The sequence below is a fragment of the Pseudomonas putida genome, from assembly GCF_028682455.1.
GTDB classification, from domain to species: domain Bacteria; phylum Pseudomonadota; class Gammaproteobacteria; order Pseudomonadales; family Pseudomonadaceae; genus Aquipseudomonas; species Aquipseudomonas putida_AA.
In genome coordinates this window covers 399147-512128 of the sequence record NZ_JANHLD010000001.1, presented here as the reverse complement: position 1 = coordinate 512128, position 112982 = coordinate 399147, and the positions used below count along the sequence as shown (strand labels likewise).

General features: G+C 58.2%; 103 protein-coding genes and 15 pseudogenes (2 of these 118 cut by a window edge). 60 read left to right on the top strand and 58 right to left on the bottom strand.

Annotated elements, in window-relative coordinates:
* Positions 1-47: the 3' portion of a hypothetical protein gene (locus NPS58_RS02470; RefSeq protein WP_274113200.1), read on the top strand. 400 nt of this gene lie to the left of the window's left edge; only the last 47 of its 447 coding nucleotides appear in the window; its start codon lies beyond the left edge, outside the window; it ends in the stop codon at positions 45-47.
* 42 nt (positions 48-89) lie between these two features.
* Here NPS58_RS02470 and NPS58_RS02465 read toward each other — a convergent pair.
* The 6 genes and pseudogenes from NPS58_RS02465 to NPS58_RS02440 form a co-directional block, all read right to left on the bottom strand.
* Positions 90-435, bottom strand: a pseudogene (locus NPS58_RS02465) (phage holin family protein).
* A 203-nt stretch (positions 436-638) separates the two neighbouring features.
* Positions 639-1136, bottom strand: coding sequence for a hypothetical protein (locus tag NPS58_RS02460; RefSeq protein WP_274113198.1), 498 nt, complete (start codon positions 1134-1136; stop codon positions 639-641).
* A 328-nt stretch (positions 1137-1464) separates the two neighbouring features.
* Positions 1465-4236, bottom strand: a pseudogene (locus NPS58_RS02455) (bifunctional DNA primase/polymerase).
* Positions 4233-4436 (bottom strand): TraR/DksA C4-type zinc finger protein, encoded by a 204-nt coding sequence (locus tag NPS58_RS02450; RefSeq protein WP_274113196.1) that lies wholly within the window; start codon positions 4434-4436, stop codon positions 4233-4235. The pseudogene NPS58_RS02455 and the gene NPS58_RS02450 overlap by 4 nt, the downstream one beginning before the upstream one ends.
* Entirely contained in the window at positions 4429-4917 is a 489-nt protein-coding gene (locus NPS58_RS02445) for a phage regulatory CII family protein (protein ID WP_274113194.1), read from the bottom strand. The genes NPS58_RS02450 and NPS58_RS02445 overlap by 8 nt, the downstream gene beginning before the upstream one ends.
* A 218-nt stretch (positions 4918-5135) precedes the next feature.
* Complete coding sequence (locus NPS58_RS02440) at positions 5136-5339, bottom strand: hypothetical protein (protein ID WP_274113192.1); 204 nt, start codon at positions 5337-5339, stop codon at positions 5136-5138.
* A 99-nt stretch (positions 5340-5438) separates the two neighbouring features.
* Between NPS58_RS02440 and NPS58_RS02435 the strand changes: the two genes are divergently transcribed.
* Positions 5439-6107, top strand: coding sequence for a LexA family protein (locus NPS58_RS02435; protein WP_274113190.1), 669 nt, complete (start codon positions 5439-5441; stop codon positions 6105-6107).
* A 23-nt stretch (positions 6108-6130) separates the two neighbouring features.
* On the opposite strand, the gene NPS58_RS02430 is transcribed toward NPS58_RS02435, so the two are convergent.
* The 3 genes from NPS58_RS02430 to NPS58_RS02420 are packed head-to-tail and all read right to left on the bottom strand — an operon-like array spanning position 6131 to position 8273.
* The gene (locus NPS58_RS02430) at positions 6131-7501 is read right to left on the bottom strand and encodes an ISL3 family transposase (protein ID WP_274112684.1); all 1371 of its coding nucleotides are present in this window, start codon (positions 7499-7501) and stop codon (positions 6131-6133) included.
* Positions 7498-7863, bottom strand: coding sequence for a hypothetical protein (locus tag NPS58_RS02425; RefSeq protein WP_274112682.1), 366 nt, complete (start codon positions 7861-7863; stop codon positions 7498-7500). Before NPS58_RS02425 ends, NPS58_RS02430 begins: the two co-directional genes overlap by 4 nt.
* A gap of 14 nt (positions 7864-7877) precedes the next feature.
* Positions 7878-8273, bottom strand: coding sequence for a BRO-N domain-containing protein (locus tag NPS58_RS02420; protein ID WP_274112680.1), 396 nt, complete (start codon positions 8271-8273; stop codon positions 7878-7880).
* Between the two features lie 615 nt (positions 8274-8888).
* Between NPS58_RS02420 and NPS58_RS02415 the strand changes: the two genes are divergently transcribed.
* The 6 genes from NPS58_RS02415 (at position 8889) to NPS58_RS02385 (ending at position 12381) form a co-directional block, all read left to right on the top strand.
* Entirely contained in the window at positions 8889-9398 is a 510-nt protein-coding gene (locus NPS58_RS02415; protein ID WP_274113188.1) for a hypothetical protein, read from the top strand.
* The gene (locus NPS58_RS02410; protein ID WP_274113186.1) at positions 9395-9634 is read left to right on the top strand and encodes a pyocin activator PrtN family protein; all 240 of its coding nucleotides are present in this window, start codon (positions 9395-9397) and stop codon (positions 9632-9634) included. The genes NPS58_RS02415 and NPS58_RS02410 overlap by 4 nt, the downstream gene beginning before the upstream one ends.
* A gap of 93 nt (positions 9635-9727) precedes the next feature.
* Entirely contained in the window at positions 9728-10228 is a 501-nt protein-coding gene (locus tag NPS58_RS02405) for a hypothetical protein (protein ID WP_274113184.1), read from the top strand.
* A complete protein-coding gene (locus tag NPS58_RS02400; RefSeq protein WP_274113182.1) occupies positions 10225-11148 on the top strand; it encodes a hypothetical protein in 924 nt (307 codons plus the stop codon). The genes NPS58_RS02405 and NPS58_RS02400 overlap by 4 nt, the downstream gene beginning before the upstream one ends.
* A complete protein-coding gene (locus NPS58_RS02395; RefSeq protein WP_274113180.1) occupies positions 11145-11906 on the top strand; it encodes a hypothetical protein in 762 nt (253 codons plus the stop codon). The genes NPS58_RS02400 and NPS58_RS02395 overlap by 4 nt, the downstream gene beginning before the upstream one ends.
* A 199-nt stretch (positions 11907-12105) precedes the next feature.
* Positions 12106-12381: a pyocin activator PrtN family protein gene (locus NPS58_RS02385; protein WP_133978482.1), complete on the top strand. Its 276-nt coding sequence runs from the start codon at positions 12106-12108 to the stop codon at positions 12379-12381.
* On the opposite strand, the gene NPS58_RS02380 is transcribed toward NPS58_RS02385, so the two are convergent.
* Positions 12382-13503, bottom strand: coding sequence for a site-specific integrase (locus tag NPS58_RS02380; RefSeq protein ID WP_274113175.1), 1122 nt, complete (start codon positions 13501-13503; stop codon positions 12382-12384). It lies immediately after the preceding gene.
* A gap of 104 nt (positions 13504-13607) precedes the next feature.
* Here NPS58_RS02380 and dusA point away from each other — a divergent pair, with 104 nt between their 5' ends.
* The 8 genes and pseudogenes from dusA to NPS58_RS02345 all read left to right on the top strand — a co-directional run bounded on the left by dusA (position 13608) and on the right by NPS58_RS02345 (position 24787).
* Complete coding sequence (gene dusA, locus NPS58_RS02375; protein ID WP_274113174.1) at positions 13608-14618, top strand: tRNA dihydrouridine(20/20a) synthase DusA; 1011 nt, start codon at positions 13608-13610, stop codon at positions 14616-14618.
* 124 nt (positions 14619-14742) lie between these two features.
* Positions 14743-15669 carry a transaldolase gene (gene tal / locus NPS58_RS02370; RefSeq protein ID WP_274113173.1) on the top strand — a complete coding sequence of 309 codons (927 nt, stop codon included), beginning with the start codon at positions 14743-14745 and terminating at the stop codon, positions 15667-15669.
* Positions 15670-15820: 151 nt separating this feature from the next.
* A pseudogene (locus tag NPS58_RS02365) lies at positions 15821-16768 on the top strand (alkaline phosphatase family protein); the annotation flags it as partial.
* A 710-nt stretch (positions 16769-17478) separates the two neighbouring features.
* Positions 17479-17745, top strand: coding sequence for an antitoxin Xre/MbcA/ParS toxin-binding domain-containing protein (locus NPS58_RS29510; protein WP_080952193.1), 267 nt, complete (start codon positions 17479-17481; stop codon positions 17743-17745).
* A 698-nt stretch (positions 17746-18443) separates the two neighbouring features.
* On the top strand, positions 18444-19706 hold the full coding sequence (locus NPS58_RS02360; RefSeq protein ID WP_004574340.1) for a TolC family protein: 1263 nt from the start codon (positions 18444-18446) through the stop codon (positions 19704-19706).
* The gene (locus NPS58_RS02355) at positions 19703-21163 is read left to right on the top strand and encodes an efflux RND transporter periplasmic adaptor subunit (RefSeq protein WP_004374629.1); all 1461 of its coding nucleotides are present in this window, start codon (positions 19703-19705) and stop codon (positions 21161-21163) included. The genes NPS58_RS02360 and NPS58_RS02355 overlap by 4 nt, the downstream gene beginning before the upstream one ends.
* Positions 21160-24309, top strand: coding sequence for an efflux RND transporter permease subunit (locus tag NPS58_RS02350; protein WP_004374632.1), 3150 nt, complete (start codon positions 21160-21162; stop codon positions 24307-24309). Before NPS58_RS02355 ends, NPS58_RS02350 begins: the two co-directional genes overlap by 4 nt.
* A gap of 145 nt (positions 24310-24454) precedes the next feature.
* Complete coding sequence (locus NPS58_RS02345) at positions 24455-24787, top strand: DUF2790 domain-containing protein (protein ID WP_004574339.1); 333 nt, start codon at positions 24455-24457, stop codon at positions 24785-24787.
* Positions 24788-24879: 92 nt separating this feature from the next.
* Here the strand turns inward: NPS58_RS02345 and NPS58_RS02340 are convergent, their stop codons facing one another.
* The 3 genes from NPS58_RS02340 to NPS58_RS02330 are packed head-to-tail and all read right to left on the bottom strand — an operon-like array spanning position 24880 to position 27603.
* Positions 24880-26169, bottom strand: a complete 1290-nt coding sequence (locus tag NPS58_RS02340) for an ISL3-like element ISPpu12 family transposase (RefSeq protein ID WP_004574636.1) — start codon at positions 26167-26169, stop codon at positions 24880-24882.
* 21 nt (positions 26170-26190) lie between these two features.
* On the bottom strand, positions 26191-26703 hold the full coding sequence (gene lspA, locus NPS58_RS02335; protein WP_003821921.1) for a signal peptidase II: 513 nt from the start codon (positions 26701-26703) through the stop codon (positions 26191-26193).
* Positions 26704-26706: 3 nt separating this feature from the next.
* On the bottom strand, positions 26707-27603 hold the full coding sequence (locus tag NPS58_RS02330) for a cation transporter (protein ID WP_004364974.1): 897 nt from the start codon (positions 27601-27603) through the stop codon (positions 26707-26709).
* Positions 27604-27698: 95 nt separating this feature from the next.
* Between NPS58_RS02330 and cadR (NPS58_RS02325) the strand changes: the two genes are divergently transcribed.
* Both cadR (NPS58_RS02325) and NPS58_RS02320 read left to right on the top strand, forming a co-directional pair.
* Positions 27699-28106: a Cd(II)/Pb(II)-responsive transcriptional regulator gene (gene cadR, locus NPS58_RS02325; RefSeq protein WP_010794431.1), complete on the top strand. Its 408-nt coding sequence runs from the start codon at positions 27699-27701 to the stop codon at positions 28104-28106.
* A gap of 218 nt (positions 28107-28324) precedes the next feature.
* Positions 28325-29650 (top strand): OprD family porin, encoded by a 1326-nt coding sequence (locus NPS58_RS02320; protein ID WP_024616830.1) that lies wholly within the window; start codon positions 28325-28327, stop codon positions 29648-29650.
* 177 nt (positions 29651-29827) lie between these two features.
* On the opposite strand, the gene NPS58_RS02315 is transcribed toward NPS58_RS02320, so the two are convergent.
* The 6 genes from NPS58_RS02315 to NPS58_RS02290 all read right to left on the bottom strand — a co-directional run bounded on the left by NPS58_RS02315 (position 29828) and on the right by NPS58_RS02290 (position 34753).
* Positions 29828-30271 carry a DUF411 domain-containing protein gene (locus NPS58_RS02315; protein ID WP_024616829.1) on the bottom strand — a complete coding sequence of 148 codons (444 nt, stop codon included), beginning with the start codon at positions 30269-30271 and terminating at the stop codon, positions 29828-29830.
* Positions 30261-31103: a c-type cytochrome gene (locus NPS58_RS02310; protein ID WP_024616828.1), complete on the bottom strand. Its 843-nt coding sequence runs from the start codon at positions 31101-31103 to the stop codon at positions 30261-30263. The genes NPS58_RS02315 and NPS58_RS02310 overlap by 11 nt, the downstream gene beginning before the upstream one ends.
* A 9-nt stretch (positions 31104-31112) precedes the next feature.
* A complete protein-coding gene (locus tag NPS58_RS02305; RefSeq protein ID WP_024616827.1) occupies positions 31113-32204 on the bottom strand; it encodes a copper resistance protein B in 1092 nt (363 codons plus the stop codon).
* Positions 32194-32508: a hypothetical protein gene (locus NPS58_RS02300; protein WP_024616826.1), complete on the bottom strand. Its 315-nt coding sequence runs from the start codon at positions 32506-32508 to the stop codon at positions 32194-32196. Before NPS58_RS02300 ends, NPS58_RS02305 begins: the two co-directional genes overlap by 11 nt.
* Positions 32509-32520: 12 nt before the next feature.
* Positions 32521-34353, bottom strand: a complete 1833-nt coding sequence (locus NPS58_RS02295) for a copper resistance system multicopper oxidase (protein ID WP_102689661.1) — start codon at positions 34351-34353, stop codon at positions 32521-32523.
* A gap of 193 nt (positions 34354-34546) precedes the next feature.
* A complete protein-coding gene (locus tag NPS58_RS02290) occupies positions 34547-34753 on the bottom strand; it encodes a co-regulatory protein PtrA N-terminal domain-containing protein (RefSeq protein ID WP_003139535.1) in 207 nt (68 codons plus the stop codon).
* A 290-nt stretch (positions 34754-35043) separates the two neighbouring features.
* On the opposite strand from NPS58_RS02290, the gene NPS58_RS02285 reads away from it, so the two are divergent.
* The 4 genes and pseudogenes from NPS58_RS02285 (at position 35044) to NPS58_RS02270 (ending at position 37377) form a co-directional block, all read left to right on the top strand.
* Positions 35044-35304 (top strand): membrane protein, encoded by a 261-nt coding sequence (locus NPS58_RS02285; protein ID WP_004577564.1) that lies wholly within the window; start codon positions 35044-35046, stop codon positions 35302-35304.
* Between the two features lie 44 nt (positions 35305-35348).
* The gene (locus NPS58_RS02280; RefSeq protein WP_024616824.1) at positions 35349-36185 is read left to right on the top strand and encodes a DUF692 domain-containing protein; all 837 of its coding nucleotides are present in this window, start codon (positions 35349-35351) and stop codon (positions 36183-36185) included.
* A pseudogene (locus tag NPS58_RS02275) lies at positions 36182-36972 on the top strand (putative DNA-binding domain-containing protein). Before NPS58_RS02280 ends, NPS58_RS02275 begins: the two are co-directional and overlap by 4 nt.
* 51 nt (positions 36973-37023) lie before the next feature.
* Positions 37024-37377, top strand: a complete 354-nt coding sequence (locus NPS58_RS02270) for a hypothetical protein (RefSeq protein ID WP_075044229.1) — start codon at positions 37024-37026, stop codon at positions 37375-37377.
* Here the strand turns inward: NPS58_RS02270 and NPS58_RS02265 are convergent.
* From NPS58_RS02265 to NPS58_RS02255, 3 genes and pseudogenes are all read right to left on the bottom strand, one after another.
* Entirely contained in the window at positions 37346-38635 is a 1290-nt protein-coding gene (locus NPS58_RS02265; protein ID WP_004574636.1) for an ISL3-like element ISPpu12 family transposase, read from the bottom strand. The genes NPS58_RS02270 and NPS58_RS02265 overlap by 32 nt on opposite strands.
* A gap of 21 nt (positions 38636-38656) precedes the next feature.
* A pseudogene (lspA, locus tag NPS58_RS02260) lies at positions 38657-39166 on the bottom strand (signal peptidase II).
* A gap of 3 nt (positions 39167-39169) precedes the next feature.
* Positions 39170-40064: pseudogene (locus NPS58_RS02255) on the bottom strand (cation transporter).
* Positions 40065-40158: 94 nt separating this feature from the next.
* Between NPS58_RS02255 and cadR (NPS58_RS02250) the strand changes: the two are divergent.
* Positions 40159-40566, top strand: coding sequence for a Cd(II)/Pb(II)-responsive transcriptional regulator (cadR, locus tag NPS58_RS02250; RefSeq protein ID WP_010794431.1), 408 nt, complete (start codon positions 40159-40161; stop codon positions 40564-40566).
* 165 nt (positions 40567-40731) lie between these two features.
* Here cadR (NPS58_RS02250) and NPS58_RS02245 read toward each other — a convergent pair whose 3' ends face one another.
* From NPS58_RS02245 to NPS58_RS02235, 3 genes and pseudogenes are all read right to left on the bottom strand, one after another.
* A complete protein-coding gene (locus tag NPS58_RS02245) occupies positions 40732-40932 on the bottom strand; it encodes a heavy-metal-associated domain-containing protein (protein ID WP_003139539.1) in 201 nt (66 codons plus the stop codon).
* A gap of 98 nt (positions 40933-41030) precedes the next feature.
* Positions 41031-41333 (bottom strand): annotated as a pseudogene (locus NPS58_RS02240) (ATP-binding domain-containing protein); the annotation flags it as partial.
* A gap of 147 nt (positions 41334-41480) precedes the next feature.
* Positions 41481-42491 (bottom strand): tyrosine-type recombinase/integrase, encoded by a 1011-nt coding sequence (locus NPS58_RS02235; RefSeq protein WP_077747747.1) that lies wholly within the window; start codon positions 42489-42491, stop codon positions 41481-41483.
* 186 nt (positions 42492-42677) lie between these two features.
* Between NPS58_RS02235 and NPS58_RS02230 the strand changes: the two genes are divergently transcribed.
* On the top strand, positions 42678-43727 hold the full coding sequence (locus NPS58_RS02230) for a DNA-binding protein (protein ID WP_011154388.1): 1050 nt from the start codon (positions 42678-42680) through the stop codon (positions 43725-43727).
* A 135-nt stretch (positions 43728-43862) separates the two neighbouring features.
* The gene (locus tag NPS58_RS02225) at positions 43863-44132 is read left to right on the top strand and encodes a hypothetical protein (protein WP_033979952.1); all 270 of its coding nucleotides are present in this window, start codon (positions 43863-43865) and stop codon (positions 44130-44132) included.
* 36 nt (positions 44133-44168) lie between these two features.
* On the opposite strand, the pseudogene NPS58_RS02220 reads toward NPS58_RS02225, so the two are convergent.
* From NPS58_RS02220 to NPS58_RS02200, 5 genes and pseudogenes are all read right to left on the bottom strand, one after another.
* Positions 44169-44929: pseudogene (locus tag NPS58_RS02220) on the bottom strand (OprD family outer membrane porin); the annotation flags it as partial.
* A gap of 159 nt (positions 44930-45088) precedes the next feature.
* Complete coding sequence (locus NPS58_RS02215; protein WP_033979951.1) at positions 45089-45421, bottom strand: DUF2790 domain-containing protein; 333 nt, start codon at positions 45419-45421, stop codon at positions 45089-45091.
* A 314-nt stretch (positions 45422-45735) separates the two neighbouring features.
* Positions 45736-46190, bottom strand: a pseudogene (locus NPS58_RS02210) (DDE-type integrase/transposase/recombinase); the annotation flags it as partial.
* A 13-nt stretch (positions 46191-46203) separates the two neighbouring features.
* Positions 46204-46449: pseudogene (locus tag NPS58_RS02205) on the bottom strand (IS66 family transposase); the annotation flags it as partial.
* Between the two features lie 43 nt (positions 46450-46492).
* Positions 46493-46750 (bottom strand): annotated as a pseudogene (locus NPS58_RS02200) (MerR family DNA-binding protein); the annotation flags it as partial.
* A 262-nt stretch (positions 46751-47012) separates the two neighbouring features.
* Here NPS58_RS02200 and NPS58_RS02195 point away from each other — a divergent pair.
* Both NPS58_RS02195 and NPS58_RS02190 read left to right on the top strand, forming a co-directional pair.
* Positions 47013-47129 (top strand): annotated as a pseudogene (locus NPS58_RS02195) (type II toxin-antitoxin system RelE/ParE family toxin); the annotation flags it as partial.
* Positions 47130-47324: 195 nt separating this feature from the next.
* A complete protein-coding gene (locus NPS58_RS02190) occupies positions 47325-47540 on the top strand; it encodes a co-regulatory protein PtrA N-terminal domain-containing protein (protein ID WP_017849619.1) in 216 nt (71 codons plus the stop codon).
* Positions 47541-47702: 162 nt separating this feature from the next.
* On the opposite strand, the gene merR is transcribed toward NPS58_RS02190, so the two are convergent.
* Positions 47703-48143: an Hg(II)-responsive transcriptional regulator gene (gene merR / locus NPS58_RS02185; protein ID WP_003131870.1), complete on the bottom strand. Its 441-nt coding sequence runs from the start codon at positions 48141-48143 to the stop codon at positions 47703-47705.
* A 71-nt stretch (positions 48144-48214) separates the two neighbouring features.
* On the opposite strand from merR, the gene merT reads away from it, so the two are divergent.
* Genes merT through NPS58_RS29505 form a run of 8 tightly spaced genes read left to right on the top strand, consistent with a single transcriptional unit; the run spans position 48215 to position 52418 of the window.
* Positions 48215-48565, top strand: coding sequence for a mercuric ion transporter MerT (merT, locus tag NPS58_RS02180; RefSeq protein WP_017849617.1), 351 nt, complete (start codon positions 48215-48217; stop codon positions 48563-48565).
* Between the two features lie 13 nt (positions 48566-48578).
* Positions 48579-48857, top strand: a complete 279-nt coding sequence (gene merP / locus NPS58_RS02175) for a mercury resistance system periplasmic binding protein MerP (RefSeq protein WP_003131880.1) — start codon at positions 48579-48581, stop codon at positions 48855-48857.
* Between the two features lie 12 nt (positions 48858-48869).
* Positions 48870-49304, top strand: a complete 435-nt coding sequence (gene merC / locus NPS58_RS02170; protein ID WP_003131881.1) for an organomercurial transporter MerC — start codon at positions 48870-48872, stop codon at positions 49302-49304.
* A 32-nt stretch (positions 49305-49336) separates the two neighbouring features.
* On the top strand, positions 49337-51016 hold the full coding sequence (gene merA, locus NPS58_RS02165) for a mercury(II) reductase (protein WP_031633059.1): 1680 nt from the start codon (positions 49337-49339) through the stop codon (positions 51014-51016).
* Positions 51017-51036: 20 nt separating this feature from the next.
* On the top strand, positions 51037-51456 hold the full coding sequence (locus NPS58_RS02160) for a hypothetical protein (protein ID WP_017849615.1): 420 nt from the start codon (positions 51037-51039) through the stop codon (positions 51454-51456).
* Positions 51453-51815, top strand: a complete 363-nt coding sequence (merD, locus tag NPS58_RS02155; protein WP_017849614.1) for a mercuric resistance transcriptional repressor MerD — start codon at positions 51453-51455, stop codon at positions 51813-51815. The genes NPS58_RS02160 and merD overlap by 4 nt, the downstream gene beginning before the upstream one ends.
* Positions 51808-52044, top strand: a complete 237-nt coding sequence (gene merE / locus NPS58_RS02150; protein WP_017849613.1) for a broad-spectrum mercury transporter MerE — start codon at positions 51808-51810, stop codon at positions 52042-52044. The genes merD and merE overlap by 8 nt, the downstream gene beginning before the upstream one ends.
* A complete protein-coding gene (locus tag NPS58_RS29505) occupies positions 52041-52418 on the top strand; it encodes a DUF3330 domain-containing protein (RefSeq protein WP_425274543.1) in 378 nt (125 codons plus the stop codon). The genes merE and NPS58_RS29505 overlap by 4 nt, the downstream gene beginning before the upstream one ends.
* 293 nt (positions 52419-52711) lie before the next feature.
* On the opposite strand, the gene tnpC is transcribed toward NPS58_RS29505, so the two are convergent.
* The 9 genes and pseudogenes from tnpC to NPS58_RS02100 all read right to left on the bottom strand — a co-directional run bounded on the left by tnpC (position 52712) and on the right by NPS58_RS02100 (position 63724).
* Positions 52712-53074, bottom strand: coding sequence for a Tn3 family transposase post-transcriptional regulator TnpC (gene tnpC, locus NPS58_RS02140; RefSeq protein ID WP_017849612.1), 363 nt, complete (start codon positions 53072-53074; stop codon positions 52712-52714).
* Positions 53074-56091 (bottom strand): Tn3 family transposase, encoded by a 3018-nt coding sequence (locus tag NPS58_RS02135; RefSeq protein ID WP_274113149.1) that lies wholly within the window; start codon positions 56089-56091, stop codon positions 53074-53076. The genes tnpC and NPS58_RS02135 overlap by 1 nt, the downstream gene beginning before the upstream one ends.
* 152 nt (positions 56092-56243) lie before the next feature.
* A pseudogene (locus NPS58_RS02130) lies at positions 56244-57371 on the bottom strand (UvrD-helicase domain-containing protein); the annotation flags it as partial.
* A complete protein-coding gene (locus tag NPS58_RS02125; protein WP_046787889.1) occupies positions 57361-59088 on the bottom strand; it encodes an ATP-dependent nuclease in 1728 nt (575 codons plus the stop codon). The pseudogene NPS58_RS02130 and the gene NPS58_RS02125, both read right to left, overlap by 11 nt.
* 173 nt (positions 59089-59261) lie before the next feature.
* Positions 59262-61625 carry a heavy metal translocating P-type ATPase gene (locus NPS58_RS02120; RefSeq protein WP_158248164.1) on the bottom strand — a complete coding sequence of 788 codons (2364 nt, stop codon included), beginning with the start codon at positions 61623-61625 and terminating at the stop codon, positions 59262-59264.
* Positions 61626-61630: 5 nt separating this feature from the next.
* Positions 61631-61879, bottom strand: a complete 249-nt coding sequence (locus tag NPS58_RS02115) for a DUF2933 domain-containing protein (protein WP_003246761.1) — start codon at positions 61877-61879, stop codon at positions 61631-61633.
* Positions 61880-61958: 79 nt separating this feature from the next.
* On the bottom strand, positions 61959-62492 hold the full coding sequence (locus tag NPS58_RS02110) for a cupredoxin domain-containing protein (protein WP_003246762.1): 534 nt from the start codon (positions 62490-62492) through the stop codon (positions 61959-61961).
* Positions 62493-62639: 147 nt separating this feature from the next.
* Complete coding sequence (locus NPS58_RS02105; RefSeq protein ID WP_024616818.1) at positions 62640-63197, bottom strand: cupredoxin domain-containing protein; 558 nt, start codon at positions 63195-63197, stop codon at positions 62640-62642.
* A 167-nt stretch (positions 63198-63364) separates the two neighbouring features.
* Entirely contained in the window at positions 63365-63724 is a 360-nt protein-coding gene (locus NPS58_RS02100; protein ID WP_024616817.1) for a co-regulatory protein PtrA N-terminal domain-containing protein, read from the bottom strand.
* Between the two features lie 207 nt (positions 63725-63931).
* On the opposite strand from NPS58_RS02100, the gene NPS58_RS02095 reads away from it, so the two are divergent.
* Both NPS58_RS02095 and NPS58_RS02090 read left to right on the top strand, forming a co-directional pair.
* On the top strand, positions 63932-64609 hold the full coding sequence (locus tag NPS58_RS02095) for a heavy metal response regulator transcription factor (protein WP_004374688.1): 678 nt from the start codon (positions 63932-63934) through the stop codon (positions 64607-64609).
* Between the two features lie 2 nt (positions 64610-64611).
* A complete protein-coding gene (locus NPS58_RS02090; RefSeq protein ID WP_016487036.1) occupies positions 64612-65988 on the top strand; it encodes a heavy metal sensor histidine kinase in 1377 nt (458 codons plus the stop codon).
* Between the two features lie 36 nt (positions 65989-66024).
* On the opposite strand, the gene NPS58_RS02085 is transcribed toward NPS58_RS02090, so the two are convergent.
* The gene (locus NPS58_RS02085; RefSeq protein WP_046787888.1) at positions 66025-66639 is read right to left on the bottom strand and encodes a DUF6088 family protein; all 615 of its coding nucleotides are present in this window, start codon (positions 66637-66639) and stop codon (positions 66025-66027) included.
* Between the two features lie 315 nt (positions 66640-66954).
* On the opposite strand from NPS58_RS02085, the gene NPS58_RS02080 reads away from it, so the two are divergent.
* Positions 66955-67242, top strand: coding sequence for a hypothetical protein (locus tag NPS58_RS02080; protein ID WP_016487034.1), 288 nt, complete (start codon positions 66955-66957; stop codon positions 67240-67242).
* Positions 67243-67270: 28 nt separating this feature from the next.
* Here NPS58_RS02080 and NPS58_RS02075 read toward each other — a convergent pair whose 3' ends face one another.
* Positions 67271-68230: a site-specific integrase gene (locus tag NPS58_RS02075; protein ID WP_004374696.1), complete on the bottom strand. Its 960-nt coding sequence runs from the start codon at positions 68228-68230 to the stop codon at positions 67271-67273.
* A 181-nt stretch (positions 68231-68411) separates the two neighbouring features.
* Between NPS58_RS02075 and NPS58_RS02070 the strand changes: the two genes are divergently transcribed.
* From NPS58_RS02070 to NPS58_RS02045, 6 genes and pseudogenes are all read left to right on the top strand, one after another.
* Positions 68412-69314, top strand: a complete 903-nt coding sequence (locus NPS58_RS02070; protein WP_046787887.1) for a DNA-binding protein — start codon at positions 68412-68414, stop codon at positions 69312-69314.
* Between the two features lie 134 nt (positions 69315-69448).
* The gene (locus NPS58_RS02065) at positions 69449-70093 is read left to right on the top strand and encodes a DUF6036 family nucleotidyltransferase (protein WP_004577577.1); all 645 of its coding nucleotides are present in this window, start codon (positions 69449-69451) and stop codon (positions 70091-70093) included.
* Positions 70074-70553 (top strand): hypothetical protein, encoded by a 480-nt coding sequence (locus tag NPS58_RS02060; RefSeq protein ID WP_004374702.1) that lies wholly within the window; start codon positions 70074-70076, stop codon positions 70551-70553. The genes NPS58_RS02065 and NPS58_RS02060 overlap by 20 nt, the downstream gene beginning before the upstream one ends.
* A 572-nt stretch (positions 70554-71125) precedes the next feature.
* Positions 71126-71707: pseudogene (locus tag NPS58_RS02055) on the top strand (thiamine pyrophosphate-dependent enzyme); the annotation flags it as partial.
* Positions 71708-71971: 264 nt separating this feature from the next.
* The gene (locus NPS58_RS02050) at positions 71972-72277 is read left to right on the top strand and encodes a hypothetical protein (protein ID WP_046787886.1); all 306 of its coding nucleotides are present in this window, start codon (positions 71972-71974) and stop codon (positions 72275-72277) included.
* Between the two features lie 665 nt (positions 72278-72942).
* On the top strand, positions 72943-73077 hold the full coding sequence (locus NPS58_RS02045; protein ID WP_256212454.1) for a hypothetical protein: 135 nt from the start codon (positions 72943-72945) through the stop codon (positions 73075-73077).
* A 728-nt stretch (positions 73078-73805) separates the two neighbouring features.
* Here NPS58_RS02045 and NPS58_RS02040 read toward each other — a convergent pair.
* Positions 73806-74258, bottom strand: coding sequence for a hypothetical protein (locus NPS58_RS02040; protein WP_046787885.1), 453 nt, complete (start codon positions 74256-74258; stop codon positions 73806-73808).
* A gap of 36 nt (positions 74259-74294) precedes the next feature.
* Here NPS58_RS02040 and NPS58_RS02035 point away from each other — a divergent pair, with 36 nt between their 5' ends.
* Entirely contained in the window at positions 74295-74630 is a 336-nt protein-coding gene (locus NPS58_RS02035) for a helix-turn-helix domain-containing protein (protein ID WP_371263219.1), read from the top strand.
* Between the two features lie 575 nt (positions 74631-75205).
* Here the strand turns inward: NPS58_RS02035 and NPS58_RS02030 are convergent.
* On the bottom strand, positions 75206-76198 hold the full coding sequence (locus NPS58_RS02030; RefSeq protein WP_075044228.1) for a hypothetical protein: 993 nt from the start codon (positions 76196-76198) through the stop codon (positions 75206-75208).
* A 733-nt stretch (positions 76199-76931) separates the two neighbouring features.
* Between NPS58_RS02030 and NPS58_RS02025 the strand changes: the two genes are divergently transcribed.
* The 5 genes and pseudogenes from NPS58_RS02025 to NPS58_RS02005 form a co-directional block, all read left to right on the top strand.
* Positions 76932-78398 carry a tyrosine-type recombinase/integrase gene (locus NPS58_RS02025; RefSeq protein ID WP_054889346.1) on the top strand — a complete coding sequence of 489 codons (1467 nt, stop codon included), beginning with the start codon at positions 76932-76934 and terminating at the stop codon, positions 78396-78398.
* Positions 78395-80353, top strand: a complete 1959-nt coding sequence (locus tag NPS58_RS02020) for a hypothetical protein (RefSeq protein WP_144415473.1) — start codon at positions 78395-78397, stop codon at positions 80351-80353. Before NPS58_RS02025 ends, NPS58_RS02020 begins: the two co-directional genes overlap by 4 nt.
* A complete protein-coding gene (locus tag NPS58_RS02015; RefSeq protein WP_143516620.1) occupies positions 80350-82353 on the top strand; it encodes a hypothetical protein in 2004 nt (667 codons plus the stop codon). Before NPS58_RS02020 ends, NPS58_RS02015 begins: the two co-directional genes overlap by 4 nt.
* Positions 82350-82733, top strand: a complete 384-nt coding sequence (locus tag NPS58_RS02010; protein ID WP_075044227.1) for a hypothetical protein — start codon at positions 82350-82352, stop codon at positions 82731-82733. Before NPS58_RS02015 ends, NPS58_RS02010 begins: the two co-directional genes overlap by 4 nt.
* Positions 82734-82979: 246 nt before the next feature.
* Positions 82980-83978, top strand: a pseudogene (locus NPS58_RS02005) (alkaline phosphatase family protein); the annotation flags it as partial.
* Between the two features lie 39 nt (positions 83979-84017).
* On the opposite strand, the gene rssC reads toward NPS58_RS02005, so the two are convergent.
* Together rssC and rssB are read right to left on the bottom strand one after the other, a co-directional pair.
* A complete protein-coding gene (gene rssC, locus NPS58_RS02000; protein WP_013971741.1) occupies positions 84018-84500 on the bottom strand; it encodes an anti-sigma factor antagonist RssC in 483 nt (160 codons plus the stop codon).
* A complete protein-coding gene (rssB, locus tag NPS58_RS01995; protein ID WP_274113137.1) occupies positions 84497-85681 on the bottom strand; it encodes a two-component system response regulator RssB in 1185 nt (394 codons plus the stop codon). Before rssB ends, rssC begins: the two co-directional genes overlap by 4 nt.
* A gap of 270 nt (positions 85682-85951) precedes the next feature.
* Between rssB and NPS58_RS01990 the strand changes: the two genes are divergently transcribed.
* The gene (locus tag NPS58_RS01990) at positions 85952-86251 is read left to right on the top strand and encodes a PilZ domain-containing protein (RefSeq protein ID WP_274113135.1); all 300 of its coding nucleotides are present in this window, start codon (positions 85952-85954) and stop codon (positions 86249-86251) included.
* A gap of 80 nt (positions 86252-86331) precedes the next feature.
* Here NPS58_RS01990 and ltrA (NPS58_RS01985) read toward each other — a convergent pair whose 3' ends face one another.
* Entirely contained in the window at positions 86332-87753 is a 1422-nt protein-coding gene (gene ltrA / locus NPS58_RS01985; protein WP_003253430.1) for a group II intron reverse transcriptase/maturase, read from the bottom strand.
* A 474-nt stretch (positions 87754-88227) separates the two neighbouring features.
* Positions 88228-88935 (bottom strand): MlaA family lipoprotein, encoded by a 708-nt coding sequence (locus NPS58_RS01980; protein WP_274113133.1) that lies wholly within the window; start codon positions 88933-88935, stop codon positions 88228-88230.
* Between the two features lie 195 nt (positions 88936-89130).
* On the opposite strand from NPS58_RS01980, the gene NPS58_RS01975 reads away from it, so the two are divergent.
* Both NPS58_RS01975 and NPS58_RS01970 read left to right on the top strand, forming a co-directional pair.
* Positions 89131-89700: a phosphonoacetaldehyde phosphonohydrolase-related protein gene (locus NPS58_RS01975; protein WP_274113131.1), complete on the top strand. Its 570-nt coding sequence runs from the start codon at positions 89131-89133 to the stop codon at positions 89698-89700.
* Between the two features lie 124 nt (positions 89701-89824).
* On the top strand, positions 89825-90088 hold the full coding sequence (locus tag NPS58_RS01970) for a DUF4404 family protein (RefSeq protein WP_028945945.1): 264 nt from the start codon (positions 89825-89827) through the stop codon (positions 90086-90088).
* 48 nt (positions 90089-90136) lie between these two features.
* Here the strand turns inward: NPS58_RS01970 and queF are convergent, their stop codons facing one another.
* Both queF and NPS58_RS01960 read right to left on the bottom strand, forming a co-directional pair.
* Positions 90137-90967 (bottom strand): NADPH-dependent 7-cyano-7-deazaguanine reductase QueF, encoded by an 831-nt coding sequence (gene queF / locus NPS58_RS01965; RefSeq protein WP_274113128.1) that lies wholly within the window; start codon positions 90965-90967, stop codon positions 90137-90139.
* Between the two features lie 68 nt (positions 90968-91035).
* The gene (locus NPS58_RS01960) at positions 91036-91530 is read right to left on the bottom strand and encodes a cupredoxin domain-containing protein (protein WP_274113126.1); all 495 of its coding nucleotides are present in this window, start codon (positions 91528-91530) and stop codon (positions 91036-91038) included.
* A gap of 156 nt (positions 91531-91686) precedes the next feature.
* Here NPS58_RS01960 and NPS58_RS01955 point away from each other — a divergent pair, with 156 nt between their 5' ends.
* Both NPS58_RS01955 and NPS58_RS01950 read left to right on the top strand, forming a co-directional pair.
* Positions 91687-92367: a heavy metal response regulator transcription factor gene (locus NPS58_RS01955; protein WP_274113124.1), complete on the top strand. Its 681-nt coding sequence runs from the start codon at positions 91687-91689 to the stop codon at positions 92365-92367.
* Entirely contained in the window at positions 92364-93722 is a 1359-nt protein-coding gene (locus NPS58_RS01950) for a heavy metal sensor histidine kinase (protein WP_274115337.1), read from the top strand. The genes NPS58_RS01955 and NPS58_RS01950 overlap by 4 nt, the downstream gene beginning before the upstream one ends.
* An 84-nt stretch (positions 93723-93806) precedes the next feature.
* Here NPS58_RS01950 and NPS58_RS01945 read toward each other — a convergent pair whose 3' ends face one another.
* The 3 genes from NPS58_RS01945 to NPS58_RS01935 all read right to left on the bottom strand — a co-directional run bounded on the left by NPS58_RS01945 (position 93807) and on the right by NPS58_RS01935 (position 97065).
* A complete protein-coding gene (locus NPS58_RS01945; RefSeq protein WP_274113122.1) occupies positions 93807-95051 on the bottom strand; it encodes a lipoprotein-releasing ABC transporter permease subunit in 1245 nt (414 codons plus the stop codon).
* A 72-nt stretch (positions 95052-95123) separates the two neighbouring features.
* A complete protein-coding gene (gene lolD, locus NPS58_RS01940) occupies positions 95124-95807 on the bottom strand; it encodes a lipoprotein-releasing ABC transporter ATP-binding protein LolD (RefSeq protein ID WP_177431073.1) in 684 nt (227 codons plus the stop codon).
* A gap of 7 nt (positions 95808-95814) precedes the next feature.
* A complete protein-coding gene (locus NPS58_RS01935; RefSeq protein ID WP_274113119.1) occupies positions 95815-97065 on the bottom strand; it encodes a lipoprotein-releasing ABC transporter permease subunit in 1251 nt (416 codons plus the stop codon).
* Between the two features lie 94 nt (positions 97066-97159).
* Between NPS58_RS01935 and NPS58_RS01930 the strand changes: the two genes are divergently transcribed.
* Together NPS58_RS01930 and NPS58_RS01925 are read left to right on the top strand one after the other, a co-directional pair.
* Positions 97160-97747, top strand: a complete 588-nt coding sequence (locus tag NPS58_RS01930) for a PilZ domain-containing protein (RefSeq protein WP_274113117.1) — start codon at positions 97160-97162, stop codon at positions 97745-97747.
* Positions 97748-97774: 27 nt separating this feature from the next.
* Positions 97775-98497, top strand: a complete 723-nt coding sequence (locus NPS58_RS01925; RefSeq protein WP_274113115.1) for a glycerophosphodiester phosphodiesterase — start codon at positions 97775-97777, stop codon at positions 98495-98497.
* A 42-nt stretch (positions 98498-98539) separates the two neighbouring features.
* Here NPS58_RS01925 and sthA read toward each other — a convergent pair whose 3' ends face one another.
* The 4 genes from sthA to NPS58_RS01905 form a co-directional block, all read right to left on the bottom strand.
* The gene (gene sthA, locus NPS58_RS01920; RefSeq protein ID WP_274113113.1) at positions 98540-99934 is read right to left on the bottom strand and encodes a Si-specific NAD(P)(+) transhydrogenase; all 1395 of its coding nucleotides are present in this window, start codon (positions 99932-99934) and stop codon (positions 98540-98542) included.
* Positions 99935-100158: 224 nt separating this feature from the next.
* On the bottom strand, positions 100159-101160 hold the full coding sequence (locus NPS58_RS01915; RefSeq protein WP_274113111.1) for an FAD:protein FMN transferase: 1002 nt from the start codon (positions 101158-101160) through the stop codon (positions 100159-100161).
* A 91-nt stretch (positions 101161-101251) separates the two neighbouring features.
* Positions 101252-102673, bottom strand: coding sequence for a group II intron reverse transcriptase/maturase (ltrA, locus tag NPS58_RS01910; protein WP_003253430.1), 1422 nt, complete (start codon positions 102671-102673; stop codon positions 101252-101254).
* A 479-nt stretch (positions 102674-103152) separates the two neighbouring features.
* Entirely contained in the window at positions 103153-104616 is a 1464-nt protein-coding gene (locus NPS58_RS01905) for a glyceraldehyde-3-phosphate dehydrogenase (RefSeq protein ID WP_274113109.1), read from the bottom strand.
* Between the two features lie 169 nt (positions 104617-104785).
* Between NPS58_RS01905 and mfd the strand changes: the two genes are divergently transcribed.
* Genes mfd through NPS58_RS01890 form a run of 3 tightly spaced genes read left to right on the top strand, consistent with a single transcriptional unit; the run spans position 104786 to position 112128 of the window.
* Positions 104786-108235 (top strand): transcription-repair coupling factor, encoded by a 3450-nt coding sequence (gene mfd / locus NPS58_RS01900; protein ID WP_274113107.1) that lies wholly within the window; start codon positions 104786-104788, stop codon positions 108233-108235.
* A 10-nt stretch (positions 108236-108245) separates the two neighbouring features.
* Positions 108246-108809, top strand: a complete 564-nt coding sequence (locus NPS58_RS01895; protein WP_274113105.1) for a CsiV family protein — start codon at positions 108246-108248, stop codon at positions 108807-108809.
* Between the two features lie 4 nt (positions 108810-108813).
* A complete protein-coding gene (locus NPS58_RS01890; RefSeq protein WP_274113103.1) occupies positions 108814-112128 on the top strand; it encodes a DEAD/DEAH box helicase in 3315 nt (1104 codons plus the stop codon).
* A gap of 62 nt (positions 112129-112190) precedes the next feature.
* Here NPS58_RS01890 and nagZ read toward each other — a convergent pair whose 3' ends face one another.
* On the bottom strand, positions 112191-112982 hold the 3' portion of the coding sequence (gene nagZ, locus NPS58_RS01885) for a beta-N-acetylhexosaminidase (RefSeq protein WP_274115336.1). It continues 207 nt past the right edge of the window; only the last 792 of its 999 coding nucleotides appear in the window; the start codon falls outside the window, past its right edge; it ends in the stop codon at positions 112191-112193.

The following is a 112982-nucleotide window of genomic DNA, read 5'->3' as shown; positions in this document are numbered from 1 at the left end:
TGGGCTCCCGCTTCGTAGCCACCCATTACTTTGGGTTACCGAGCTAAATCAGCACGACTCAAAGCGCTCCGTCATCCTGGTGGTCCATCTTATTCAGCACCAGGGTGACTGGACGGCGGCACTTCGCAGACGCCCAGGCGCTTGGCGGCCCAGCGTTCGTACAAGCCGATTGCTACATCGGCACCGGCCATGGCCGTGAGGCAACCCACCGCCGCTGACGCGATGACCGAAACACCCAGCGCATACAGAAGCATGTTGGCTGACAAGCCGCAGGTCACACAGGCCCCAGAGCGCAACGCCAAGCGACGTAGCAGTGACCAGCCTGTTATTCCGGCCTTGTCTGCGCGCCACATCTCGCCGGACACCCCCAACTAGGGAAAGTACGATCACCATCCAGATAGGAAGCCCAACTAAAGTTTGCTGCTCACTGTTCATCAGTGCCTCATAGGTCAACGCACGGCGCCAGAAACAGAAAACCCCGCCAATTGGCAGGGTTCTCGATGCAACGACAGGTCGGAGCGGTTGCACAGCACAGTGCTTGTGGGGAAGCGCCTAAGCGCACTTTTCATATCGTGGCGACTTTTTACCTGCGTTCGGAAAAACCGAAAAGGGCCAGTTTTCGGTTCGTCGTCTCGACGCTACTTCGACGCACTGTCGGCGCACGCTCGGCGCATTGTGAACCGACGAACGGTATGCCGCCTGTTAACCCCTGAGCGTGCAATCAGCAGCGACAGCACTTGCAGGTGCAGCGCCTTGACCCAGTTTCGATAGGTTCGGTCTGCATCTTCGGCCAGGCCAACCTCGCGCATCTGTTCCCGAATCGGTGCGCCATGCAGGTAACGAAACTCGGCCAACGTAGACAACACCGCACCCCGCTTATCTCGACGCCCCAGCTCGGCAACAGCCGCGTCGACTTCCGCAGCAGAGCGATCCAGGCCAGCACCACCCAGCAGGATCCGATGCCCTGATGTTCCGCCTCTCGGTGCTGCGCCCTTCCATTCCATGATGCTACCCATCTGACTACCCAACCCCGCCTCCAGGCCGAGCCGGGCGCGCTGTTCGGCCCAATGCCGCATCAAACCTTCAACCATCGCCAAGCGCTCTGCCAGTTCCAAGCTTTCGATGTCCGCCATCATCAACGCATCCCCCCGAAACCCGCTACCCGACACACAATTAGGCAACTCAACACAAACCCAACACAGATAAAACCTAATAAATTCAAAGCATTAAAGGTATTCGAGTTGAGTGTGTTGGGTTTGTTGAGTTTATTTAGCCTCGTATGGGAATTATTTTGATCCTGATGAATGTCGCCAAAAGTTGCGCGCCTGCGCGTGCGCGACGACAAACCCAACACACCCACCACGACCCTCGGCAAACCCGCTGAATCTGCGGCCCATACGTGTGTTGCCCCTTGCACATCGACCCGACACAAACCCAACACACTCAACACGCTTATGGTCGCACTCATGTTGCCAGCCCCTTCACATGGTCCCAGCCATCGACATTCCAACCCGCAAGCTTTGCCCTGGCACGCCACTCGGCGACGCACGCGCCCAGCTCGGCCGACTTTGTGGATGGGGGCAGGGAAGGATCTCCATCGGGCGGAAAGAAGAACGCGGCGAAACGACGGTTGTTGCCATCAGTCCACGGAATCGCTCGGGTCTTCTCCACCGTTGCGCTGATCATCAAGGAGAACTTCGTCTGGCTCATCGAGTGCTCCCGGTTGCGCGAACACCACTCAAGAAACATGGCGTACACGTCCGTCGACAGACAGCAGCCCCACAGGCCACGCCCGAGCTCGCCCATGCGCCACAGGTACAGGAACGTCTGCCATGCGGTCCTACTGAGAGCCACCAAGCGTTGGCGCGCCTCGGTCTTCGGTGGTCGTGTGCGCTGATTGAACTCACCCAGCTCGATGCTCAAAAGCCAGCCATAAAGCGCCGCCACACCACCATTCTTTAACTCATTACCAATGGCCTTCTGGCGCTCGACAGGAAGCGTCTCCAGAGGCCACATAACCAACATGCGGCGGTCATCCTCGCTGATCGGCCAGGGCATGATCTCGTTGCTGAGAAACGCCGCATTCATGTGGTTGGCTTCCTCCCAACCATTGATGAACTTCGACTCCATGCGTACCGTCTTGCCGGTGATCATGTGCTTGATCTTGCCGACCTGGTTGTAACGCTGATCGCGGCTAACAACCTCCTCGAACACCGCCCAAAGCTTGCGGCTCTGCCAAGCGTTGAAACTTCCCTCCAACTGGGACTGCCCGACCGTGGCCGCGTATTGGCCGTAAAGCTCCCCCAGTACGTCGGAGAACAACAGGCTTTTGCCTGAGCCTTCCATTGTCGAGTGGAACAGGACAGCCGTGTCCATCTTGGCCCCCATGTGCTGCAACGGGAACGCGACCCACTTCAACAGCCAGTCCAATGCTTCGGCATCGTGATTGCACAAGAACGAGATCAGCCAGCGCAGGTTTTCGCACGCAGCGTCATCCCTCACCGGCTCCAGCGGCAGCCCTTCAAACGTGTTGATGTGGGTAGCGGGATCTTTGGTCATGGTGGGATCGAACACGATGTGGTCGACATCCACCACCCGCCGACTGGGGCTGTTCAGCCACAGCGAATAGGCATCACCAAGGGCCATTTTGACGGCACCCTCGGCAATCCGGCGCTTCTTCTCTCGGTCCCATACGTCCTTGGTCCCGTCGATGTAGACGTACCGTTCGATGGGCTCGAGTTTCAATGCGCCGCCCTTTTGCTGGACATGCGCCGGGCCTGCTCTAACTCCTGGACTTGCTCAGCAGCAACCAACTTTTTGTTAGTCCGCTCCATCCATTCTTTCGCCAGCGGCTTACCGACCAGGGCCTCGAAACCAGAGCGCTTCATCTGCCGCCCCTTATCCATGTCCCACACCTGAGTGGTGCCCTCGACCAGCGCGAATCGCCGCATGGCAATTTCAATGTCGAGGGCGTCGTCCCCCGCGCCCCCGGTGCTGCAGGAGTCGGCCGGGCTGGGGCTTGCCCCTTCCAATGGGGCGCGGGGAAGATCGTCAGCAATTAACTGGGCGAGGTCATCAAGTGTGAACGGCTGATCGTCGGCCTCATTTCGAGTAGGGGCGGGGAAGTTCACCAAGAGGTGGCGGGGATGGTGGTCGCGACTTCGCGTCGATGCCCAGCATACGCGCTGCCGCCTTCGTCGCCTCACGGGTGTTGCCACCATGCTGCAGGATGCAAAACACATCGAACGCATCATTCTTGTGCCCGTTGTTCAGCGGGTCAGAGCTATGGTGCGAATACAGTTTGTCATCGCTGATGGTGACACCAGGAAGGCCGCTGCCGCTCTGCGGGCACAACCATTTGTTGCCGATTCGCTTGTAGCCATGCGCCTCGATCAGCGTTGCCAGGTCATGGCAACGGTTGAACTCAGGAATGACTTCGGGCAGCGACTTACCGGAATGCTCCGGTGTAGAACGCGACTTGGGTGTAGTGACCACTGGCGGCGCCAGAGGCTTGGGCAACCAAGGACAAGCCGCTTCAGCACCGGGCTTGAACTCATCCCACCCCAGCCAAATACTCAGCAACTCAGGCGGAAGGTCCGGCAACCCATCCGGCGATGGCGGGTTACGCCAGGTATAAGGTTGCTTTGTTCCAGGGTGGATAGAGGGTGGCAGGACGTCCTGGACTAGGCCGCCCCGCAACTCGAAGACAGTGATCTTCTTGAAGGGCTCAGCGGCCAGGCGAAAAGCAGCTTCCCGAGCAGTATCGCCTGCATCTACCGCCGCCTTCACCTGGGACATGATCCCCTTGAAAATCGACCCATCCGGGTCGGTCTTGTTGGGCCATACCAGCGAGTGTCGGCTCAGTTCGACACCATCTGGCACACGGAACATAACGCGAAAGCGCGCCGGGTTACCGATTGTGGTCGGATAGGCATCTGCCAGGGCATCCAGATCCATGCCCAGCTGCTGTTGCAACACAAGCCGACTCAGTTCTACATCATCGACATCAAGCGAACAAACTCGGCTCGGCCCCAGGACCACGCCGAGGTTGTGCGCAGGCCGCTTCTGCCAAAGTGCTTCGGCAGCATTGGCGTCAGTGTAGTAACCACCAGGCTTGTTCCACCCACTGCCCTTCGGGCCCTTCTCACCTGGTTCAATCGGTACCAGTGCAAGCCCGTAGGCTTCAATGTAGTGCCGCGCCCATGCAGCAGTTGGCTGTCCTTGGAGGTCAATCATGCATGCCGCTCCCGCAGCTCTTGGCAGCTGACACAGGTTTCGCAACCTGCGACCAACTGCTGACGCAACGCCGGGATAGGTTCGTCGCAGTCTTCGCAGAATTGCGCGCTGGGCTTTGCACTTGCACGCAACTGGCGCTGCAACGACATCTGCAGGAAGTAGTCGGCCTGGTCATTGGCCAGATCGGCGATGTCAGCCATTTGCACGGTCCTCCATCGCCTGGCGGGCACCAGCCATGATGGCCAGCACCTGCCGAATGACGTCCATGCCTCGCTTCTCAAGGTCGAGAACTTCGTGCAGCTCCCACACGTTGTCTGCCGCACCGTCGTGCATGCTGCCAACGAACGCCCCCGCTTCATCCAAGAGCTTGCCAACGGCTTTCAGGGCTTCATTGGTGGCCGGTACCGGCTCTGGGCGATACCAGACAACGCCTGCCGCCCGGCAGAGTGCATCGAGCACGCGGGTATCCGCGGTCCACTGCAGAACTTCCTCCAGTTCGTCCGGCGAGAGCCAGCGGCGCTCTTCATCATGTTTGAGCTTCTTCTGCAGGGCATCAATATCGATGCCCATATCGAAGGCCAGGCGAGTGATCCCGCCGTGGTAGTCACGACCAGCGCGATAGAGCGCTTGCCGCAGGGAAAGGACCAGGCCTGTGCCCGGCAATGTATCTATGCGACTCATAACCGTTAAACCTCGATTAACGGTGTAGCCATGAGATTGGGCAAGCCCTATCCTACGACCACGACCGATATGCCTGTTCAAATGTGTTGTGCGACAAGGCATGTCTTTCTAGTCATCCGGTGAATCTTGTGGTGAGAAGGAACCGGATGGTGGGTTTGGTGGCGCTACTGCGCCGTCATCGCTGAGCTGGGGAAAATCTTGTGGTGAGAGGCCCCAGCTCAGCAGTCTTTACTCTGGCAAGTGCCAGCAAGCTTGATCTGCTCTTCATACAAAAGCTCAATGGCCTTGCCCACTTCATAGCGGACCGCCGCCCCCTTCGTTGCCCGATAGATAGTCGGCTGGGTCGTACCAACTCGATCAGCAATTGCTCGCTGCGAAAAACCCAACCCAATCAGTTTTTGAAGCATCTGCTGGATAGTCATTGTGATTACCGATGCGTTTCCGAATTGAACCAATAATACCCATACGTATTGAGCAAAGCAATACACTTCCGATACGTAAACGAATCAGAGCAACAGACCGTGATAGGAAACCGTGTAGCACAGCGAATGCACGAACTGGGCTGGTCAGAAGGCGAGCTAGGTAGGAAGTCTGGTGTTCCTCAGCCAACAATTCATAGGATCCTCACCGGCGCTTCGGCCAGCCCTCGCCAAGCGAACGTTGAGAAAATAGCGAAAGCCCTTGGCGTAACGACCGAGTGGCTGTGGAAAGGAGGAGAAGCTCCCAACATCCACACCGGCCCCAATTCAAACATTGAGCCTGGCCCGAGAATTCGCGGCTTCGTTCCCTTGATCTCATGGGTGCAAGCTGGAGCTTGGTGTGAAATGCAGGAAGTGCTTGAACTGCAGGACGTAGAAAGCTGGCTCCCCTGCGCTGTATCGCATAGCAGTGCCACTTTTGCCCTTCGGGTGAGAGGGTTATCAATGTTCAATCCCCACGAGCGGCGGTCGTTCAGGGAAGGCGACATCATCTTCGTCGACCCTGCAAAGGACTATGAAAATGGGTCACTCGTCATTGCCAAACTCGCAGATAGCCGAGAGGCCACCTTCAAACAGCTCGTTATTGAAGGGCAGCGACAGTTTCTCAAGCCTCTCAACCCATCCTGGCCAGATCCGATCATCGAGCTACCTGATGACGCATTGATATGCGGTGTAGTGGTTTCAAAGGTCGAGATCTTCGGGTATTCATAAAAGCCTGTTGATGCAGGAGCTTCCTAACCCTCAGCCGAAGGCATCGGGTTGATGTTGATGGGAGGCTCCAGCAGGAACTCCAGCAGAGGACGAATGGGCGCCCCCATGTCGCGCATAGAGGGCGCCCGCCCTGCAAGGTTGGCATCTGTCGGGAGGCCGTAGCCCATAGTGAATGGCGATTCCCGGCGGGGCTTTTCCTTGCGCTTCATCTTGTGCTCGACCGAGAACAGAATCTTGGCGCGGAACATCTCGAAGGACATGCTGCGCGTGAGCCTATTCAGGTCTTTCATTTGCCGGTTCATCGATTCGGTGAAGGCATTGGTGTTGCGCTGCCCGTTACCGAAGTAGGCGAAGATTTCCGCCTCCCAATTGCTCATTGCTGTGGTCAGTGGTGCCCACTGCGGACGCTCCTCCGGCGTTAGGCTGGAATGCCAGCGCCGGTATTCTTCTTTGGCGTCAGACTCATTTTCCAAATTCCAGATGTTCAGGAACTCCTCCTTGAGACGGTAGGCCGCGCCCAGCTCCGGGAATTGGTTGAGCCAGGTATCGACCACCATCCTGTTCATCGGGTTCAGGTCGTGCTCGCGCATTAGCATCAGCTTTCGGTCGCCCTTGAGCGCCCTGCGGCGATGCTGTGACAGCCCGGCCTTCAGGCTTTTCCTGATCTTCTCCATGGCTTCATTGGCCATGCGCTGAATGTGGAACTTGTCCACCACGATGGTGGCCTGTGGCATCAGTGCCTTTGTCACCTCGCGGTAGGGGTTCCACATGTCCATGCACACAATCTCAATGTCCTTGCGGTCTTTGAGACGCGACAGGTAGGCCGTCACCTGTGGCTTGGTGCGTGATTCCAGCAGGTCGATGATGGTCTCCTCCTCGATGTTGGTAAGCACGCAGCGATAGGTGCGCTGCAGGTACAGCTCATCAATGCCCAGCACGCGGGGTGCGGTAGGCTTGTAGCGGTCTTTCTGCGCCTCGAAGTGGTCGCGGAACAAGGTACGGATGACCGACTCATTCACACCCACTTCACGGCCCACGTCACTATTGGTGCGGCCCACCGTGGCCTTGATGATGTAGTCGGCCAGCCGCCGGGTCATCCGGTTGCTCTCGGCCATCTCCGGCAGCGCCGGGCTGAACGTGGTGTTGCAGGCCCGGCACATGAAGCGGCGGCGAACCAGCCAGAGCGTGACCCACCGCCCGTGCAGCGGCAGGTCACGGAACTTCACCTGCTTCTTGCCGAATCTGACCACCTCGCCGCACGTCCCGCAGTTAGGGCAAACCTCGGGGTCGGGATATTCCACCTGGAAGCTGTATTCGTTCTCTTCCTCATGGAAGCCCACTACCGTAGCTTTGAGCGGGTGCAAAAGCGTTTGCGGGATGGCCAGATCACTCACGCCAGTTTCCTCGAAGAGTCGCGGCGCAAGCGCTCGCTAAAAGCGCCAAGATGGCAGGCTACGCGCTTGTTCAGCGCATCCAACATGTCAGGCAGTCGCTCCATCGGGACATGCTGGGCAATGTCGAAGTAGTCATCCTTGGCAAAGCTCACAACAGATGCATCACCAGGAATCAGGCGGCAGTTCATTTGACCGATGGAATTGAAGGACACCAACATGCGCTGACTCATCAGCGCATGGGCCAAGATGGCCTGGAGTACTTCGGTCTGCACGCCATCAATGTGGTGGCGTGTTTTGCCTGCCTTGATCGCCTCGTAGTAGGCATTGAGGTAGTCGTCGGCTACCTCACGCATAACTTTCATGGACGGGGCGTCTGTCACGTCCAAAGCGGGCGCGGCTTCGAATTTCTGGTAACCCCTGTCTTACGGATGGCTGGAAGAACTTCGTGGGTGATCCACCGCTTGAACCGCTTGGCCTCTTCCTTGCGGCTGGTCAGAATCAGGCTGTACAGGCCCGATTCGCTGACGATCATCACTTCCTGTGAGCCTCCAGGGGTGTAAACATTACTTACACCCTTTTCGTCATCATCCAGCCTTGACACTGCCATCCGTGGGTTGGTGTGTGCAAGTGCCGCGCACACATCAGCGGCAACAAACCAGATTTCGCCATCACGGTTGACCGTGCGAACTGGCAAGTGGTCAAAGTTGAAGGTCTGGTGCGGGGTGTCGTCAGTAGCGACGCCCTGAGGGAGCAGATTGGATTGAGCAGCCACGATGGCCTCCTAGAGATCGTTCAATTTCGCCTCCTGTTCAGAGAGGCGGCCGGGCGCTTGAACACCGCTCTAGGACGGCCCGCAGATTTCCCCGAAGGGTCTTGTATAGCTGCGCGCCACCCGGCCATAAGCATGCATTGTCCCGCATTGGAAGGCAGCGCAAAACCTACGGACGTGAAAAAGCCGCTTTGACTTTCGGGAGCGGCTTCCGCCTAGAGAGGTGTGTTCAGCACCTGAGATGAACTCTAACGCCTTGCCCCATGACTGTCAACATCTTTTCTCGAAATCAAAAAGCAGTTGTAGCAACGGAGAGTCGGGAGACCATCAACAACCTTTTATGAATACCCAGATCTTCTAACCCTCAATCACCCACTCAATCAATACGCATAAGTATTGACCACGTTAATTCGTTTGAGTATTGTCTGGACCGCAACCTTCTCACCACAGAGGTCCAGGCATGCAAGCCAAAAATCGTCATTCGACCTGCACGGTCTACCTACACCCGTCCACCTGCAGCCGCCCCGCCACTGTCGACGCCTTCCAGCGCCGTACCGGCCTGCAAATCATCGTTTCGCCCAATGGGCACGCCCGAGCCGTTCAGAGCGGAGGTGCTGCGTGAGCGAATACATCGTTCCTCTCCGCAACGTGATGCTGCTTCAGCACGCCTTGGACCAAGGCGGCGAAACCATCTGCCCAGTTCAGCGCCCCGAAGCGACCATCAATGCCGAAGTCATGATCGAGACTGACGCCGAAACTCATCGGGTAACGGTGACGTTTGGCCCGCAGAAAGGCTCGCTCACCCTTCAGCGCGATGACACAGCCAAATACCAACATCTTCGAGACTTCATCCAGGATCTTGCCAACGGTCGCACTGAGTCTGGGCGCCAGTCCGAGCAAGCCATCGCCATGCTGGAGGCACTGGAGCACCTGAACGGCCTCATTGATGCCAACCAGATCGCTTACATCACACCTACAACGGACCCAGTCCACCCTTTCGGCGCCGTCGTGACCAACGACCAGGGGGACGTCTGTGCCGCCGCAAAGGGTACCTGCAAGGACCACCTTGCCGAGGTCATCCGCACTCAGCTCCGGCCAAAACAAGAGGGGGGCGGGGGGCGTCCATGACCGACACATTGGCACAGCTACGCAAGCAGTTCCCCACTCCCTGCCCGACGCTGAGCGCTGTGCGAGAACACTACTTCCCGCACATCAAAACAGATCGCCGTCTGCGCGAGCTGATTAAAGCCAAACGGATCGGGCTCAAGCTCAGCAAGCCGCATAACTCCGCACGAGCCAAGCCAGTGGTGTACCTACACGACCTCGCTGACTTCCTCGATACGCAAGCGAAGCAAGCGACTTAAAGGCGGTCCCGGCCCGCAGGGACACTTTGCTCGGCACCAAGCCCTCACCACGGCTTCATGGCTTGGTGCCGAGTGACATCTGGAGCACAACACATGCAACAGCAACACTACATCCTCGCCCTGGCCGCTCTGTGGCTGTTTACCCTGGCATTTCTCCCATTCCTGTTTCGCACCACCCGACAGCGTGCATACAACTCAGGGTATAGCGCCGGCCTCATCGAGATGCAGCGACTCAGTCGGGGGCACACAACAGCGCTAAGCAATGACATCACGCACCTTGCCAAGGAACGCGAAGCCGAGCAGAAGCGATTCGCTCAGATTAAGGCAGCACTGAAGGCAACCAACGCAGAGCTGGAGGCCAGGATCCTTTCCTACACCGGGCTCGCGGTAACCAAAAGTGACTATGAGCAACTGACGAAAGCTGCAGAAACTCTGCAGATGGCCCAGCGCACTTGGGAAGCTGCGAAAGGGACCGAGCCGTGGTGTGTCCGAGCCCACAATGGCCGTCTCAGCATTCAGAGCCTTGCCCGGCGCATCCACTCCCAACTACGCAACACCCCTGCCGGTACCAGTAAGACAGGAGAGGCAGCATGACCTACCAACCAAGCATCCGCCGCCACAAGGGCATGCAAACCATGTTCAGACCAGCCATGTCGGCAATTTGCGATGTATGCAGCAAGCCCCGTGTGCGCAAGGGCGGCCACGACAAGTGCTCCAAGATCCGCCAGGCAGCGGGGTTCATCATCAAGCAGGATGACCAAGGTATGAACATCAACATCCTGAAACTGAAGACCTTGGCCGAAGCAGCGCAGCGCGATCAGCACGACTATGCGGCACTGAATGACTACGGTATGGCGGTACCGCCAACGACTGTGCTGGAACTGATCGCAGAGATCGAGCGCCACCGCCTGGTAAACGCTGAGGGCTGCAAGCCCGAGATCAGCAACCTATCCGCCAACGCAGAGCCGAGCAAGAAGGCGTGCGGATACTCGACAGGTGACTGGCAGTGCAAGCCTGGCGGCTACCTTTACAACGCTAACACGGGCGAAGGGGAGGATGACGACCCGCTTTACATCTGCCCACATTGCCGCACGAAGGATTTCCTTAAGTACGCCAAGAAAGGAGCTGAATCCCTCAGCACAGGAGTGTACCTCTGGAAGTCGGCCGAGCGGGAGGCCCTGAAAGCGAATCATCCCGAGGCCATCAAGACCCTAGCTGAACTTGGCCCGGTCGTAACTCTGGATGATGAAACTGTCGCGATCTGTAACATACGGCGTGCGCCGGTTGAGCGCGTTGAGCTGCCCCGCTTCGCCCAGAGAGTAATCAAAAAGCTCAAGCGTTTTCGTGATTGCGCAGAAGACAGCCAGGGCGCTGATATTGGAAAGGCGTGGTTTGACGTTTTGGTGCAACTTGGTCTACTGAATCGAGTGCAGCGAAGCCCAGCATATTGGGAAATCACCGACGAAGGCGATGCTCTGCTTGAAGCCCGCGCAGCCCTGGAGCGCAAGCCATGAAAGAGCGCCCAATCCTGTTCAACAGCACCATGATTCGCGCCCTGCTGGAAGGCCGGAAGACGGTAACGCGTCGGGCGGTCAAGCATCAGCCTGGTGTGCCGGTAACCGACGCGATCCCGCGCCGTGACTATCCACACGGCCCCGCAACTGTCGATTGGTACTGGCGGCCTCAACTCGGGCACTTGAACGGAGTGCCTAGCAATGGCTGGGACTTCAAGTGCCCATTCGGCCAGCCAGGCGACCGCCTGTGGGTGCGCGAAAGCTGGCAAGACGTACACCCCGTGCAAGTGGCAGACGGCCGCTACTCACAAGCTGGACGGTCTGGCATTCCTGGCCCACCCGGCGTCACCTACCGAACAATCTATCGAGCTGACGGGCCTTACCCAGTGGTCTATCACAGCCATGCACACCCCTACCGCTGCTTGCAGCCCGACCCTGAACACGGCAGCACCTGGGCAGCCGAGAGCGGTTACACCGGATGGGTGCCGAGCATCCATATGCCACGCTGGGCCAGCCGCATCCTGCTGGAGATCACGGATGTGCGCGTCCAACGCCTGCAGCACATCACACCGGACCAAGCGGTAGCTGAAGGCGTGGACGGCGAGATCTGCCGCCAACACTTGGAGACATCCCCTGTCCGCCACCTCTGCCGGGAAGCGGAGATTCTCGGTTTTGCAGGCCTATGGAACTCAACTGGAGGCAACTGGGACGCCAATCCCTGGGTCTGGGTCGTCGAGTTCCAGAGGGAGATGCCATGACCAGCAAGGCAATCACACGCATCCGCCCTCCCATGGCCTCGCACAGTCTCGACCTACCCGCCATCTGCGATGTCTGCGGCAACGGTAGGTCGACCCGCCGGCACACGAAGTGCAGTCGTATCCGCCAACAGAGGGAGGGCGACAAGTGGGCAGCGTACATGGCGAACGTGGCCGCAAAACGAACACAGGGGAGACACCCATGAACACCGCTTTCGTTCTGATGGCGCAATACAACGGCAAAGCCATCATCTCAATAGAGCAGGTGTGCACCGACTATTTCACGCACCTGACGCCCGATATGTTTCAACGCAAGGTGCTGGCCGGGCAAATCCAGCTCCCGATCACCAGGCTCGAAGCTAGCCAGAAAAGTGCCAGAGGCGTGCACATCGCTGATCTGGCCCTCTACCTGGACCGGCAGAGGGAAGCTGCGCGCCTCGAATGCGCGCAACTGAACAAACCTCTACGTGCAGGCTAACTAGCCTACCCGGGCGCCGAGTTTAACCGGCGCCTGGATAATCTGATCCAACCACTTCCAATCCTTGTACCGATCCCCGCGCCCACGCAAATGGGTATAACGCCGTAGCGAATTCCAGTCGCGGTGACCAGACACACTCGAAACCCTCGGAATGTCCCAGTCCATTTCAAACAACCGGCTCACCCCTTCGTGGCGCAAGTCATGAAAGTGCAGATCCAAGATGCCGGTCATCTTGCACGCCTTTGACCAGGCTGTGCCTATTGAATCCGTATTGTACGGGAATATCTCGGCACACTCCCGGGGCATACTCTGCACAACAATCCAAGCTTCATCGGGCAAGTAACACCAGACGTCATTGCCGATCTTCTGACCAGGGTTTTTCATGTCCCGCACTTTCACAGCCTGCTGATGCTCGTCCAGATCCTCCCATCGAATGCGGGTGATCTCATCCATCCGTCGCGTAGAATAAATAGCGAACGCTAATACCTTGGGCATATGTATAACGCTGGGTCGACGCTCTAGCATCTCGAAGAAGTGCTTCAACACCTTATCTAACTCTTCCAACGTAGGCCGCCGATCTCGCTCACGGCTTTTCATGTTGTAGCCGAACTTCTTGAGCACGAGCCGCGCATCAGGCATTGCCTGGGGATCAATCTCATAGCCCCAAGCCGCCCTGGCCAACGACAACACTGAGCCCAAGTGCGCCAAGTCATTGCCGGCCGTCTGCGGCTTAATCCCTCCCCCGTCTGGACTCATGCGCCACAGTGCATAGTCCACTAGCACTTGCTGACTGATTGCCGAGTCGACCTTTTCACCTAGGTAGCTTTTCTTGATAGCGCTGAGGGTGCGCCGCTTGGTCTCGCCCAAGGGCCGGGCTTTCTCGGCCTCGACCAGATAGCGATCTATCATTTCGTTGATAGTGTGCCCTTTTCGGCTGGCCCGCTCGATTGCACCGGGAACAGCCAACTCAGTCTCCCGTCGCTTCGCCCACGCCTGAGCCGCCTGCTTTCGGGCGAACGTCTGGGCTTCTTGGTAGACTATGACACCCTTTTTCTTGAGGCGGATCTGGACGGTATAACTCACCGTCCCATCGGCCTTTTTCCTTGCTCTGATCGTTGCCATGATTTTCGGTGGTACAAGCGTAATTGGCGGTGGTACATCGTACCACCGTCACACCAAAAACGCCCAAAAACCCCGGAAAATGGTACAAAAATGCGTAGACCAGAATGACCCTAGAAACAGCCTCAAATCCACAAAACACGCGCCCTGAGCCCTCCCGCCGCTTCAGCGTAGCGCCGATGATGGACTGGACGGATAGGCATTGCAGGTTCTTCCTGCGCCTACTCTCCAGCAATGCCCTGCTCTACACCGAAATGGTCACCACCGGCGCCCTGCTGCACGGCGACACCGAACGCTTTCTGCGCCATGACGAAGCCGAACACCCCCTGGCCTTGCAACTGGGCGGCAGCGTGCCGGCAGATCTGGCTGCGTGCGCCAGGCTGGCCCAGGACGCTGGCTACGATGAGGTGAACCTCAATGTCGGCTGCCCCAGTGATCGGGTGCAGAACAATATGATCGGTGCCTGCCTGATGGGGCACCCGGCGCTGGTGGGTGATTGCGTCAAGGCGATGCAGGATGCGGTGCAGATTCCGGTCACGGTCAAGCATCGTATCGGGATCAACGGTCGCGACAGTTATGCCGAGCTATGCGATTTCGTTGGCCAGGTGCGTGACGCGGGTTGCCGCAGTTTTACCGTGCATGCGCGCATTGCGATTCTTGAAGGGTTGTCGCCGAAGGAAAACCGTGAGATTCCGCCACTGCGTTATGACGTGGCCGCGCAGTTGAAAGCGGATTTCCCTGATCTTGAGATCGTGCTCAATGGCGGTATCAAGACACTGGCCGAATGCCAGGAACATCTGCAGACGTTCGACGGGGTGATGCTGGGGCGCGAGGCCTATCACAATCCGTATGTGCTGGCCGAAGTCGACCAGCAACTGTTCGGCAGCCAGGCACCGGTGATCAGCCGCAGCGAGGCGCTGGCCAAGTTGCGTCCTTATATCGCCGCGCACCTGGCGTCGGGCGGTGCCATGCACCATGTGACCCGGCACATTCTCGGCCTCGGCCAGGGCTTCCCGGGGGCACGCAAGTTCCGTCAGTTGCTCTCGGTGGATATCCACAAGACCCACGACCCACTGGCCCTGCTCGACCAGGCCGGCGAGCTGCTGCAAGGTCGCTAGCTCCGGAACCTGTGCGGGCTTGCGGACTCGAAGCCTTATCCATTGCCCCTGCTTGCCCGCCAGCCCTTGAGCGGCTGGCAACGCTCGGGTAATGTCGATCCATCGCACAGGACAGAGCACGCCCATGACCTCCAAGCTGGAACAACTCAAGCAGTTCACCACTGTGGTTGCCGACACTGGTGATATTGATGCCATCAGCCGCCTCAAACCGGTCGATGCCACCACCAACCCCTCGCTATTGCTCAAGGCCGCCGCCATGCCCGGTTATGCCGATCTGCTCAAGCAGTCGGTCGAGCACGGCAAAGGCGATGTCGGCCTGGCCTGTGACACCTTCGCCGTGGCCATTGGCGCCGGCATTCTCAAGGTGATTCCGGGGCGTATCTCTACCGAAGTCGATGCCCGCCTGTCATTTGATGAGCCTGCCATGCTGGCCAAGGCCCGCCATTTGATCGAGCTGTACGAAAAAGCCGGCGTTGGCCGCGATCGCGTGCTGATCAAGCTGGCCTCCACCTGGGAAGGCATTCGTGCTGCCGAGAAGCTGGAGAAGGAAGGCATCCAGACCAACCTGACACTGCTGTTCTCCTTCGCCCAGGCCCAAGCCTGTGCCGACGCCGGGGTGTTCCTGATTTCACCGTTCGTGGGCCGTATCTACGACTGGTACAAGAAGTCCACCGGCAAGGAGTATGTGGGCGCCGAAGATCCTGGCGTGCAGTCGGTGACGCGGATCTACGACTACTACAAGACCAACGGTTACAACACCGTGGTGATGGGGGCGAGCTTTCGCAACATTGGCCAGATCGAGCAGCTGGCTGGCTGCGACCGGCTGACCATCAGCCCTGAACTGCTGCAACAGCTGAGCGACGACCAGGGCGACCTGCCGCGTATCCTCAAGCCGGGCAACAAGGGCGAAACGCGCCAGCAACTGACCGAGGCGCAATTCCGCTGGGCGTCCAACGAAGACGCCATGGCCACCGAGAAGCTGGCCGAGGGGATTCGCCAGTTTGCACGGGACCAGGAAAAACTTGAGGCCTTGCTGGCTGCAAAAGCCTGATACAAATCGACGTTTGCCACTGAGGCGAGGAATGCGGAGCATTCTTTCCTTTTTGCGGCCTTGAAGGCCACATCGCGGGTCAAGTCCGCTCCTCCAGCCGGTAGGAGCGGGCTTGACCCGCGATGCTTTCGACTTTGCTTTCAGAGATCTGATGCCTGAACCTTCTGCACTACCCGCAGTACTGGCCGGCCCCGTGCTGCGCCGCCTCGAATCACAAAGGATGGTGTTCTGGCTGGTCGCTTCACAGCCCGTGCAGCCAGAACTTGCGCTAAGTGCTGCAGGCATTGCACCCAGCATCGACTGCCAGGTCGTGCCTATCGGTCGCCAGGCCTTCGTGCACCTGATCGATATCCACCTCGACAGCCCACTGCCTTGCGATGTGCAGATCGACTATGACCTGATCCTGCAGACCGCGACCGGCCCGCAAGGTATCGCCCAATGGGCCCCGCACCTGCTTTACGAGGGCGCCCAGCTCCCCAGCTTCGTCCTGCATTCACGTCTCGAGCAACTGCTTCACGGGTCCTGCCGCAAGCCGCACCACCCCGCTGCCGACGGCCTGCTGTGTGCAGATCGCCTGTTGATGGAATGTACCGAGCCCACCGCACGCCCTGCCCTGCTGATGATGAGTGGCGACCAGGTGTATGCCGATGACGTCGCCGGCCCCATGCTGCGCGCCATCCATGCCTTGATCGCGCGCCTGGAGCTGTTTGACGAGCACCTTGAAGGCGCCGTTGTCGATGACAGCCAGGCGCTTTACCAGCACCCTGCCAGCTACTACCACCGTGCCGACCTGCTACCAGCCCTGGAGAGCAACGAATCCCTGCGCGAGCGCTTCTTCGGCGGTACGCGCAAGCCGATCTTCACCAGCAGCAATGCCGACAATCACTTGGTGACCTTTGCCGAGGTCATGGCCATGTACCTGCTGGTGTGGTCGCCGGTGCCGTGGACGCTGGTCGATGTGCAAATGCCCGCCGGGCTCACCGAACAGCGCCAGGCGCGCTTTGGGCAGGAGCAACAGCTGATCGAGGGCTTTGTCAGCGGCCTGGGTGGCGTGGCCCGGGTGCTGGCGCACCTGCCGAGCCTGATGATCTTCGACGATAGTCCGAACGTAGGGGTGCGGGCAGCGTAATCCGAACGTACAGCAGTTATGGACACCATCTAATCTCTGCCTCTCTGGGAAAGACCTTCAACGTCCTGATTTCCATCCATGCGAACATGAGTGACTACAACTACGTTAAGTCGGTGAACGTCTAGAAATGCTTCGGCTAGCCTACGCTCCGTCCTGGAGCCTGTATGCTGAAAGCGAAAGTCAGGGGCATTTGTAGGAATCAGCGATGAAAATAACCGGAAGAGCTGAGGTCGAGACCGTTACAGACGTCGTGTGCGATGTATGCAGTTGCTCCACCCGCTTGGATACTGACGGGCATCAGTTCGGCACACTGGGGCTATGGCACTGCCCATGATGGGGAGCGCTATGAGCTGCACAGCTGTCATACCCATATTGAATGGAGCCCACTGCAGGAGCCAAGCTACTCTGGCTGGCGTAACCAGGGATTACGAGATCCTCTCAGTTGTAACTGGTGCCCCAGGCCCTACGGGCGGAGATATGCGATGAAGGGTCGACGGAAAATAAAGACTGACAGATGGCTTCTAAAATCGACAATTGAAGACGGCGCACGAGAGATTCTGCTTGCTCGGTCTGAGAAACAAGGAAGATTGCTCGACATTGCCGCGCAAAGTGGCAAAAAAATGGAGCCCGCTGGGCGACTGTGTGGCTGAAAGGCAGGATTCACCTTTGAGGGGTGCAACATGAACAAAACTGAAATAATCGCGTTTTGCCCCATTGCACCATTGGGTTGCTGGAGCTTCGTCCATCGGTGTTTCGTTGGAAGGTGCCAGCAGGCATTAGCACTAGCTACGCATGTGCTTGGATCTCGAACGCTTGCCGTACTCTGGCTGTACAAGCCCGCCATCGGATTAGCACATCAAGTGCCTTGCAGCATACTGATGACTAGATCGGGCTATGAGCAAGTGAACACGCTTTTGGGGCGAATTGAACATTGTGTATACATTTAACGCCTTCAGCCCGGGGCAGACGCGCAATGAGCTCTTCTATGGCGCCGACTCGTCCAGCGGCAGCCTATGGCCTTAACCAAGTGGATCAATGGATCGAGCTCAGTCATTTACAAATTTCAGCAATCGACACGTAGTACACGTCCGCATCATTACGACCTCAACCTCCCACACATGTCACACGCTTGCGGGGCACGTCGAAGTGCACTCATGCCTCGAGGCAATCTGCTATAGTCGCCCTATAGCCCCGCTTGGTGAATTGCTGTGCGTCGGATTGGATTGATCCTGGTAATGATTGCTAGCCTCGTGCTGCCGACCTTCGGCGGTATGGCTTTCAGCATGCCGGCACAACCTTGCCCGATGCAGAGCGCCGATCATCAGGGCCATGCAACGGCCGATGCTCCGTGCTGCGAGCAAATGGACACGTCTGATGGGGTGGCCAATAAGTCTCCCTGCAAATCCGGCCAGGAATGCAAGACCGGAGGACTTCTCCAGACCAATGTGATCAAGAGCATATCCCCTCTTCCCTCACGCCCCGAAATATTGCTGACACAGTCGGTGATTAAGCGAGAGCCAGCAGGACTCTGGCGCCCTCCTCGTTTCGTCTAATGCAGTGATCATCCCGCGCCTTACAGTCAGGCGCATCGTCGCGGCCACGTTTCGTAGCTGCGACCTCGATCAATCGCATTGGAGGCGAAAGCATGTCCGCTTTCCTTTTTCCACGCCGTGGCTATCTCGGTGTGTTGGCTGCCGCATTCTGGGCAGCTCCCTGGCTTGCCGCGCAGGCGCAGCCCCTAACCTTCGAACGAGCCCAAGCTCTGGCCGAGCAGAGTGCCCCTGAGAACCTCGCGCGCCAGGCGCAGGTGGCTTCGGCACAACAGGCTGTAGGGCCCGCAGACGCCCTGCCCGATCCCAAGCTGATTCTAGGCATCGACAACCTGCCGATCGAAGGCCCTGACCGTTACACACTTAATCGTGACTCCATGACCATGCGCCGCATTGGGCTCATGCAGGAAGTCCCCAACAGTGACAAGCGTCAGGCTCGGCGCCAGGTGGCCGAGGCTTCAGTTGTCCGAGCCGAGGCCGAGCAGCGTGCCATGCAGTTGGAGATCAAGCGCCAGACAGCAGTGAGCTGGCTGGACGTGTACTACGCCGAACGCAGTGTTGGCCTCTTCGATCAACTGGACCGTCAGATCGAGATGCTCCGCTCGACCGTGCAATCGCTGATTGCCGGCGGTAGTGCTCAGCCTGGCGAGCTGTTGCAGGCCGACCAGGAAGCTTTGGCGTTACAAGATCGGCGAGATGAACTGAATCGCGATGTGGCAGTAGCTCGTGCCAAGCTGCGCCGCTGGATAGGCAACGAGGCTGACCAGCCTTTGCAAGGAGGTGTTCCCAATCTGAACCTGGTGGTACCGCACCTGCAGCAACGCATTGCCTCACACCCTGAGTTGCGCGCTGCCTCCGCCCGAGTCGGCGAGGCTAGCGCCGAGCTGAACGAGGCCATCGCCGAGAAGACCCCCGACTGGGGTGTTGAGTTTGCCTACAACAATCGCGACAACCAATTCGGCGATATGGTGATGGTGCAATTTACCTTCGACCTGCCGTTGTTCGTAGGCACACGTCAGGGGCCCAAGATCAACGCCAGACAACAAAGCGTGTCGCAGATGGAAGCCGAGCAGGAAGCATTACTGCGCGCCCATCAGGCTGAGCTGGAAGGCGGTATTGCCGAGCTTGAGCAACTGCGCAGGACCTTGTCACGCACCGAAAAAACCTTGATCCCGCTTGCAAGCAAACGTGCCGATCTCGAACTTGCCGCTTACCAGGCCGGCAACAGCCAGCTGACATCCGTCCTCACCGCCCAGCGCGACCTGATCGAGGCTCAGCTACGGCAGATTGAACAGCAGCGCAAGCTGAGCCAGCTCTCCGCAAGCCTGTACTACGCCTATGTGGAGGGACTGAAATGAAGATATCGGCATTTGGTTTTGCGGTCGCCTTGCTGGCCGTGGGCATTGGCGCGGCGGGCGGTGGCTACTGGCTGGCCCAGCGGCAAGCCAAACACGAGATCCTGCCTAGCTCCGCACCGACGGACGAGCGCAAGGTGCTCTATTGGTACGACCCGATGCAGCCTGAGCAGCGCTTCGATAAGCCGGGCAAGTCACCTTTCATGGATATGGAACTTGTCCCTAAATACGCAGGATCCGAGCAGGATCCGTCTGTCCTGAGCATCCCCGCTCAAGCCGTGCAGAACCTCGGAATGCGAACCTCGATGGTGATCCGAGGTGTACTGCCCTCGGATATCGAGGCGGTGGGTTCCCTGGCCTATAACCAGCGAGAAGTGGCGAACCTCCAGGCCCGCGCCGGCGGATTCGTCGAGCGGGTTTACGGTCGCGCCCCGGGCGATGTGCTGCCTGCCGGAGCCCCCCTGGTCGACCTGCTGATTCCCGAATGGTCCGCCGCGCAGTTGGAGTTCCTGGCGGTACTGCGTACCGCTGACACTCGCTTGATAAGTGCGGCCCAAGAGCGCCTGCGCCTGCTTGGCATGCCTCAAACGTTGATCGAGCAGGTCCGCCGCAGCGGCAGACCACGGGCGGTGCAAACCCTCACCACACCTATCAGCGGCGAGCTCCAAGCCTTGCAGGTACGCGCCGGGATGACCGTCGAAGCCGGGCAGGATCTGGCGTTGATTAACGGGCTATCCAGTGTCTGGCTCGATGCGGCGATACCCGAGGCCATGGCCGGAAGTATCCAGGTCGGGGACGAGATCCGCGCCAACCTGACGGCCTTTCCTGATCGACCGCTGCTGGGCCGCGTCATAGCCTTGCTGCCGAGTGCCGATCCGCAAACACGCACGCTCACGGTACGCAGCGAGCTACCCAACCCTGCCGGTAAGTTGCGCCCCGGCATGTTCGCCGCCGTACGCCTGAACAGTGCCGTCGAACAATCCACGCTTCTTGTGCCGAGTGAAGCCGTGATTCGCACCGGGAAGCGTGCGTTGGTGATGCTGGTAGAAGGCGATGGGCGCTACCGCCCCCTGGAAATAACCTTGGGCCGCGAGGCTGATGGGCGTCTGGAGGTGTTGTCCGGTCTTGAGGAGGGTCAGGCGGTCGTTACCTCCGGCCAGTTCCTCATCGATTCGGAGGCCAGCCTACAGGGTGTCATGGCCAGCCATGCCGAGCAGGACAATAAGAAGGAACTACATGAGGCCCATGGTGTGATTCGTGCTCTGGACGCGGAGTCAGTCACCCTGGAGCACGGGCCCTTCGAGAGCCTGAATATGCCAGGTATGACCATGGCTTTTCCATTGGTCAGCTCAGAAGTAGCTGTGGGACTTAAGCCAGGAGATCACGTACGTATCGGCGCCCGCCAGAAAAACTCCGGCCTGATGATCGAGCAGCTCAGCAAGGAAGGAGACCAGCCATGATCGCACGCCTGATCCACTGGTCTATCGGCAATCGCTTTCTGGTGCTGCTGGCGACCCTGTTCATCACCGCCCTGGGCATCTGGTCGCTGCGCAACACGCCGTTGGATGCACTGCCGGATCTGTCCGACACCCAGGTCATCATCCGCACAAGCTTCCCCGGGCAGGCACCGCAGATTGTCGAGAACCAGGTGACCTACCCGCTGGCCACCACCATGCTCTCGGTGCCGGGGGCGAAGACAGTGCGCGGCTACTCGTTCTTCGGCGACTCCTTCGTTTATGTGCTGTTCGAGGACGATACCGACCTCTACTGGGCACGCTCGCGGGTGCTGGAGTACCTCAACCAGGCGCAGGAACGCCTGCCCGAGGGTGTTACCACCACCCTTGGGCCGGATGCCACCGGCGTGGGCTGGATCTACCAGTACGCCTTGGTCGACCGCAGCGGCCAGCATGATCTTGCCCAGCTGCGGGCACTGCAGGACTGGTTCCTTAAGTACGAACTCAAGGGCCTGCCCAACGTAGCCGAAGTGGCCACCCTCGGCGGCATGGTCAAGCAATACCAAGTGCTGCTCGATCCCCAGAAGCTGGTGGCTTATGGGGTAACTCAGCAGGAGGTCGAAGCGGCGCTGAAGAGCGCCAATCAGGAAACCGGCGGCGCCATCCTGGAGCTGGCAGAGCGCGAGTACATGGTCCGGGCTTCAGGCTATCTAGAGAGCCTGGCGGATTTCCGCAATGTGCCGCTGCGGGCTTCGGCCAGCGGAGTTCCGGTGCTGCTGGGTCAGGTGGCCACCATTCAGTTGGGGCCAGAGATGCGTCGTGGCATTGCCGAGCTGGATGGCCAGGGTGAAGTTGTAGGTGGCGTGGTCATCTTGCGCTCCGGAAAGAATGCCCGCGATACCATCGCCGCGGTGAAGACCAAGCTGGACAGCCTGAAGGGCAGCTTGCCGGCCGGCGTCGAGGTGGTCACCACCTATGACCGTTCGCAATTGATCGACCGCGCCATCGATAACCTCAGCTACAAGCTGCTGGAAGAGTTCGCGGTGGTTGCCCTGGTTTGCCTGATCTTCCTCTGGCACCTGCGCTCGTCGCTGGTCGCGATCATCACCCTGCCCCTGGGCATCCTGATGGCCTTCATCGTCATGCGCTACCAGGGCGTCAATGCCAACATCATGTCGCTCGGCGGGATCGCAATCGCCATCGGCGCCATGGTCGATGCCGCCGTGGTGATGATCGAGAACGCGCACAAGCACATCGAGGCCTGGAAGGCTCGACACCCCGGTGAACCGCTTCAGGGCGAGGCGCACTGGCGGGTGATCGGCGAAGCTGCGGCCGAGGTCGGGCCGGCGCTGTTCTTCAGCCTTTTGATCATCACCCTGTCTTTCCTCCCGGTCTTCACCCTGGAGGCCCAGGAGGGTCGCTTGTTTGGCCCGCTGGCATTCACCAAGACCTATGCCATGGCTGCCGCTGCTGGCCTCTCGATCACCTTGGTACCGGTGCTGATGGGCTATTGGATTCGTGGGCATATCCCCAGCGAACAACAGAACCCCTTGAATCGTTGGCTGATCGGTGCATACCGGCCGGTGCTGGAGTGGGTGCTGGCTTGGCCTAAGGTGACCCTAGCGCTGGCCTTGCTAGTGTTTTTGTCCAGTCTCTGGCCCCTCAGCAGACTCGGAGGAGAGTTTCTACCGCCGATGGACGAGGGCGACCTGTTGTACATGCCATCAGCCCTGCCCGGCTTGCCGGCCAGCAAGGCCACCCAGCTGCTGCAGCAAACCAACCGGATGATCCTCACGGTGCCCGAAGTGGCACGGGTATTCGGCAAGGCCGGGCGAGCAGAGACCGCCACCGATCCAGCACCGCTGGAAATGTTCGAGACCACGGTGCAGTTCAAACCACGCGATCAATGGCGCGCGGGGATGACACCCGAAAAGCTGATCGAGGAACTGGATCGCGCGGTAAAAGTTCCGGGGCTGTCCAATATCTGGGTGCCGCCCATCCGCAACCGCATCGACATGCTGGCGACGGGGATCAAGAGCCCCATTGGGGTGAAAGTGTCCGGAACCTCCTTGGTCGACATCGAGCGCATAACGCGCGATATCGAGGCCGTGGCCAAAGAGGTGCCTGGGGTGAGTTCGGCCTTGGCAGAACGCCTTACTGGCGGCCGTTACGTGGACATCCAGATCGATCGACTGGCCGCGGCGCGCTATGGCCTGAGCATCGCCGATGTGCAGGCGGTGGTATCGGGCGCCATCGGCGGCAGCAATATTGGTGAGACGGTTGAAGGACTGGCCCGCTTCCCGATCAACCTGCGCTATCCCAAGGAGTGGCGAGACAGTCCGCAGGCACTACGGCGTATGCCGATCCTCACGCAAGCCGGCCAGCAGATCACCTTGGGCACCGTCGCCCAGGTTAGTCTGACCGAAGGGCCGCCAATGCTGCGCAGCGAGAACGGGCGTCTGTCCGGTTGGGTCTATGTCGATGTCCGTGGGCGCGACCTGGCATCGACCGTGCGCGAGTTGCAGCAACGCGTAGCTGAGCAGGTACAACTCGATGCTGGCATGACCGTCTCCTACTCCGGTCAGTTCGAGTTCCTGGAGCGCGCCAATGCACGGCTGGCCTGGGTGGTACCGGCGACCTTGTTGATCATCTTCGTGCTGCTTTACCTGACCTTCAGCCGCTTCGGTGAGGCCCTACTGATCATGGCAACCCTGCCCTTCGCCCTATCGGGCGGCATCTGGCTGCTCTACTGGTTCGGCTTCAACCTGTCGGTTGCCACTGGGGTCGGCTTTATCGCCTTGGCCGGCGTCTCGGCGGAATTTGGGGTGATCATGCTGCTGTACCTGAAGAATGCCTGGCATGCACGTATGGATGCCGGGCGCAGCGGTGACCCGGCACTACTGGAGGCAATTCGTGAAGGCGCAGTGCTGCGCGTGCGGCCCAAGGTGATGACGGTGGCCGTGATCATCGCCGGCCTGTTGCCAATCCTCTGGGGCGGAGGTGCCGGATCTGAGGTGATGAAGCGCATCGCCGCGCCCATGGTCGGCGGCATGATTACCGCGCCGCTGATGTCCATGTTGGTTTTGCCGGCCGCGTACTGGCTGATGCGAAGGCAGCGTACACAGAAGGTTCGCGCACCGCAGGAGCTATAGCTTTACAAACCCGGGCAAGCCACGCGCCAAGCTGACTCGCCCGGGTAACGCGGCAGGAAGCATTACGGCGATGTAACTTTGACTTCATTTTTATGACAGGTTGAGCGGATATATTTTAATCACCACCTTGAAGGAGTGATTAAACATGAAAAGCCTCAAAGTTATTGCAGCCCTTGCCGCTATGGTTGTTTCCTCTGCCACTCTGGCAGAAGGCGGCGCTGATCGTGTTTATGGTCGGATGATTCAGGCCAATGAGCAGGCCATGCAAGAGTATGCTGCCGCTAACGGAAAGAATCCGCCTGAAGTTATTCATTACCGCTACGGCATGAAACTCGATATCGCCAGGGTCGTGGCCACTACCCCGACGGACTCTAGCTGCGGTGTGATGCCGGCCCAGATGACCTACGAGGACTCCAATGGCGATCTGAATATTCTTGAATACCGGGCAGCCGGGACAGGTTGCCGTAATCAAAACTAGATAAATGACATCGCGCTGACTGAAATGTAATTTCGGGTATACGGATTTAATGGTTGATGGGGCACCTTCACCCCATCAATCTGATACCACCCTCAGATGGTTGATAGATCGACTCCGTAGTTGAGTTCCTCTGCGAAGTCCGGCAGTCCGTAACCGATGGTTTTCTTGTAGAAAGGAGAGACCTTCGCAGTCGGTGCCTTCTTCTTGTGCTTCGTGGTGTAGAGCATTCGTGCCCGCATCACCTCGAAGGAGTAACCGCGCCCTTCACGGTTCTTGTCCTTGGCCAGTCGGTTGATGGACTCCGTGTAAGCGTTGGTGACGGGCATGTCCGTCTCGAAGTAGGTCATGGTCTCTTCGCGCCAGTTTCCCACTGCCCTGACCAGATCGCTCCAGACTTCCTTTTGGCCCTTCGGGATGGTGGCTATCCACTCGTCCAGGGCGGCTTCTGCCTGGAGCCGTGTGGTGGCGTCCCAGATGCCGTAGAAGCGCTCCTTGTGCTCGTAGGCGGCCAGCAGTTGCGGGAACGCGCCTGTCCAGGTCTCCATGATGAGGCGCTCCCGGTCTGAGACTTCGTGAGCGCGTTTCAGCAGGATTTTCCGGTCTCCCTTGAGAGTCCGGCTCTGGGACGGTTTCAGCTCCTTTCTGAGGCCCTTGCGCACTCTCTCTAGGGCATCGTTGGCCATGCGCACCACATGGAACTTATCGACCACGATACGGGCCTGGGGCAGCACAGCCTTGACCGCTGCCCGGTAGGGGTTCCACATGTCCATGCTGACGATCTCGACCTTCTGCCGGTCTTTCAGCTTCATCAGGTAGTTGGTCACCACGTCCTGGCGGCGGGTGGCCAGCAGGTCGAGCAGGGTTCGCTCCTCAATGTTGGTCAGAATGCAGCGGTAGCGCTTGTTCAGGTATAGCTCGTCAATGCCCAGGATGCGGGGCGTCTCGAAGCGGTGCCAGCGCCCCAGGAACTCGGCGCGGGCGTTGAAGATGTCGCGCACCGTCTTCTCGTCCAGGCCGGTCTGTGCCGCCACAAAGGTGTAGGGGTGGTTGAAGGATTCCTTCTCCACGTACTCATGCAGCCGCAGTGTCATACGGAATCCGTCCACCATCTCCGGTAGCTGGGGCCTGAATGTTGTCTTGCAGGCCCGGCAGGTGTATCGGCGGCGGACCACCCAGAGAGTGACCCGCTTGCCGTGGATGGGCAGATCACGATAGGGAACGTCACGCTTGCCGAACCGTACGAACTCACCCTGCACGCCGCATTCCTCGCAGGCGATGGGATCGGGCACGTCCACCTGGAAGTGCATTTCGTCGTCGGTTGATTTGCAGCCCAGTACTTGGTATTGCGGCAGGTGAAGGATGTTGTCGGGAAGTTCGGTCATGGTGTTGTATAGGCGTAGGTGTCAGTCAGATCCATCCGACTCGGCATTGGTGTTTGCTTTTTTACCCAACAAGCTGCTGGAAACGAAAAGTAAGGCACCGAGGACAATTGCAATATCAGCCAGGTTGAAGGCCGGCCAATGCCAGTCTCGCCAATAGAAATCAAAGGAATCCACAACATAGCCGCGAAAGACCCGGTCAATCAGGTTGCCCATGGCGCCACCGAGGATAAGACTGTAAGCGATGGCTTCTCCTTTATGACGATTTTCAAGGATCAGCTTGATCAGAAAAATCGAGACCACTACCGCGATTCCGATAAAAAAGTAGCGCTGCCAGCCTCCACCATTCGCAAAAAGACTGAATGCGGCACCGGTGTTCCATAGGTGCACCCAGTTAAAGAACGGGGTCACCGAAACATACTCGCCATAGGCCATTGATTGCTGCACCAGCCACTTTACAGCCTGATCAGACGCTGCCAGCAGGCCCGATATGGACAATAGGGCATACGGCGAGAGCTTTTTGCCAATAATGAGCATTATTTAACCCTTCAACGCCAAAATGCGTCTGGCACCGTTAAGTACAATGCCCCCCGCGATGGTGCCGATAATCAGATCCGGATAATTGGAACCGGTCCACGCGACCAGGGCGCCGGCGGTGATGACCCCCAGGTTGATCACCACGTCGTTGGCCGAGAATATCCAGCTTGCCTTCATGTGCGCCCCGCCTTCCCGATGTTTGGATATGAGCAGCAGACAACTGGTATTGGCAATCAATGCGACGAATGCGATAGCCATCATCACCAGCGATTCAGGCTCACTACCGAATACAAAGCGTCTCACCACCTCTACGAGCACGCCCACAGCCAAGATCAGTTGCAGTACACCAGCAAGATGCGCGGCACGTACCTGCATTTTCACGCTATGTCCAACCGCATAAAGGGCAAGCCCGTACACCGCCGCATCGGCAAAATTGTCCAGGGATTCTCCAATCAGGCCGGTGGACCGGGCGATCAGACCGGCAGTCATTTCCACCACGAACAGAAGTGCATTGATGCCGAGCAACCAGCGCAGGGTCCCGGATTCTTGCTTAGCAGAAGCTGCCGAAAACTCGGCGGCCTTGATGGTCTCCGGATTTGCAGCGACGGTTTCCTGAAGCGAGGCGCCTAGCCCCAAGGTCTTCAGTTTCGAGGTGACGGGCTCGACCTCGCCGTCATGCACGACCTTCAGCCGGCGGTTCGACAAGTCGAAGGACAGCGCCCGAATCTCCTCAAAGCCGTTCAGGGCTAGGCGAATCATTCGTTCTTCTGATGGACAGTCCATCTTCGGCACGGCATAAACACTGACCCATCTCCCTGGCGCCTCGGAGGAGGCCTGTATATCGGTATCCGCTGCGGACGTTGCATCACCGCCACAGGCGCCACCACAGGATTTGCTCATGATACGACTCCACTTGAACAATGTTGTGGTACCATTTAAAACTATAAAGCTACTATAAGGTCAATAGAGTAAAGAATCCGTTGGGGAGGAGGCTGATGCGCATTGGTCAGTTGGCGCAGTTGGTAGGGGTCGAAACACAGACGATCCGCTTCTATGAACAGCAGGGCTTGTTGCCGCCGCCTGATCGGCAGGACAACGGTTACCGTGTCTATACCGAGAAACACGTTGAGCGGCTGGCCTTTATTCGTCGCTGCCGCATCCTGGATCTGTCACTGGCAGAAATTCACGAACTAAAGCGCTATCAGGACGACCCTCATCAGCCTTGTACCGCCGTCAACGCCTTGCTCGATGATCACATCTCTCATGTGCGGTCGCAGATAACCGCTCTGCAAGCGCTTGAGAAACAACTCGTTTCACTGAGAGCGAGTTGCAACGATGACCGGGAAGTTGAGGCGTGTGGGGTTCTTGCTGGAATTAGCGAAGGAAACATGCACCAGCAGTAGGTGAAGCATCAACCAGATAATCCGATGAGATGCCGGTCTGTCTCACTCTCATGCAAAGGTAAGATCAACCATTTAATCCGCTTACCCGTAATTTCCAAGTCACCCTGACGTTATTTGGCATGTGGAAATATGACCAAGGCGTGCCTGGCTATGCCCGGCGCGCTTGGCACATATATGCGACCACACAATGACAACTGCCAATAACATCAGGAGCATTTATGAATAACAGAACCCTGTTAGGACTTTCTCTGCTCACTCTGAGCGTCAGTACCGGGCAAGCTGCAATGGCCGCCGGCGAGAAAGGCGAGGGATTTATCGAAGGCAGCAGCCTGACCATTCTCAATCGAAATCTCTACTTCAACCGCGATTTCCGTAAAGGCCAGTCCAGCAGCTCGGGTAATGGCTATTCGGAAGAGTGGGCGCATGGCGTGATAGGCAGATTCGAGTCTGGTTTCACCGAGGGCACCATAGGCTTTGGTGTCGATGCCTTTGCCATGCTAGGGCTCAAGCTTGACACCGGCGACGGCCGTTCTGGAGCAGGCGGCTCAGTCGACGTGATGCCTTACAACAGCCTCGGGCAGGCTGAGGACAACTACTCAAAACTGGGGGGCGCGGTGAAAACTCGGTTCATGGATACCGAGATCAAGGTAGGCGACGTCTTTCCCGTCAGCCCGGTCGTCCAATACGGTGATGCACGGCTTTTACCGGAGAGTTTCCGAGGTGTCACCGTGGTCAACAGCAGCGTGGAAGGACTGTCGCTTCAGGGCGGTCGCCTCCACTCGATGAGCCAACCCAATACCAGCAGCATGCGCGACGGCTTCGCTACCTTCTACGCGGGCGAAGTGGACTCGCCATGGATCGCCTATTTCGGTGGTGATTACACGCTTAATGACAACGTCGGCTTTAGTCTCTACACCAGCCGCCTCAAGGATGCCTGGAATCAATATTACGCGGGCACCACGCTGAGCTACCCGCTTGCGGACGATGTCGCCTTGATCGGCGGGCTGAACTACTACAAGGCGGTCGATGAAGGGAGGCAGCTCCTCGGGAGCTTCGATAACAACATCTGGAGCGGCAAGGTCGGCATCCAATTCGGCGCTCATACAGTGCTGGTGGGTCTCCAGCGCAACAATGGCGATGATGACTTCGACTACTTGCGCCAATCGGACTCCATCTACCTCGACAACTCCATCCAGTACAGCGACTTCAACTCGCCGAAGGAGAAGTCATGGCAAGTGCGCTATGACCTGGATATGGAGCCTTTCGGTGTGCCTGGATTGAGCTTCATGACTCGATATGCCCAGGGCTGGGATGCCGACTACAGCAACGCCAACGAAGTCTATATGCGCCGTGATGACAACGGCGATCCGTTGACCAACCAGAAGCGCTGGGAGCGGGACATCGAGGCCAAGTACGTTGTGCAGTCTGGGTCGTTGAAGGACATGTCCTTTCGCATTCGACAAGCCACGACTCGCGCCACCGACTTCGAGTCGGATTTGGATGAGTTCCGCCTGATTGTCGAGTACCCGCTGGAAGTTCTCTAACCCTGGCAAGCGAGCGGGTTGATTGCCCGCTCGCTCCTTGGTCCTGCTGTCCCCTCGTAGTGCTCCTTTGGTTTGGAGACAGCCCTTGGCGCCCTAGGGCGCCTTTTTTACTTAGGTTAAAGGACGTATGAAAATGAGTCGGCCACTACACACAAGCGGCCGTGCTGGCAGGCAGTACTACTGGGCGGGATATTCTGCAACGACCTGATCAGAACCCGTCTTGGTCAAGCCAATGACCTGGTAGGCATGCTGTACGCCATCGACTTCCATGCCGGGGGAGCCCGCCGGCATCCCGGGAACAGCGATGCCCAGCAGATCATCGCGCTTGGTGAGTTCGATGACCTGAGCCGCCGGCACATGACCTTCGACGAACTTGCCGTCAATCACCGCGGTGTGACAAGACGCCAACCGCGGCGCAACGCCCAGACTTTGCTTCACTGCCGTCATGTTGCTTTCGACATGGTCGACGACTTTGAAGCCATTCGCTTCGAGGTGTGAGATCCACTTCTTGCAACATCCGCAATTAGCATCACGATGGACATCAATCGTCAGGGCATCAGCGGCTTGAACTGCAGATGTGACGGAGAGAGCGGCCAGCAAGGCCAGATATTTAGCTTTCATGCACGTGCTCTTTGCCATCGGCGTGGGTATGGGTCTTGGGCGAGGCATTCGGAGTTTGCTCGGAATGATGGTCTCCGCCGCTTGGGGCGGCCTCATCCCCGGCATGGTGGTCATCGCTACTCATGTCCGAATGGTGACCTGCCTCAGGTGCGGAGCCACCCTCGCTATCAGTAGCCGCGGCATCGTGATGGCCAGGCTCTCCGGCATCACCTGTTCCATGATGGTCTTCGCCACCGCCGCTATTGCCATGATGGCCAGGCTTGTTGTCGCCGTGCTGACCTTCATGATTGTGCATTTGCGTTTCCCCACCACCATGCTGATGGCCGCCACTGGATGCGACGAGTGCTTGGTATTGCTTGGCATCCATCGCCGGCAATTGGTCAAGGAAGGCAACCATGCCCCAGATGTACTCATCGCCCATGCTCTTGCCCCACGCAGGCATACCCGTTGCCTTGATGCCATGCTTGATCACCCAGAACGCTGCTGACGGATTGCCATCGACACCGATTTTGGCGAGGTTGGGAGGCGCAGGATAAAGCGATTGGCTTAGCTCGGTCTCCGCCACACCTGGCGCCAAATGACAGCCGATACACATGGAGTTGTAGTTGCCCGCACCGGCGCGAATAAGAGCTTGATCATCCAGGTTGGGAACCTCGATGTTCCGCGAACGGACTTCGATAGAGCGGTCACGGGCCATCGTGAGAAACGCATGCACTGCAGGAAAATGGGGATCGTCGGCCCCCACGTTGACCACGCCAAAGTAGGCACCGGCCAGGACAGCTGTGCTACCGACCACGCCGGCCGCCACCAAAGTTTTAATTGTTCTTTTCATGTCAGGTTCTCAAAACCACATCCGGATACCGGCGACAAAACGCGCCTCGTCTACATCACCGCCCTCGTCGCGCACCATGTCTGCCGTGTTGCCATAGGAGCGGCTCCAAGAAACCCCGATATAGGGGGCAAACTGCCGGACAATCTCGTAACGCAGACGTAAACCGAGCTCGGTATTGGCCAACCCGGACCCCACACCTCGCTCAGGATCGTTCTTGCCGTAGAAGTTCATTTCGGCAGTTGGCTGGAGAATCAGCCGGTTGGTCAGCAGAATGTCGTACTCGCCCTCCAGTCGGGCAGCAGTTTGGCCATTCTCGCCGACGAAGGCCGTGGCTTCGGCCTCAAAGGCGTAAAGCGCCATGCCCTGGATACCGAAGGCGGCCCAAGTCTGCGGCGACTCCGGTTTGAAGTCCTGGCGGACGCCCGCGACGACATCCCACCAAGGGCCGATCGAGCGGCCGTACAGCAGCTGTAATTCAGCGTCCTCGGTAACGCCGTTGGTACGCTCGCCTTCGGAGCGGAACCAGACCCGGTTGATATCACCGCCTACCCAACCCGACGCATCCCAGGCCAGGGTGCTGCCCTCATCTGCGTCTTGGTATTCGAGCTGATCGAGCAGGAAAAAGCTGTTGATGGCGCTGTCATGCACCTTGTGGCCAGGCAGTGGCGGGAAAGCCGCTTGGCGATCAGCATCCGTCAGAACGGGAATCGGCGTACGACTGGTAGTTCTCGGGGCTTCAGCGGAGCCATGGTTCATCTTCGAATGATCCATGCCCTCCATCTGTCCCTGCATGGTGCCGTGTCCCATCTTGCTGTGGTCCATGGCTGGGGCCTTCTCTTGGCTCTGGCTGTGGCCCATCTGGCTATGGTCCATGCTGCCCGATTCGCTCTGCATGGCACCATGATCCATCTTGCTGTGATCCATGCCCTCCATCGGCGCTTTGGCGGAACCGTGGCCCATCTGGCTGTGGTCCATCGACATGGAGCCGTGCCCCATTGCCGAATGATCCATTTCTTCCGCAGCCTGGGTAACGCCGCCGCTGAGTGCACTCAGCGACACGACCAGCGCTATGAGGGACGGGCGTGAAAACCTAGTGGTCATGGTTCGAACCTGCTTCGGCTTCGGTGCCGCCATGCTTATCCATCATCTTCTCGTGCCCCATATCGTCATGGTTCATGCCCTCATGATCCATGGTGCCATGATCCATCTGCTGGCCAGCGGCCTTGCCTTTCGATTGATCTGCAGGCTTGTCACTGATGGCCTCGGGCGCAGCCGACTCGGCAGCATGTTGTTCGTGCTCGCTGTGCCCCTCACCTGCCAATGACGTCGGCGCGTACAAAGCAGCCAAAAAACTGAACATCGCTGCGCTGCCAAACAGGGCATTACGCTTCATAAAAGTACTCATCAGAAATCTCCTTTACTCATCCACACGGACTTCACGGAACATGCCCATTTCCATGTGGAGCAACAGGTGGCAGTGGTAGGCCCAACGCCCCAACGCATCGGCGGTCACCCGATAGCTGCGCTTGGAACCTGGCGGCATGTCGATGGTGTGTTTACGCACCAGGAAATTGCCGTTCGCATCCTCCAGATCACTCCACATGCCATGAAGATGGATCGGGTGAGTCATCATGGTGTCGTTGACCAGCGTGATGCGAACACGCTCGCCGTACTTGAGGCGTAGAGGCTCGGCGTCAGAGAACTTGATTCCATCGAAGGACCAGGAGAATTTCTCCATATGCCCGGTGAGGTGCAGCTCGATGGTGCGACTTGGCTCACGCCCGTCCGGATCAGGGAAGGTGCTGCGCAGGTCAGAGTACGTCAGCACGCGCCGGCCGTTATCACGCAGGCCGATACCTGGGTCGTCCAGCTTGTGCGTCGGCGTCATGGTCTGCATGTCGACCAAAGGATTGTTGGTCTCTGAGGCCGGGTGTGCCTGCATGTTGCCAGCCATGCCAGCCATGCCAGCCATGCCAGCCATGCCAGCCATGTTTGAATGATCCATTCCGGCCATCTGGCTGTGATCCATACCAGCCATGCCACCCTGCATGCTGCCATGATCCATTCCCGCCATATTGCCCTGATCCATCCCGGCCATGTTCCCGTGATCCATACCGCCCATGCTGCCGTGATCCATACCCATGTCGCCCATGGCAATCAGCGGACGCGGGTCGGGGCTGGGTACTGGTGCACTCAACCCCTCCTGTACAGCAAGGGTGCCGCGCGCATAGCCAGTGCGATCCATGGATTGTGCAAACACGGTATACGCCTGTTCGCTGTCTGGTTCGACGATCACGTCGTAGGTCTCGGCCACGGCGATACGGAACTCGTCGACGCTGACCGGTTTGACGTGCAGACCATCGGCCGCAACCACAGTCATCTTCAGGCCCGGGATGCGCACATCGAAATAGGTCATCGCCGAGGCGTTGATGAAGCGCAGGCGGATCTTTTCGCCTGGTTTGAATATGCCGGTCCAGTTGCCATCAGGTGCCTGGCCGTTCATCAGGTAGGTGTAGGTGTAGCCACTGACGTCGGCGAGATCAGTCGGGCTCATCTTCATTTCGGCCCACATCTTACGGTCGGCTACGGCGGCGGACCAACCCATCTCGCTTACGTCATCGATGAAGTCACCAACGGTGCGTTTGTGCTGGTTGTAGTAGTCCGACTGTTTCTTGAGCTTGGCCAGTACCCGCGTTGGATTTTCATCCGTCCAGTCGCTCAGCAACACGACGTAATCACGGTCGTAACTGAAGGGCTCGGGCTCCTTGGCATCGATGACCAGCGCACCGTATACGCCGACCTGCTCCTGGAGCCCAGAATGGCTGTGATACCAGTAGGTGCCGTTCTGGTTGACCTTGAACTTGTACTCATACATGCCATCAGGGGCGATGCCATGGAAGCTCAGGCCAGGAACGCCATCCATGTTCGCCGGCAGGATGATGCCGTGCCAATGGATGGAGGTGTCCTCCTTGAGGCGGTTGCGCACGCGCAATGTGACGGTATCGCCTTCGCGCCAACGAAGAATCGGCCCAGGGAGCGAGCCGTTGATGGTCATGGCCGTGCGCGCTGCGCCGGTGATGTTCACCGGGGTTTCACCGATGAATAGGTCGAATTCGTTACCAGTCAGTACGTTGGGCTGGCCGGGGCTGTTCACCGCCCAGACCGGCGTGCGCCACAGGCCAAGTCCGCCGATAATACCGGTGGCTGCCAGGCCTTTGACGAAGGTGCGCCTTGTGGTTTTGCTTTGCATGCCGTTTTGTCCAATCCGTCAAATGAGCCGGTGATGGTGTGCCCGGTCTCGGGTTCATGGCTGCTTCAATGTCGGGGATTTACCCCTCAACTTTCCACGTCGGTGCATTGCACAAGCCTTACCGACGATGAGCAGTATGAAACTGCCATATCCCAACCATCCGGGTGATTACATTTCTGTAAGGTAGATGACTTCAGCAGTTGGTGTGCTCTGCTTGCTCGGTTGGACTGCTGGCTACAGGAGCCTCAACTTTCTGCTGCTGGGCCACCCGGTAGGCCTCCAGAGACGTCTGGCGTGCCTGCTCCATGCGCGCGAAGGTTCGGTCAGCACCACCTTCAGCCATTGCCAAGCTGGAGATGCTCAGAGCAGTAACTACAAGCAGAGCTTTGATCGATTTCATTTTGGGTATTCCTCGTAAGTTAAGTGGTCCCTGCAACTGCAGAGGCCGAGCTTTAGGCTCGATGTCACGTTAACTAAGAGAGCCTGTCAGCAACCTGAGCCGAACATTACAGTTCTGTCAGGTTGCTATTTCTTTCTTGTAGCCCATCCAGAAGGCTCGGTACTGTCTTTCATGCCCTCATAAAGCCTTGCGAATTTCTTGAGAGGGCATGCTCGGCAGCGATGCCTAAGCTACTCAGGGTCATTCGCACCCGCGGATAAGACCACCAACAATTAAGAGAGATTGTCACTATGTCGAATAAATCCAACGTCGCTACCGGTGCCGCTCTGGCTCTCGTGGCCGCCAGCCTGTTTGCTACCCTGCCTGTCCAGGCCGCCCAGGACACCAAAGCAGCTGAAGTGAAGTGCTTCGGCGTCAACGGTTGCAAGGGCCAGAACGACTGCATGACCGCCAAAAATGCCTGCAAAGGCCAGGGAGAATGTAAAGGCCAGGGTTTCAAGCTGATGACTCAGGCCAAGTGCGATGAGGCCGGTGGTAAGACCAGCGAATAATGCCGTTGCGGGGAGTGCCTGCCACTCCCCTGCTGGAGTCTTGAATGAGTAAGCACAAAACACTGGGGTTCGGTCTTGGCCTTCGCAGTGAGTATTACCAGCAGATTCTTGAACAGCGACCTGCGGTCGACTGGTTTGAGATCATTTCCGAGAATTACCTGGTGGGCGGTGGCAAGGCCCTCTACTTTCTCGATGCGATTGGCGAGCAATACCCGTTGGTGATGCACGGAGTATCGCTGTCGATCGGCGGTTCACATAACCTGGACATGGGCTACCTACGACAGCTCAAGCAACTGGCGGACCGGATACAGCCCCAGTGGGTTTCCGACCACTTGTGCTGGAGTCGCGGCAACGCCCATCAACTCCACGACCTGCTGCCGCTGCCATTTACCCAAGAAAGCCTGCTGCATGTCGCCGCGCGGGTGCGTCTAGTGCAGGATGTTCTGGAACGTCCCATTGTGCTGGAGAACGTTTCCTCTTACGTGCAGTGGAAGACGTCCAGCATGAGCGAATCGCAGTTTCTCTCGGAACTGAGTTTCCTGACCGGTTGCGAATTGCTCCTTGACGTGAACAACGTCTACGTCAGCGCACGAAATCAGGATTTTGACCCATGGCAGTTCATCTTGGAATTGCCGCACGAGCGGATTCGTCAAATTCATCTGGCCGGGCATAGCGATTACGGGCAATACCTCATCGACACCCACGACCAGCCCATCGCTGACCCGGTTTGGGCGCTCTACAGCAAGACTTTGAGCTACTTGGGTCCAACGTCGACGTTGATCGAGCGGGATGATCATTTTCCACCGTTCGAGGATCTGTTATCCGAGTTGGAGCATGCCCGAGCTATCGCCAATGGCGTGATATCGAGGGCAACCCTTTGAGCCTGAGCGCCTTACAGACTGCATTTGAAACTTACCTGACAGATGGTGCCCTGCCCTCCAACGAGCTTTTGGAGCAAGTCCGGGGTTGCACTGCGCTGAGTGCCCTCGAAGGCCTGCGGATCTACCATAACGCCTATCGCTCGCGCCTGCTGGCGGTGCTGCGCGAGGATTTCCCGGCGCTGCAGCAATGGCTGGGAGAAGAGTCGTTCGAGCAACTCGCACTGGCCTATTTCACCGCCTGGCCACCACGGCATTTCAGCATTCGCTGGCTTGGTGAGAAGCTGCCCGAGTTTATTGGCAGCTACATTGCGGAACCTCAACTTTCACCGATTCGCGAACTCGCGGAGCTTGAGTGGGCTTTTACACTGGCTTTCGATGCGCAGGACGTCGAAGCGCTTTCACTGCAGGCCATCAGTGAGTTTTCGGCTGAAGACTGGGTTTCATTCAGGGTTTCCCTGACTCCATCTGCCAGATGGCTGCGATTGCAGTACAACACCCTGGCGCTGTGGAAGGCTGCCAAGTCTGGGGATCTGCTTCCCGTTGCCACCCAACCAGCCGGGAATCGAGACTGTCTGGTCTGGCGTCATAACCTCGTATGCCAGTACCGAAGCCTGGAGCCAGAAGAGGCGTCAGCATTGCGGTTTTTCGTCGAGGGTGGATCGTTCGCCGAACTCTGCGAGTCATTGAGCGCAACACATGGAGAGCAAGCCCCCTGCAGGCCGCAACTTGGTTGAAATTGTGGGTCAACGAAGGTTTGCTAAAGCTCAGGGCAACTATTCACGAATGACCCGGAACCTATAGGCTAGCGACTTCTCTTTGGCCACTCCCGAGCGCGTCTATGACACACCGCATCATTCATTTCAAACAGCAAGCCTTGCTGGACCCAGAGACTTACCAGGCGATGCTGGCCGACGGCGTAGGTCATTGGGAGGCGCTTGTAGGAAAAGTCGTCGGAATAGAAGACGAGAAAAGCCACGAGTTCGCCGCATTGAAAAGCCTGTTCAAGCGAAAGCGCTACTCCTATGACACGCTGGAAATGCGCGAGCCAGGCAATCACTCAAACTGGCTTCGCGGCCGAGATGGGGAAGAAGGTATTACTAACGGGTATACGGATTTAATGGTTGATGGGGCACCTTCACCCCATCAATCTGATACCACCCTCAGATGGTTGATAGATCGACTCCGTAGTTGAGTTCCTCTGCGAAGTCCGGCAGTCCGTAACCGATGGTTTTCTTGTAGAAAGGAGAGACCTTCGCAGTCGGTGCCTTCTTCTTGTGCTTCGTGGTGTAGAGCATTCGTGCCCGCATCACCTCGAAGGAGTAACCGCGCCCTTCACGGTTCTTGTCCTTGGCCAGTCGGTTGATGGACTCCGTGTAAGCGTTGGTGACGGGCATGTCCGTCTCGAAGTAGGTCATGGTCTCTTCGCGCCAGTTTCCCACTGCCCTGACCAGATCGCTCCAGACTTCCTTTTGGCCCTTCGGGATGGTGGCTATCCACTCGTCCAGGGCGGCTTCTGCCTGGAGCCGTGTGGTGGCGTCCCAGATGCCGTAGAAGCGCTCCTTGTGCTCGTAGGCGGCCAGCAGTTGCGGGAACGCGCCTGTCCAGGTCTCCATGATGAGGCGCTCCCGGTCTGAGACTTCGTGAGCGCGTTTCAGCAGGATTTTCCGGTCTCCCTTGAGAGTCCGGCTCTGGGACGGTTTCAGCTCCTTTCTGAGGCCCTTGCGCACTCTCTCTAGGGCATCGTTGGCCATGCGCACCACATGGAACTTATCGACCACGATACGGGCCTGGGGCAGCACAGCCTTGACCGCTGCCCGGTAGGGGTTCCACATGTCCATGCTGACGATCTCGACCTTCTGCCGGTCTTTCAGCTTCATCAGGTAGTTGGTCACCACGTCCTGGCGGCGGGTGGCCAGCAGGTCGAGCAGGGTTCGCTCCTCAATGTTGGTCAGAATGCAGCGGTAGCGCTTGTTCAGGTATAGCTCGTCAATGCCCAGGATGCGGGGCGTCTCGAAGCGGTGCCAGCGCCCCAGGAACTCGGCGCGGGCGTTGAAGATGTCGCGCACCGTCTTCTCGTCCAGGCCGGTCTGTGCCGCCACAAAGGTGTAGGGGTGGTTGAAGGATTCCTTCTCCACGTACTCATGCAGCCGCAGTGTCATACGGAATCCGTCCACCATCTCCGGTAGCTGGGGCCTGAATGTTGTCTTGCAGGCCCGGCAGGTGTATCGGCGGCGGACCACCCAGAGAGTGACCCGCTTGCCGTGGATGGGCAGATCACGATAGGGAACGTCACGCTTGCCGAACCGTACGAACTCACCCTGCACGCCGCATTCCTCGCAGGCGATGGGATCGGGCACGTCCACCTGGAAGTGCATTTCGTCGTCGGTTGATTTGCAGCCCAGTACTTGGTATTGCGGCAGGTGAAGGATGTTGTCGGGAAGTTCGGTCATGGTGTTGTATAGGCGTAGGTGTCAGTCAGATCCATCCGACTCGGCATTGGTGTTTGCTTTTTTACCCAACAAGCTGCTGGAAACGAAAAGTAAGGCACCGAGGACAATTGCAATATCAGCCAGGTTGAAGGCCGGCCAATGCCAGTCTCGCCAATAGAAATCAAAGGAATCCACAACATAGCCGCGAAAGACCCGGTCAATCAGGTTGCCCATGGCGCCACCGAGGATAAGACTGTAAGCGATGGCTTCTCCTTTATGACGATTTTCAAGGATCAGCTTGATCAGAAAAATCGAGACCACTACCGCGATTCCGATAAAAAGTAGCGCTGCCAGCCTCCACCATTCGCAAAAGACTGAATGCGGCACCGGTGTTCCATAGGTGCACCCAGTTAAAGAACGGGGTCACCGAAACATACTCGCCATAGGCCATTGATTGCTGCACCAGCCACTTTACAGCCTGATCAGACGCTGCCAGCAGGCCCGATATGGACAATAGGGCATACGGCGAGAGCTTTTGCCAATAATGAGCATTATTTAACCCTTCAACGCCAAAATGCGTCTGGCACCGTTAAGTACAATGCCCCCGCGATGGTGCCGATAATCAGATCCGGATAATTGGAACCGGTCCACGCGACCAGGGCGCCGGCGGTGATGACCCCAGGTTGATCACCACGTCGTTGGCCGAGAATATCCAGCTTGCCTTCATGTGCGCCCCGCCTTCCCGATGTTTGGATATGAGCAGCAGACAACTGGTATTGGCAATCAATGCGACGAATGCGATAGCCATCATCACCAGCGATTCAGGCTCACTACCGAATACAAAGCGTCTCACCACCTCTACGAGCACGCCCACAGCCAAGATCAGTTGCAGTACACCAGCAAGATGCGCGGCACGTACCTGCATTTTCACGCTATGTCCAACCGCATAAAGGGCAAGCCCGTACACCGCCGCATCGGCAAAATTGTCCAGGGATTCTCCAATCAGGCCGGTGGACCGGGCGATCAGACCGGCAGTCATTTCCACCACGAACAGAAGTGCATTGATGCCGAGCAACCAGCGCAGGGTCCCGGATTCTTGCTTAGCAGAAGCTGCCGAAAACTCGGCGGCCTTGATGGTCTCCGGATTTGCAGCGACGGTTTCCTGAAGCGAGGCGCCTAGCCCCAAGGTCTTCAGTTTCGAGGTGACGGGCTCGACCTCGCCGTCATGCACGACCTTCAGCCGGCGGTTCGACAAGTCGAAGGACAGCGCCCGAATCTCCTCAAAGCCGTTCAGGGCTAGGCGAATCATTCGTTCTTCTGATGGACAGTCCATCTTCGGCACGGCATAAACACTGACCCATCTCCCTGGCGCCTCGGAGGAGGCCTGTATATCGGTATCCGCTGCGGACGTTGCATCACCGCCACAGGCGCCACCACAGGATTTGCTCATGATACGACTCCACTTGAACAATGTTGTGGTACCATTTAAAACTATAAAGCTACTATAAGGTCAATAGAGTAAAGAATCCGTTGGGAGGAGGCTGATGCGCATTGGTCAGTTGGCGCAGTTGGTAGGGGTCGAAACACAGACGATCCGCTTCTATGAACAGCAGGGCTTGTTGCCGCCGCCTGATCGGCAGGACAACGGTTACCGTGTCTATACCGAGAAACACGTTGAGCGGCTGGCCTTTATTCGTCGCTGCCGCATCCTGGATCTGTCACTGGCAGAAATTCACGAACTAAAGCGCTATCAGGACGACCCTCATCAGCCTTGTACCGCCGTCAACGCCTTGCTCGATGATCACATCTCTCATGTGCGGTCGCAGATAACCGCTCTGCAAGCGCTTGAGAAACAACTCGTTTCACTGAGAGCGAGTTGCAACGATGACCGGGAAGTTGAGGCGTGTGGGGTTCTTGCTGGAATTAGCGAAGGAAACATGCACCAGCAGTAGGTGAAGCATCAACCAGATAATCCGATGAGATGCCGGTCTGTCTCACTCTCATGCAAAGGTAAGATCAACCATTTAATCCGCTTACCCTTACTAACGAGGTCACCAGTATCCACGGGCTGAAAGAGCTCTCAGAACTGGAGATTTAGTCGGTCGGCAGGCCAGCGCTCAAGCGCTGACCTGGGCCGCATAACCAAGCTCCTGGATCAGCTCGCGGATCGATTCGGCACTTTCTGTGCTCTCTACAGTGACCTTGCCGGCTGCCCGATCCACCTCTACGCGTGCGTCCTGATCCAGCGTCTGGATGGCCTTCGTGATTTTGCTGACGCAACTGCCACAACCCATACCCGAAACATTCAGGCTGAACATCTCTCTCACCTCATTTCGTCCGCGGCTCAAGTTACCGCACAGACAGTATCGACCTTGACACGATGGCAAGGTCAAGTGCGCAAACGCAACAATAAGGCTCAGCCGTTGTTCACAGGCATCAGGATGGGGTTCGATGAACACACCACTACGTGCCTTGCGCCCCTCGTCAGGGCGACATACAGATTCTGAGCGGTCATAAGTTCAGGATGCAGAACAACCGAGACATCCGCCTCGAGCCCCTTGAGAAGTAATGTGCTGCCTACCGAGCGTCTTGCGATGGGGCGGGCAAGGTGTCGATTGCGTTCTCGCGCTTGAATGGCTGCACTCAGAAAGTCGGCTGTACCTCCCGCCACAGCTTGCATAGCGGACCGGCAGCAGTGCAGAACTTCCGGTCGGTACACCGGGGGCGTGCCGAGATAAGCCAAAAATTAGGACATTCGTTCTGTAAGTAACTGTTTTTAAGGGAACTGCTCATGTGCTGCGGAAGGACGGTCGAGAATAGAGGGTGGCCACTTGGGATTCTAACCAGCCCTGCTTACAAACCTTGGCTACGGTTTGCGTCGTAATAACGAGCCAGCCGCATTCTCCTCGAAAGCTCCAGCTTCCTCGATATAGCCGTGTACGGTGCCATCGTGCCGCCAGCCACCCTGTCGTTTGATCTCAAGGAAATCCGCCCCAGCCCGATGCGCACTGGTAGCCAGTCCCCGACGCAGACTGTGGCTGCTCAGTTCGGGCACATACAACAGCCCTGCGGCTTCGGCACGTGCCGTCAGGATGGTATTCACGCTGCCCTCGTGCAGTGCCACCTCGCCGAGTACGCCCCAGCGGCTGATGCGCCGGAACAGTGGCCCCTGAACGATCTGAGCCGCGTCCAACCACCGGCGTAGCGCTGTCGCGGGGCAGCAGATGCTGTCGCCGTATGGGATCGCCTTGTCGAGTCCCTCGCCCTCCTGATCGGTCTTGGAACGGGGCAGCGTGATCCGTAGACCTTCCTGCTCCCACTCGAGGTATTGCATCTCCAGCGTGACCAATTCGCTGCGCCGGAACGCACCAAAATACCCGACCTGGAGCAGTGCACTGTCCCGCAGTGTCGCCAGTCCGTCGAGCGTGTTCAGGTGCACCACGATGCGTTCGAGATCCTCTAGGACCAGGGCCTTGGCTTTTTGTCGAGGCCGCCCGTTCACCCGCTCAATACCGCGCAAGGTTTTGCCCACGGTGGCGCTGGCGGTAGGGTCAGGAAAACCCTGATAACGGTGCCATTGCGACAGCGCCGTGAGGCGCAGGGCCAGGGTGCGCGGGTTCAATACTTCCGCAAAAGACAATAGATAACGAATCAGCGCGGCTTCATCGCACGGCAGCACGCCGCCCCAGGCGAGAAAGTGGCGAATGGCCGAGCGGTAGGTGCGCCGGGTGTTGTCGGTTGTCGCGGCGGCGAGAAAACGCTGATGTTGCTCAGCCAATTGTTCGGGGGTGGTGAGCGTACCGGGGGTACGCGCAAGTACTGTCGGCTCTTCGTGCCGCCTGGTGGGGAGGTTTTCGTCATTATTGCCGGCTGTCATCACGAAGCGCCTGTTTAGGCCATGTGTACCGCAGATTATAGACACAACCCTCGATCGCGATGACTTAACTCACGATAACCGCGCTTATCGTGGGTCAACTGACGGTCTCAGTCGGCTGAACTATTCTGTACTTAAATCGAGGTATTACATTTTCCATAATACGGTACGAAAAAATCCGAGGTGTTCATGGCCCGTTCCGGCGTCCTCTACCTGCATGTTGCCCAGGCGGCCACCCAACTGGTGGCTGCGGGCCACAACCCCACCATTGACAGCATCCGCGTCGCCCTGGGTGGGACGGGCAGCAAAAGCACGATTGCTCCGTTGTTAAAGCGTTGGAAAGCCGCGCATCCCGGCACGCTGGCCCAGGCCGAACTGGGATTGCCCGCGGAGCTGGTCCTGGCGCTGAAAGGACTGTACGAAAAAGTTCAGGCGGAGGCGGCCGTCCAACTCCAGCAGGCCGTAGCGGCTCACCAGGCAGAGGCCGACGCGTTGCAGGAACAGTTGCAGCAGGCATTCGTCGAGCGCGACGCGCAACTCAGCGTTCAGGAGCAGCAGGCCCAGGCACTTGCCGTAGCCACTACGCGCAGCCAGGGGCTGGCTGACACCCTGCAGCGTCAGGAGATCGCCCTGGCCAGCCTGGGCAGTGAAAAGACCGGGCTCGAACAACGTCTGGCTGACCGCGCCGCCGAGGCGGCCGCACTGACCCGGCAACTGCAACAAGCGCGGGAGCAGTTTGAGCACTACCAGGCATCGGTCGCGCAACAACGCAGCGACGAGCGCCAGGCCACTGAGCAACGCCAGCAGCGCCTGGAACACGAATTGGCAGCGCTCCGGCAGCGTCTGCTCGCGCAGCAAACCCGCCTGGGCGAACTGCAGGCGCAGGAACAACGCCTGGTGCAGGACCATGATCGTCTAGAGAGCACCCTGCTCACGACGCAAGCGACGCTCGCGCAGAGTCAGATTGCGCATGAACACGTCTTACTTCAATTCACCGACTTGCAACAGTCGCATCAGGCACTGGAGCAGCGCCATGGCCAAGGTGAGCAGCGTTTGGCTGAGACGCGGACTTACCTGGCCGTCAATGAACGGGAGCGAAGCCTGCTGGCGGAACGCTTAAGCCAAACTGAAAGCCAATTGAGCCAGTTGGCCACAGAAAAGCAGCTTCTCGTGCAAGACAACGCGGTGCTGTCAAGCCAGCTCGCAGAGTCCAGAGCGATGAAGCCGAAGACTTGTTGACCGAAAAAGGCGCCTACCTCAGGCGCCTGAAACCATCCTCCAAACCAAAGGAGCCAAACAGGAGGACAGTGGAGCAATCAACTCTTCAATACACAGCCTGGCTGGAAACCAAGGTCGTAGATGAGGAGAGTCGCCATGCGTAACGCCATTACCTACACCGTCCTTGCTACCTTCATAGCCCTTGGAACTGTTGCCACGGGATTTGCCGAACAGGCCAAAGCCCCCGCCCAAAGCAGTGCCGAGACAAATAAGGGTGAGGACATGCACATGATGGACGGCAACCATATGCCGATGATGGACATGCAGGAAATGTCCAAGATGATGAAAAACTGCAATACAATGATGGAGAACATGAACCAACACATTGGAATGGAGTCCCCGAAGGGCGATAGCAAGGCACAATAGCGATCTGGTTCACGTCGGCCGTCTCCGTCCCTCGCCGGTGTGCGCCCCGACACGGAGGCCGACCTTGCCGCTCCAGATATCGTTCTCAAAACTGCCGAGGAGCTGCTTCCCCTCATCGACGGCCTTGTAGTAATTCAAACCACCGACCAAGGCGACATCATCTGCAAGCGGGTAGCTCCAGGTAGTGCCGGTATAGTATTGGTTTCAGGCATCCTTGAGACAACTGGTGTAAAGGCTGAAGCCAAGGTTGTCGTTGGGTGTGTAATCACCGCCGACTATCCACGGAGAGCCGACTTCGCCTGCGTAGAAGGTTGCAAAATCATCCCGCATGCTGCTGGAGCTGGGTTGGCTCATCGCGTGCAGGCGTCCGCCCTGTAGCACCAAGCCCTCGACACTGGTGTTGTATGCGGTGACGCCGCGGAAGCTTTCCGGAAGCAGTCGCGAATCGCCGTACTGCACGACAGGCGTGACAGGGAAGACATCGCCTACTTTGATTTCAGTGTCCAGGAAACGGGTCTTTACGGCGCCGCCGAGCTTGGAGTAATTGTCCTCGGCCTGGCCGAGCCCGACTCGAATCGGCCTATGACTCCGTGGGCCCATTCTTCCGAGTAGCCATTTCCTGTACTGCTGGACTGGCCTTTGCGAAAATCACGGTTGAAGTAGAAATTTCGATTGAGGATGCTCAGGCTGCTGCCTTCGATGAATCCCTCGCCTTTTTCCTCGGCGGCCATTGCAGCCTGCGCAGCGCTGATGCTCAAGACGATCTGAGAAAGTCCCAACAGGGCCTTGTTGTTCATAAACGCTCTTGATGTTTTGGCAGATTTTTCATTGTGCGGTTGTGTATATGCCGAAGCGCGCCGGGCATAGCCGGGTGCGCTTCTTACATACTTCCACATGCAAAATAACGTCAGGGTGACGTGAAAATTACTTTTCCGTCAGCAACACGTCAACAATGCTCAGTGCTGGCTCCTGCAGTCCGTTCCTGATACGCGGTACTCCAGAATATGCAGGTTTCCGCTCGAATCCTCGTAGGTCATTTGCGCAGGCATCACATCGCAGTTGCCATTGGTCGACGTGACGTGAATGACCTTGGCGATGTCGAGCTTCATGCCATAGCGGTAGTGAGTGACTTCTGGCGGGTTCTTGCCTTGGGCGCTAGCGTATTCGCGCATGGATTGCTCGTTGGCCTGGATCATCTTACCGTACAGGCGATCGGAACTGCCATCGGCCCATACGGTGGATGACAGCAGAGTCGCACTCACTATCAGCAGCAGTCTTAGGTGTTTCATAACGGCGATCTCCTCTCGGGTTTTCGATCCACGATTCAACTCTACCTCCGTAGTTAAGTACGGAATCAAGGAGGGAGGAGATGAAGGTCCTGGTTTATGGCGCCGAGATAAGATGGTAGGGCTTAAGTACACTTTCGTCGGGTAACAGCAGCGCATTACTGCGCCACCGCCCCCAAAGAACCGGGCATGAGAGTCGCGCCTCATCCGGCTCAAGTCTTTCGTCAGCACCATGGTCTAGTACCGGGCAATCAATCCACGTCTATCGCAGCTCGACGTTGGGCAAAGTAAGACGACCACGCAGGATCACAGGGATTGGCCAAGTTACGTAGTGCCGTTTCTCGATCCGGCTTAGGTATGTGCGCCACGTAATCACGCTTGATCGTCTTCACGAAGCTCTCGGCCATGCCGTTGCTCTGCGGGCTGCGAACTGGGGGGTCACCGGCTGCAAGCCGATCTGTCGAGCAAACAGGCACGTCTGGTCGGCGGTGTACGCCGAGCCGTTATCGCTTAGCCATTGCACCGGCGTGGCGGGCAGTTGATCACCGAAGCGCCTCTCCACGCTTTCCAGCATCAAGTCGCGGATATCATCGCCGCTGTACCCGGTCGGGCTCGCGACCTAGCCGATGGCCTCGCGATCACAGCAGTCCAGGGCGAAGGTTACGCTCAATTTGGCTCCGTCCTCGCAGCGGAACTCAAAGCCGTCCGAGCACCAACGCGTATCGCTGGTTTGCACCGCAATACGGCCTTCGTGCCGACGCGGCACGCCGGGCTGTTTTCGTAGACAGATTCAGCAGCGGTTGCAGGTGCTCGCCGCACTGGATCACCCAGCGCGCCAGGGTTTGGCGGGGGATATCGACGCCGTGACGACCGAGGATTTTTTTGAAGCGGTGCAGCGGCAGACCATCGACGTATTTGGTGATCAACAGCATCGCCAGGACGCTAGGACTGGCCATGCTCTTTTCGATCAGTTGAGCCGGTTTGTCGGCGGTGACCGGTGCGGCTTCACAGCCGCGGCAGCCGTAGACCTTGTCCGCTGGTTCCCTTCACAACCACTGGCCAACGCAGAGCGTTTTACCCATGCAGCGAAACGATTAGCGGACAGGAAACGGTCCCGTGGCTCGCACAACAGTCGTGAACCAGTTGCACCAAAACAGACTCGATCCGTCGCAGATCCGCGAGCTTGCCACGCACATCCCCAAGCTTCTGCTCGGCGAGCACGCGCGCTTCATCACAGTGAGCGCCGTCATCGAGCCTCAACAGCCCGGCCACTTCTTCGAGGCTAAAGCCCAGCCGTTGCGCGGACTTTACGAATTTCACCCGGGCGACATCGGGGGTTGGGGAGCAATGGAACTGAAAACCAACGTAAGCCGAATTAGAGTTCGTTTTACTCGTCAGCGACTGCGAATTAACGAACTTTGATTCGTGAGAAAGGTTTATTGCACTGATTTTCGGGTGTTGGTGACCTTTCCTCGCGATAGCGGAAACGGTTTCATAAAACGGTCGTTTTTCGAAACTATCCAGACGTTGCAAGGGTTTGCGGGGCAGCGACTGAGCTTAAGTGCACTTTCTGTTCCGTTGCTCCCCCAACCCCTATTTCCAGCAGCGAGGTGATGAATTCGTTTTGCTGTTGTGCGGCGGCGACAAAAGCAGCCAAAGCCGTGATATTGAAGCGGCTAAAAAACTCGCCAGCGAGTGGAGGTCAGAATGAGCGAAAAAATTTACGACTACGACCCAGCAGCAGCCCTAGACGGCCCTGAAGCAATCGCCGTCTTCATGGCGGAGCCCTGCCATTTCCTCTCAGCGCCATAATCCAGGACCTTCATCTCCTCTCTCCTTGATTCCGTACTTAACTACGGAGGTAGAGTTGAATCGTGGATCGAAAACCCGAGAGGAGATCGCCGTTATGAAACACCTAAGACTGCTGCTGGTAGTGGGTGCGACTCTGCTGTCATCCACCGTATGGGCCGAGGGCGGGAGCGACCGAGCGATTGAGCGAATTGCTGCACGCGAGAGGGCTGAAGCGACCCTGGTGGCGGAAACCGTCAAGGAGATTAAGCAACTGGGCCCCACGGCGGCAGGCCGTAGCGAAGCGCAGCCCGCCTGTCCGCCTGCAAAGTAGAGCCTGTGCTACTCGACCAGATGCAACGTGAGCCCACTCTGCTGAGGCGCGAGGGCAAATAGCAATACCAAACTGTGCCCTTTGCAAGTGCTCCTTTGGCCATTCAGCGGCGCTCATTGAGCGCCGCTTTTTTCTAAGCGCAAGCCGACCAACAGGGGCGCCTTACGCAACGGGAAATCCTCGGTTAACGCCCGAGTTGTCCCCATGCAGCGAAACGATCAGCGGACAGGAAACAGTCCCGTGGCTCGCACAACAGTCGTGAACCAGTTGCTCCAAAACTGACTCGATCCGTCGCAGATCCGCGAGCTTGCCACGCACATCCCCAAGCTTCTGCTCGGCGAGCACACGCGCTTCATCGCAGTGAGCACCGTCATCCAGCCTCAACAGCCCGGCCACTTCATCGAGGCTAAAGCCCAGCCGTTGCGCGGATTTAACGAATTTCACCCGGGCGACATCCGCCTCACCGTAACGGCGAATGCTGCCGTAGGGCTTGTCCGGTTCGGGTAACAGCGCCTTGCGTTGATAGAACCGGATGGTTTCCACGTTGACCCCGGCCGCCTTGGCGAAAGCGCCAATGGTCAGGCTTTCCAAATTGTTTTTCATACCGCTTGATTCCGTACATGACTACGGGACTAACCTTAAACCATCGATCAAATGCTCGAAAGGAGAAATGCATGTCTGAACCATCAAACGGGCGCGCCCCTCTTGTCGCCGGGGGGCTTGCGGCGATTCTCGCCTCGGCTTGCTGTCTCGGGCCGCTGATTCTGATCGCACTGGGATTCAGCGGGGCCTGGATCGGTAACCTGACCGTGCTGGAACCGTACCGCCCGCTCTTCATCGGCGCGGCACTGGTGGCGCTGTTCTTCGCCTACCGGCGCATTTTCCGCCCCGCTCAAGCCTGCGCACCGGGCGAGGTCTGCGCCATCCCTCAGGTACGTACCTCCTACAAGCTGCTGTACTGGCTGGTGGCGGCCTTGGTGCTGGTCGCGCTCGGCTTCCCCTACATCCTTCCCTTGTTCTACTGATCAGGAGTTCACCATGAGAAAACTGCTCGCATCCTTAGCCCTCGCCAGCCTGGTCGCCACACCCGTCTGGGCGGCCACGCAGACCGTCACCCTGGCGGTGCCGGGCATGACCTGCGCCGCCTGCCCGATTACGGTGAAGACGGCGTTGACCAAGGTCGATGGCGTGACCAAGGCTGAGGTGAGTTTCGAGAACCGCGAGGCCATCGTCACCTTCGACGATACCAAGACCAATGCCCTGGCGCTGACTAAGGCGACCGAGGACGCTGGCTATCCGTCCAGCGTCAAGCAATAGGAGGGACTTCCGATGGCAAATCCTCTCAATCTGTTCACGCGGATCGGTGACAAAGCCGGCTCCGTCGGCGTGCTGATTTCTGCCATAGGCTGCGCCATGTGCTTTCCCGCCCTTGCTAGTCTGGGGGCCGCGTTCGGTCTGGGCTTTTTGAGCCAGTGGGAAGGCCTGTTCATCACCACGCTGCTGCCTCTGTTTGCTGGACTGGCTCTGCTCGTCAATGCCCTCGGCTGGCTCAATCATCGGCAGTGGCGACGGACTGCGCTCGGCCTGATCGGTCCTACCCTGGTACTGGCAGCGGTATTTTTTATGCGGGCTTATGGCTGGCGGAGCGGTTGGCTGCTCTATATCGGCCTGGCCCTCATGTTTGGGGTGTCGATATGGGATCTCGTGTCGCCCGCTCATCGCCGTTGTGGGCCGGATGCCTGTCCGACGCCGCCAAACCAGTGAACCTGACAAGAGACGATCTAATGAGTAACGAAATGACCGAACTGAAAATCATTGGTATGACCTGCGCCTCCTGTGTCGTGCATGTGAAAGAGGCCTTGGAGAAGATTCCGGGCGTGCATCGGGCGGATGTTTCCTACGCCAGCGGGAAGGCCGAACTGAAGGTCGACGAGGGCGCAAGCCGTGAGCAGATGCAGGCCGCTGTCGAGGCCCTGGGGTATCGAGCGGCGTTCGAAGACGCCATGGTACAAGCCCGTCCTGGCCTGCTCGATAAGGCACGGGGTTGGTTGAGCAGCACTGACGCCGGGAAAGAGGGCGACAAGCTCCACGTCGCGGTCATCGGCAGTGGTGGCGCCGCCATGGCGGCCGCGCTCAAGGCGGTGGAAGGCGGTGCCCGCGTCACCCTGATCGAGCGCGGCATCATCGGCGGCACCTGCGTCAACGTGGGCTGCGTGCCCTCCAAGATCATGATTCGTGCCGCGCATGTGGCCCATCTGCGCCGCGAGAGCCCGTTCGACGCCGGGCTTTCCGCCATGACGCCGACCGTCCTACGCGAACGTCTGCTCGCGCAGCAACAAGACCGTGTCGCCGAACTGCGCCACGCCAAGTACGAAAGCATCCTGGAGAGCACGCCGGCGATCAGCGTGCTGCGCGGCACCGCCCGTTTCCAGGACGGCCACACGCTCAGCGTGAAACTGGCCGAGGGTGGCGAGCACATCGTAGCCTTCGACCGCTGCCTGGTCGCCACCGGCGCAAGCGCGGCCGTTCCACCGATTCCAGGACTGAAAGACACGCCGTACTGGACCTCAGACCAGGCACTGGCGAGCGATACAATCCCTAAGCGGCTCGCCGTGATCGGCGCCTCCGTAGTGGCAGTGGAACTGGCGCAGGCCTTCGCCCGGCTGGGTAGCGAGGTCACGATCCTGGCACGCAGTGCGATGTTCTTCCACGAAGACCCGGCCATCGGCGCGGCGGTGACGGAGGCCTTCCGTATGGAGGGCATCGAAGTGCTGGAGCAAACGCAAGCCAGCCAGGTGTCCCACGCCAACGGCGAGTTCGTACTGGCCACCAACCATGGTGAGTTACGTGCCGACCAACTGCTCGTCGCCACCGGCCGCACGCCCAATACCCAGGGCCTGAACCTGGAAGCGGCCGACGTGCAGCTGGACGAGCGCGGCGGCATCCAGATCGACGAGCGCATGCGCACCAGCGCAGCGGATATCTATGCGGCCGGCGACTGCACCGACCAACCGCAGTTCGTCTACGTCGCGGCAGCGGCTGGCACCCGCGCGGCAATCAACATGACCGGCGGCGAGGCCAAGCTCAATCTCGACGTCATGCCGGCCGTGGTGTTCACCGATCCGCAAGTGGCCACCGTCGGCTACAGCGAAGCCGAAGCGCAGCACGCCGGGATCGAAACCGACAGCCGCACCTTGACCCTGGACAACGTGCCGCGCGCGTTGGCCAACTTCGACACGCGGGGTTTCATCAAGTTGGTTGCCGAAGCGGGCTCCGGCCGACTGCTGGGAGTGCAGGCTGTGGCCCCGGAAGCAGGAGAACTGATCCAGACGGCGGTACTCGCCATCCGCAACCGTATGACCGTGCAGGAATTGGCTGACCAGTTGTTCCCCTACCTGACGATGGTCGAGGGACTGAAACTCGCCGCACAGACCTTTAACAAAGACGTCAAACAATTGTCCTGCTGCGCAGGGTAATGAGAGAGGGAGGTTGAAACATGAGCAACACGGCAGACGATCTCGGTAGGTGCGACAGCCTACGCAAGACATGGCAGTTGGTCAGCTTCTGGGGCCTGCCTGCCGTCGTGGCGACGATAGCGATTGTTCTGTCTAATCGACGCCCCGCGTTGTTCCTGGCAGCAGGCGCCGCGCTGGCCGTGATGGGCGGCGCCTGCCTGGTCAACGCCACGCGTTGTCGCCGCCTTCACTGCTACATAACGGGGCCTCACTTCCTGTTGCTCGCAGTTGGTGCGCTATTGGCTTATGTGTTTGACCAAAACGGCGAGCATCTCTCCAGGTTGTGGCTGCTACTGGCTCTGGGAGCTGCACCGTTGCTCATCTGGCTACCTGAGCGCCTAGCCGGAAGGAAATATCTGAGCGCCCCAGTTTGCGGTGAAGGTCGGGAGTGTCGGCGATGAATGCCTACTCCATATCCAGATTGGCCGAGGACGCGGGCGTCAGTGTCCATATAGTCCGAGATTATATGCTGCGCGGCTTGCTGCACCCCGCGCGGCGCACGGAAAGCGGTTACGGCATTTTCGATGAGCGGTCCCTGGCGCGGCTGTGCTTCGTACGTGCCGCCTTTGAGTCCGGTATCGGGCTCGACGAATTGGCGCGGCTCTGTCGAGCGCTCGATGCAGACGATAGTACCGATGTGATCGGGTGTATCGACCGCTTGCTTGGGCAAATCGCGACCCGGCTGGCAGCTTTAGACGCAGTGAAAACGGAGTTGGCCGGGCTGACTCATCGTGCCATCGAAGGTCACACCCATGCGTAATACCAACCAATCCGAATCAATCAAGATGCCCCGCTGGCACGCCTACACGTGGGGTGTGCTCGCCGCGCTCACTTGCCCCTGCCATCTGCCGGTGCTGGCATTACTGCTCTCGGGGACTGCGGCCGGGGCCTTCGTCAGCGAGCATTGGAGCCTCGCGACGCTCGTGCTGACGGTTCTCTTCGTCCTCTTCCTGAGAGCGGCTCTACGGGCCTTTCGGAAGCGGGCGTGACCCGCTCGGAGCACGGCGCGGTCTCCGCTGCCGAGTTGCGGCAGGCTTGGGAGCGTTGGGAATTGTTGCTGCACTGCCAGCCGCAGGTCGATCTGCGCGCAGGTTCGATCGCAGGTGTGGAAGAGTTACTAGGTTTTCTTGGACGATGGAGAAACCCCATCATGAACGCAAACGACACCCCCACTATCAGTTGCTGCGAATGTTGCAAGGAAATTTCCCTTGACGCCGCACTGACGCCGGAAGGTACCGAGTACGTCGTGCACTTCTGTGGCCTTGAATGCTATCAGCGCTTCATATCGCGCGCGGATAAGAGAGCGGCATCCGAGCCTGATCACCCCTGCACACCAGAGGTCAGTACCCGTCACGACGACTAATCTTTGCCTCTGGAAAGTGGCTCTGGTTTTTTTTAGAAAGCGTGAGTCCATTGAGATTTAATGCAAGTCCGCTCGTGGCTAATGTAAGCCCGAAGGCTTCGTCAGTAGTTTTATCTAGGCCGATGCCCGGGAGGATGGCAGCGTGCCTACAGGGCGTCAAAACCGGCTACCCAGAGTCAAATTCACCCCACAGTACAGCGATGCTATAGAGTTACTCGTCAGTCCTGCAGCATCAGTTTTACTCTGCACCTCCATTGTATTCAGTCTGCCGGCAGCCCATTTGCACGAATAGTCTAGTCCTGATAGTCAGGAGCAAGCGCTGCCAAAGGAGCAACGTGTTTAGAACCCGCCTGCAAGCATGAACATAAAGCAGAAATATCCTCTTGAAGGGCCATCGCCTGCGCCCAAATACTGTCGACATCACTGGTAGCCACAGTGAGGGGGAAACCTTCCAGCACCGTCATGGCCATGCCATGCAGGCGTAGGAAGTCTTCTCGAATGCTGCCGACCCCTCCGATTTCAGCAAGGCAGGCATCCAGCCGGTCGACCAAGTTGAGCAACTGAGCGGTGTCGTAGCTTGCACGCAGAGAGTCGAGTACCTTGGTATCGACGTCCCCATAAGGTGTCACGCGGAACGAAGCTGGCGGGATATGCATCAGTTCGTCACCTCAACGTTGCTGTCAGACATCTGTTTCGCACGCATTGATCCCGCAGCCTGCTGGAAAATGGAATCCTTGATCCAGGGTTCCGGTGGGCGTTTGAGTTTCAGGTTGAACTCCCCAAAACGTTTGACATTGCTGGTTAGGTAGGGGCTGAGAAACGATACGTCGTCGTCAGTGAACTGCCAGCCATCACGGGCGAGCTTCTGCAGGATGCGCATCATGTCCACGGTGTTCTGCAGGATCACCGACGAGGCCACCATGTCGTTGTAGCGCAGGCGTTTCTGTTGCTCGTCCGGATCGTTTTCGGCGATCACGTCACCGCCAAAGGACAGCCACTTAGAGAAGCCGTTGTAGGACTCGATCTTATTGGTGTTGGCGGTGACTTCCTGGCGCAACTCGCGGCTGCCGATCCAGTTGAGTAGGAAGATCGTCCGGATCACGCTGCCCAGCGCTTGCGCGGCATGATAGAGCTTGTTGCGCCGACTGTAGGAGCCAAGTTTGCGCAGCAGCATAGGTGAGGAAATCTTGCCGGCCTGGATTGACAACGCGACCTGCATCAGATCCTGCCAGTGGGTTTCGATCAGGTGCCAGTCGGCGGTGTCGGTGAACAGACGGTTGATGTGTTTATACGAAACGCCGCGATCTGGCCGGCACATCACCAGGTCGCGCCAGTTGCGGATACGCGGCATCAGATTGATGCCCAGCAGATGAGTGAAGGCGAACACCGTGGCCGACTGGCCCTGGGTGTCAGAGTACACCGTATCGGGTTCGACGCTGAGGTCGACCTTGAGCAACCCCTCAATCACATAGATTGCCTCCCAGATACCAGGCGGGATGAAGTGCTGGAACACCGCGATGTAGTTATTGGCCACGTGTCGGTACGCCACGGCCCCCATCTTGCGATAGCGGAAGTGGTAGCCGGCCAGCAGATTGTCGTCATAGAAGTCGAACTGCGTACCGTCCGCGGCCACCGCCTTGCCATCGCCCCAGAGCTTGGGCAGGTCAAGTTGCAGATAGAGTTCCACCAGCTCGCGGTTAGCCTTGTCTAACTTCTCAAGCGAGAGATGGCGGCGATTCGTATAGGACAGCATGTGCGGCGTGACATTACCGGCCAGATGCCGTGCGGCCTGGTTGGGGCCAAGGTTGCAGCCCATGGCGAAGATCGTCATCAGGTAGCGCTCGGCCGGTTCTTTGAGCTTTGGCTCGTTGCCGGACATCGGCCCGAAATGCCGAGTGAACTGAATCCAATGCTCAATGTTGGCCATGATGTCGAGCACGTGCCTGGCCGGCATGCGCTGCATAAGCGCCGTCTGTAGCGAGATGGCCGAAGGCGGGATGTCCCGCGCTATCACTCGGCGTAGCACCGGTTCGCCGGCTTCATTGATCGATACGTCACCTCGGCAAGAAGGGAATTTTTCATCCAGATGCTGCGCGGTTTCCTCCAGCTGAATCTTGAGGGAGGCGACAAACTCCTTCGCCGTGCCAGGCAGCCCCACCTTTTCGCAGTAGGCCGGTAGACGATGGAAACATTCTTCCCAGGGCAGCAACTGCTTACGGTAGTCGGCGAAAGATTCCGACCCCAGCACGCACATATCACCCGAGCGCAGCTCACTGGCCAGGTAAGAGAACACGCAGACTTCCAGATAGCGCCGGTTGGTAGGTGGCCCTTCACTGGCAGGACGACGCACGACCTTAACCCAGCGCTCCGACGCAAACGACAAGTCGACATGCTCGTCGATCCACTCGCGGTGTAGATTTTCGCTGTCCTGGATGAGCTGAAGCGCCTGGATAAGTGAGCGATCCTGAGTCGTGGGTTCCAGTTGAAGAAGGTGGCTCAGACGGAACAACAGCGAGCGATGGGACTTGAAGTGCTTCCAGATCAGCGGCAGGTAGTTGTTACCGCCCGTAGCCTGGACTTCGGCGCAAGTCTCGCGCAACCGATCCAGGTTGCCATCGGGAGAGAGGAATTCCCGGATCAGACTGCCAGCCTCCTGGTCATCCGGTTCCTGAACAAGAATCTGCACCACGCCATCCAGGGTGGCCGCCAGTTGCTCCAGCTTCTGGCGTTGCCGCGCCTGGATTTGCTCCAACTCCTCCTTGGCGCGTTTGTGGATCGTCGAAATCCGTCGGATGAACATCTCGGCCAGGTGATCCCGAGTTCGCACCCGCATCCGATAGATCAAGGCCAGCATCAGTGTGTAGCGTTTCGGCAGCGAGCAGTCCTTCAGCTCGGCGACGTCCGACGCGGCGGCTTGGATGGCGAAGTGGCGGATCTTAGCATCGACGACCCCCTCAAGAATGGCATCCAGATCTCCGAAGCTCTCTAACCACGCCAGGTGGTCGATCAACACCTCCAGGTGCTTGCGGGAAGGCTTCTTGGGTGCCTGCTTGAGTGCGTTGAAGTCACTCTGCCGACGCCCGAAATCCGTGTCGAGCAGCTCCTTTAGCTTGTAGATCACCTCGATTGGCGCTCGGAGCACGATCAGGTTGAAGGTAACTTCCTGAGCACTCGCCAAAGCGGTTTCTGCGATGTTGTTGAGCGTCGAATAAGCCGGAAGCTCATAGCCACGCTGAATCAGCTCATCAAGCATGGCATTAATGAGATCGACTCGCTGCTCAAGCACTACAGCGCAGTCACGTGCGATTTCCTCAGTGATCGCTAGCCCGTCGCTGCTATAGAAGGGTGTAACCTGCAGGTACTGCCGAACCGCCGCTTGGTGTCGGTAAAGGGTGCGGGGGTTGCTGTAGCGCGGAGCTATTCGTGCGCCGTAGCGAAGGCATTGTCGGACATGACTGATGAGCTCCTGAGGAAGCTCCTCGAACGGAACAAAATAGTGTAGCTGCTGAAACACCTTTAGTTGGATTGCCAGCCCAATCGATAGCGCTGGACTCTTAGCGGTGTTATTGACCCATTCGATCTCTGAATCAGACAGGGAATAGCATCGATGCAGCTCCTTAGCTGGCAACTGACTGGGCAAGAGCCGGTAGGCTGTCCTTTCCACCGAAGCCATTGAGTTCATCCCCCAAGTAAGGCAAAACATCAGCATAGACGGCTAGTCAGGCGGGGGATGACCAGCAATCAAGAACTCAATAAATTTCCTTTTAGTTCAATATCTTGCAGAACGAATGTCCTAATTTTTGCCTTATCTCGGCATAACCCCTACACCCGTGCCCCCGGCTGTTCGGCGAGGGCGTTGAGCACAAGGAGTGCTCGCTGCGGTGTTGGCTCCCCGACGAATGCGACGGCCTCGGCCTCGGCCGGGGTCGGTGGCGTTCGGGCACGTCCTGTGCGCAGAGACTCCACACGCGTTCGCAGGTTTGCTGCACCTACCCCCGTCATCACGCTTGAAGCAAATTCCGCAAGTTGTGCCAGAGCATTGGCACCCTGCAGGTTAAAGTTCCTGGCGAAGTTGACGAGGTCCCTTAGGTCGACGGCTTCGACGGCCATGGCGCCGGGTGTCTGGCTCGTGAGCTGATGGCGACCTTGCACGTTGATGGAGTCCCCGATGATGAGGACGCTGCCCCGAGCGTTGGGTGACTCGGTTCTAGCGGCCACCAGCCGCTGCTGGACTTCGGTCCCGGCGTTGAGCTGCACCCAGCGCACTTCAGCCGGAGCCGTGCGCAGATCCACCGGCTGGCCAGCTTGAAGTTGTTGCCGTATGGCGAGCAGCCACTGCCCGAGGTTCTCAGCGCCGGCCAGTCGCCAGCGCCACGGCGTCCCCAGTTCTCCCGCTGCCGGGAATTGGGGTAGTACCTCGTTCGTCCAATGCACCAGTCGGTTGCCACGGAAGTCGAAGATGGCTTGCATTGGATCACCGAGCACGCAGGTCGGAAGCACCTGGGCTAAACCTGAAACGATAGCGTGCTGGACCACATTGCAGTCTTGGTACTCGTCGACAAGCAACCGCGCGTAGGTGGCACGGAGAGACTGAGCAAGGTGGCCAGCGTGCAGTAACTGCCTGGCAGCCTCTCGAATTGCAGGGTAGTCAGTGTTGGGCTGGTGGAGCTCCAAGATTTGCGGGTTATGGCCGCTTCGCGCCGGGAACTTGGCGATGAGGCGCATCGAGAATCCGTCGATGGTGGATACTCGATAGGCGGAGCTAGGGACGCCGGCGCGTCTCAGGCGTGCCCGTAAGGCCGCAACGCCTGCGTTCGTATGCGTTAGTACGAGGATGGGTTTGCTCTGTCTATGCGCGATGAGCGTCTCGGCAATCAATTGCGTTTTTCCACAACCTGCGGGGGCTGTTATGGAGCCACGCTCGATAGCAAAAAGATCAATCTCAAGGGGCACTTGTAAACGTCCAGAGCTGATTCGTGACTGCCATGAAGCCCGGGTCGGCGTTCTGTAGAGACGGGCCGACGATGTCCCTTGCAACCTCCTGATAGGTTGTCAACGACTTGAACCACCCGCTGTTGCGGATACGAGATGCAGCTCCCAACAGCTCTCGCGTCGCGGGCGAGTAGCCCTGAATAAATCTTTCAGATTTGATGTCATGTAGTGTCACACGTCCTTGGGACTTCGACTGGATGTGTGCGTTCATCAGCTCTGCACCCACTATTGCTTCGGCTTTCGCCAGAAGTGCATCGAGTGCTTGGTCACTGAGATGGCGGAAGATCTCGTCCTCCAAAGTGAGGCTTGGTCGCCATGTAAGAATTTGTCCGCCTGCGGCCAAGAATGCTTCAGGGAGCCCCGCGGTCGAAGGCTTGTCGGCGTCTACAAAAACCATCACGCGATAGCCTAGGTTCTGAAGTGCTGTTCCACGGATAAGACTGTTATCGGGACTTCCTCCGCCGGCGTCCACATAAGCGCCGCCATGAGCCAGGAATGAGGTAGCGCCAAGACTGACCCACCATTGATCAAGGCCACGCGCGAAGCCAACCTCGCTGGCACCCTCGCAAACGATAATGGATTTGGCGAGGAATGCCTCTGGGTCCTTCCGAAGGGTACTTTGTACTTCGTTGGCCTCCCCTGCCGCCATAACGCTGTGGCGTTGAGGCCCAGACCGAACAACGAATAACTGGCTGCCGGACAATTCGCGCAGCGCGACCGGTGAGTGAGTCGTCATGAAGACCTGCAGCGGAGCGGCAGCGTCCTTTGCGCCCAGGGAGTCCAAGAATCGCATGAGCCGATGAGGTTCAAGCCCATATTCCACCTCATCGACAAGAGCAATTGGCGCGGCGCTAGCTGCAGCTCTTTGCAACCCTGCCACTAGCAATCGCGACGAGCCCGTGCCAAGGGAGCGAAGGGGAATGCCTGTGTCGCTGTGCAGCGCGATCGCACCCTCGCCAATCGACACAGAATGTGCGTCAAGGAGTGCTTGTGGCATCGCTCCAACCGAAACCCCAAGATGCTGAGCCGTGCGTTGCACCACCTCAAGCGTCTGAGTTAGATGTCCGGCGGCTTGATTGCCAAAGTTCGCTCTTGCTTGCCTCGCGGCGCGCGCAAGTTCGGCACCTAGCTCTGCACGCTCGTCAGTAAGTCGATTGAGCACTGAGCCACGACTCCACGACAAGTTCGAACTCGCAAAGCTGCCGATACGGGCGGGTGCTAGTGCCGCTCGTTCCTTCCAGGGAAGAGTGCGTTCGAGTTGCTGCTGCTCCGCACGCTCAGAAAAAAGTGTCCAGGTAGGTTCCAAATCGGCACCAACTTGCAGAAGCAAGGTGATAACGGTCTCCAGCCCCGCTCGCGGTTCGTCGTCGACTTCTCCCGTTCCTGGATTGAATCCACGCAAGAACTCGCCGTAAACATCGATATCCATCAGCGATACCGGCAAATCGCCAAGCGTCACACTGATGGTGATGGGTGTTTCGACGTTCAGAGCGAAGAAGTCCATGTCGCCGAACGTGCCGCCCCGGCGGGCACCGACGCAAAGGTCAATCGCATCTAGAATGCTGGACTTTCCACTATCGCCAGGACCTATGAGGCAGTTAATTCCTGGGGCCGGCACCCAGTCGAGCGCCTGGATAGATCGGAAGTTGCTGATAATCAGTCTGCGAATGCGGGCCACGGAGAGTCCTCATGGGTTAACGACGACCAGTCTCCTACCCGCAGCGGCAACAGTCCATAGAACGTCACCTCGTCACTATGTGTTGCGACAGATAGGTCGGACCGGAAACTACCGTACGGCATTTTCCGGTCAGATGCGCTTCTGAATAATCACCTGGTCGGTGGTATGGAAGCCTATCCCATGTCCGTTGATTTCAACCTCAGAGCATTGAAGACCACCGACGCCGAGCTGACACTCATCGCCAGCGCAGCAATCAAGGGCGACAGAAGATGCCCCGTCAGCGGGTACAGCAGCCCCGCTGCTAGCGGGATTCCCATCGCGTTGTAGATGAACGCAAAGGCGAGGTTCTGCCTCATGTTTTTCACGGTTGCCACTGACAGGGTGCGCGCTCGCAGGATGCCGATCAGATCTCCCTTGACCAGCGTCACTTGGGCGCTGTTCATCGCCACATCGGTACCGGTGCCCATGGCGATACCTACGTCAGACCTGGCCAGGGCGGGCGCATCGTTGATACCGTCACCCGCCATGGCGACACGACGGCCATAGCCCTGCAAATCGGCGACTAGTTTCTCCTTATCCTGCGGTTTGACCTCACCATGCACTTCCTCGATTCCGAGCTGCTGCGCCACGGCTCTTGCTGTGGTGAGGCCATCACCAGTGGCCATGATGACCTTTACGTCTTCGCTTTGAAGCTTGGAGACAGCCTGTTGAGAAGTAGGCTTGATCGGATCGGAAACGGCCAGTAGTCCCGCCAGGCGGCCATCAACGGCCAAATAGATGATGCTGATGCCTCCCAGACGCAGTTGCTCGGCGCGATTGCGCAGCGGGGTAATATCGACGCCCGCCTCGTCCATCAGTGCGGTGTTGCCGAGCTGCAGCTGATAGTCATCGACCTGGCCGCGCACACCAATACCCGAGCCAGATTCGAAAGTGTCCGGTTTGACCAGTGCAATGCCCTGACCGCGCGCATGATCGACTATGGCATGAGCCAGCGGGTGCTCACTACCCTGGTCGAGACTAGCAGCCAGGCGCAGCACTTCATTGGAGTCGTAACCGCCTGTCCCTTCCGCACTATGGAATACGGGACGCCCCTCAGTCAGGGTTCCAGTCTTGTCGACGATGAGCGTGTCGATCTTGCATAGATTTTCGATGGCGCTGGCATCGCGGAACAACACACCGCTGCTAGCGGCCTTGCCAGTCGCAACCATGACGGACATCGGGGTTGCCAGACCCAGAGCGCAGGGACACGCAATGATTAGCACCGCCACCGCATTGATCAGGCCAAATACCCAGCCTGATTCCGGCCCTAATAGCCCCCAGCCGAAGAAGGTCAGAATCGCGATCAGGATCACCCCGACCACGAAATACCCTGCCACCGCATCAGCCATACGCTGCATGGGGGCCTTGGAACGTTGGGCTCTGGCCACCATCTGAACGATCTGCGACAGCATGGTCTCGGCACCGACCTTCTGCGCCTCCATCACCAGGCTTCCATGGGTGTTCATGGTGGCACCGATAAGGGCATCCCCTACCCGCTTGGTCACGGGTAACGGTTCTCCGGTAAGCATCGACTCGTCGACGGCGCTCTCCCCCTCTAGAACCGTACCGTCCACCGGGACTTTCTCTCCCGGCCGGACACGTAGGTGGTCGCCCTGATGGACATGTGTCAGCGGAATATCTTCTTCCTGGCCATCGTGCTTGATGCGACGCGCAGTCTTTGGTGCCAGCCTCAGCAGTGACTTGATGGCTGCCGAAGTCTGCGAGCGGGCCTTGAGTTCGAGCATTTGGCCCAACAGCGTGAGTGAGATAATCACTGCGGCTGCTTCAAAATAGACGCCGATACGTCCGTCCTGGGCAAAGGCCGCCGGAAACCACTGCGGAACCAAGGTAGCGGCCACGCTGTAGAGGTAGGCAGCGGCCGTTCCCAAACCGATCAGGGTCCACATGTTGGGGCTGCGGTGGCGGATGGAGTCAATGCCGCGGGTGAAGAATACCCAGCCACCCCATAGCGTCACGGGCGTCGCCAGAGCCAGCTCGACCCAGTTCTGGGTCGTGCCATGAAACAGTTGCAAGGAATGGCCGGCCATCGCCAATACGGTCACGATGACGGTCAACGGTAGGGTCCACCAGAACCGCAGCGAGAAGTCCTTCAGCTCTGGATTTTCCTCCTCTTCCAGCTCCGGGATGACAGGTTCCAGCGTCATCCCGCAGATCGGGCAGTTTCCGGGAGCCGGTTGACGGATTTCTGGATGCATCGGGCAGGTGTATTCAGCACCTACAGGTGTCGATGTGGGTGCTGGAGTCGCGTGCTGGTGATGCTCCCCATGAGACTGATGGCTCATGTACTGATGAGGATCTGCTTGGAATTTCTCTAGGCACTTCGCACTGCAGAAATGATAGGCCTTCCCTTCAAAGCTCTCGCGATAAGGGCCATCAGGTTTGACCTCCATGCCACACACCGGGTCGCGCTGGCTCTCGGAGTGGGCGTGCGAGTTATGTGAATGATCCTGGTCATGATGGCAGGAGGTCTTTTGCATGCGATCTATGTCCTTTCTTCGTCCTTGGAAACAGCGGTGCTGCTGGAGTGGGAGTGCCCGCCGTGATTGTGGCCAAACAGATGCATCAGCGGGCATAGCAGCAGGATGAGGTACGGCAGGGCCTGCGAAAGATGACCGTAATGCTCACGCGCTACATAGAAGATGCCGATTACGGCCAGCATGATCAGCGCAATGCCAATCTTGCTCTTCCAAAAAGGCGGCTCAGTGGTACTGGTGTGATGGGTATGGTCCACGACAATAGCCTCGTTTCAATGGCGGCCGGATCAGTATAGGTGTCTCAGACTGGACGGAGTTGGCGAGTATCAATAAACGTCAGCGTACGGTCACCTTACCGACCATTCCCGACTGATAATGTCCTGGAATATTGCAGGCGAACTCCAGTTCGGTGGCGGCGGAGAAGGTCCAGATCAACTCTTCGCGTGCTCCAGGTTCGACAAGAACACTGTTGGGGTCATCGTGTTCCATACCGACCATCTTCATGCCGCCCATGGCATGGCCCATATTGCTCATGTCATGTGCACCTGTAGGGGACAGCGTGCCGTTCTGAAACATCGCGGCCATCTCTTTCTGGTGCGCGGCATGAGATGCCGCTTTGCCAAGATTGAATTCGTGTAGCAGTGCACCGTCATTTTTCAGGACGAAGCGAACTGTCTCGCCTGCTTTGATCTCCATTGCTTTGGGTTCGAAGAAGATGTCCCCCATCCGGACTTCGATGGTGCGATCTACTGCCTGACCGTCTCCCGGTTGCCCAATACTGTCTTTCTTGTGGCCCGGGCTGGCCAGCGCATTGGCAGCACTGAGCAGCAAGCCAAGGGTGGTGATTATGAAAGCGGGTCTGAGTTTCATGGTGTGCCTCTGAGGTGTTGAGGAGGGATGAGTCCCGATGCTAATGAGGTGCAGCTGGCGGTACGCTGACGTGAAAACTACATCGCAGTAAGGTTCGTCAGATCGGTGCTACCCAGCCCGCTGCCAACGGGTAGCACCGATGCCGGACTAACGCAGAGCAAACTCACCGACCATCCCCGCCTGGTAATGCCCAGGCAATGTACAGGCGAAGCTCAAACTGCCCGCCTTAGGGAAGGTCCACACGAACTCTTTGGTTGTGCCGGGCTCGACGAGAACCGCGTTCGGGTCGTCATGCTTGGCTTTGATGACTTCCGGATAGCCTGGAGGGTTGGAGTCTCCCGTGCCATAACGCTCATGCCAGACAATGCGCTCGGCCATGCCGGTCGGGGTCAGTGTGCCGTCCTTGAACAAGGACGCCATCTTGCGCTGGTGCTCCAGCTGGGACGCTGCCTGCCCGATGTTGAACTCGTGCATCAACGCGCCCTCGTTCTTCAGAACGAAGCGCACGGTTTCACCTGGCTTCACATCGATCGTTTTCTGGCTGTAGTTGATGTCGTCCATCTTTACCAAGATGGTACGAGTCGCTGGCGTCGCCTGGGCCTGCTGCCCAATGCCATTGCTACTGTCGCTGGTCTCGGCAAATGCCGGAAAAGTGGTGCTGATGAACAGTGTGCTGATCAGCAGCTTAAGAGGGATGCGTTTCATGGTGAGACCTCGCTAGGTAGGCTGGAAATCTCATGCTATTCCCCGCTTCCTGCCAGGCCGCTGACCCCAAAACTACAATTGCGTCAGCTGGAAAAAAGCACGGCGCCATTGAGGCGCCGCTAGGCCAAAGGAGCAATCACGGAAGGCCTGGAAGATGGGGGAAACTCTTACTTATGGCACTCTTTGTCGGCCATCATCAGCTTGTGCTCGCGAATCATTTGACCCAGCACGTCGTCTACTAACTTGTCGTGTTTTTCCATCCAGGCCAAATGATCTTCGGCAGACATGCCTGGAGCAGGATGTTCATTGTGCAGCTGACTCATGAGGTCTTCGAGCATGTTCATGTGCTCCTTCATATGCACATGCCGCTCGCCGACTGGGGCCTTCTCTGCCTGGATCAGCACGGCTTCCGCTTTGTCGCGCATCTGCTGCATGCGCTCAAAGGTACGATCACCCCCCCCTTCGGCCCAGACCATAGAAGAAAGCAGCAGCGAACCAACCAGAAGTAAAGGTTTCAGCGATTTCATGGGGCAGTCTCCATCAGTGCTAACTATGGCCGGCACCTCTGCTTTTGGTCTGTCGAGGGCCGAGAGCACAACCTAGTGCTCATGCTTGCACCCTAGACAAGCCACCCTGTCAGTGAGCTGAAGTCAGAATTACATTTTCGTAAGCTTCTGGTTGGGGCCGCGGTTTGCCTGCAAACTCAGGCCACCCGACTTTTGGAGTCTGCACACATGAAACTACTGGTAGCTGAAGACGAACCCAAAACCGGTACGTACCTCCAGCAAGGTCTCACCGAGGCTGGGTTCAATGTCGACCGGGTTATGACCGGTACAGATGCCCTTCAGCATGCACTTAGCGAAGCCTATGACCTGCTAATTCTGGATGTAATGATGCCTGGGCTGGACGGTTGGGAAGTGCTGCGCATGTTGCGCGCAGCAGGAAAAGACGTCCCCGTACTGTTCTTGACGGCACGCGATGGTGTGGAAGACCGCGTTAAAGGGTTGGAGCTGGGTGCGGACGACTACCTGATCAAGCCATTTGCTTTCTCAGAGCTTCTGGCCAGGGTCAGAACGCTGTTGCGCAGAGGTAATGGTTCGCCGACGCAGACCACCATGAAAATTGCCGATCTGGAAGTCGATCTGATGAAGCGGCGTGCGATCCGTGGCGGGAAAAGAATTGACCTGACCGCGAAGGAGTTTTCACTGCTGGAACTGCTACTGCGCCGGCGCGGCGAGGTGCTCCCGAAGTCGCTGATTGCCTCTCAGGTTTGGGACATGAATTTCGACAGCGACACCAATGTCATTGAGGTTGCGGTACGCCGGCTACGCGCAAAAATCGATGACGATTTCGATCTCAAGCTGATTCATACCGCCCGCGGCATGGGATACATGATGGATGCGCCGGAGTGAATATGAAGCACCTTTCGCTGACAGCACGCATGAGCCTGATGTTCATGTCCGCGGTAATTGCAGTCCTGACGGTAGCAGGGCTGAGTTTCAATATGCTCAGCCAGCACCACTTCAAGATGCTGGATCGGCAGGCCCTGGTGGAGAAACTCGAATCCGCCAAACATATCCTCAACAATGCTCGCGGTGAAGCGAGCCTTTCGGAAGAATTACCGCAGTTGCGAGCCTTGCTGGGAGCCCATCAGGATCTGGCGGCCACTATCCTGGCCAGTGACGGTTCTGTACTGTTCTCCGACCCCAGAGCAGTCGAAGTACCAGAGCGTTTCAGACGTGAAAATGAGCAGAGCATGTGGGAGTGGCAGAACGGCCAACACATGTACCGCGGCATGACGGCGCAAATCTCGGTAGCCGATCAGGCTGAGCCGCTCACAGCTTTGCTGATTCTTGACGTCACCAATCACACACACTTTTTCGACACGCTGCAACGATGGTTCTGGATTGGATTGGTCATCAGTGCCCTGTTCAGTGCCGCGCTCGGCTGGGTGGTTGCTCGCAGCGGCCTTAGGCCTCTGCGGCAAGTCACTCATGTGGCCTCCGGGATGTCCGCTCGCTCGTTACAGGAACGAATCCCTCTCGAACCAGTGCCGCGGGAACTTCAGCAACTGGTTCTATCCTTCAATGCGATGTTGGCTCGGCTAGAGGATGCCTTCGTTAGGCTCTCCAATTTTTCGGCCGACATTGCCCACGAGCTACGCACGCCCGTTAGCAACCTGATGACCCACACCGAGGTCGTGCTGAGCAAGAAACGCGATATCAATGCCTATGAAGAGAATCTCTACTCCAACCTGGAGGACTTGAAGCGCATGTCTCGGATGATTGATGACATGCTTTTCTTGGCCAAGGCTGATAATGGCCTGATCATCCCCGAGCAGGCCAGGATCGAACTGGCTGACGTAGTCTTCAAGCTGTTTGACTACTACCACCTTCTGGCCGAAGAACATGGCATTGAACTATCGCTCACAGGCACAGGCCAAGTGCTGGGAGATCGGCTGATGCTTGATCGTGCACTTTCCAACTTGCTGTCCAATGCACTGCGCTACACGCCGGTGGGACATACAATTTCGGTTTTGATCCGCGAGACAGCGGACTCCACAACCTTCAGCATCGAGAACCCAGGGGACACAATTAGCTCAGAGCATTTAGAGAAGCTCTTCGACCGCTTTTACCGGGTCGACCCCGCTCGGCGGGAGGGAAGCCCGAGCAACGCCGGGCTCGGACTTGCCATCACCCGATCCATCATTGAGGCTCACAAAGGCCGCATCTGGTGCACCTCAGCCGCCGGCCTCACGGGCTTTCACATCGAATTGCCCCATTCCAGATGATGCCGATCTGGCGGTAAGTAGGCTACAGCTAAACCGCTAGCCCAACTTGACAGGGTGGGTGCAACTCGACTGAGCGCAGATTGCATTCGCCATCCGGATAGGTAACGAGCGGTGAGCTGACACCAGATCACCCCATTCGCTCTCGGGTAGTAGTTTATGAAGTTTGAAAACGGCATACCCCACGCTTGCCTCGCCAATCCAATCCAATGCTCGAATGGCTTCCCCCGCTCCAGTAGCGCCTAGAGCCATCAACCATCGAGGCGCATACCGAATCGACACGGTGGTCTTGCCTACCTGAAGCTCCCTAGAGCGTCCGTCGGTTAGAAAGACATAGCGAACTGGAACCTGTGTGCTCAGCCCTAATTTATTCGCGGCACGAGCCCCGTGGTCGACCAGCACTTCACCCAGCGCATTAGCCAGCGAGTGGACAACCTTCTCCGGTGCCGGCGGGCGCACGCCGAACCGAGTTTCGACTGCGGCAACATAAATGCCCCGAGCAACGCGAAACAGCTTTCCACCTTCGACCAGGCGAGAGAGTCCTCGCTGCACAGCATGGCGAGAACCATGATGCAGGAATCTGCTAGGTGTCAGAACCTCACCTTCTGGAAGCTGTTGAATGATGTCCAGGATTTTCTCGGGAAGAGCCTTCATTGTCCTGTCAAACCTCGTGAGTGGCCCTGCCAAGAACCACCAGAGGTGGCGACCATCTCATGCGGGACACATCATCGAACAATAGACCTGGTGCTTGGCTCCGTCCTGTGAGTACAGGCAATCTCTGTGCGAGTAGGTCTGGCCTGATGCCGTTTGGAAGTCGTAGCCCAAGACTCGTTCGTCCCGGTCATAGACCCTTATCAGCTCGGTCAGCTTCTCCATCGTCCAGTCATTGGATCCATTCAGCCTCGCAGGCAGTACAACCTGGACTGCCTCGACCAGCGTTCCCTCAGCGCGTCTTTGTAGCATGAACACTTGACCATTTCACTCAACGCGGGCGAATGGGAAGAGAAAAAACTAACGCCTTACCAGGTGGTCGTCCTTTGGAGCGAGTGGTCAGCAGCTGCCCGCGGGCGACTGAAAAATGAGCTGGAAATAGCCCGGCAAGAGAACATAAAAGCCAAAAAAGACAAGCAGGCATCCCGCAGTTACCTCTTCTTTGTGGGTGCCCAGGATGCCAAGAACCCTGCAATTTTCCATGTGCTGGATCATCGACTCATTTGCACCGCACATGACGAGCTGGTGTTCCCAGTGCGCAGCTAGGTGCAGATCGGGGCCGCGGAAGGCGGTCTTATGGCAGTCCCTCGGGCCAGTTTGAGATGTGTTGTAGCGCACTCAGTTGCCCAGGGAACACTCCTGTGCTCTCGACATAGCGCAATGCGGATTGCCCATCGCTCCAGCCTACGTACTGCATCAGCGCTTTGATATCCCAGCCGCTGCGGGTGGCCCAGGTGGCAAACCCGCGGCGCAGCGAGTGGCTACTGTACAGCTCCGAAGGCAGCCCTGCTGCCTGCAGTACGGCGCGCATGAGTGGGACAACGCTATTTGGGTGCAAGCCCTGCTCACCTAAGTGCCCCCAGCGATCAATTCCACGGAATACCGGCCCGCGTGCGATACCCGCAAGACTGATCCAGTCGACGTAGGCTTGTACTGGGCACAGCCTGGCCAGCGCCGGCGCGTTGAAGGTCTGGCCTTGGTTGTCCCGATCACCTTTGCTCCAGGGCAGGAACAGTTGCATGCCCTCCCCGGTCCGCACCTGGATGTGCTCGACCTGTAGGCGACATAGCTCATCACTGCGAAAGGCCCGCCAGAAGCCGATCAGTATCAGAGCGCGATCGCGGCAACAGCGCAGTAGCCGTGGCAAGTCGTCTTCCGCGCGGGCCTGCTCCAAAGCTTGTTCCAGCCACAACACGCACTGTTCGAGCTGGCGCAGCTGCAAAGGTTCGGCCTGCTTCTCTTGGCGTGGGTGCAAAGTACGAATGCCCTTGAGGATCTGGCGGACCAGCGGAGTCTTGGTCGGATCCGGGAAGCCTTGGCTGACATGCCACTGCGCCAACGCCGCGAGGCGCAACTTCAAGGTATTGCTGGACAGGGTGGCGGCGTGATCGACCAGATAGCGCACGACTGTATCGCTAGTCGCCGGCAGAAAGCCACCCCACGTCACCTCGAAGTGCTCAAGCGCCTGCTGATAGCTCCGCCGGGTGTTGGCACGAGTGCCGGCCTGCAGGTACCGCTCGATCTCCTGGCTCATCTGAGCGCATCCCCTTGGTGTACCGGTGAGCGACTGCCAAACGACAAAAACACCGCATCACCTTGGATAATTCATGATTATCCAATTCTAGAATACGAGCGGAAAAAAACGAAGTTCTTGATAATATGCTATGTATTTACATAGTACATACCACAGAACGAAATCGTCAGGAGTTCCACTTATGGCCCGCGGTGGCATCAACAAAGCAATCGTGCAGAAAGCCCGGAATTCTCTACTCGCCCGCGGTATCCACCCCAGTATTGATGCGGTGCGCATCGAGCTGGGCAATACCGGTTCAAAGACCACCATTCACCGCTACCTGAAAGAGCTTGAAGACGCCGAGCGCGGCCGGGATGCGGCCTTGATCCCGCTCAGCGAACAGTTGGCCAATCTGGTCAGCCAACTGGCAGATCAGCTAGAGGAGGAGGCGCAGGCCGCCGTGGCCCAGGAGCGCGAACAACTGGCCCGCGAACGGCTCGATTACCAGCATCGGTTTCGACAGGCCGAAAACCGCATCCAACAACTGGAAGGCCAGACCGCGCTCGACGCGGAACGACTTGAGACCACTCATCACGAGTTGCAGCAGGCACGCGAGCAACGGCAGCAGGCCGAGATCGAGAACGCCCGCCTACAGCAGGCTAATCGCGACCTGGAGGAGCGGCACAAGGATCGCGACGCACAGATCCACTCGCTGGAGGAAAAACACCGACATGCGCGCGACACCCTGGAGCACTACCGGCAGGCCAGCAAGGAACAGCGTGAGCAGGAACAACGCCGACACGAGTCGCAGATACAACAATTGCAACTAGAACTGCGGCAACTGCAGCAGACCTTGATAATCAAGCAGGACGAACTGACGCAACTGAACCGCGACAATGCACGCTTGCTCACCGAGGCGCGGCAGTTGCAAAAAGAGCGACATGCACAGCAACAGCTAGTGGCGCAGAAAACTCAGGCCCTGGAGGCTCTGCAGAGCACGCTGGCCGGCTCCGAACGCTCGAATGAAGCCCTTGAACAGCGTTGTCGCACATTGCAGGAGGAGGTGTCCCGGCTGAGCGAAGCATCCGCGCTTCAGGTGCAGTAGACGCAGGGCCTGCAGGAGCGCTTGGTCGAAGCCACTACACAGCTAAAGCTACTCGGGGTGCCGCTTGTGAACAGCGATGGCGCACGTAGCACATGAACCGGCACACTGAGCCTATGCACTGAGCGGAGGTGGAGATGACACTACTTGAGACTGCCGATGAGGGGGCTGCGGAACCTGTCCGGCTGACTACGCCGCTGGGCCAGGCCATTGGTAATCTGTTCGCCCGGGCCTTGCCGCTACTGGATGGCAATCCGCCAGGCTCACTCAAGGTCTTCGTCTTCGGCGGCTGCGCGGTGCACCTGCTCACCCATGCGCGTGGTAGTGCGGACATCGATGCGGAGATCGAGGCGGCCCGTGTGCTGCGTAAGGACGAGATCATGGCCGTCTACACACCGCCAGAGGGATATGAGGACGGCGACGGCCGCGACTTGCAGGTGTACCTGGACCAGAACTACACCAATGCCCTCGGGCCACTGCACGAGGATTACCGCGAGCGCGCCATCCCCATGGAGGGTTTCGAGGGTGAGCAGCCGCTACATATCTTCGTTGCCGCCGGCGTGGATCTGGCCATCTCCAAGCTCGGCCGCTTTACGGAAAACGATCAATCTGATATCGAACAGCTCATCGAATGTGGCCGTGTCGATGTCGGCCAGTTTGTTACACTAGCAACAGAGGCAATCGATTATGCCGTGGGCAACCGAAGTGCAATGCTAGGCTGCCTGAAACTGGTCACAGCGAAGTACCTGGAGGATGGGCGAGATGCCACGTCTGGATCGTAAACAAAGCTTTGGCACGCTTCTGGAGACTGTCACCCAGCAGCGTCTTAGCCAAGTTGCGTCCGATGCTCTTGTGGAGCTCGCCAAGCAGTTGTGGTACGAAGAGCGCGACCTCGTGCCAGTACTGCAGCGTGAAGTGGCAGGCAAGCTGCGCGAGCCTGAACAGAAGCTGCGTGCCCTCTATCTCGTCGACCTGCTGCGTCGCTTTCCCTGTGTATCAACGGACAAAGCCGCGCGCCTAAAAGGCTTTGTCAGCAGTTGGTCAAACCTGAAACCAGCAGAGCGCTCACCGCGTGCGACCCAGCTTGTCTCTCGCTACCAACTCGACAAGCTGGCCTATGAATGGGGGCTTGAAGAGGACGTCAGCAAGCAGATGCAGGATGTCCTGGCTTTCCAAACCCGCCATTACGCGGCCACCCAGGGCGTGAAGACGGGCTATTCAGAGCCAACGCCCGTCAGCTAGCAGCAGAGCACGGCAAAATGGACGGGGAATGGCCAATTCAATAAATCACGACCAACGACTCGCTGATCTAACACGCGAGGCATTGGCCGACGTGAGCGAGGGTTTGGTGATCGATCACGCATTGGTCGAGACTTGGGCTCAGAGCCTTGATACCGACACCCCAGTACCTTTGCCAACTCCAGATCGGCCTACTTAATTCGCAGCAGGCCGAACTGATCCTCAGCGGTATCTGGCTGAAGCCATTACGCTAAGCGCGCCTTCGCTTGAGCAGGATTTCCAATCTGTTCGTTTAAGTGCGGCAAGTTACAGAGCGAATGCCCTAATTTTTGCCTTATCTCGGCACGCCCTCTTGTCGAAATAAACTCATTAATAACAATGAGTTACAGGACAAATGAGTGAATTTCCCCCTTGCCTCGGCATAACCTCAATCAGGCGTTCAGAGCCGTTTCTATAATTGACTATAAAAGCCTATAAAGCCCACCCTGAGCAGCTCAGCGACGCTAGAAAAATATTTAAATACAATCAGTTGCAGCGCGTATGTCCTAATTTTCCTTTATCTCGGCATGACCCCTTTCCCGATCTATCCGCAACGCCTGGTCGCCGATATCCGCCGTGTACTGCCCCCCGAAGGCATTGTTGCCCTGGACAACGGCATCTACAAGATCTGGTTCGCCCGCAACTACAAGGCGCACAACCCGAACACCGTGCTGCTGGACAACGCGCTGGCAACCATGGGAGCCGGCCTGCCATCGGCGATGGCGGCGCACCTGGTGCACCCGGACCGTCCAGTGATCTCGGTCTGCGGCGATGGTGGTTTCATGATGAACAGCCAGGAACTGGAAACCGCCGTCCGTATGGGCATGCACATCACCGTGGTGATCCTGCGCGACGACGGCTACGGCATGATCCGCTGGAAGCAAGCCAACATGGGCTTCACCGATTTCGGCCTGGACTATGGGAACCCGGACTTCGTTAAATACGCCGAGTCCTACGGCGCCAACGGTTACCGTGTAGAAAGCGCTGATGCTTTGCTACCGCTGCTCGATCGCTGCATTTCCAACCCAGGCGTGCACGTGATCGACTGTCCAGTCGACTATAGCGAAAACGATCGAATTTTGAATACCGAACTCCGAGAGCGGGCAGTAGCAATCTGACCACGACGGCTTCCGCGTGCGAGCAATATTCGCAGAGAGATCTCTCACAGGCCATCGACAGCCACCTTCGCCAAACCCGGCTAGCGATCTTGCGCAGTAGACTGCGTTCGCCCGGCACAGCGCCCGAGGTGCAACCACTTCTCAGCGTAGCGGTGAGCCGCTGCGCAGCCTGACCTGTAAGGCCTTAGGCCTTGCGACCGATGGCCCAGTGCGCAAGCCGCCAACTTCTACGCTTAAAGTTACGCTGACGAACGAGATAACCTCATGAAGATCCTGGGACGCGTGGAACAGGAGGCCGTGACCGATTTGCGCTGTGATATCTGTGATGAGTCCACTCGGCAGGCGAGCGGCAACCTGCAGTTCGGGACGTTGGAAGCTCAGTGGGGTTATGGGACGGCGCACGACGGCGAGCGCTATGAAGTGCACCTGTGCGAGCGCTGCTTCTTTACCCCCCTCGCCTGTCTCAAACAGGAGCGGCGGACAGCGCATCTGTTCGAAAGCAACCCCATCCCCAGCGAAGTGGAACTGGGCCTGGCCAGCCGGAACGATTGGTTCCGCGACGGTGAATGACGGGTTTTTCCTAGACCCACCATGCCTTGATTTAGTCGTATACGGTGTGGCAAACCAGCAGCAAGCACCCCACTGGCCCCCAGTTGTCGCCAAACTGGAGTATGCTATGAGGGCTGGCTCCGAGATTTGTTGGCGCTCCGCCTCCCCTTGGAGACAATTGATAAGCCCGCCGATTTCGGCGGGCTTTTTACTTTGACCGCTCGCCAGAATTAGAGCCAAAGGCGACCGCCTGGAAACGTCAGTGACTGTCGTAGGTGCCTTGCGCTAGTGTGGATCTGGTACCTCGAGGCTCGCCATCAATTGCTGTAGGCACAACCCAATGCGGCGCACCAAGCAATTGCTCGCCTGGCTGACAGCCGATACCGGGTAAAGGTAAGCACTCATAATGCTGATGAACTGCATGACGTGCCGGCAGTCAGCGCGTCGTGTATCTGCATGGCAGTCTGATGACGCCCAAATGATTCGCCTCTCGTCGTACCGCCGCCCTCAGCAACGTTGAGCAGATCGTCACCCTGGACGGCTAACTGGCCGAGCCGTCGCGCTGTATCCACTGCAATGGCCAACTGCGTCTGGCATGGTGTGGTACGGCGAGGCCCTGGAAGGCCGGCACGCAGCCGACGCGGCATTTTGTCACTCTGCTGGCGATTGTCTCCTCAAGGGGAGTCATGCAAGCCGCCTGTTTTTCCGACCTCGCATTGGCGGCGTGCGTCGTGGTCATCCACATCAACCCGATCGACTGCAGCATAGATAAGCCCAAGGAACTGATGCTGATTGACAAAGCCGCTCAACTTTTACTATGACTTGTGGAAACTTTCGACGAAGGCTTCCTCCTAGGACCGTTTGCCCCCGTGATGCAATTTACAATTTGGTTCGGCTTATGATCAGTCGAATCAACCTCGAACAATCATATTTACTCTACCGTTACGACAAGCGGAATGCTTCATGGCACGTTCCGGCATCAATAGACACCAGTGCAGAGAGTACTGGACCACTACGCCCTCTGTTGGAAAAATCAGCATCACATCAAGCCAACGTTGCCGTCTCCGTAACATAGCCCATTGCATCCCAAATTCAAGCTATCAATAAAGGAACGCCTGAGAATATTGGCACTTATAAACCGTTTAGAACAGAGCCAGCCCGGTATATTCACCAGCCCTACATGCCAGTTTGCGCCTAGCCATATTTTGAATCAGAAATATATATTTGCATGGAAAAACCCAGAGTGAATACAGCAGCTCACGGAGCGGGTTTATCAACATCGCTAACCCCCTGAATTACAGACGCGGCCTATGATATCCAGATGTGCTCAAACCATACTGCATGCAATTCAAAGGATCAGAACCCACTACAATCAGAAGAAACCCGCAGCCTGCTGGCAGAAGAATGAGGATGAAATATAAAAAACAAAGGATATGTACCCGTCGACATAGACTCTTCGAGGGCGGATTTTTAACTCAAAGCCAAGATATGCGTCACCGAACAAGTCAACCTGGCCTTCAGGAAGTCGTGAATTTCGGCGAGTACAAGCTTAGCCACGTACGCGCAAATCGCGCTCAGCCGAAAAAATTATTTCTTTAACCTTGACGTTCTCGCGCGAAGACGCATAGTGAATACTGTAACTCTTGCCCCCTTCCACCTTATATAAGTAGCCTCCAATACACCCTGAGCCATCCTCGGTAACGCTTACCTCAATGAGCGGCTCCATCACCCAGTCGTCCCCTCCCCTCATGTGGCCGGGAGACATCAGGTGCGCCTGCGCGAACCAGGAATGATCATCCAGTTCCGATAGCATTTGCTGAAGAATCGGTACCGTGGGGATCATCAGCATGCTTCCAACGATGTCATCGCCATGATCGCGTACCAGCTCCACGTAAAACCACGGGTGGTGCAGCTCAAGCTCAATAAATTGCCAGTGTCGGGTGGAAGGTTCCCCGAAGATGCTGGCAGGGCTCAGCTCGGCGTGCCTGTAGGTCTTGAACATCGAATAAATCCTCAAAATATTAACAATAGTTAATGGATGTCTGACGTTCAAGACGGCTTCATCATTCCTTTTGTAGGAATGAAAAAAATGCAGCTGAAACAGGCATTTGGTAAAGCGATGAGACTGCTAAGGAGAACTCGCGGCCTCAGCCAGGAAGACTTCGGTGCGCACAGCAGCCAAACCTACCTCAGTCAACTCGAGGCCGGAGGAAAGGGCCCTACCCTTGAAATGGTGCATGGTCTTGCCTCTGTGATGGACGTTCATCCGTTGACAATCTTGACTCAGTGCTACCTTTTCATGGACGAGGACGCCACGTTGGACTCCATCCTCGAACGGGTACGTCAGGAACTCAACGTGCCGCTCTCGGACTGAGGTATTCATCACCATCACCTCTGCTCTGATTGGATTTTTTGCCCCAGCGCGGTCCGCTCTGCGAAATTCGATCAGCTAAAGCCAAAATCTGCGACTCCTAGGAGTTGGTGTGGTGCTCCTAAGTCTTCCCGTAGGAGAGGAATCTGTGAAGGATCGGCAGTGCTTGGCGAAGCTGACCAGGCGCGAACTGGGAAGCAAAAGCAAACGGAAGCCCCAATGCGCTGTAAGTGGCTCCATGCATACCCGAGCCAAGAATCGACAGTGGTACTAATGAACCTGCAGCAGGGTACGCAACCACCCTCTGCTCCTCGGCGAGCGGAGACCAATATCCGCAGAGTGGGTTTTCGGTGAGTGGGATAGAGGCTATTTTGAGCTGCCAAAATCGAGAAGCGAGGCACATAGGGAGCTACCTGCAGCTTTCAATTCGACTCTGCAATAGGTCAGCATTTGGTCGCCTGCTTTTGAGCGTGGACCAAGGGCTGATGCTAATGGCATCGGTATCCTAACCACCCTGGCTGGCAGGTTGGTAAAAACTGCCAGTCAGGGCTTAACGATGAGGCGCCGGTCGAGGCAGGTTAAGAGGCGATGCGAATGCCGTTCGCCGAATATTTTTGCTTCAACGCCAGATCGATTTCGGCGACATATTTTTCAGGGTTCATGCTGCAGGCTTCACCCATAAGCTGGTAAATCGCTTTTACCGTTTCAGCGCGGACCTTTTGGTTGCTGACGACCTGGATTGCCAACTGTAAATTCGCCGGCTTGCGGAAATCCTCCAACAGCTCAGACTGGCCGTGTAACTCGCGCTCGATGGTCTCCAGGGTCGCCACTTGGCTAAGCGCAGCTTCCGCAAGCTCCAACTCCACTTGGTTCAATCGCGCCTTGTTGGGGACAGCTTCGAGCTGCCGACGTAGATTCAAAAGCGTTTCCTGATACAGCTGCTGATCCAGTTGCAGCCACAGGCCCAGCCCTTTGAACTGACCGAAGGAATGCGCATACCAGCCGCGCTCCTCATATGGCTTCCCCGTTTCGTCTTTCCCCTTCTTGATGATCAGGTATTCCCAAGAAACCTCTAATGCATTCCGCTTCCAGCGATCAAGCAGAGCACGACGTACTTCAATGGGGAGTGCTTTGAGAGTCTGCATAGCTGAGCTGTGCAATTTTCTGTACTCGATACTCGCAGCGCGGGTCCGGACAATGAGGCTGTCCCGCTGGTTGAGCATTGTCTCGATCTTATGCCGACGTATGTTCTGCCGCTCAGTAGCGCTTAGCCGCTTGAAATCGCCTCTGACCTGTTCGTCATCAAGACCCAGATGATTGAGTGCGCAGCAATTCCCTATCAATACCTTTGAATCGTCGTGCAGCTCGACCACAAAGCCGTGCTGATGCAGCTGGGAACAGCGCTTCCCGTTTTTCTGGTATTGGCAGCTCGCCTCAGGGCGAATCAGCCGATATGGCCGCAGCGGGTTTCGATACTGCTCCTTCGTTAGAGTGCAGTCTGGGGCAATCTCGTACAGAGATGACAGTTCATCAAGCGTTCTGATTTCCACAATGCCACGAGAGAGAGACATCAAATCCTCCTGCTGGGTCAGCTGTCCATAGAACTGTATATTAACCCAGTAATCTCACGGTGACATCATCTTGTATGGTTGCATGACGCGCGGCACGTCAATCAGATGCGGAGACGTCGGGACCACCGAAGTTTGAAGCCAATGGCGGTAGTCGAGTTACGGTGAGTAAGGATCAGCTGGAGCCAATCCTGGCGACAGTGCACACGCTTCTGCAGGCTGAAGGCGCTGACAATGTCGCACCAATCGTACGTCAATATCCGGCGCAAGCTGAACTGACCGCCCCATGACAATTGGAATGGAGGTACGGAAATCTAGGGGATCCAATTCAGAATCCCTGCCTAGGAGGTCGCCCGTCTGAGGCCAGGCGTAGTCAGTTTGAGGAACAAATAACCGCTAGGCTCCAGAATTTTGCAACTCCATCAAACCTTAGCACTCGATCATACTATCGGAAAGAAAATTCTGATAGACAAAATTTATTTAACGCAAAATCTTCACGGTATATGATGGCACGGTGAGGCGGCCCCCGTTAAGAGGATATGGACGACCTTACTTTCCATAATATTCTAATTGGAGAGTAAGTGTGTCGTCTTATCTTTATTTCCCATATAAAACCTACCAAGCTAACACCCGAACAGTAGAGCGAATCAGCTTATCAGGGTTGATCCTTGGTCTTTATAAACAAAGCTGCATAACCACCCAAGAAAGTAATTTTTCAGCGCCGTGGTGATTATGCATGACTAATCAAAATCAAAAATTCAAAGGCAACAGTTGCCGCTATGAATCAAAAGCGCGAAGAGTTCTAATTCCTGAGTTCTTTCTGCTAGAACTTAAAAGCATAAACATAGACTTCCCCCTCGACTCGACGAAGGCGCTGGACGATATATTCACACGCAGCGAAAGTGGTTACTACCCAAACTTTCCAGTTTTAATACAGGGTAATGGTGAGCCATGGCTCATCGGAAATCTTTACCTGACGACGAAACTAGAACGTGAGCCTGGATATGAGTCGAAGACATACAGAGGTATTGCGGACCACTTACTTGACTATCTGCGCTTCCTGGAGGATCAGAAACTTAATTTTCTTCACTTTCCGGAAAATGATCGTCTGAAAGTGACATATCGATATAGAGAGCAATTACTGAACTTTGTGGATAATGCAGAACTCTCAACAAGCACAGCAAAATCCAGAATTAACGCTGTAGTTAATTTTTATGACGCCATCACAAAGTGGGGCTTAGTAAACCAGCCATGCGGTGACGGCATAGCTTTCACGAGAATCAACAGAGAGCTTTTCGTTAAGACTGAGTACGGAGCTGCCGGAAAAGTAAAGATTTCCTCTCATAACCTATCCCTCAAGGGAGGATCTAAACAAAGCTGTGCCGAGTACATCAAAGATGACGAGGAACTTCGCCCATTAACCACCGACGAGCAAGCTATCGTTCTAAAAACGTTACATCACTCCTCGCGTGAATATCAGCTTATATTTTATCTTGCTCTATTTACGGGCGCACGCATCCAGACAATTGGTACCCTCCGAATACGAGATTTTGAAGGCAGGCTCGACTCCGATGGAAATTTAAGGCTCGCCATAGGCTCTGGAACCTTAATAGATACAAAGAAAAATAAAAAAATGACACTATTAGTCCCAGGCTGGTTAGTGAAAGACATAATTATTTATAGCAGGTGCCCTGAAGCTATTAAGCGGCGACTACGCTCTTATTACGGAGACTCCAAAGACAACTATGTTTTTTTGAGCAAGAGTGGAATTCCTTACTACACAAGCAGGCGAGAAATATCGAGCAAAAGCCAGAAAATGTTCACATCGAACGGGAATATGAGCCGCAGAGCGCAGCAAGTAAATATACAAGACGGAGCCGCCCTTCGTGTTCACATCCAGCAAATACTTCTTCCCAGAATATTTCGCACTCATCCAAATTTCAAAAAATTCAAATTCCATGACTTGCGCGCCACATTTGGAATGAATCTTATGGAAAGCCAAATTAAGCATTTTGGCAACACGAGCACAAATTATGCAATTGAACATGTCCAGCAGCGCATGGGGCACACAAACAAGAACACCACATTACAATACCTAAACTACAAGACAAGAATGGAGTGGAAAAAAAGCATCCAGCATGAATTTGAAGAGGAGCTCTTCAAGCATGTTCTCACTAGCATCTCGGGAGAGCAGATAAAATGAAACAGACTCTCATCCAGAGAAAGACTATGGAATTCCTGCCTGCTGATGACAACGTACATATAATGCGACCTGAGCTTTCAGTTCTGAACGTATTCAATAAATACGCTTCGTGCTCGCGCACCCTGGATATTGGCTCACTGTGTTATACAAAGAGAGGCAGTAAACTCCCTCAGCACTTAAGCTGTCCCGTTGACCTCGCCTCGCTAGATAAACATAGGATACCAATAGCGCGCTTCATGCTTGAAGAATTAAGCAGAAGGCCAGCCAGCACCGCAATTGGAATGTTTGGTGAATTCTCAAGGTTTATGGATTGGATTGACGCACAAGAACAAGCATACGAATTCAATAATTTAGCATCCATGCGAAGCGCTTACTTCGCATATACTGCCAATCTATTGATGCGGGTAAGAAAATCAGGAATTAACGACAGCCCGATCAAGCTAAGCACCGCATCATCATACCAACGTGCAGCGCGCTTCATAATAGCGTCGACCACAGAGCTAAGCGAGAATGAAATAAAAGGCTTTGCGACTTACATCACTCAAAGCCGAGATAACTCTAGACATATCAGTCTTGAGCTCCCCGACTCAGATACTCAAGCGAGGACATTCGCAACGTTAGTCTGCTACGTAGAGGAAGCCTATCGCGTGCTTGTGGAAGGCGCTCCGCTTCCCTTAAAGATAGTTTCGCCAGACAACCCTACATATTATCTTTGGTCCGTCCACTTCGCTTCAAGAAATCCTGATCATTTTTCTATCGCCAAGCTATTAGAGTCATCACCTCACTTTCCTTCTTGGCCCGATGTCACACGTCATTATGGGCTGGACTGGCGGGCCGCAACGACGGTGATTGAGAGATCCCGTTTCGATCAAACGCGCTATCGCATAGAAGATCGGAACTCCGACTTACGATCATTAACAAGAATCCGTTTAGGTATCCACGCAATTACAGCCGGATTTCTTGCGTTCATCGCGGCTACTGGTTGCAATACGAGCGTCGCTAAACAACTCCGCCTTACTTCCTTAGAAATCGTGCCTACAACGCAAGGTAAACGCATGTCCGGGGTTAAGTATAGGGCTAAGGGAAAGACAGTGCTGCCCGAGTTCGGAGCGCGCTTCTCATCGGTATTTGACAAGCACCTAAAGATTCGTGACTGGCTTATCGCTAATGAAAAAACTGATTTAGCATTTCCGATACCTGTGAGTACACACCGAAGCAGAGATAGTATCTCTGTTGTTTCGACATCCGCTTTAAGGGCGTTCAAAAAACACCTTGGAATGATTCTTCCGAATACGGTATGGATTAATCCAACCCAGTGGAGAAAAAATATAAGCTATCAATATATAAAGCTTAGCGGCGGAGATATGCTGCTGACGGCAGAGAAACTTGGAAACACGGAGGAGACTATACGCCAAAGCTATAGTCGTCCCGCCTTGGAAGATTACGTAAAGGAAATGACGAGTTTTTTTGAGGCAATGCACCAATCAGCAATCGACAGAACGCGTTCTGCCTCAAAAATTCCAGTAATTATTTTAGACGAATCAACACATGACAGCAAAACTAACATCGGCGCTTGTACGAAAAAAGCGCTGACTGAACCCGAGCATGCAAATGGTTTTACTCATCATGCTCCTACCCCCAATTGTCAGTCTCCAGAAACCTGTATCTTCTGCACCCACTATGGAGTCCATGCCGACGACCAAGATATACGACGTTTACTTTCCCTTCGCTACATCATTGAAATCACAAATGACAACGACTCTCCCGACCCAGTACTATCTTCAAGCGCCCCCACAAAACATAGAATCGATGAAATATTATCAGAGATCGCTGACACTGGACGATCATATGCCGACAAGATAACAGAAATAAATTCGGAAATAGCAACGGGCAAGCTCGATCCATTCTGGGCAATCCATTTTGACACTCTTGTCGTACTTGGGGCCATTTCATGAGCATCATCGCATATCTAGAACTTTCATCTATTGACCCCCATCAACTACCAGACCATCGCGCAGAACCTTCAGACTATTTCGATTTAGATCGAAACTTTGTTATTTCCCGAACTAAAGATGGAAATATTCTATCAAAATACGGAGAGAACATATGGAACCTTAAAACATACGACGCAAAGGGACGTTGCGTTTACAACTTTTCAAGCTGGCACTCTGGAGAAGATACCTCAATCGCTAGAGAAATCACCGAAGAGATGAAAAAAATTCAGATCTCTCGATTATTCCTCTATCACAAACCTCGAAGGCCAATTTCGATCACTCTGATAGAACTAAGGAAATTTGCTAAACTAGCTTTAAAAAATAGACTTACACTCTCCGAACTATTTGAAGAGCGCAATATGCGCAAGATCTTGCTCCCAAGTTACTCACACCTTAGCGCAAAACAAATGTTTCTTACCTTAGGATTAATAAAAGAACTTTACTATATAAGAGCAAAACATGCTCAGCTCACCCTAGGTCCAGCTAGTTTCGAAACCATATCGCTAATGCAGGCTATGTATGACAAACACCCGAAAGCGCAGAGAGACGCCCCGCAGCAAACCAAGTTAATTCCTTCTCGACTTTATGCCACACTACTAATTCTACTACACTCTGAACTAACAGATTTCAATACTAAATCTGATGCCATCATTGAACTGTACGCGAGGCGAATTGAAGATCCAATGTATGGATCTCCACTACGTCGAGCAAGAAAGCATAAAGCCATTTCTTGGCAGGATGCTTCGAGCGCTCTAGACCTTGATGCTTTTTTCTCAAACAAATCCATTAGCAACTGGAAAGCGCTTAGCAGTTACATTGGAGAGATTCAATGCGCTGCGCTCTACTGGGTGCATTTATTTAGCGGAATGCGACACAATGAAGCCAGGCACCTACCCGCCGATAGCTTAACAACAATATCAGCTGGCGGGACCGCGATTAGCATCTTACGTGGATACACTTCAAAAATCGGCAGTCAAATCCATACTGATACATTCTGGGTTACATCCAAGATAATTCAAATAGGCATAAACTCTGCCCTGAAGATTGGTGAACTCTGCGCAAAACTCTTCAAGTACGACAGAACAAAAATCAATAGCTATCCTCTTTTTCCAGCCTTAAAGAAAGTCCAACAGATAACTCGAGCATATGATGGCGCACCAGTAATATCTCCTGCCTGCCATGCACGCACTCTCAAACGCTTGCTTGCGCGATGGCCCGACATGCTCGTGCGTGAATCTGATATCAGAGAACTAGAACAATTTGACGGTTTTCGGGACTGGCGTAACGATTCAGATGTGCTTTTAGCAGAGCCTTGGCCGCTTGCAACTCATCAATGCAGGCGTTCATTAGCTGTTTACTGCGCGCGATCAAAACTCGTTTCAGTGGGCTCCCTGGCTGTGCAATTTAAACAATTCACAGAAATGATGGCTTCATATTACCGGCGCGGCAGCGCTTTTGCTGTTAACTTCATCAAAACTGATGACTCGTTGCAACTGATGGATGAATTGGAAACCGAACGCCAAATGGCGCAATTCCTTGACTACGACGCTGACATAATCAACTCCAACAACCTCTTATGGGGAGGTGAGGGCAATCGAATTCAAGTCGCTAGAAACAAAGGGCGCCCTCTCATCATTACAACTGACAGAGCCGTTACTGAGCAAAAATTCAGAACTGGACTAATGGTATACAAACCAGGCCCTCTTGGCCACTGCACAAACATTGAGCCATGTGACAAGATTTCTTTTACAAATATCCTTCGCGCTTGTGCCGGATGCGAAAAATCAATTCTTGATGATCACAGTTTAAGGAAAATTAAAACAGGCATTACAACACTCAAGCGGGGGCAAAAAATGTATGAATCAGGCTCCCCACAATACATCCAATTACAAAATGAAATTGACGCCACCTACGAAAGTGTAAAGGGATATGGTCTACTGAAAAAAATGGAGGATTTATGAGCAGCAATGAAGATTATTTTTCGGCATTGAAACGAATTATCGAAGGCAAGACCCGTATTCTTCCAGCAAAATCTTCTATAAACAAGGACACCGTTGCTCTGGAAGCGGGGCGAAAGCGAGGATCCATAAAAAAAAGCAGAACCGAACATAGTTCAATAATTGCAGCGATCGAAGCTGCTGCAGCCCAATCACTTAACGCCTCCAAACAAACCCTCAACCCCGACAGCTTAAAGCAAAAAAACAAGACAAACCATGATGAAATCAAGAAACTAAAAAAAGACTATGAACAAGCCCTATGCCAAATTGTTTCACTTATACATCAGAACCACTCGCTCAGAGCAAAACTTCTAGCACTTACTGGAGATTCCAGTGAAACATAATGACTCAATCCTGACAAATGCCAAATCAGACTAACCAACCGGAGGCTTTGGCGAATGCGAAATCCCCCACCATAGGTAGGCTGCAACGGAATGCTTTTGTACTAGCGCAGATTCCCGTAGCGAGTGACCACTGCTCTGAGCGAGGCAGAGCCCCTATGGACAATTCTGTAAAAAATGTCCATATTTGAGCTAGTCCATATGGACTAGCTGTGATTTCGACGGAAACGCTGCATTTTCTAGCTTCCAGTTGCTGTCCATACTCCTCAGGCTTCCGACTGTGATACTCATGACATCACTGACGACTGGAACTTGTCGGCGCAGTGGGAGGAGACCGCCTACGGTCATCCCTTCTCCAAACGCATCATCGGCAATGCGCTGCTGGCCTACCTGCTGTGCCAAGGCTGGGGCAACGACCCCGACGCCTGCCGCGAACTGATCCCCCAGTGCCAGGCATTGAGCCAGAGCGCACTGGCCGACCGAGCCCTGGATGCTTCGCTGCAAGATGCCCTGATTGACGATGTGCTGTGCTTCCAGGGCTGGCAGTTCGTGCTGCCGAGCAACCCGCCACTGCTGGTGCTCGACACCCGCACCCGCCGCTGGCGCAGTGAAAGCAACTTCAAGAAACCATCCGGCCTGCTCGACTGGGAAGCCCTGAGCGAGTTGCAGCAGGCCTTGCTCGACCACCCTTCGGCCATCATCGTCTCGCCTGCCCCCATCTTTGGCGTCAAGCTGATCGAGACGGTGCAGCGGGCGTTCAGCTGGCTGGGGTATCCACTGCTGGTCGATGCCGAGAACTGGATGGCCCATCGCGGCGCCGCACAGGTGATCCTGAATATCTTCCGACACTCCCGCACACCGGGGCACTACGTGGTGCTGTCGGGCGATGTGCATTATTCCTTCGTCTACGAAGTGCTGATACGCCACCGCCAACGCAGCCCGCACTTGTGGCAGATCACCAGCAGCGGCATCAAGAACGAGTTCCCGCGGCGCCTGCTGGATGTGTTCGACCGCCTCAATCGCTGGCTCTATGCACCCCGCTCACCGCTCAACTGGCTGACCAAGCGGCGCGAGATGGAGGTTATTCCACGCACGCCCGCGCACTGCAAAGCCGGCGAGCGACTGTGGAACAGCGCAGGCCTGGGCCAGGTATTTTTCAATGAACAAGGGCAGCCGCAGCAGATATTCCAGCTCAATGCCAATGGCGCTGCGAAAACGGAGTTTCCGCCAAGGGCAACGACGGACTAGCCAGGAAAGACAGGCGCCAATAGGCGCCTGTTGGGCAGGTCAGGTTCGCTCGAGGGCGTTGACCAGGTCGTGAAAGGCTTCGCGATTGGAGTCGTTCAGGCCCATGAGGATCTTGTGGGCCTCCAGCACCTTGGAACGCACTACGTCTTCGTTCTGGTCCTGGGAAGGCAGGTCGGTCAGGCACTCCGGGCAAGGGATCGGCCGGTCGACGATGTTGAACACCTGGTCGAAGCCCATCGACTGCAGCAACCGGGAGATATCCGGATTGGTGGTCACCACCGTCGGCAGCAGCCCGACCTTCTGCCGCGACAGGATCGAGAGTTTGGCCAGCAGGCCCAAGGTGGTGCTGTCGATGCTTTCGGTTTCAGTCAGATCGATGACGATCGCCGAGAAATTCAGCGCCGTGAAGATCTTTTCAATCGTCGCATCCAGCGCCGAACACAAGGTCAGGCGCACTTCACCGACAAACTTCAGCACAAAGGTGCCGCTCTGCTCGGCGAACTGGATTCTACCCGTACTCATTGAAGGTTCCTGCTCAACACCAATAGGGCGATATCATCCGGCATCTCCCCAAGCGTAGCCAATCCGAATCGTTGGCGCAGCCCATCCAGGCTGCCCCCTGCGGCCTTGATGATTTCAGGCAGGGCCGCTTCTTTATCTTTGAGTGTTTCTCCAGGCAAAAGGTCCAGAATGCCATCAGAGAGCAGCGTCAGGCTGAACTGCGGGGGCAACTCCAGGACATGATCCTGGTAGGTCGCCTCTTCGAACAACCCGACCGGCAAACCGCGGCCTTCCAGATAATGAGCCTGGCCCGGCGTATAGAGCACGGGCAACGGCAAGTGGCCGCCAATGCTGTAGGTCAAGATGCCGGTGTCTTCGTCGATGACACCACCGACCATCGTCACATGCTTACCCATCTTGCAGTTGATCAGGCCGCGGTTGATGTGCCCGAGCACTTCCGACGGCTTGAAATCACGCAGGGCCGCGCTGCGCTTGAATTCGAACAATAGCCGGGTGGTCATGAACTTGAGCAGCACCGTCACGAATGCTGACGAAGCGCCATGCCCGGAAACATCTGCCAGGTAGAAGGCGATACGTCGCTCATCGACCCGGAAATAATCGGCGAAGTCACCCGACAGGTACAGCGACGGAATAATCTGGTGCTCGAACGACAGTTCGTCGGCAACCCAGGGGCTTTCCGGCAGCATGTTCATTTGCACCTGCCGCCCGGCCGTCTGGTCCTCTTGCAACAAGTGCAGGCTGGCTTCCAGTTCGCGGTTGGCGGTTTCGAGCTTTTCCCGGTAACGCTGGTTTTCCAGCACCAGGTGGGCCCTGTCCAGCGCACGGCGCACCGAATGCTCCAGTACCGCGAGGTCTTCCAGGGGCTTGATCAGGTAATCGGCAGCGCCCAGGCGCAACGCCTCGACCGCATCGTTCATGACCCCTGCGCCGGAAACCACGATCACCGGCAACTCGGGGGCGCGCTCGGTCACCTGGCGAATCAGCTCCAGTCCGCCCATTTGCGGCATGCGCAGATCGCAGATCACGAGATCGGGCTGGTGCTGTTCGAAGACCTGGAGGCCCTGCTGGCCATTACTCGCTTGCAGGACACTGAAACCACTGTCTTCAAGGTAGGCGGCGAGACTCGCACGTACGACGTCGTCGTCATCGATTATCAGCAGCGTTGCACTGGTTTTCTGCATGTGGGCAAACGGCGCCAGAATTAGGTTGGCGTAGGCGGCTCGACAAGGCTTGAGCACGCATACTGGATTCGCTTCTAGCCACTCTTCTATGAGTTGTAGGACAAGACAGGCTGTCCGGCAACTAGCAGAGGTGCCCTGTAAGGCGCAGACGGTACTCCCATCCGCCGGGCGTTTCAAGGGTACGCCGATGCCCGCCGCTGCTCTTTACAGGCTAAAGAGCCGGGAGTTATAAAAACCCTTCGAACCGCAACGCAATGGAAGGATGCCGGTATGACCTCAACGCATACGGACTACAGCGAGAAACGCGACTTCATACGCATGAAGGTCGATGCGGGTGTCAGCCTTATCCATGCGGGCCAGGTCGTGGCAGCCACCTGCCTGGACCTCTCCAGCAGCGGCATGCAGATTCAATCACCTCGTCAGTTCAAGGTCGGCGACAAGCTCGAAGTGCATATCGACTCCGAGCACCCGGCGCTCAAGGGCCTTCAGGCCAGTACCGAAGTTGTATGGATCGCCGACCAGCCCCAGGGCCAACAAAAACTCGGCCTGCGCATCATCACGCTGATCTGAATCTGCAGGATCGAGTAGGAGGCGGATTCACACCCGCCGTCCTCTCACACCACCGTGCGTACGGTTCCGTACACGGCGGTTCAGGTTACGCGGCTAAGCCGGTTAATCGTATCCAGTATCGAGACCAGCCCGAGCCGGTCCCACAGTTTCTTTGGCAGCGCGTAGTTCATATGTTGCGCTCCCGAATTCCACCATGGACCTCGGCCATTGAAGGCTGACTTGTTGGCACGCTCCTCGCTCAACCCCAGGCGCATCAAGTTTCTCAGCCTCGTGGGAGGCTGCTTCCATTGACGCCAGATGACGCAGCGGAGTTTGTGCCTGACCCAACCATCCAGTTCCTCAAGCGGCCGCTTGCTCTGGCTGAGCTTGAAGTAGCTAGCCCAGCCTCTCAGGACGGGGTTGATCCGCTCGATGACAGTCGCCATTTTGCGAGCCCGTACGCTGCGCAGCAGCATTCTGAGCCGGTCGCGTAAGCGGTCTAGGCTCATCCTTGCCACGCGCAGCCTTGGCTGCTGGTGCCAGCTTATCCCATAGCCTAGGTAGTCGCACTTCCACGCCCTTGCCACTTGGCTTTTCTTCCTGTTCACCGTCAGCTTCAGACGTTCTCTCAGGAAGCGCTCGACGCTGACCAACACCCGTTCGCCGGCCCGGGGACTGCGTACATAGATGTTCGCATCATCGGCATAACGTACGAAGCGATGGCCCCGTCGCTCCAGCTCGCGGTCGAGTTCGTCGAGCAGGATGTTCGACAGCAACGGCGAAAGCGGGCCGCCTTGCGGCGTCCCCTCCTGCCGTGGGCTGACGACACCGCCCGACATGATCCCGGCTTCAAGGTAGCGGCGGATAAGCCTGAGTACGCACTTGTCTTTGATCCGACGTTCGATGCAGGCCATGAGGATGTCGTGATTGACCCGATCGAAAAACTTCTCCAGATCGAGTTCCACGCACCAGCGGTGTCCCGCTGTCACATGAGCACGAGCCATCTCGATGGCTTGATGCGTACTTCTGCCCGGACGAAAACCATAGCTGTAGTCCGAGAACAGTGGGTCGAAGATAGGTGTGAGCTGCTGCTGCAGTGCTTGCTGGATCAGGCGATCCACGACGCTGGGGATTCCCAGTTGCCGTGTGCCGCCCTGCGGCTTGGGAATTTCAACCGCTCGCACTGCTTGGGGCTGGTATTCACCGGCCAGTAACCTGGCCTTGAGGGTTGGCCAATACTGTCTCACGTAGCCCGCCAAGTCAGCAACCGTCATGCCATCGGCACCCGGTGCTCCCTTGTTGCTGACCACGCGTTGATACGCACGTCTGAGGTTGGCCGGTGCAAGCACCCGCTCCATCAGCGTGTCCGGCTCCGCGTTCGTCCACGTCACGGACGCCGTCGATACCTTTGCACTGTCAGGCGTCACCCTCGGCTTCTGGCCGGAGCTCGGGATGACAGTTTCCGCTGTGGGAAATTTCTGCATTACGGTTACCAACGAGACGGCGACGCCTACTGGCGGCATAACCTGTTCGGCCCTTGGTGGCGCGGTTAACCGCCACTTACTACGGCTTCGGCTGACTTCTGCACGCTCATCCCGTCGCCTTTCGACGCGCGGTAGCACAATGGCAAACGTACAGATCTCCCAGGGTAATTCGCGCGACCTTCCTGCTTATGCCTGTCGGATCTACGTCACAGCGTTCCGTGCAAGTATTGGGCTTTGGCGATTTGTGCCACCTCACCCCGCTGTGCCGCCTCTATCCGCTTCCTGTTCGTCAGGCCAGCATTTTGCCTCGGGCTTCCTTCAGATTCGCGGTCACCCGCGACACCCTTGCCTCCGGCTAACACTTCCCCTTGCCGGGTGTGTAGAGGACTTTCACCTCCAAGTCACCCGCTTGGCCACCACAGCCAAGCGGGTTGCGCTTACGCGCAACGCGCCATGCCTGGCGCACACAAAAAAAGGCGACCCCGAGGGTCGCCTTTTTCAGGAGCGCGAGGCTTAAAAGTCGTCCACGACTTCGCCGTCTTTGACCTTGTACTCGCGGTTCTGCAGATAAGCGTTGCGAATGAACACGTATTTGTCGCCACTCACCAGTTTTTCTGCCGAGAGCAGGCTGGCACGGGTATCGACCACATCCACGGCGATCGCCGTGTTGCGGGTCGGCACGTGGTCGATGTAACGGTAGGGTTCGGTGTAGGTATCCGGGTACTTCGCAATGGCATCACGCACAGTGCTCGGGCCGAGCAATGGCAGCATCACGTAAGGGCCGCTGCCCACGCCCCAGTAACCCAGCGTCTGGCCGAAGTCTTCATCGTTGCGCTGCAGGCCCATCTTGGTACCGACATCAAAGAAGCCGGCCAGGCCGAAGGTGGTGTTGACGATCAGGCGCGCGGTGTCGACACCCGCCGCATGCGGCTTGAGCTGCAGGACGTTGTTAGCCAGGTTGGTCACGTCCCCCAGGTTGCGAAACATATTGTGAATGCCGTCTTCGAGGAACTGCGGGGTAACTGCCTGGTAGCCCTTGGCCAGCGGCTTGAGCGCATAGGTGTCGACCGTGTCATTGAACCTGAAGATCGGGCGGTTGATGCTCTCCCAGGGATCTTCTTCGGTAGCCGCCTGGGCCGCGCCGAGCGGCGCCAGCAACAAGCCTGCACAGACACAGGCCCGCGCCATCCGATCGATCACATCTGTACCGATCCTACGCATAGAGTTACTCCTCGACAGTCACAGCGCCAAGTGCCAAGCACCTGGCGTTTAAAAGGAAACAAGTATAAAGGGTCTTCCAGTGATAACCAGCCTGACACATCCGAGGTCATGAAATTGTGAACAACCGTATCTGGGTGACGTAACCAGAACGTAACAACCCGCGCGTAGCCTGAAGGCTATTTCAGGGACGTTGCCATGCCAGACTCCCCCGCTTTTACCGCATTACTGTTCGGCCTGCGCAGCTGCCTGGTCGAAGCCAACAGTCCCTCGAACACCCCGCAAGCCACACCCGGCGCCCTGCAGACCCTCGACTGGTTGAATCAGCAGAGGGTGCCCTGCGCCTGGCTGGACGAACTGGGCGGCGCCGACGCCGAGCGCATGGCCAGCCCATTGCCTGGCTGGATCAAAGCCCAGCACTGCACCCCCGCACCCTGGCCAGCACCGGACGCCTGCTGGCACGCGCTGATGACCCTGAAGACGGGTACGCTGGACGGCTGCGTGCTGGTCAGCGGAGAGCCGCGCCTGCTGCAATCGGGACTCAATGCCGGCTTGTGGACCATCGGTCTCGCCACCTGCAGTTCGCTCTGTGGCGTCGACCGCCAGCAGTGGCAGGCACTCAGCGCCCAGGAACAGGAACGCAAGCGTGGCAATGCCACCCTGCAACTGTTCGCGCTGGGCGTGCACTCGGTGATCGATCACCTCGAATCGCTCGGCGATTGCCTGGCCGATATCGCCCAGCGCCGCCTCAAAGGCGAAAAGCCCTGAGGCAGGGGCCTTGATCCGGGTCATGCAAAGCCGCCGGCAGTGGATTACTCTAGTAGGCAAGACAGGGACCTTTCGCCCACTGGTGGGGTCCATGACTGTGCCTATTCATAGAGGGAGATCACCCATGCCTGCCCGCGAACTGCAAGAGCAACTCAACGCCCTGCGCGAGCAACTGGAGCAAAACCCGCCGCTTTCGGAAGAAGAGCGCGTCCACCTGCATGAGTTGATGCAGCAGATCGAGGCCAAGATCGAACTGGAGGCCGTCACCCCGGACAACAACCTCGTCGATGGCGTCAACCTGGCCGTGGAGCGCTTCGAAGTCGATCACCCGGGCCTGACCGCCACCTTGCGCAATATCGTCCAGAGCCTGCAAAGCATGGGCATCTGAACACTTCACCGCAATAAGAAAGCCCCGCCATCAGGCGGGGCTTTTTCGTTACTGGCGAACCAGGCGCAGGTTCGGCAGCGTTACCGTCTCGGTGCTGCGGTAGGGGTTGATGTCCAACCCGCCACGGCGCACATAGCGCGCGTAGACCGTCAGGAACTCGGGATTGAGCAAGCGCTTGAGGTCCAGGTAGATCCGCTCGACACACTGCTCGTGGAAGTCCGCATGCTGACGGAAGCTGATCAAGTAGGTCAGCAGGCTGGCATGATCCAGCGCGGCGCCGCGGTAGTGCACGGTGACGCTACCCCAGTCCGGTTGGCCGGTGACCGGGCAGTTGGACTTGAGCAGATGGCTGTGCAGGGACTCCTCGACGATACGGCTGCTGTCGCAGCGCAACAGTTCGGGCTGGGGCTGCTCGTAGTTGCTGATACTGACGTCCAGGTCATCGATGCACACGCCCGGCAATGCCACCACGCCCTGCCCTTCGACCTCGGCCAGGCTGCGTATCCTTACCGCCACCGGTTTGCCGGCTGCAGCAGACAGGTCTTTTTCAAGACAGGCCTGCAATGCGGCACTCGACTCGAATGCGGTCTGGTTGAGCGAGTTCAGGTACAGCTTGAACGACTTGGACTCGATGATGTTCGGCGAGTCGGCGGGAATGGCGAACTCGCCAATGGCGACCACCGGCTTGCCCGAAGGCAGCAGCCAGGACAGCTCGAAGCAGTTCCAGAAGTCCACCCCTTGCCACGGCAGGGTCTGGGCACTGACACCCAGCTCGGCCCACTTGGCGGCGCGAGGGATCGGAAACAGCAGCGAGGGAGTGTACGTAGCGATGTATTCGCTGGATTTACCCAGCGGGGAGTGCTCGGCGGCGGGATGCATGGCTCAAACCTGAAGGACGAAATGCGCCTAGTTTATCGGGTTTGTGCCATGCGTTGGGTATTGGGCTGTTATTGGCCGATGGTCAGTTTGCCGACCATGCCAGCCTGGTAGTGACCGGGCACGTTGCAAGCGAATTCGATAGGGGTCGAATCGCTGAAGGTCCAGGTCAGTTCGCCACGCTTGCCGGGCTCGACCATTACGGTGTTGGGATCATCATGCTTCATGCTGGCACCCTGGTGCATATTGCCGTGCCCCATGGCCGCGTGGTCCATCTGGCCCTGCATGGCAATCATTTCCTTCTGGTGCCTGGCATGCATGACGGCATCACCCAGGCTGAACTCATGCATCACAGCGCCCTTGTTGACCAGCACGAAGCGTACTGTCTCTCCAGCCTTGACCTGCAGGCTGCGCGGTTCGTAATACATATCGCCCATGACGATTTCCACGGTACGGTCGGCCTTTGCAGCGGGCGCGGGTGTACCAAAGGCAAAGGAATGCGCCGGCGATGCCAGTGCTGGCAGGCTGAACAGCGCCAAGGCACCTGCGAAAATAACGTGTTTCATATCAGGCCCACTCCAGGGTTGCGACGAATCAGGCTTAACTGTAGAAAACCGGCGCTGGCAGCTACCTGACAAAAAGATTACAACTTTGTCAGCTTGGCCATCCGCAACACCCGGCGCGGTATAAACACCCGGCAACCCACGTCCAAGAGCCTCCCGATGAAACTGCTGATCGTCGAAGACCAGACCAAAACCGGCCAGTACCTGTGCCAGGGCCTCAGTGAAGCAGGCTTTGCCACCGAGCTTGCCGCCGACGGCAACACCGGCCAGCACCTGGCCCTGACGGGCGACTACGACCTGCTGATCCTCGATGTGATGCTGCCCGGGCGCGATGGCTGGCAGATCCTGCAGGCTGTGCGCGCCGCCGGGCTTGAGATCCCGGTGCTGTTTCTCACCGCCCGCGACGTTGTGGAAGACCGTGTGCACGGCCTGGAGCTGGGGGCGGACGATTACCTGGTCAAACCCTTTGCGTTCTCCGAGCTGCTGGCGCGGGTGCGCAGCCTGCTGCGCCGTGGCAGCAACCCAACCCAGGAAACCAGTCTGGGCCTTGGCGACCTGCGCCTGGACCTGATTCGCCGCCGGGTGGAACGCGCCGGCCAACGGATCGACCTGACCGCCAAAGAGTTCGCCCTGCTCGAACTGCTGCTGCGACGCCAGGGTGAAGTGCTGCCAAAATCGTTGATCGCCTCGCAGGTCTGGGACATGAATTTTGACAGCGACACCAACGTCATCGAAGTGGCCATTCGCCGGCTGCGCCTGAAGATCGACGACAGCCACGAACACAAGCTGATCCACACCGTGCGCGGCATGGGCTACGTACTCGAAGAGCGGGCGGCCTGATGCGTCGATTGTCCCTGGGCAGCCGCCTGGCACTGCTGTTCGCCGCTTGCACGGCAGCGGTGTCACTCACCGCCGGTGTGCTGTTCAGCCGCGCCAGTGAAAGCCACTTCATCGAGCTGGACCAGCAACTGCTCAACAGCCGGCTGTCCGTGCTGCGGCAGATGCTCGACGGTGTGCACGACTCGGCCAGCCTTGCCCCACGCCTGGGCGACCTGCAGTCGGAGCTGAGCCACCAGGCGGACCTGGCCGTGCGTATCCGCGGCAAGGATGGCCAGGTGTTGTTCGACAGCCAGGCAGGATTGCCCGACTCGCCCCAGGTACCGGGCTTGAGCACCCTGCACAGCACCAGCAGCGACTACCGCAGCTTGTGCGTGAACCTCGACAGCGACGACCCGACGTCCGCCCAGCTGACCCTGTTTCTGGACATCACCCACCATCAGCACTTTCTCCAGCGCATGCAGCAGTTGATCTGGCTGACCGTCGGCCTCTCGGCCCTGGCCACGGCCTTGCTCGGTGCCTGGGCGGCGCGCAGCGGCCTGCGTCCACTGCGGCAAATGGGCGAAGTGGCCTCCAAGGTGTCGGCACGTTCGCTGACCACCCGCCTGCCCGAGGGACAGATGCCGCTTGAGCTGGAGGAGCTGGCGCAAACCGTCAACGCCATGCTCCAGCGCCTGGACGACGCCTTCCAGCGCCTGTCGGCATTCTCCGCCGACATTGCCCATGAGCTGCGCACGCCCCTGTCGAACCTGCTGACCCACACCCAGGTCACCCTCACCCGCCCCCGCGACCTGGACGAATACCGGGAAGCCCTCCACAGCAATCTCGAAGAACTGCAGTGGATGGCACAACTGGTCAACGACATGCTTTACCTGGCCAAGGCCGACCACGGCCTGCTGATGCCAAGCCGTCAGCACCTGAACCTGGCAGAAGAAGCGGACGCACTGATCGAGTACTACGCCCCGCTGGCCGAAGACGCTGGCGTCACCCTGGCGCGCGATGGCGAAGCCAGGCTGGAGGGCGACCGGCACATGCTGCGCCGGGCCTTGTCGAACCTGCTGGACAACGCCCTGCGTTTTACCCCGGCGGCCGGCGAGATCCGCGTGAGTATCGAAGTGAAAGAAAGGCAGGTGCGCCTGCAAGTGGCCAACACCGGCAAGCCGATCGACCCGGCGCTGCTGCCCCGCTTGTTTGACCGTTTCTACCGCGCCGATCCGGCGCGCCGTGAAGGCAGCAGCGAGCATGCGGGTCTGGGACTGGCGATCACCCGTTCGATTGTGCAGGCCCATGGAGGGACCATTCGCGGGGAGTCGTCGGGGGGCTGGACGCGGTTCGTGATTGAGCTGCCGATGGCCTGATCAGCCAGCTTGGGGGGAGCGGGCTTGCCCCGCGACCCAGGCAATCTGCACTGGCCTCTCGCGGCAAGCCCTCTCCTACCCGCGTTACTCGTAACGCAAGGCGTACGCCGGTTCTACCTGCGAGGCGCGCCAGGCCGGGTACAACGTCGCCAGGAAGCTCATCACCAGGCCGGCACTGCAGATCAGCGCCACATCCCCCCACTGCAGCTCGGACGGCAAACTGCTGATGAAGTACACATCGGAGGTGAAGATGTGTTGCCCGCTGACCCGCTCCAGCCAGCCGACGATCTGACTGACATTCAGCGCAGCGATCACCCCGAGCACACCGCCGATCAAGGTGCCGACGATACCGATCAAGGTACCCTGGACCATGAAGGTGCCCATGATCTGCGCAGGTGTGGCGCCGATAGTGCGCAGGATGGCGATGTCCGCGCCCTTGTCGTTCACCACCATGATCAGCGTGGCAATGATGTTGAACGCCGCCACGGCGATGATCATCAGGAGCAACAGGCCGATCATGGTCTTTTCCATCTTCATGGCACTGAACAGGCTGCCCTGGGTGTGCGACCAGTCATCGGCGCGGTATTGCTCGCCCAGCCCGGCGGCAATCGCCTTGGACACCTGGGGCGCGCTGTACAGGTCCTTGAGCTTGATACGCACGCCCTGCACCTGCCCCGGCTGCCAGCGTTGCATCTGTGCAGCATCGGCCATATGGATATAGGCCATGGAACCATCCAGCTCGGCCCCCACCTTGAACACACCCACCACGTTCAGGCGCTGCATGCGCGGGGTGATGCCACCGGGTGCACTGCTCACTTCCGGTACGATCAAGGTCAGCTTGTCGCCGACGTTCAGGCGAAAGCGCCGGGCCGTGATCTCGCCGATCACCACCCCGTACTCGCCCGGCTCCAGGCTCTGCAGGCGACCCTGGACGATGTGCTGGCCGACGATCGATACCTTGCCCTCCTGGGCCGGATCGATACCGCTGACCTGGATCGGCTGCATCGCGCCCTTGTAGGAGAGCATGCCCTCCATCTCGGTCAGTGGCGCTGCGGCGATCACTTGCGGGTTCTTCAGCGCCGCCTCGGCCGCTGGTCGCCAGTCATCCAGTGGCTTGACACCCAGAATGCTGGCATGCGGCACCATGCCCAGGATCCGCGAGCTCATTTCACGCTGGAAGCCGTTCATCACCGACAACACCACGATCATCGCCAGCACGCCCAGGGACAGGCCGATCATCGAGGTCATGGAAATGAACGAGATGAAATGGTTGCGGCGCTTGGCGCGGGTGTAGCGCGCGCCGATGAAGATAGACAAGGGTCTGAACATGAATGGAAGCACCCAGGTAAAGAAAAGAATCAAGGTGCCCGTCTTGCTTGACGGGCACTTTGCACGCCTAGATCAGATCGGCACCAGGTGCCCGTCTTCAAGGCGCAGCACACGGTCCATCTGGCGCGCCAGGTTGAGATCGTGAGTCACGACCAGAAAGGCCGTTTGCGAGGCGCTGCTCAGTTCCTGCATCAGGTCCTGGATGCCCTGGGCGGTGTGATGGTCGAGGTTGCCGGTGGGCTCATCGAGCATCACCAGGCCCGGACGATTCACCAGCGCGCGGGCGATAGCCACGCGCTGGCGCTCACCGCCCGACAGCTCGGCCGGCTTGTGCGTCAGGCGATGCCCCAGCCCCACACGCTTGAGCAGCGCTTCGGCGCGCTCACGGGCCTCGGGAATGGCGGTGCGCCCGATCAGCAGTGGCATGCACACGTTCTCGAGCGCCGTGAACTCCGGCAGCAGGTGATGGAACTGGTAGACGAAGCCCAGCGCGCGGTTGCGCAGCAGGCCGCGGGCACGCTCGTTGAGGGCCGACAGTTCTTCTCCGGCCAGCCAGACGCTGCCCTGGGTGGGTGTATCGAGCCCACCGAGCAGGTTGAGCAAGGTACTTTTGCCCGACCCCGAACTGCCGACGATGGCGACCCGCTCGCCGGGATGCAGCTCCAGCTGCAAACCGGACAACACCTGCACCGACTCCGGGCCTTCCTCGTAGGACTTGCCCAGGTTGCGGCAACTCAGCACTGCTTTATCACTCATGCCCAACTCACTCATAACGTAGCGCCTCCGCAGGCTGGGTGCGTGCCGCACGCCAGGCCGGATACAAGGTGGCGAGGAAACTCAGGACCAATGCCGCACCGCACACCATCCACACATCCTCGGCCATGACCTGGGATGGCAGGTAGTCGATGAAATAGACGTCGGCATTGAGAAACTTGTGCCCGATCAGGGTCTCGATGCCCGCAATGGCGGCGCTGACATTGAGCGCGGCAAAGATGCCGACAAGCGCACCGATCAAGGTGCCGACCACACCGATCACCGTACCCTGGACCATGAAGATGGCCATGATCTGCCCGGGGGTCGAGCCCAGGGTTCGCAGGATGGCGATGTCGCCCCGCTTGTCGTTGACCACCATGACCAGGGTGGAAATGATGTTGAACGCCGCCACGGCGACGATCAGCAGCAACAGCAGGCCGATCATGGCCTTCTCCATGCGGATCGCCTGGTACAGGTTGCCGTGGGTACGGGTCCAGTCACGGGCATAGAACTCTTGCTCGCCCAGCTTCTGGGCAATGTCCCAGGCTGCGCGTGGGGCCTGGAACAGGTCATCGAACTTCAGGCGCAGGCCCTGGACCTGGTCAGCCTTCCAGCGGTGCAGGCGCGACAGGTCCGACAGGTTGGTCAGGCCCAGGTAGCCGTCGATTTCACCGGCCCCCACATGGAAAATGCCCACCACGGTAAAGCGCTTCATGCGCGGGAACATACCGGCCGGGGTCACGGTCACCTCGGGGGCGACGAAGGTCAGCTTGTCGCCGATGCCGACGCCCAGCTTGGCCGCCGCCTTGTCACCGATCATGATGCCGAAGTCGCCCGGGGCCAGGTCATCGAGCTTACCCTCGCGGATGAAGTTGTCGATGATCGAGACCTTGCGCTCCTGGGCAGGGTCGATGCCATTGAGCAGCACCTTCTGCACCTTGCCCTCATGGGTGAGCAGGCCTTGCATCTGGGTAAAGGGCGCGACGGCCACCACCCGTGGGTTCTGCTTTACTTGAGCGGCAAGGGCAGGCCAATCGTTGATGGGCTGGCCGGTTTCCAGGGTGGCATGGGGCACCATGCCCAATACCCGGGTGCGCATTTCATGATCGAAGCCATTCATGACCGACAACACCACGATCATCACCACCACGCCCAGGGCGAGGCCGATCATCGAGGTCAGGGAAATGAACGAGACGAAGTGGTTGCGACGCTTGGCACGGGTGTAGCGCGTACCAATGAATACGAAGAGAGGTCTGAACATGTCGGGGCTTGTTCGGGTGAAAGAGGAACGTCCTTGTGGCGGGGCTTGAATAGCAGCTTTACACTCAGACCACCGCCGCTACCATGGGTTCGCCATGTCGACACTAGATGAAGAAGATCGCCGCGAATACTACCGTATCGAGGACCGGATCGCACTGGAAATTAGCCCGTTGAGTGCCGCTGAAGCCCTTGACTCAGACTTGTTGCAAGATGATTCGCCACTCTTCAACCTGCTCAGTGAACTGCACCTGAGCGAGTTCGAATCCCAGCACCTGCTACGCCAGATCAGCGAAAAGGATCGTACCCTGGCAGCGTTTCTCAAGGCCCAGAACAAACGCATCGACCTGCTCAGCGCGGTGGTTGCGCAAACCCTGCTCGGCCAGCTCAACGCACCCCAGCCTGTCGTGTTGTCCGAAGGCGGTATCGAGTTCACCCAGGCCCGGGCCATTGCCGCTGGCAGTCGGATTGCCGTGAAGATGGTCCTGATGCCCCAGGCCCTGGGCCTGCTGCTGCGCGCCAAGATCACCCACTGCGACCAACAGGCCGACGGCCAGTACGCGATAGGTAGCGAGTTCGTCGAGATGACCGATGCCCAACGCCAATTGCTGGCCCGCTACATCCTGCAACGGCAGGCACAACAACGTCGCCAGGCGCTGGACCAATCCAACCCGAGCGTTTCCTGAGTTTCACTCTTTCTTGAAGGAACAAACGTGACCCAGATTTATGGCCACCGCGGCGCCAAGGGCGAAGCCCCCGAAAACACCCTGACCAGCTTCCAGCAGTGCCTCGGGCACGGCGTGCGTCGCTGCGAACTGGACCTGCACCTGTCGGCCGACAACGAGCTGATGGTGATTCACGACTCGACCCTCAAGCGCACCACCGGACGTAGCGGCAAGGTGGTCGAGCACACCGCAGCGGAGCTCGTGACCTACGACGCCCGCAAGGGCTGCCCCGAATGGGTATCGCCCTGCCCGATCCCGCGCCTTGAGGAGCTGTTCGAAAAGTGCGATTTCGAGCATTGGCAGCTCGAGGTCAAGAGCGCGTCGCGCACCCGCGCCGTCACCACCGTGCTGGCCATTCGCGAGCTGGCCCAGCAGTTCGGCCTGCTCGAGAGAATCACCATCACCTCCAGCTCACGGGAAGTACTGGGCGCTGCCCAGGAGCTGACGCCGGATATCTCGCGGGGGCTGGTGGCCGAAAGGGCCTGGCTCGACCCACTGAAGGTCGCCCAGAACTATGGCTGCAACTTGCTGGCGTTGAACTGGACGCTGTGCACCCCCGAGCGCCTGATCAAGGCCCAGCGCCAGGGGTTGCACGTGTCGGTGTGGACAGTCAACGAGCCATCGCTGATGCGCAGGCTCGCTGACTTCGGCGTAGACAGCCTGATTACAGACTTTCCCGGTTTGGCCAGCGCCACCCTCGAGAATCGCTGAAATCGGTCTCCCCGGCCGGCTCAGGCCACCGGCCGGAGCCGCTCAAAAAAGCCGGTTGAGGCCGTCGTAGGCGGCTACCCGATAGGCTTCGGCCATGGTCGGGTAGTTGAAGGTGGTGTTGACGAAATACTTCAGGGTATTGCGCTCACCCGGCTGATCCATGATCGCCTGCCCGATGTGGACAATCTCCGACGCCTGATAGCCAAAGCAATGCACGCCGAGGATTTCCAGGGTTTCGCGGTGGAACAGGATCTTCAGCATGCCTTGCGGCTCGCCGGCGATCTGCGCCCGCGCCATGCCCTTGAAGAAGGCCTTGCCCACTTCGTATGGCACCTTGGCCTGGGTCAGCTCCTGCTCGTTCTTGCCGATCGAGCTGATCTCCGGAATGGTGTAGATGCCGGTCGGCACATCATTGACGAAGCGCCAGCTACCGTTGTCGACGATGCTGCCAGCGGCCGAACGACCCTGGTCGTGGGCGGCACTGGCCAGGCTCGGCCAGCCGATCACGTCGCCGGCACCGTAGATGTTCGGCACGTGGGTACGATAGTTCTCGTCGACTTCGATCTGGCCACGGCTGTTGACCTTGATGCCGATGTTTTCCAGGCCCAACCTGTCGGTGTTGCCGGTACGGCCGTTGCACCACAGCAAGGCGTCGGCCTTGATCTTCTTGCCGGATTTCAGGTGCAGGATCACACCGTTGTCCAGGCCTTCGACCCGCTCGTACTCTTCGTTGTGGCGAACCGTGATGTTGTTGTTGCTGAAGTGGTAGCTCAACGCCTGGGAGATTTCCGAGTCGAGGAAGCTCAGCAACTGGCTGCGGTTGTCGACCAGCTCCACCAGCACGCCCAGGCCACTGAAGATCGAGGCGTATTCACAGCCGATGACACCGGCGCCGTAGACAATCAGTTTGCGCGGGGTGTGGCCGAGGCTGAGGATGGTGTCGCTATCGTAGATCCGCGGGTGGTGGAAATCGATGTCGGCCGGGCGATACGGGCGCGACCCGGTGGCGATGATGATGTGCTTGGCCACCAGCTTTTCCACCACGCCATTGGCGCAGACCACTTCGATGGTCTGCTCGTCGGCGAAGCTGCCGGTACCGAAGAACACATCGACACGGTTGCGGGCGTAGTAGCCGGTGCGCGAGGCAACCTGCTTGGAGATGACTTTCTCGGCGCTCTTGAGCACGTCGGGGAACGAGAACCAGCGCGGTTCACCAATGGCCCGGAACACCGGGTTGGTATTGAACTGCATGATCTGGCGGACCGAGTGACGCAGGGCCTTGGACGGGATGGTGCCCAGGTGGGTGCAGTTACCGCCGACCTGGCGACGGCTATCGACCATCGCCACCTTGCGTCCTGCTTTGGCAGCATTCATTGCCGCCCCTTCTCCTGCTGGGCCGGAACCCAGCACCACTACGTCGTAGTTGTAGACAGCCATGCGTACTCCTTCAGAACAGGCCCGGTCGCCACATTGGCGAGCGGGGCTAGATCATGTCGCCAGCGGCGCCATGAAAAATTCGGGTGCAGTCTAATCAAGCTTGAGCGCCGCGCACATTAACCCTTGGTCGCGTCGTAGGCTAATTTTCTCTGCACTACATGTATTTCATCGCGGGGCCAACCCGCTCCTACCCATGTGGGAGCGGGTGTGCCCCGCGAGGTTTTTCAATCTATCCCCAGCACCTGCTCGAACACCGGGGTCGCTCGGGATACAAAGCCATCGGCAACCCGTGTGACGAACACCGCAGCAAGCTGGTGCTCGAGGGCAAAATCCCACCCCTGCTCCGGCCCCAGGATCAACAACAGTGTCGAATACCCGTCGGCCATCAGTGTCGAGCGGTCGAATACCGTCACCGCCGCCAGGTCGTGCCTGACCGGCTTGCCCAGCCGCGCATCGAAGGTATGTGAATAGCGCTGGCCATTCTCCTCGAAATAGTTGCGATAGTCACCGGAGGTAGACACGCCCAGACCGTCCACCGGCACCACCTGGCGGGCAATCTGGCGATCGTCGCGCGGCAACTCCAGGGCAATTTTCCAGCGACTGCCATCGGGCTTTCGTCCCAACGCCTTGAGCTCACCAGTGACTTCGACCAGTAGATTCGCGACCCCCAGCGTGTTGAGGCGAGCCACCACCAGGTCGACGGCATGCCCGGCGGCAATGCTGTTGAAATCCACCTCCACCGCTTCATCCTTGCACAGCTGCTCGCCCACTATGCGCAAATGCCCATGCCCGACGCGTCGGCGAACCTCGCTCAGCGCCTGGGCGGTGGGGACTTTTTCCAATCTCGATTGCGGCCCGAACCCCCACAGGTCGAGCAACGGCTCCACGGTCAGATCGAACGCACCATCGCCTTGCTGCGACAACTGCTCGCCGACCGCAACCAGTTCCAGCACATCGGCAGGCATCCACTGGCAGCTATTGGCAGGCAGGCGGTTGAACGCCTCGATCATCGAATCGCTACGGTAGGTGGAAAACCGCAGGTCGATCCCCTCGAGCACCTGCTCCACTTCCCGCTGGACCCGCTGCGGTGCAGGCCCATCCGCCGTACGCACGTATTGCACGGTGTAGCTGCTGCCCATGGTCGGCCCGCTGATGTGCTCCAGCGACTCGCCCGGCGAGCAAGCGGCAAGGATAAGCAACGAACCGATCAACAACCCTCTGCGCATCAGTCCTCCTGGAATCATGGATCGAGTAGGAGGCGGATTCACACCCGCCGTCCTCTCACACCACCGTGCGTACGGTTCCGTACACGGCGGTTCAGGTTACGCGGCTAAGCCGGTTAATCGTATCCAGTATCGAGACCAGCCCGAGCCGGTCCCACAGTTTCTTTGGCAGCGCGTAGTTCATATGTTGCGCTCCCGAATTCCACCATGGACCTCGGCCATTGAAGGCTGACTTGTTGGCACGCTCCTCGCTCAACCCCAGGCGCATCAAGTTTCTCAGCCTCGTGGGAGGCTGCTTCCATTGACGCCAGATGACGCAGCGGAGTTTGTGCCTGACCCAACCATCCAGTTCCTCAAGCGGCCGCTTGCTCTGGCTGAGCTTGAAGTAGCTAGCCCAGCCTCTCAGGACGGGGTTGATCCGCTCGATGACAGTCGCCATTTTGCGAGCCCGTACGCTGCGCAGCAGCATTCTGAGCCGGTCGCGTAAGCGGTCTAGGCTCATCCTTGCCACGCGCAGCCTTGGCTGCTGGTGCCAGCTTATCCCATAGCCTAGGTAGTCGCACTTCCACGCCCTTGCCACTTGGCTTTTCTTCCTGTTCACCGTCAGCTTCAGACGTTCTCTCAGGAAGCGCTCGACGCTGACCAACACCCGTTCGCCGGCCCGGGGACTGCGTACATAGATGTTCGCATCATCGGCATAACGTACGAAGCGATGGCCCCGTCGCTCCAGCTCGCGGTCGAGTTCGTCGAGCAGGATGTTCGACAGCAACGGCGAAAGCGGGCCGCCTTGCGGCGTCCCCTCCTGCCGTGGGCTGACGACACCGCCCGACATGATCCCGGCTTCAAGGTAGCGGCGGATAAGCCTGAGTACGCACTTGTCTTTGATCCGACGTTCGATGCAGGCCATGAGGATGTCGTGATTGACCCGATCGAAAAACTTCTCCAGATCGAGTTCCACGCACCAGCGGTGTCCCGCTGTCACATGAGCACGAGCCATCTCGATGGCTTGATGCGTACTTCTGCCCGGACGAAAACCATAGCTGTAGTCCGAGAACAGTGGGTCGAAGATAGGTGTGAGCTGCTGCTGCAGTGCTTGCTGGATCAGGCGATCCACGACGCTGGGGATTCCCAGTTGCCGTGTGCCGCCCTGCGGCTTGGGAATTTCAACCGCTCGCACTGCTTGGGGCTGGTATTCACCGGCCAGTAACCTGGCCTTGAGGGTTGGCCAATACTGTCTCACGTAGCCCGCCAAGTCAGCAACCGTCATGCCATCGGCACCCGGTGCTCCCTTGTTGCTGACCACGCGTTGATACGCACGTCTGAGGTTGGCCGGTGCAAGCACCCGCTCCATCAGCGTGTCCGGCTCCGCGTTCGTCCACGTCACGGACGCCGTCGATACCTTTGCACTGTCAGGCGTCACCCTCGGCTTCTGGCCGGAGCTCGGGATGACAGTTTCCGCTGTGGGAAATTTCTGCATTACGGTTACCAACGAGACGGCGACGCCTACTGGCGGCATAACCTGTTCGGCCCTTGGTGGCGCGGTTAACCGCCACTTACTACGGCTTCGGCTGACTTCTGCACGCTCATCCCGTCGCCTTTCGACGCGCGGTAGCACAATGGCAAACGTACAGATCTCCCAGGGTAATTCGCGCGACCTTCCTGCTTATGCCTGTCGGATCTACGTCACAGCGTTCCGTGCAAGTATTGGGCTTTGGCGATTTGTGCCACCTCACCCCGCTGTGCCGCCTCTATCCGCTTCCTGTTCGTCAGGCCAGCATTTTGCCTCGGGCTTCCTTCAGATTCGCGGTCACCCGCGACACCCTTGCCTCCGGCTAACACTTCCCCTTGCCGGGTGTGTAGAGGACTTTCACCTCCAAGTCACCCGCTTGGCCACCACAGCCAAGCGGGTTGCGCTTACGCGCAACGCGCCATGCCTGGCGCACACAAAAAAAACGGGAACCCTGAGGTTCCCGTTTCTTGATCACGCTGTGAAGCTTAGCGTGGGAAGGCTGGCGGGTTTACACCGGCCATGTCTTCCATCACGCGCACAACCTGGCAGCTGTAACCGAACTCGTTGTCGTACCAGACGTACAGGACAACGCGGTTATCGTTGCAGATGGTGGCTTCGGCATCGACCACACCGGCGTGGCGCGAACCAACGAAGTCGGTGGAAACCACTTCCTGCGAGCTGACGTAGTCGATCTGCTTGTGCAGGTCCGAGTGCATGGCCATCTGGCGCAAGTACTCGTTGATTTCTTCGCGGTTGGTGGCCTTTTCCAGGTTCAGGTTCAGGATGGCCATCGACACGTTCGGCGTTGGAACGCGGATCGCGTTACCGGTCAGCTTGCCTTTGAGCACCGGCAGTGCCTTGGCGGCTGCAGTGGCGGCACCGGTCTCGGTGATAACCATGTTCAGCGGCGCGGCGCGGCCACGACGGCTGCCCTTGTGGAAGTTGTCGATCAGGTTCTGGTCGTTGGTGAACGAGTGAACGGTTTCGACGTGGCCATTGACGATGCCGAACTTGTCGTTGACAGCCTTGAGCACCGGCACGATGGCGTTGGTGGTGCAGGATGCCGCCGAGATGATCTTGTCGTCAGCGGTGATGTCGGCATGGTTGATGCCATGCACGATGTTCTTCAGCGCGCCCTTGCCAGGTGCGGTGAGGATCACGCGGGCAGCGCCCGGGCAGGCCAGGTGCTGGCCCAGGCCGTCGGCGTCACGCCATACACCGGTGTTGTCGACGATCAGCGCGTTCTCGATGCCGTACTGGGTGTAGTCGACTTCGGACGGGTTCTTGGCGTAGATAACCTGGATCAGGTTGCCGTTGGCGGTGATGGTGTTGTTTTCTTCGTCGATGGTAATGGTGCCATCGAACGGGCCGTGAACCGAGTCACGACGCAGCAGGCTTGCACGCTTGACCAGATCGTTCTCGGCGCCTTTGCGCACGACGATGGCACGCAGGCGCAGGCCGTCGCCGCCACCGGTTTTTTCGATCAGGATGCGCGCCAGCAGGCGGCCGATACGACCGAAACCGTACAGCACGACGTCGGTGCCCTTGCGGGCCGAAGCGTTCTGCTGACCGACCACGTCGGCCATTTCTTCACGCACGAACTGCTCGGCGCTGCGACCGTTGCCTTCAAGCTTGAATTTGTTGGCCAGCTTGCCCAGGTCGACCGAAGCGGCGCCCAGTTTCAGCTCGCTCATGGCCTTGAGCAGCGGGAATGTCTCGTGGACAGAGAGTTCGGTTTCGTCGGTTTGGCGATGACGGGCAAAGCGGTGCGCTTTGAGGATCGAGATCACCGAACGGTTGATCAGGCTGCGGCCATAGATCGAGCTCACCACATTGTTATTGCGGTAGAGCTGACCGATAAGCGGGATCATCGCTTCTGCAAGTGCTTCACGATCAATCCACTCACCAAGACACTGGTCGGGCTTCTGAGTCACGGGAACCTTCCACATGTAGGGACAGAAAAAAGGGGCTACATTATGACGCCCCGCAGCCCATCGAGCAATGAGCGCCTGTCGCTGATGCTTCACTACATGGATTTAGCCTGCTCGAACCTGACAGCACGGGCCTGCGCCCGGTACAATTGGCGTCTTTGTCGCAACGCTTGGAGCTCGACCTCCCGTGCCTGTTCTGCGTCTACCGCACCTGCCGGCCACCGCCGGCAAACAAACCTGGGGCAACCTGCCGGGCGCCGCCCTGAGCCTTGCCATCGCCGAGGCTGCCAGCGCCGCCAAGCGCTTCACCCTGCTACTGACCGCCGACAGCCAGAGCGCTGACCGGCTCGAGCAGGAGCTGCGTTTTTTCGCGCCCGACCTGCCGGTATTGCCCTTCCCCGATTGGGAAACCCTGCCCTACGACCTGTTCTCGCCGCACCAGGACATCATCTCCCAGCGCATTTCCAGCCTGTACCGGCTGCCGGAGCTTGACCACGGCATTCTCGTGGTGCCAATCACCACGGCCCTGCACCGCCTGGCGCCGACGCGCTTCCTGCTCGGCAGCAGCCTGGTGCTGGACATCGGCCAAAAGCTCGATGTCGAACAGATGCGCCTGCGCCTGGAAGCCAGCGGCTACCGCTGCGTCGATACTGTGTACGAACATGGCGAATTCGCCGTGCGCGGCGCGCTGATCGACCTCTTCCCGATGGGCAGCAAACTGCCCTACCGGATCGATCTGTTCGACGACGAGATCGAGACCCTGCGCACCTTCGACCCGGAGACCCAGCGCTCGATCGACAAGGTCGACTCGGTACGCCTGCTGCCAGCCCGCGAGTTCCCGCTGCAAAAGGACGCCGTGACCCAGTTCAAGGCGCGCTTTCGCGAGCGCTTCGACGTCGACTTCCGCCGCAGCCCGATCTTCCAGGACCTCTCCAGCGGCATCACTCCGGCGGGTATCGAGTATTACCTGCCGTTGTTCTTCGAACAGACGTCTACCCTGTTCGACTACCTGCCCCAGGACACCCAGGTGTTCTCGCTGCCGGGCGTGGAACAGGCCGCCGAGCACTTCTGGAGCGATGTGCGCAATCGCTACGAAGAGCGTCGCATCGACCCGGCGCGACCATTGTTGCCGCCGGCCGAACTGTTCCTGCCGGTGGAAGACTGCTTCGCCCGGCTGAAGAACTGGCCACGCGTCGTGGTCAGCCAGGACGACCTGGACAGTGGCCCGGGCCGCGAACGCTTTCCGGCCCAGGCCTTGCCGAACCTCGCCATTGAAGCCAAGGCCAACCAGCCTCTGGCAGCGCTCTCGGGCTTTCTCGACCAGTTCCCGGGGCGCGTGCTGTTCACCGCCGAATCGGCGGGCCGTCGCGAAGTGCTGCTTGAACTGCTCGAACGCCTGAAGCTGCGCCCTCAGACGGTCGACAGCTGGAGCGCCTTCGTTGCCGGCAAAGAGCGCCTGGCGATCACCATCGCGCCCCTGGACGAAGGCTTGTTGCTGGACGACCCGGCGGTTGCCCTGGTCGCCGAGAGCCCGCTGTTCGGCCAGCGGGTGATGCAGCGCCGACGCCGGGAAAAACGCAGCGACGGCAACAACGATGCGGTGATCAAGAACCTCACCGAGCTGCGCGAAGGTGCGCCGGTGGTGCATATCGACCACGGTGTTGGCCGCTACCTGGGCCTGGCGACCCTGGAGATCGACAACCAGGCTGCCGAGTTCCTCACCCTGGAATACGCCGAGGGCGCCAAGCTCTACGTGCCGGTGGCAAACCTGCATTTGATCGCCCGCTACACCGGCAGCGACGACGCGCTGGCACCGCTGCACCGCCTGGGCTCCGAGGCCTGGCAGAAAGCCAAGCGCAAGGCCGCCGAACAGGTGCGCGACGTCGCCGCCGAGCTGCTCGACATTTATGCCCGCCGCGCGGCACGCAAAGGCTATGCCTTCGCCGATCCGTCTGCCGACTACGCCACCTTCAGCGCCGGCTTCCCGTTCGAAGAAACCCCCGACCAACAAAGCGCCATCGAAGCGGTACGCGAAGACATGCTGGCGGCCAAGCCCATGGACCGGCTGGTCTGTGGCGACGTCGGCTTCGGCAAGACCGAAGTTGCCATGCGTGCCGCCTTCATCGCCGTGCATGGCGGCCGCCAGGTGGCCATCCTGGTGCCCACCACCCTGCTCGCCCAACAGCACTACAACAGCTTTCGCGACCGCTTCGCCGACTGGCCGGTGACCGTCGAGGTGATGAGCCGCTTCAAGTCGCCCAAGGAAGTCGCCGCCGCGGTCGCCGACCTTGCCGAAGGCAAGATCGACATCGTCATCGGCACCCACAAGCTGCTGCAGGACGACGTCAAGATCAAAGACCTGGGCCTGGTGATCATCGACGAGGAACACCGCTTCGGTGTGCGCCAGAAAGAACAGCTCAAGGCCCTGCGCAGCGAGGTCGACATTCTCACCCTCACCGCCACGCCGATCCCGCGCACCCTGAACATGGCCGTGGCCGGCATGCGCGACCTGTCGATCATCGCCACGCCACCGGCGCGCCGCCTGTCGGTACGCACCTTCGTGATGGAACAGAACAAGAGCACGGTCAAGGAAGCCCTGCTGCGTGAGCTGCTGCGCGGCGGCCAGGTCTACTACCTGCACAACGATGTGAAGAGCATCGAGAAATGCGCCGCCGACCTCGCCGAACTGGTGCCCGAGGCACGTATCGGCATCGGCCACGGGCAGATGCGCGAACGCGAGCTCGAACAGGTGATGAGCGACTTCTATCACAAGCGCTTCAACGTGCTGATCGCCTCGACCATCATCGAGACCGGCATCGACGTGCCCAGCGCCAACACCATCATTATCGAGCGGGCCGACAAGTTCGGCCTGGCCCAACTGCACCAATTGCGCGGCCGGGTGGGCCGCAGCCACCACCAGGCCTACGCCTACCTGCTCACCCCGCCGCGCCAGCAGATCACCCCGGATGCCGAAAAGCGCCTGGAGGCCATCGCCAATACCCAGGACCTGGGTGCAGGTTTCGTGCTGGCTACCAACGATCTGGAAATCCGCGGCGCCGGCGAACTGCTGGGCGAAGGCCAGAGCGGACAGATCCAGGCGGTCGGTTTCACCTTGTACATGGAAATGCTCGAGCGCGCGGTCAAGGCCATCCGCAAGGGCACCCAGCCCAACCTCGACCAGCCCCTGGGCGGCGGCCCGGAAATCAACCTGCGCCTGCCGGCGCTGATTCCCGAAGACTACCTGCCGGATGTGCATGCGCGGCTGATCTTGTACAAGCGCATCGCCTCGGCCGTGGACGAAGACGGCCTCAAGGACCTGCAGGTGGAAATGATCGACCGCTTCGGCCTGCTGCCGGAGCCGACCAAGAACCTGGTGCGCCTCACCCTGCTCAAGCTGCAGGCCGAAAAGCTCGGCATCAAGAAGGTCGATGCCGGACCCAACGGCGGCAAGATCGAATTCGAAGCCCAGACCCCGGTCGACCCCCTGGTGCTGATCAAGTTGATCCAGGGCCAGCCCAAGCGCTACAAGTTCGAGGGTGCCACCCAGTTCAAGTTCATGGTGCCGATGGAACGCCCGGAAGAACGCTTCAACAATCTCGAGGCGCTGTTCGAGCGCCTGACCCCACAATCTGCGTGAAGGAAGATCCATGCGTGCCATTCGCTGCCTGACCCTGCTGCTGGCCCTGTTCGCCCCGGCAGCCTTCGCTGAAGGCGCCTATCAGGTCGAAATGATTCTGGTGCGGCAGAACGCCGTGCCGGCGATTACCAGCCAGTTTGCTCCTGAAGACTGGAGCAACGGCGCCCAGGCGCCTGCCGAGGGCGATATGCGCCAGCCCTCGATGACCGATCAAGCCGCCAGGCTTGCCGCCGACCCGAGCCAGTACACCATCCTGCTTCACAAGGCCTGGCAGCAGGAGGCCGGTGCCGTGGCGATCAGTGAGGGCCAGGAGCAGTTCGGCCAGTTCCCCATCGAGGGCAACCTGAGCGTGACGGAAGATCGCTTCATCGCGGTCGACGCCAGCTTCTGGGTCAACCAGTTCGACAGCAACGGCAGCGTGATCCAGAGCGAACAGCTCAAGCAGAGCAACAGCACCGTAAAAAATGGCGAGCTGACCTTTCTGGATGGCGGGCACCTGGCCCTGCTGCTCAAGGTCACCGCCAACCGGCCAGCCAGTGCACCCACTCCTGCGCCGGAGATGATGGAGCAGTAGCCTGATGCCGAAAACGCTGCGACAACTGCTCGAGGACAGTGACTGGACCCACGCTTTCCCCCCCAGGACACTGGAAAGGGGCTTCGAATATGCCGATCAACACCGGGTAACGGTGATATCGCTGGAGCCCCACAGGCTTACGTCGGTCTGTCGCGGCTCAGGTGACAACATCTATACCCAGCACATCAGAGTAGAGGGCAGTAAACACGTCTCGTCGCTCGACACCGCCTGCACCTGTCCGGTCGGCTTCGACTGCAAGCACTGCGTAGCGGCCTTGTACCATGTGATGGAGCTGCCCGAAGAACCAACGGGTACGCACGGCGCGCAACTTAGCCCTGTTCTCGAGCGCTGGCTTGAGCGCCTGGCAGTACCGCTCCCCGGCACTGAAAAGCCCGCCGGGCAAAGCGTACGCACCCTGCTGTATGAGCTTGAGTTTCACCCTAGCGGCAACGCCACCATCACAACGTACAAATGCAAGCACCTCAAGGATGGCCGGTTCACCGAACTCAAGCCTCTCCTTTACCCGCACGAAATACTCCGGCAAAGCTCAGGCTACCCAACCGAAAGCGATGCCAGATTCTTACGCATGGTGGTCGCCAGAACGCCCGCGGGCGCGCTTACCAGCGGTGTAACACTCGACGGCAGTGAAGGTGCGGAGCTGCTTGAACACGCCCTTGGCACCGGACGCCTGTTCCTGCTGGGAGATCAGGGGCCGCTCAAACCAGGCCCGCCCCTGGCAGGCGAGTTCCGCTGGGAAAAACTCGATGACGAACGATACAGAGGCGGCTGGTATCACCAGGGCAGGATGCTCAAGCTGGTACTGGCGCTGCAGCCGCTGTACTACGTTGACACCGAACAGGGCCAGGTTGGCCTGCTGAGCCACGGCTATGATGAAGTCATTGCTTCCTCCCTCGCCCTGGCACCACTGGTGCCTGAAAGCCAGGTGGTCAGTTTCAGTCACCGGATCCAGACCCTCAACCGGCAGATCCCCACCCCCAGAACATTGAGCGAGACGATCATCGACGGTATTGCCCCCACGCCCCACCTGATCCTGGGCAGCCACGAGTTCAGCGCCTATGTGCCGCAGTCGGGCAGGATGCAACGCCAGCACCAGCATCGCGCCGCACTGTCTTTCGACTATGACGGGGTTCGCGCCAGTGGCCGTCAAGGCACGGAAGTCACCCGCCTGGAAGGCAATACCAACCAGCGCATCCAGCGCCAGGCTGACGCCGAAAAATTGATTCGCCTGAAGCTGCTGCGCTTGGGATTCAAGGTGGCCACCCGTCAAAGCAAGGCACTGCCAGAGAGCGCGGGCGAGCTGATGGAACTGAGCACTGAAGGCGCCTGGCTGCGCTTCATGCTCAACGACTTGCCGAGCCTGCGCGAGCAAGGCTGGCAGATCGAGTACACCGACGATTTCGCCTTCAACCTCGCCGAGGTCGATGACTGGTACGCCCAAGTCGACGAGGCCAGCGGACGCGACTGGTTCGACCTGGAAGTGGGCATCGAGGTTAACGGCCAGCGCCTGAGCCTGTTACCCATCCTGCTGAACGTGCTGCGCACCCACCCCGAGCTGCTGAACCCCACCCAGCTGAACAAGCGGCGCGATGACGAAAGCCTGCTGGTGCAGATACCCGCGCCACAAGGCGAGGCACGTCGCAATCTGCAAGTGGCACTGCCCTACGGCCGCCTGAAGCCGGTACTGGCAACGCTGGGCGACTTCTACCTGCGCGAGCCTGGCGAAACCAGTGTGCGCCTGCCAACGCTCGATGCCACCCGCCTCAACGCCCTGGAAGACATTCCGCTGAACTGGCAAGGCGGCGCCCAGGTGCGCAACCTGGGCGAGCGCCTGCGTGACATTCGCCGACAGCCGGCACAAGCCCCGGAGGGCCTCAACGCCACGCTGCGCAGCTACCAGCTGGAAGGCCTGAGCTGGATGCAGGCCCTGCGCGAACTGGAAGTGGGCGGCATCCTTGCCGACGACATGGGCCTGGGCAAGACCCTGCAAACCCTGGCGCACCTGCTGACCGAAAAGAACGCCGGCCGCCTCACCCGCCCGGCGATGGTGGTAATGCCCACCAGCCTGATTCCCAACTGGCAGGACGAAGCCGCGCGCTTTGCGCCCAGCTTGCGCGTGCTGGCCTTGCAAGGCCTCGGGCGGCGCAAGCAGTTCGACAAGCTGGAAGACTATGACCTGCTGCTGACCACCTACGCGCTGCTGCCCAAGGACCTGGAGCACTTCAAGAACCTGAAGCTGCATGTACTGATCCTCGACGAAGCCCAGTACATCAAAAGCCCGGGTAGCAAGGCGGCCCAGGCCGCGCGCCAGCTCGAAGCCCGTCAACGCCTGTGCCTGAGCGGCACGCCACTGGAAAACCACCTGGGCGAGCTGTGGTCGCTGTTCCACTTCCTGCTGCCAGGCTGGCTGGGCGATGCCAAGGCCTTCAACCGCGACTACCGCACTCCTATCGAACGCCAAGGCAACAACGAGCGACTCCAACACCTGAACGCGCGGATCAAGCCCTTCCTGCTGCGTCGCACCAAGGAGCAGGTGGCCACCGAGCTGCCGGCCAAGACCGAAATGGTCCACTGGGTCGAGCTCAGCGATGCCCAGCGCGATGTCTACGAGACCATGCGCCTGGCGATGGATCAAAAGGTACGCGCCGAGATCACCCGTAAAGGCGTCGCCCGCAGCCAGATCATCATTCTGGAAGCCCTGTTGAAACTGCGCCAGGTCTGCTGCGACCTGCGCCTGGTCAACAGCGAGGCCTCGACTGCCCGCGGTGCTCATTCAGGCAAACTCGCAAGCCTGATGGAGATGCTCGAGGAACTGCTCGCCGAAGGTCGCAGGGTACTGCTGTTCTCGCAGTTCACCAGCATGTTGCGATTGATCGAGGCCGAACTCGAGCACCGCGGCATTGCCTACTCCCTGCTTACAGGCGAAACCCGTGACCGTCGCGCGCCGGTACAAGACTTCCAGAATGGCCGGTTGCAGATTTTCCTGATCAGCCTCAAGGCCGGTGGCGTGGGCCTGAACCTGACCGCTGCCGACACCGTGATCCATTACGACCCGTGGTGGAACCCGGCCGCCGAGAACCAGGCCACGGATCGTGCGTATCGCATTGGCCAGGAAAAGCCGGTGTTCGTCTACAAGCTGATCACCCGGGGCACCGTGGAAGAGAAGATCCAGCAACTGCAGCAAGAGAAGTCGGCACTGGCGGCCGGGGTGCTGGACGGACGCCAGGCGGGGGATTGGCGCTTGGCGGCGGAGGATATCGATGCGCTGTTTGCGCCTTTGCCGGGCCCGCGCAAAGGCTGAATCCATCGCGGGGCAAGCCCGCTCCTACCAGGCAGGAGCGGGCTTGCCCCGCGACGCTTACATCAATCCACCAACTGCGCTTCCTTGAGCGCCCCAAGCGCTTCCAGCCAACGAGGCTGCTGGCGGTAGTCAGTACGCGCAAAGCCCTGCCCGCGCATTTGTGCAATGCGCGGCGATGGCTTGACCTTCAGCCGCTGGGCAGCGCTCAGCGCCAGCTCGGCTGCCGCACGATCATTGCAGACCAGCCCCATGTCGCAACCGGCACTCAGCGCCGCCTCGATGCGGCTGGCAGCGTCACCCACCACATGAGCGCCGGCCATGGACAGGTCGTCACTGAAAATGACCCCATCGAAGCCCAACTCACCGCGCAGGATGTCCTGTAGCCAACGGCGCGAGAAGCCGGCAGGCTGGTTGTCGACCTGTGGGTAGATCACATGGGCCGGCATGACCGCCGCCAGTTGCCCACCCAGGCGCGCGAACGGCACGAGGTCGGCTGCACGGATCTGCTCCAGGCTGCGCTCATCGGTTGGAATGGCCACATGCGAGTCAGCCTCAGCCCAGCCATGCCCGGGGAAGTGTTTGCCACAGGCCGCCATGCCGGCGGCGTTCATGCCGCGGATAAAGGCACCGGCAAGAGCCGTGGCGCGCTGCGGATCGCCTTCGAAGGCCCGGCTGCCGACCACCGCGCTGCGCTGGTGATCCAGGTCCAGAACGGGTGCAAAACTCAGGTCCAGGCCTACCGCCAAGACTTCGGTTGCCATCAACCAACCACACTGCTCGGCCAGGTATTCGGCGTTATCGTTGTCGGCGATCGCACGCATCGCAGGCAGGCGCACGAAGCCCTGGCGCAGACG

What these genes read in the sequence shown, in the direction of transcription:
- NPS58_RS02460 (WP_274113198.1), bottom strand. Translation starts at nt 1,136, where the DNA reads ATGATGGCGGACATCGAAAGCTTGGAACTGGCAGAGCGCTTGGCGATG.
- NPS58_RS02450 (WP_274113196.1), bottom strand. Translation starts at nt 4,436, where the DNA reads ATGGCTGACATCGCCGATCTGGCCAATGACCAGGCCGACTACTTCCTG.
- NPS58_RS02445 (WP_274113194.1), bottom strand. Translation starts at nt 4,917, where the DNA reads ATGAGTCGCATAGATACATTGCCGGGCACAGGCCTGGTCCTTTCCCTG.
- NPS58_RS02440 (WP_274113192.1), bottom strand. Translation starts at nt 5,339, where the DNA reads ATGACTATCCAGCAGATGCTTCAAAAACTGATTGGGTTGGGTTTTTCG.
- NPS58_RS02425 (WP_274112682.1), bottom strand. Translation starts at nt 7,863, where the DNA reads ATGAAAGTTATGCGTGAGGTAGCCGACGACTACCTCAATGCCTACTAC.
- NPS58_RS02410 (WP_274113186.1), top strand. Translation starts at nt 9,395, where the DNA reads ATGACCGACACATTGGCACAGCTACGCAAGCAGTTCCCCACTCCCTGC.
- NPS58_RS02405 (WP_274113184.1), top strand. Translation starts at nt 9,728, where the DNA reads ATGCAACAGCAACACTACATCCTCGCCCTGGCCGCTCTGTGGCTGTTT.
- NPS58_RS02400 (WP_274113182.1), top strand. Translation starts at nt 10,225, where the DNA reads ATGACCTACCAACCAAGCATCCGCCGCCACAAGGGCATGCAAACCATG.
- NPS58_RS02395 (WP_274113180.1), top strand. Translation starts at nt 11,145, where the DNA reads ATGAAAGAGCGCCCAATCCTGTTCAACAGCACCATGATTCGCGCCCTG.
- NPS58_RS02385 (WP_133978482.1), top strand. Translation starts at nt 12,106, where the DNA reads ATGAACACCGCTTTCGTTCTGATGGCGCAATACAACGGCAAAGCCATC.
- NPS58_RS02380 (WP_274113175.1), bottom strand. Translation starts at nt 13,503, where the DNA reads ATGGCAACGATCAGAGCAAGGAAAAAGGCCGATGGGACGGTGAGTTAT.
- dusA (WP_274113174.1), top strand. Translation starts at nt 13,608, where the DNA reads ATGACCCTAGAAACAGCCTCAAATCCACAAAACACGCGCCCTGAGCCC.
- tal (WP_274113173.1), top strand. Translation starts at nt 14,743, where the DNA reads ATGACCTCCAAGCTGGAACAACTCAAGCAGTTCACCACTGTGGTTGCC.
- NPS58_RS29510 (WP_080952193.1), top strand. Translation starts at nt 17,479, where the DNA reads ATGAACAAAACTGAAATAATCGCGTTTTGCCCCATTGCACCATTGGGT.
- NPS58_RS02360 (WP_004574340.1), top strand. Translation starts at nt 18,444, where the DNA reads ATGTCCGCTTTCCTTTTTCCACGCCGTGGCTATCTCGGTGTGTTGGCT.
- NPS58_RS02355 (WP_004374629.1), top strand. Translation starts at nt 19,703, where the DNA reads ATGAAGATATCGGCATTTGGTTTTGCGGTCGCCTTGCTGGCCGTGGGC.
- NPS58_RS02350 (WP_004374632.1), top strand. Translation starts at nt 21,160, where the DNA reads ATGATCGCACGCCTGATCCACTGGTCTATCGGCAATCGCTTTCTGGTG.
- NPS58_RS02345 (WP_004574339.1), top strand. Translation starts at nt 24,455, where the DNA reads ATGAAAAGCCTCAAAGTTATTGCAGCCCTTGCCGCTATGGTTGTTTCC.
- NPS58_RS02340 (WP_004574636.1), bottom strand. Translation starts at nt 26,169, where the DNA reads ATGACCGAACTTCCCGACAACATCCTTCACCTGCCGCAATACCAAGTA.
- lspA (WP_003821921.1), bottom strand. Translation starts at nt 26,703, where the DNA reads ATGCTCATTATTGGCAAAAAGCTCTCGCCGTATGCCCTATTGTCCATA.
- NPS58_RS02330 (WP_004364974.1), bottom strand. Translation starts at nt 27,603, where the DNA reads ATGAGCAAATCCTGTGGTGGCGCCTGTGGCGGTGATGCAACGTCCGCA.
- cadR (WP_010794431.1), top strand. Translation starts at nt 27,699, where the DNA reads ATGCGCATTGGTCAGTTGGCGCAGTTGGTAGGGGTCGAAACACAGACG.
- NPS58_RS02320 (WP_024616830.1), top strand. Translation starts at nt 28,325, where the DNA reads ATGAATAACAGAACCCTGTTAGGACTTTCTCTGCTCACTCTGAGCGTC.
- NPS58_RS02315 (WP_024616829.1), bottom strand. Translation starts at nt 30,271, where the DNA reads ATGAAAGCTAAATATCTGGCCTTGCTGGCCGCTCTCTCCGTCACATCT.
- NPS58_RS02310 (WP_024616828.1), bottom strand. Translation starts at nt 31,103, where the DNA reads ATGAAAAGAACAATTAAAACTTTGGTGGCGGCCGGCGTGGTCGGTAGC.
- NPS58_RS02305 (WP_024616827.1), bottom strand. Translation starts at nt 32,204, where the DNA reads ATGACCACTAGGTTTTCACGCCCGTCCCTCATAGCGCTGGTCGTGTCG.
- NPS58_RS02300 (WP_024616826.1), bottom strand. Translation starts at nt 32,508, where the DNA reads ATGAGTACTTTTATGAAGCGTAATGCCCTGTTTGGCAGCGCAGCGATG.
- NPS58_RS02295 (WP_102689661.1), bottom strand. Translation starts at nt 34,353, where the DNA reads ATGCAAAGCAAAACCACAAGGCGCACCTTCGTCAAAGGCCTGGCAGCC.
- NPS58_RS02290 (WP_003139535.1), bottom strand. Translation starts at nt 34,753, where the DNA reads ATGAAATCGATCAAAGCTCTGCTTGTAGTTACTGCTCTGAGCATCTCC.
- NPS58_RS02285 (WP_004577564.1), top strand. Translation starts at nt 35,044, where the DNA reads ATGTCGAATAAATCCAACGTCGCTACCGGTGCCGCTCTGGCTCTCGTG.
- NPS58_RS02280 (WP_024616824.1), top strand. Translation starts at nt 35,349, where the DNA reads ATGAGTAAGCACAAAACACTGGGGTTCGGTCTTGGCCTTCGCAGTGAG.
- NPS58_RS02270 (WP_075044229.1), top strand. Translation starts at nt 37,024, where the DNA reads ATGACACACCGCATCATTCATTTCAAACAGCAAGCCTTGCTGGACCCA.
- NPS58_RS02265 (WP_004574636.1), bottom strand. Translation starts at nt 38,635, where the DNA reads ATGACCGAACTTCCCGACAACATCCTTCACCTGCCGCAATACCAAGTA.
- cadR (WP_010794431.1), top strand. Translation starts at nt 40,159, where the DNA reads ATGCGCATTGGTCAGTTGGCGCAGTTGGTAGGGGTCGAAACACAGACG.
- NPS58_RS02245 (WP_003139539.1), bottom strand. Translation starts at nt 40,932, where the DNA reads ATGTTCAGCCTGAATGTTTCGGGTATGGGTTGTGGCAGTTGCGTCAGC.
- NPS58_RS02235 (WP_077747747.1), bottom strand. Translation starts at nt 42,491, where the DNA reads ATGACAGCCGGCAATAATGACGAAAACCTCCCCACCAGGCGGCACGAA.
- NPS58_RS02230 (WP_011154388.1), top strand. Translation starts at nt 42,678, where the DNA reads ATGGCCCGTTCCGGCGTCCTCTACCTGCATGTTGCCCAGGCGGCCACC.
- NPS58_RS02225 (WP_033979952.1), top strand. Translation starts at nt 43,863, where the DNA reads ATGCGTAACGCCATTACCTACACCGTCCTTGCTACCTTCATAGCCCTT.
- NPS58_RS02215 (WP_033979951.1), bottom strand. Translation starts at nt 45,421, where the DNA reads ATGAAACACCTAAGACTGCTGCTGATAGTGAGTGCGACTCTGCTGTCA.
- NPS58_RS02190 (WP_017849619.1), top strand. Translation starts at nt 47,325, where the DNA reads ATGAAACACCTAAGACTGCTGCTGGTAGTGGGTGCGACTCTGCTGTCA.
- merR (WP_003131870.1), bottom strand. Translation starts at nt 48,143, where the DNA reads ATGAAAAACAATTTGGAAAGCCTGACCATTGGCGCTTTCGCCAAGGCG.
- merT (WP_017849617.1), top strand. Translation starts at nt 48,215, where the DNA reads ATGTCTGAACCATCAAACGGGCGCGCCCCTCTTGTCGCCGGGGGGCTT.
- merP (WP_003131880.1), top strand. Translation starts at nt 48,579, where the DNA reads ATGAGAAAACTGCTCGCATCCTTAGCCCTCGCCAGCCTGGTCGCCACA.
- merC (WP_003131881.1), top strand. Translation starts at nt 48,870, where the DNA reads ATGGCAAATCCTCTCAATCTGTTCACGCGGATCGGTGACAAAGCCGGC.
- merA (WP_031633059.1), top strand. Translation starts at nt 49,337, where the DNA reads ATGACCGAACTGAAAATCATTGGTATGACCTGCGCCTCCTGTGTCGTG.
- NPS58_RS02160 (WP_017849615.1), top strand. Translation starts at nt 51,037, where the DNA reads ATGAGCAACACGGCAGACGATCTCGGTAGGTGCGACAGCCTACGCAAG.
- merD (WP_017849614.1), top strand. Translation starts at nt 51,453, where the DNA reads ATGAATGCCTACTCCATATCCAGATTGGCCGAGGACGCGGGCGTCAGT.
- merE (WP_017849613.1), top strand. Translation starts at nt 51,808, where the DNA reads ATGCGTAATACCAACCAATCCGAATCAATCAAGATGCCCCGCTGGCAC.
- tnpC (WP_017849612.1), bottom strand. Translation starts at nt 53,074, where the DNA reads ATGCATATCCCGCCAGCTTCGTTCCGCGTGACACCTTATGGGGACGTC.
- NPS58_RS02135 (WP_274113149.1), bottom strand. Translation starts at nt 56,091, where the DNA reads ATGGCTTCGGTGGAAAGGACAGCCTACCGGCTCTTGCCCAGTCAGTTG.
- NPS58_RS02120 (WP_158248164.1), bottom strand. Translation starts at nt 61,625, where the DNA reads ATGCAAAAGACCTCCTGCCATCATGACCAGGATCATTCACATAACTCG.
- NPS58_RS02110 (WP_003246762.1), bottom strand. Translation starts at nt 62,492, where the DNA reads ATGAAACTCAGACCCGCTTTCATAATCACCACCCTTGGCTTGCTGCTC.
- NPS58_RS02105 (WP_024616818.1), bottom strand. Translation starts at nt 63,197, where the DNA reads ATGAAACGCATCCCTCTTAAGCTGCTGATCAGCACACTGTTCATCAGC.
- NPS58_RS02100 (WP_024616817.1), bottom strand. Translation starts at nt 63,724, where the DNA reads ATGAAATCGCTGAAACCTTTACTTCTGGTTGGTTCGCTGCTGCTTTCT.
- NPS58_RS02095 (WP_004374688.1), top strand. Translation starts at nt 63,932, where the DNA reads ATGAAACTACTGGTAGCTGAAGACGAACCCAAAACCGGTACGTACCTC.
- NPS58_RS02090 (WP_016487036.1), top strand. Translation starts at nt 64,612, where the DNA reads ATGAAGCACCTTTCGCTGACAGCACGCATGAGCCTGATGTTCATGTCC.
- NPS58_RS02085 (WP_046787888.1), bottom strand. Translation starts at nt 66,639, where the DNA reads ATGAAGGCTCTTCCCGAGAAAATCCTGGACATCATTCAACAGCTTCCA.
- NPS58_RS02075 (WP_004374696.1), bottom strand. Translation starts at nt 68,230, where the DNA reads ATGAGCCAGGAGATCGAGCGGTACCTGCAGGCCGGCACTCGTGCCAAC.
- NPS58_RS02070 (WP_046787887.1), top strand. Translation starts at nt 68,412, where the DNA reads ATGGCCCGCGGTGGCATCAACAAAGCAATCGTGCAGAAAGCCCGGAAT.
- NPS58_RS02065 (WP_004577577.1), top strand. Translation starts at nt 69,449, where the DNA reads ATGACACTACTTGAGACTGCCGATGAGGGGGCTGCGGAACCTGTCCGG.
- NPS58_RS02060 (WP_004374702.1), top strand. Translation starts at nt 70,074, where the DNA reads ATGCCACGTCTGGATCGTAAACAAAGCTTTGGCACGCTTCTGGAGACT.
- NPS58_RS02050 (WP_046787886.1), top strand. Translation starts at nt 71,972, where the DNA reads ATGAAGATCCTGGGACGCGTGGAACAGGAGGCCGTGACCGATTTGCGC.
- NPS58_RS02045 (WP_256212454.1), top strand. Translation starts at nt 72,943, where the DNA reads ATGCAAGCCGCCTGTTTTTCCGACCTCGCATTGGCGGCGTGCGTCGTG.
- NPS58_RS02040 (WP_046787885.1), bottom strand. Translation starts at nt 74,258, where the DNA reads ATGTTCAAGACCTACAGGCACGCCGAGCTGAGCCCTGCCAGCATCTTC.
- NPS58_RS02035 (WP_371263219.1), top strand. Translation starts at nt 74,295, where the DNA reads ATGTCTGACGTTCAAGACGGCTTCATCATTCCTTTTGTAGGAATGAAA.
- NPS58_RS02030 (WP_075044228.1), bottom strand. Translation starts at nt 76,198, where the DNA reads ATGTCTCTCTCTCGTGGCATTGTGGAAATCAGAACGCTTGATGAACTG.
- NPS58_RS02025 (WP_054889346.1), top strand. Translation starts at nt 76,932, where the DNA reads ATGACTAATCAAAATCAAAAATTCAAAGGCAACAGTTGCCGCTATGAA.
- NPS58_RS02020 (WP_144415473.1), top strand. Translation starts at nt 78,395, where the DNA reads ATGAAACAGACTCTCATCCAGAGAAAGACTATGGAATTCCTGCCTGCT.
- NPS58_RS02015 (WP_143516620.1), top strand. Translation starts at nt 80,350, where the DNA reads ATGAGCATCATCGCATATCTAGAACTTTCATCTATTGACCCCCATCAA.
- NPS58_RS02010 (WP_075044227.1), top strand. Translation starts at nt 82,350, where the DNA reads ATGAGCAGCAATGAAGATTATTTTTCGGCATTGAAACGAATTATCGAA.
- rssC (WP_013971741.1), bottom strand. Translation starts at nt 84,500, where the DNA reads ATGAGTACGGGTAGAATCCAGTTCGCCGAGCAGAGCGGCACCTTTGTG.
- rssB (WP_274113137.1), bottom strand. Translation starts at nt 85,681, where the DNA reads ATGCAGAAAACCAGTGCAACGCTGCTGATAATCGATGACGACGACGTC.
- NPS58_RS01990 (WP_274113135.1), top strand. Translation starts at nt 85,952, where the DNA reads ATGACCTCAACGCATACGGACTACAGCGAGAAACGCGACTTCATACGC.
- ltrA (WP_003253430.1), bottom strand. Translation starts at nt 87,753, where the DNA reads ATGCCGCCAGTAGGCGTCGCCGTCTCGTTGGTAACCGTAATGCAGAAA.
- NPS58_RS01980 (WP_274113133.1), bottom strand. Translation starts at nt 88,935, where the DNA reads ATGCGTAGGATCGGTACAGATGTGATCGATCGGATGGCGCGGGCCTGT.
- NPS58_RS01975 (WP_274113131.1), top strand. Translation starts at nt 89,131, where the DNA reads ATGCCAGACTCCCCCGCTTTTACCGCATTACTGTTCGGCCTGCGCAGC.
- NPS58_RS01970 (WP_028945945.1), top strand. Translation starts at nt 89,825, where the DNA reads ATGCCTGCCCGCGAACTGCAAGAGCAACTCAACGCCCTGCGCGAGCAA.
- queF (WP_274113128.1), bottom strand. Translation starts at nt 90,967, where the DNA reads ATGCATCCCGCCGCCGAGCACTCCCCGCTGGGTAAATCCAGCGAATAC.
- NPS58_RS01960 (WP_274113126.1), bottom strand. Translation starts at nt 91,530, where the DNA reads ATGAAACACGTTATTTTCGCAGGTGCCTTGGCGCTGTTCAGCCTGCCA.
- NPS58_RS01955 (WP_274113124.1), top strand. Translation starts at nt 91,687, where the DNA reads ATGAAACTGCTGATCGTCGAAGACCAGACCAAAACCGGCCAGTACCTG.
- NPS58_RS01945 (WP_274113122.1), bottom strand. Translation starts at nt 95,051, where the DNA reads ATGTTCAGACCCTTGTCTATCTTCATCGGCGCGCGCTACACCCGCGCC.
- lolD (WP_177431073.1), bottom strand. Translation starts at nt 95,807, where the DNA reads ATGAGTGATAAAGCAGTGCTGAGTTGCCGCAACCTGGGCAAGTCCTAC.
- NPS58_RS01935 (WP_274113119.1), bottom strand. Translation starts at nt 97,065, where the DNA reads ATGTTCAGACCTCTCTTCGTATTCATTGGTACGCGCTACACCCGTGCC.
- NPS58_RS01930 (WP_274113117.1), top strand. Translation starts at nt 97,160, where the DNA reads ATGTCGACACTAGATGAAGAAGATCGCCGCGAATACTACCGTATCGAG.
- sthA (WP_274113113.1), bottom strand. Translation starts at nt 99,934, where the DNA reads ATGGCTGTCTACAACTACGACGTAGTGGTGCTGGGTTCCGGCCCAGCA.
- NPS58_RS01915 (WP_274113111.1), bottom strand. Translation starts at nt 101,160, where the DNA reads ATGCGCAGAGGGTTGTTGATCGGTTCGTTGCTTATCCTTGCCGCTTGC.
- ltrA (WP_003253430.1), bottom strand. Translation starts at nt 102,673, where the DNA reads ATGCCGCCAGTAGGCGTCGCCGTCTCGTTGGTAACCGTAATGCAGAAA.
- NPS58_RS01905 (WP_274113109.1), bottom strand. Translation starts at nt 104,616, where the DNA reads ATGTGGAAGGTTCCCGTGACTCAGAAGCCCGACCAGTGTCTTGGTGAG.
- NPS58_RS01895 (WP_274113105.1), top strand. Translation starts at nt 108,246, where the DNA reads ATGCGTGCCATTCGCTGCCTGACCCTGCTGCTGGCCCTGTTCGCCCCG.
- NPS58_RS01890 (WP_274113103.1), top strand. Translation starts at nt 108,814, where the DNA reads ATGCCGAAAACGCTGCGACAACTGCTCGAGGACAGTGACTGGACCCAC.